Raw genomic sequence first — 104,922 nt, 5'->3', positions numbered from 1 at the left:
CGCCGGGGTGCGTGCGGGGTCGACGCGCGCCGCGGTGCGGCCAGGGGCCGCAGGCGGCGCCGGACGACCGCGGCTCGTGCCCGGGACCGGTGACGCGGCTGCGGGTCGTCGTCCCGGACGCCGGTCCCGGACGTCGCGTCCCGCCCCTGGCCGGGGGCGGTGGCCGGAGGTCGTGGCCTGGGGGTCGGGGGTTGCGTGCCTGGCGTTGGTCGGCGTGGCCCGGCGGCCAGGCGCGCGGCGAGCGTCGCTGGAAGCCGGATCCCTGCCCCTGACGCCGGGCGCCGGCCTCGGAGACCGCATCCCCTGCCTGGACCCCGGCGCCGTCGGCCCGGACCCCGGACCCCAGGCCCCGACCCCGCCGGCCCGGACCTCGGCCCTGTCGTCCCGGGTCCCGGACCTCGGCCCTGTCGGCCCGGACCTCGGCCCTGTCGGCCCGGGTCCCGGCCCTGTCGGCCCGGACCTCGGTCCTGTCGGCCCGGGTCCCGGACCTCGGCCCTGTCGGCCCGGACCTCGGCCCCGTCGGCCCGGTGTCTCACGGGTCGGTGAGGTGGGCTTGCTCCACGGTCGTCAGGTGGGCCGAGCCCGTTCCGTCCGGGCGGGCCCGCAGTACCCGCAGTGACGCGGAACGGCCGCGCAGGGTCAGGGTCATGAGCTGGTTGCCGAACCACGGGCCGCCCGTCCGGCGCCAGTCGAGGCCGGGTAGCACGCCCCGGCCGTGCCGGGCGATACGGCGGCCCAGGGCGCGTCCCGGGCCGCTCCAGCCGAGACGGAAGCCCAGTCTGATGGCCAGCGGGACGGAGTTGTGCACGGGGGAGCAGGTCAGCTGGAGGACGCGGGCGTCGGGGCCGCCACCCGGCCACTCGGGCTCCGCGATGTACGCGTGGTGCACATCGCCGGACAGCAGGCACACGCTCGCCGGGGCGCCCGGCCCCGTACCGGCCTCGGCGACGAGCTCCGCCAGCGCCTGGAAGGACTCGGGGAAGGCCGCCCAGTGCTCCAAGTCGGCCAGGCGGCGCAGGCGTTCGCCGTAACGGGCCCAGCGCTCGCCGCGCTCGCCGCGGCACAGGGCGGCACTCCACGCCTCGGCGTCGTGCACCAGGTGGGGGAGCAGCCAGGGCAGGGAGGTGCCGATCAGCAGGTGGTCGCAGGTGTCACGCGCGCCGAGGGCCTGCTGCCGGAGCCACTCCGCCTCCGCCGGATCGAGCATCGACCGGCCGCCCTCGTCGAGGACCCGCGCCGCGCGGGTGTCGAGCATGACGACCCGGACGCGGCCGAAGTCCCGGCGGTAGCTCCAGCGGACCGAGGAGGGGTCGGCGTCGGCCTGGGCGGCGTACGCGCGCAGCACGTCCGTGCCGTCCGGGGTCCTGCGCACGGCCGCGTACAGCGGGTCCTCGGCCAGCTGGGCCGGGGACAGGTTGCCGAGGTGCTGGTGGACCCAGTACGACATCAGGCCGCTCAGCAGCCGCTCGCGCCACCACGAGGTGGCGCGCATGTCGGCGAGCCAGGACGCGCTGGTGTTCCAGTCGTCGATGATGTCGTGGTCGTCGAAGATCATGCAGCTGGGCACGGTGGACAGCAGCCAGCGGACCTCGGGGTCCAGCCAGGACTCGCGGTAGAGCCAGGTGTACTCCTCGTAGTCCGCCACCTGGCCGTTCGGCGGGTGGGCGAGACCGCGGCGGGCGGCGATCCGGTCGCGGATCGTCGCGGATGTCTCGTCCGCGTACACCTGGTCGCCCAACAGCAGCAGCACATCGGGGCGTTCGGCGTCCGGGTCGGCGGCGAGGCCCGCCGCCAGCGTGTCCAGCGCGTCGGGCCCCAGCCCCACCCGGTCCCTCTCGCCGACGGGAGGCGCGGCCCAGCGGCAGGAGCCGAAGGTGACGCGGACCACCTCGGGATCGGACGTGCGGATCACGGAGGGCGGGAAGGACGAGTCGGGCAGCGGCCACACGGGCGTCCCGTCCAGCAGCACCTCGTACGCCTCGGCGGTGCCGGGTGCGAGGCCCGCCACCGGCACGATCGCGTAGTGGTGCCCGGCGATCTGGAAGGTGCGGGCCGTGCCGCGGGCGCCGCCGGCACAGCGCACCTCGGCGGTGCACGGGCGGCTCGCCTCGACCCAGACCGTCGCGGACGACTCGTCCACGTATCTCAGCAGCGGCCCCAGGCGCAGACTCGTCGCCATGGCGATCACTCCCCTCCGTCGCCCCGTACGGTACGGGGCGACGGAGGGGCGCGGGGAGGGTCCGGAGGCCCCGGGGGGCTCAGCAGTTCGCGAGATAGCTCTGGAGCGCGCTCTTCTCGGCCGAGTCGACGGAGAGGCCGTAGTAGTACTTCACCTGCACCCAGGCGCGGACGTAGGTGCAGACGTAGGCGGACCGGGACGGGACCCACGTGGCGGGGTCCTGGTCGCCCTTCGCCTGGTTGACGTTGTCCGTGACGGCGATGAGCTGCGGGCGGGTCAGGTCGTTGGCGAACGCCCGGCGCCGGGACGTCGTCCACGCGCTCGCGCCGGAGTCCCACGCCTCCGCGAGCGGCACGAGGTGGTCGATGTCCACGTCGGAGGCGGCGGTCCAGGTGGCGCCGTCGTACGGGGAGTACCAGCTTCCGCTGGTGGCGGCGCAGGAGGAGTTGGTGACGACGTTCGTGCCGTCGCGCTTGAGGACGGTCTCGCGGGTGTTGCAGGTGCCGCTGATGGTGATCCAGTGGGGGAAGAGGTCGCGGCTGTAGCCGGTGCGGTTCTCCGCCGCCACGGTGAGCGAGGCCAGGTAGCTGCGGGCGGTGGCGGCGCTGACCGGGGTGGGGAGTGCGGCCGAGGCGGTCGGACCGTTGAGGAGTCCGACCGAGGCTATGAGTCCGGTGAGGGCGGCCAGGACGCCGAGGCGTCGACGCGCGTAGACCTTGGGCATTGGGGACTCCCTTGTGGGGTGGGGTGTCGAGCTGCGGGCGGGGAATGCTCGCGAGGGGGCGTTGCCGGAAGGTGTGGTTTCGGTAAGAAGTTAATGACGAGTACATGACACTACAAGGGGTGCGGCGTGACTTTTGTCGCACGGGTGGCGTCCGGTGGTCGCTTACCATGGACGGCGCAGAAGGGGAGTAGCTCTTCGCCGGACCGTCGACATACTGCTCAGCTCGCCTGAGCCGGCGCCCGGAGACTGACCCGTACGGGTCGGCCAGCGAGACCTTCGGCCAGCAGTGCACGCCCGTGCCCCACGGTACGGGCGACCCGTGTGCTGCCGTGCCGAGGTGTCGCAGCAGTCAAGCACTCTCGGCGGGGCGGCCCCGACCGATTGAGGAACCTTGATCAGCATCACCGTCCTGGCGCTCGCCTTCGGCGTCGTCTTCCTGGCCGAACTGCCGGACAAGACGGCCCTGGCCGGGCTTGTCCTCGGCACCCGCTACCGCGCCTCGTACGTCTTCGCCGGTGTCGCCGCCGCCTTCCTGCTGCACGTCACGCTCGCCGTCGCTGCGGGCAGCGTGCTGACCCTGCTGCCGCAGCGGATCGTGCACGCGCTCACCGGTGTGCTCTTCCTCGGCGGCGCCGCCGTGCTGCTGCTGAAGAAGGGCGAGGGCGAGGAGGAGATCCGGCGGCCCGAGAACCAGAGCTTCTGGAAGGTGTCGGCGGCCGGGTTCATGCTCATCCTGGTCGCCGAGTTCGGGGACCTGACCCAGATCATGACGGCGAACCTTGCGGCCCGTTACGACTCACCGCTGTCCGTGGGCCTTGGTGCGGTGCTCGCCCTGTGGGCGGTCGCGGGTCTCGGGATCGTCGGCGGCAGGGCGCTGATGAAGAGGGTGCCGCTGCGGCTGATCACGAAGGTCGCGGTGCTGCTGATGACGGGTCTCGGGGTGTGGAGCCTGTACGAGGCCGTGGCCGCGTGACGTGACGCGAAGTGAAGCGGCGGGGCCGGGGTGGGGCGGTGGCCGCCGGACGGGTCCGCGGTGTCCCGCCGGCCGCCTGGCGGTGACCGGCTGGTGTCCCTGCGGTGTCCGTCCCGGAGAGGGCCGCGTCGGTGCAGGTCGGAGGCGGTGGCGGGATGGACGGCTGTTTTGTATCGTGTAGGAACAAAGTGGCTCCCGCCCGCACCTCCCTGACCGGTGGGCGGGGCCGCCTTGTCTCCCCGGGGCCCTGCCGGTCCCCTTCCCGCGCCCTGGAGCCATGCCGATGACGGCCACGACCGTTCTCACCGCCCGCGCCCTGCTGCTGGACATGGACGGCACCCTCGTCAACTCCGATGCCGTCGTGGAGCGCTGCTGGCGACGCTGGGCCGAGCGGCACGGGCTGGACGCCGACGAGGTGCTGAGGGTCGTGCACGGCCGGCAGGGCCACGCCTCGATGGCCGTACTGCTGCCCGACCGTCCCATGGAGCAGAACCATGCGGACAACGCCCGCATGCTCGCCGAGGAGACCGCCGACATGGACGGCGTGGTCGAGATCCCCGGCGCCGCCGCCTTCCTCGCCTCCCTCGCCGGGCTGCCGCACGCCCTCGTCACCTCCGCGGACGTCGCGCTGTCCACCGCGCGCATGACGGCCGCGGGGCTGGCGCCGCCGGACGTGCGGATCACCGCCGAGTGCGTGGGCGCGAGCAAGCCGGACCCCGAGGGCTTCCTCAAGGGCGCCGCCGAACTGGGCGTCGCGCCGGGGGACTGCGTCGTCTTCGAGGACTCCGGCGTGGGCATCGCCGCGGGGCGCGCCGCCGGGATGCGAGTGGTCGGGGTCGGCCCCCGGGCCCGTGCGCACCACCCCGACGTCCTCGTCCGGGACCTCACGCGGGTGCGCGCGGCGGGCACGGCGGACGGCGGGATCTCCCTGCGCATCGGCTGACCGGACCGCCGGCCGGACCGCCGGCCGGACCGCCGGCCGGACCGCCGGCCGGACCACCGACCGGACCGCGGCTCCCGGGCCGACGGGGCGTCCGCTCTGCGGGACTCAGGGCTGGGTCGTCTCCGACTCCAGTCTCGCCCTCGTCGCCGGCCCGTACACCCCCGGTGCGTCCTGTCTGATGCCGCGGCCGAACTGGTAGTTGCGGACGGCGTACTCCACGTGCCTGCCGTAGTTGCCGTCCGCGGGACCGAAGTACAGGCCCACCTGGCGCAGGCGCAGCTGCAGTTCGGTGACCTCGGGACCCCTGTCGCCGGGGCGCAGCACCGGGGCGCTCTTTTCGTTCGTGGCCGGGGATGCCGTGGCGGTGGTCTGCGCGGGCGGGGCGTGGCTCGCCGTGGCCGAGGGTGACGGGCTCGGTGACGCCGTCGACGGCGACGCCGAGGGTGACGGGCTGTCGCTCGGTGACGGCGCAGGGCTCGCCGAGGGTGTGGCCGAGGACGCAGTGGGCGCCGGCGTCGTCGGGCCGTCCGACGGTTTCTCCGGCACGCTCGCGCGTATGTCCTCGGGCAGTGCTCTGGCCCGTTCCGGCGGGTCGTACGAGAACAGCCCGCCGGCGATCCCCGCGGTCGCCACCACCGCGGCGACCGCCCCGCCGGCGGCCAGCAGCACGGTGGTGCGCCGCGGTCGCAGCGGTCGCCGGGGCGCCGTGCCGTCCGCTCGCTCCGGGCCGGCCGGCGCCGAGGGCACGGCGGTGAGCCGCATGGTCTCGTCGGGCGCGATCCCGGGGGACATACTCCCCTCCGGCGCGGCTGCGCGCCGCCCCGTGCCGTCGTCCGTCACGGCGGCAAGCCGCATCGTCCGGTCGGCGGACGCCGGGGCCCGCTCGGAGTCGTCCGTCCGCAGGGCGGCCAGCCGCATCGTCTCGTCGGCGGGCGCCGGGGCCCGCCCCGACCCGTCCCGCACGGCGGCAAGCTGCATCGTCTCGTCCGGTTCCGCCGCGCCCCCGGGCGACTCCCGCGCGGCCGGTTCCGACGATGCGGGAGCCCGTGTCCGCGTGGTGGCGACCTCCGTCTCCACGGGAGCCTGTGTCTCCGCGGCGGTGACCTCCAGCTCCACGTACGGCCGGATGCGCAGCGGATCGAAGTCCTCGGCCGTCGCCGCGTCCGCCGTGCGCGCGTCCCGGAGCGCGTCGGACGCCCGTCGGGTGCACGCGCACGACGGTGTGCCGTCGGGCCGCCGCGGTGCCGCGCACTCCGGGCAGGTCCGTCCGTTCGTTCCGCTCACGCGTGGGTCCCCTCCCGCCGAATGTGCAGAGATTATGCAGATCTCCCGCACGCAATCTCCCGGGAACCCCCGGAACCGCCGCCTCCCATCGGGACTCAACAGGCCATAACCGGTCACACCGATCAGGATGAGAGAGCAGAGAGCGCAGGATGGACGAGTGACCCCGGGGCGCGCGGGCACAGTGCCCGGTCCCGGGTGCACCAGGGCCGTACGGCCCGTGCACGGGAGATCTCCATGACCGACGACACGCAGGGCAGGACGGGGGAGGCCGAGGCGGCGGGCGCGGCGGCGGCCGCCGCACGGCACCACGCGGCGCCCGGGCGGGAAGAGGTGCACGGCGGCGTCCTCGTCTCCATCGGCGCGCTGCTGCTGGGCATGCTGCTCGCCGCCCTCGACCAGACGATCGTGTCCACCGCGCTGCCCACCATCGTCAGCGACCTCGGCGGTCTCGAACACCTGTCATGGGTGGTCACCGCGTATCTCCTCGCGTCGACCGCGGCCACCCCCCTGTGGGGCAAACTCGGCGACCAGTACGGCCGCAAGAAGCTGTTCCAGGCCGCCGTCGTGCTCTTCCTGGCCGGCTCCGCGCTGTGCGGCACGGCGCAGAACATGCCTCAGCTCATCGCCTTCCGCGCCGTCCAGGGCCTCGGTGGCGGCGGGCTCATGGTGCTGTCGATGGCGATCGTCGGCGATATCGTCCCGCCGCGCGAGCGGGGCCGTTACCAGGGGCTCTTCGGTGCCGTCTTCGGCACGACCAGCGTGCTCGGGCCGCTTCTCGGCGGGCTGTTCACCCAGCACCTCAGCTGGCGCTGGGTGTTCTACGTCAACCTGCCCGTGGGCATCGTCGCCCTCGCGGTCATCGCGGCCGTGCTGCGCATCCCGGGGAAGGCCGAACGGCATGTCATCGACTACCTCGGCACCGTCCTCATCGCCGCCGTCGCCACCTGCCTGGTGCTGGTCGCCTCCCTCGGCGGCACCACCTGGGGCTGGGGCTCGCCGCAGATCATCGGCCTCGTCGTCCTCGGCGCCGTTCTGCTGCTGGCCTTCGTACCGGTCGAGCGCGCGGCGGCCGAGCCTGTCCTGCCGCTGAAGCTCTTCGGCATCCGCACCTTCACGCTCTCCGCCGTCATCAGCTTCATCGTCGGCTTCGCCATGTTCGGGGCGATGACCTATCTGCCGACCTTCCTGCAGGTCGTCCAGCAGGTGAGCCCGACCATGTCCGGTGTGCACATGCTGCCGATGGTGGCGGGCATGCTGCTGTCCTCGACCGCCTCCGGGCAGATCGTCAGCCGCACCGGCCGGTGGAAGGTGTTCCCGGTCACGGGCACCGCCGTCACCACGATCGGCCTGCTCCTGCTCCACCGGCTCGACGAACACAGCAGCACCGCGGAGATGAGCGGCTACTTCTTCGTCTTCGGGCTGGGCCTCGGCCTCGTGATGCAGGTCCTGGTACTGATCGTGCAGAACGCCGTGGCCTACGAGGACCTCGGCGTGGCCACCTCCGGCGCCACCTTCTTCCGCTCCATCGGCGCCTCGTTCGGAGTGGCCGTCTTCGGCGCGGTCTTCGCCGGCCACCTCGGCGGCCGGCTCACGGCGGCGCTCGCCGGGCGCCCGCTGCCGGCCGGTGTCACCGCGGACACCCTGAAGGCCGACCCGCGCGGCATCGCGGCCCTCCCCGCCGCCCTGCGGCTCGCCGTCCTGCACGTGTTCGCGTCGTCGATCACCGATGTCTTCCTCTACGCGGCCCCGGTCGCCCTTCTCGGCTTCGTGCTGGCGTGGTTCCTGCGCGAGGACCGGCTGCGCGGCTCGGTGACCGCGCCGGACGTGACGGAGACGCTGGCGAGCAACCCGGTGCAGCGCTCGTCGTACGACGAGGTGTGCCGGGCGCTGTCCGTGCTCGGCTCGCGGGAGGGGCGGCACGAGATCTACCAGAAGATCACCCGACGGGCCGGGTACGATCTGCTGCCCGCGGCGAGCTGGCTGCTGCTGCGGATGAAGAAGTACGGCTGGGCCGAGCCGGGGATGCTCGCCGAGCGCAGCGCGGTACCGCTGAACGTCGTCCTCGCCGCGGAACGGCAGGTGGAGGAGCGGCATCTGGCGGTGCGTGAAGGACTCGACCTCGTCCTGACCGCGGAGGGCCGCCAGGTCGCCGAACGCCTGGCCGCCGCCCGCGAGGAGTCCTTGGCCGAGCTGCTCGGCGACTGGTGGGGGCCGGACCGCCCGACCGACCTGATCAAGCTGGTCCAGGAAATCAACGCGGAGTTGTGCGGCTCGGACGCGGAACGCCCGCAGGAGGACACGGGGACGCGCTCGCCCCGGCGCCCGGGGTGAGACGTGGTGCGGAAGGCCGTGGTCGGGCTTCAGCCCGAGGAGCAGGCCCGAGGAGCAGGTCAGGACAGCCGTTTGCCGAACCAGTGCTCCGCGTACGGCTGGTCGTTGTGCGGCTCTGTCTCCGCATAGCCGAGGCTGGCGTACAGGGTGCGGGCCTCCACCAGGTCGTGGCGGGTGTCGAGCACCATCCGCCGCGCGCCGAGCGCCCGGGCCGCGCTCTCGGCGGCGGCCACGAGGAGCGGGGCGCCGCCCTTGCCGCGCCACTCCTCGTGCAGGAAGACCCGCTTGAGTTCGGCCGTGTCCGGGTCCGTCAGGCGGATGCCCGCGGTGCCCGCCGGTGCGCCCTCGTACCGCGCCACCAGGAGCACCCCGCCCGGCGGGGCCAGATAGGCGCCGGTGTCCGCGGCGATCTCCCGCTCCAGTTCGGCCGGGTCGGTGCGGCGCCCTTCGTGCAGGAGGTACCAGCGGTCGCTGACCTCCGTGTAGTACGCCCGCCAGAGGGCGGCGGCGACAGGGGAATCGAAGCGTTCCGGGGTGACGGTCCAGGCCATGCCGGACATTGTCGGGAGGGGCCGGGCGGGCCACGCAACCGGATATCGGGGGCGCCGCCGTGCGCGGACCGGGGCCGGGCGGCCCGCACCCCTACAGGGTCCGCGCCCCTGCCAGGCCCTCAGCCCTGCCGGCGCTCGCGCCAGTTCCGGACGATCTCCTCGACGTCGTACGGCTTGAGGCCCAGCGGCGGGCCCGGCGGCGGCTGGAACATCATGGCGCGGATCTTCGTGTTGAGGGCCTCGACCAGCCGGCGCACCGCTCGCTCGGACGGCGCCGCCGCGGTCGCCGCCAAGGTGTCCTCCGCTTCCTTGCGCAGCTCTAGCGTCGGCGGCAGGACCGCCACCCCCTCGCGGGCCATCTTCCGCTTGATCCACCACAGTTCGTCGTATTCCGTCTCCGTGAGGGCCGGTGACGGCTTGCCCGCGCCGGGGAGGTTCGCGAACTCCCCGCGCGCCTCGGCGTCGCGGATCTGATGTTCGACATAGGACTCGAAGCTGACACCGGGTGGCTTGCGCTCGGTCATGGATCCATTGTGCCGGATGTCACCCGACGGGGTGATCGGGCGAATTATCATTCCGCAGCGGTACGCCGGACCGTCCGGCCGCGTACCACTGGACCGCCGCACTCAGGAGGAGCGCACGTGCTCGAACTCACCATGGCCTCGGTGTCCGGGGCGGACGCCGGGGCGACGGCCGGGATGCTGATGGCCGACGCGCCGAGCGAGCCAGGCTCCGTGCTGCGGGTGGGCAGGGACAAGTCCGTGTGCCGGCTGGCCACTCCGGACGACTGGCTGTTCGTCTCGCGCGTCCACCTGGAGTTCTTGTGCGGGCAGGACGGAGGATGGCAGGTCACGTGGCTGCGCGGCTCGCATGCCGAGCCCTCCTCCGAGGTGCGGCTGGCCCTGGCCGGCCTCCCCGCACAGTCCCTCCCCTACGGCGGTACCGCCATGCTCCCGCGCGGCAGCTCGGGTGAGCTGATCGTCCAGGACCGCACGGGCCCCCGCAGCATCAACGTGGGCTTCTTCCACGAGGTGTAGCGGGGCCCGGCGGCTCAGCCCACGACCCGCGCCAGCGCGAAGCCGTCGTGGCCCTTGGTGCCCACCGTCTGGACCGCCGTGCCGCTGAGTCCCGGGTGCGTGGCGATCAGTTCGAGCGCGGCCCGGGTGCCCCGCACGCTGGGGTCCTCGCTGCCGGCGTCGGTGACCCGGCCGCCGCGCACCACGTTGTCGAGCACGATCAGGCTGCCGGGGCGGGTGAGTCTCAGGGCCCATTCCACGTAGTGCGCGTTGTTGGCCTTGTCCGCGTCGATGAAGACCAGGTCGAACGGCTCCTGCCGCTCCTCGGCGAGCTTGGGCAGTGACTCCAGCGCGGGGCCGACGCGCACCTCGGTGATCCGCTCCAGGCCCGCCCGTGCGAGGTTGCGGCGGGCGACCTCCGCGTGCCTGGCGTCGTACTCGAGGGTGATCAGCCGGCCGTCCTCCGGCAGGGCGCGGCCCAGCCAGATCGTGCTGTAGCCGCCGAGCGTGCCGATCTCCAGGATGCGGCGCGCGCCCTGGAGCCGGGCGAGGAGCTGGAGCAGCTTGCCCTGGTTCGGTGCGACGTTGATGGCCGGGAGCCCGGCCGCGTCGCTGTCCCGCAGGGCCGCGGCGAGCGTCTCGTCGGCGGGGCAGAGCAGAGAGGTGAAGTAGGCGTCGACGTCGTCCCAGAGCGGTTGTGCCGTGCTCATGCATCTTGCCTTTCCGGTGTGTCCGGACAGAGAGCAGTTAGACGGGCTAAGTAGAGTCCCTAATGAATATAGCCGGGGTGGATCGCCGCAGCCGCGGAGATCGCCCGATCGGGGAGGGTGTCAGTCGATCGGGGGGCGAGTGCACCGGCGGCGGAGGTGTGGCCCGCCGTCACCTGCCGCCGCCCGTCCGGCATCATCGCGCCGCAGCCGCAGCCGCAGCCGCAGCCGCAGCCGCAGCCGCAGCCGCAGCCGCAGTCGCAGTCGCAGTCGCAGTCGCAGTCGCAGTCGCAGTCGCAGTCGCAGTCGCAGCCGCAGCCGCAGCCGCTGGCGTGCGCGGGTGTCGCCGGCGAGTCCGGCTGCAGTGCGGGTGGCGCCGGGGTGACGGCCGGGACCCGCCCCCGCGGGCGCCCGGCCGGAGTGTTCCGCATCCCCCATCGCCCTTTCCGCCATGCCGTTCGGCAAGGTCGCGGACGGCGCGGGCGGCGGGGCGGAACCGGTCTGCGCGCCCACTATCGTCATCCGGACAAAGTGGGGCACTTCTCCGAGGAGAGGGCTGGCTGCGTCTCGCGCATCAAGAGTGCCGCCAAGCTCATAGGGTTCGGGCAAATGCACACGCAGGGGACGTACGGGATGAACGCGGCGGGAGGGCCGGCAGGGCGTGGCGAACGTGGAACACAGCGGGCAGATGGGCACTGCCCTGGCAGCGGGGGCCTCGGGGACGACGACATCGAGACTGGCGGCGGTCCGCCTCGGCATGTGGCTGCTCGCCGCCGTCCTCGCGGCCCGGCAGATCGCCGTGGTCCTGCGCACCCCCAGGAACGACCGCCTCACCGATCTGGAGACCTGGGTCGGCGCCCGGGGCGTGCTGCGCCCCAACGGCTCGCTGTACGACTCGACCCGATTCACCGGTACCCCCTTCGGGGGACTCGTCCTCAAACCGCTCACCCGATCGGTTGAACAGGCCCTCGGCTGGGCCTGGACCTTCGGCACGCTCCTGCTGGTCGTGGCGCTCGGTCTGATCGCCGCGCGGGCCCTGCCGCAGCCCGTGAGCCGTCGGACCTCGCTGCTCGCCGCGCCCGTGGCGATCAGCCTGCTGATGCTGTCGCTTCCGGTGCGCAACACCATCCACCTGGGACAGACCAGCATCATCCCGGTGCTGCTGGTCCTGCTCGGCTGTTTCGTGGCACGCGGGGAGCGCCAGAGCGGCGTGCTGATCGGGGTCGGGGCGGCCCTTCAGCCGACCGTGCTGCTGTTCGCGCCGCTGCTGTGGTTCACCGGGCGCCGGCGGGCCGCCGCCTCGACAGCCGTCACCTTCGCGCTGTGCACCGCGCTCGCCTGGGCGGCGATGCCGGACGACTCGTACACCTACTGGGTGCACCATCTGGCGGGTGTGGGCCTCGGCGGCAAGGCGGACGACCACGCCAACCAGTCCCTGCACGGCGCGCTGTTGCGGCTGGGGCTCACCGGACCGCTGGAGATCTGCCTCTTTCTGGCGCTCGGCGCGGCCGTCGCGGCCGTGGGTCTGCGCCGCGCCGTGCGGTACGCGCGCGACGGCCAGTTACTGCTCGCGGTCGCAGTCACCGGCTGCGTGGCGGTCGCCGTGTCGCCGACGACCTGGCAGCACCAGCTGCTGTGGGTGCTGCTCGCAGTGGTCGGGCGGCCCGGTGGCCGCGCCTGCGACCGGTATGTGTGGCCGCTGGCCGTGGTCCTGGTGATGACGCTGCCGGCGAAGGTCCTGATCCCGAACGTGGCGGCACTGCACCCGCTGCGCGACAACGTCATCCTGCTGGCGGCCCTGGCCGCCGCCTGCGCGCTGCCGTTCCCGGACCGCGCGTCCCCCGCCTACCGGTCGCCGCGTCCCGCCGTGTACGCCCCGGCCCGTCCCTCCCGGGTGCCGCTGTCCCGGTTCCGGCGTCGTGTGCTCAGCCGCCCCAACCTGCTGTTCGAGCTGCTGCTGATCCGGGTCTGCTACGCCGCCTACTCCTGGGTGCGGCTGACCGCGACCGGCAGCCGGGCCACCGCGGAGGCGCACGGCAAAGAGATCCACGCGATGGAGAGGGACCTCTCCATCGACATCGAGCACTGGGCCAACCACACCGTGGTGACGGTGCCGCGGCTGGAGCACTTCCTGAGCTTCTACTACGAGTCGTTCCACTTCGTGGTCCCGCTGGCGACGCTCGCCGTGCTCTACTCCCGGCGGCCGGCGGACTACCGGTGGGCGCGCACCGCGCTCGGCTTCGCCACGCTGCTCGGCCTCCTCGGCTTCTGGCTCTACCCGCTGGCCCCGCCGCGGCTGATGCCGGGATCCGGCTTCATCGACACCGTGCACGGTGTGCAGGACTTCGCGAAGCCCGACTACGGGGTGATGACGGCGGTCACCAACCAGTACGCCGCCATGCCGTCCCTGCACTTCGGCTGGTCGCTGTGGTGCGGCATCGTGATCGCCGCGCCGGCCCCCCGCCGGTGGATGAAGGCGCTGGGCCTGCTCCACCCGCTGTTCACGCTCTCCGCGATCGTGGCCACCGCCAATCACTGGGTGCTCGACGCGGTGGGCGGCGCGGCCGTGGTGGGCGCGGGCTTCGCACTCACCCGTCTGCTGTCCGGGCCGCGGGCGGTGGTCGCCGCCGGCCCGGACGGCGAACGCCGGCCCACCGCCGGACGGTTGCCGACCGACGAGCATGCGAAGGCCCTGGGGCTTCCCGGATAGGGAGCCACGAGGGAAGCCGCGTGGTCTTCCTGGAGCCGACCGCCGAGGCACGGAGTGCCGCACCCGGCCGGCAGGCGCGTTCCGCGGTACAGGGCGCCCGGATCGCGGTTCGGCAGGCCGAGGAGGATCGGCAGGCCGAGGAGGAGATGTCGCGTGAGCACTTCGCGCGACACGACGGCGGGGTCGTCGGCCCGGCCCGGTCGGATGCGCACGAGCGGGACCTCGACCTCTTGGGAGGACGTCATCAGCCGGCATCCTGAACTGGCGCACCCGCGGCCCGGCGGCGCCCCGCAGACCACCCCGCGGGCAGCGGCCCGGCGCGGCGGCGCCCTCGGGCGGACGGCGCCGCTGATCCTTCCGGCTCCGGCCGCGCTCCGCCCGGGGCTGTGGGGGATCGACCGGAGCGACGGCACGTGGCGGGACGAGCCGGTGACCTACCAGGTGGCGCACCGCTGGTGGGGCCGTCTATGGGCCCTGTTCCGCAATGTGGTCGCCCACGCCCGAAGCCGGCCGTCTGGTCGTCCCGGCCGCTGCCGCGCGGCCGCCCTCCGGGTGCCGCGCGCGCCGTCATTGCCGGGGGCAGGGGGGGCGTGGGGGTTGCCCCTGCCTTCCTGGAGACGGGCCGGCGGCGCCGGGAAGCCGGCGGCCCGAGCGTGTCAGCCGGCCGTCACCCGCAGTTCCTTGACGCCGTTGATCCAGGCGGAGCGCAACCGGCGCGGGTCGCCGGCCGGCCTGAGGTCCGGCATCGTGTCGGCGATCGCGTTGAAGATGAGGTCGATCTCCAGCACCGCCAGGGACTTGCCCAGGCAGTAGTGCGGGCCTCCGCCGCCGAAGCCGAGGTGCGGGTTGGGGTCGCGGGTGATGTCGAACCGGTCCGGGTCGTCGAAGACCTCGGGGTCGTGGTTGGCGGAGGAGTAGAACAGGCCGACCCGGTCGCCCTTCCTGATCTGCCTGCCGCCCAGTTCGGTGTCCTGGGTGGCCGTGCGCTGGAAGGACACCACCGGGGTCGCCCAGCGGACGATCTCCTCGGCGGTGGTCGCCGGGCGCTCCCGCTTGTAGAGGTCCCACTGGTCGGGGTGGGTGAGGAAGGCGTGCATGCCGTGCGTGATCGCGTTGCGGGTGGTCTCGTTGCCGGCGACGGCCAGCATCAGCACGAAGAAGCCGAACTCGTCGGAGGTGAGGTTGCCCTCGTCCTCGGCGGCCACCAGCGTGGTGACGATGTCCTTGGCCGGGCACTGCTTGCGGTTGGCGGCCATGTTCATCGCATAGGCGATGATCTCGGTCGCCGATTCGGCCCCCACCTCCTCCGTGATGGCGTACTCGGGGTCGTCGTAGGCGACCATCTTGTTGGACCAGTCGAAGATCTTGGTCCGGTCCTCCTGCGGGACCCCGATCAGCTCGGCGATGGCCTGGAGGGGGAGTTCGCAGGCGACCTCGGTGACGAAGTCGAAGGGCCCCCGGTGGGCGACCGCGCCCCGGGCTATGGCGTACGCGCGGGCGCGCAGCCGCTCCTCCAGGGCCCGGATGGCGCGCGGTGTGAAGCCGCGCTGCACGATCTGGCGGACCCGGGTGTGCTCGGGCGGGTCCATGTTGAGCATGATCAGGCGCTGGGCGTCGATCGCGTCGCGCTCGATGTGCTCGTTGAAGCGGATGATCGCGGTGTTGAGGTACGAGGAGAAGATCTCCGGGTGCGTGGAGACGTACTTGACGTCCGTGTGCCGGGTGACGGCCCAGTACCCCTCGTCCTGGAAGCCGGCGAGGCCGGCCGGCTGGGGTATCCAGCGCACGGGTTCGGCGCGGCGCAGCTCGGCGAACTCCGGGAGGGGGACGCGGTGGTGCAGCACATCGGGGTCGGTGAAGTCGAACCCGTCGGGCAGCGCTGGACAGGGCATCGGCGACTCCCACCATTCTGACGGACCATCAGGAAGTTGCCGTGAAGGTAGTAACGGGTTCTACAAGTCGCAAGAGGTGTGACGCCCCGAATTGCGTGGGGGATTCGTGCAGATCACGGCTTCCGGGGCTGCAAGACCCTTGCGATTGTGGACAGGGTGTCAGCAGACTGCATGCAGAACTAGAACGCGTACTAGTTCTGCGTGGCGGGTGGGCCGGGACGCCCGCGCCGCGCGGGTGACCGAGGAGAGGACGAGCCCCCCATGGCCGCGGAACCCGTGATCGTCGAAGCCGTACGCACTCCCATCGGCAAGCGCGGTGGCGCGCTCGCCAATCTGCACCCCGCCTATCTGCTGGGCGAGACCTACCGTGAACTGCTCGGCCGCACCGGCATCCACGCCGACTGCGTCGAACAGATCGTCGGCGGCACGGTGACGCACGCCGGCGAACAGTCCATGAATCCGGCGCGCACGGCCTGGCTGGCCATGGGGCTGCCGTACGAGACCGCGGCGACGACCGTGGACTGCCAGTGCGGCTCCTCCCAGCAGGCCTCCCACATGGTGGCCAACATGGTCGCGACGGGTGTCATCGACATCGGGATCAGCTGCGGCGTCGAGGCCATGTCGCGGGTTCCGCTCGGCTCGGGGTCCAAGCACGGGCCGGGCAAGCCGTTTCCGGACGAGTGGAACGTGGACCTGCCCAACCAGTTCGAGGCGGCGGAGAGGATCGCCCGGCGCCGGGGCCTGACCCGGGAGAACGTGGACTCCCTCGGCCTCATCTCGCAGGAGCGGGCGGCGATCGCCTGGTCGGAGGAGCGCTTCAAGCGCGAGACGTTTGCGGTGCAGGTGCCGACCACCGAGGACGAGCAGGGGGCCGGCCAGGGAATGTGGCGGCTGGTGGACCGGGACGAGGGGCTGCGGGACAGCTCGATGGAGGGCCTGGCGGCACTCAAGCCGATCATGCCGACGGCCGTGCACACGGCGGGCAACTCGTCGCAGATCAGCGATGGCGCGGCGGCGGTCATGTGGGCGTCCAAGCGGATGGCGCGGGCGCTCAAGCTGAAGCCGAGGGCGCGGATCGTGGCGCAGGCACTGGTCGGGACCGACCCGCACTTCCACCTGGACGGGCCGATCGACGCGACGCGGGCGGTGCTGGGCAAGGCGGGGATGTCCCTCAAGGACATCGACCTCGTGGAGATCAACGAGGCGTTCGCGTCGGTGGTGCTGAGCTGGGCGCAGGTCTTCGGACAGGACCTGGAGAAGGTGAACGTGAACGGCGGCGCGATCGCCCTCGGGCACCCGGTGGGCGCGACGGGCGCCCGGCTCATCACGACGGCCCTGTACGAACTGGAACGCACCGACAAGGAGTTCGCGCTCATCACGATGTGCGCGGGCGGTGCCCTGGCCACCGCGACGATCATCCAGCGGCTCTAGCCGCGGTCTCCCGGAGGGGCCGGCCGGCGGATTCGTACCGGGGCCGGGCGGGTGGGTGCGCGAAGGCGGCGGTCACGAGGGACCGCCGCCTTCGGGGCTCGTCGGGGTGGGGCCGATCAGTACCAGTGGTGGGTCTGCCAGAAGTTCCATGCCTCGACCGGGCTGCCGTAGCGGGAGTTCATGTAGTCCAGGCCCCACTTGATCTGGGTGGCCGGGTTGTGCTTCCAGTCGGCGCCGGCGGACGCCATCTTCGAGCCGGGCAGCGCCTGGACCAGGCCGTAGGCGCCGGACGACGAGTTGGTGGCGTGGACGTTCCAGCCGCTCTCGTGGGAGACGATCTTGTTGAATGCCTCGTACTGCGCGGCGTCCGGGATCATCTTGTGAGCGATCGTCTGCGCGGAGGAAGCCGAGGCGGCGGCGGCCTGAGCGGGGGCCGAGGCAAGGACCATACCGGTCGTGGCTGCGGCGACGGCGGCGGCGGCGATGGCCTTCTTCGGGGAGGCGATGCGACGGATGAAAGAGACGGACACGGGGCACCTTTTCGTTCGGGAACGGGGGTGTCGCGGCACGCCGGAACCATGCGGAGGCGGTGGGGGCCTGCCGTGGCGTCGGACCCGGTGGGCTCCTCGGCGCCTGACGACGGGATCCAGAGAAGCAGCTGTGCCAAACGTCCGCAATGACCCCTTTTACTAGTTGTGGTCGCATTCGCGATGACAGTCGCTCGTGTGACCTGGCTCTCATCGCCCAGGTCAGGGGCGCGATCAACGCGTCCATGTCAGGTACTTCGATCTACGGCCCCGCCTCGTAGGTGACCCCCGTCACGTGGGGCTCCTCACGGTTTGGGTCACGGAACGCCGAGAGACGGATGCGGACCGCGATGAAGCGGTGTGACCCGGGTCGCAGACGGGCCGGCCGGAGTGTGACCCAGGTCTCGGTGCGACTGTGGCCCGGGTCGCGCCTCACGCGGGCGCGGATGTGACCGGCGCCGCACGTACGGGAGTTGGGGAGTGGCCGGCGGCACAGAAGGGAGGCGGAAATGTGACCGGCGGCGCACGCTACCGCGGTTCGAAGGCGACCGGGCTCTCGAACGCGGCACGCCGGGTCGCCCGGCGCAGCGCCTTGAGCACGGCCGGGCCGAGGAGGCAGGTCAGTACGACCGTGACCACGGCACGGCCCAGGTCCCAGCCCAGGGACGTGGCCGTGCAGTACGCGAGGAAACGGGCGAGGTTGGCGGCGAGCCCGGCATGCGGGTCGTAGGCGATGCCCGAGGCGAGCGCGCCCATGAAGGGCCAGCCGGCCAGGTTCATGACCGTGCCGTACGCGAACGCGGCCCCGAACCCGTAGCCGGCGAGCATCACCACCTCACCCCGCCCCCGCAGCCGGTCGGCACCCGGCAGCAGCCCCGCGCCCAGCGCGAACCAGCCCATCGCCAGCATCTGGAACGGCAGCCAGGGGCCGACCCCGCCCGTCAGCAGCGCCGACGCGAACATCGTCACGGCCCCGAGCACAAACCCGAACCCCGGCCCGAGCACCCTCCCGCTCAGCACCATCAGGAAGAACATCGGCTCGATGCCCGCGGTCCCGGCGCCGATCGGCCGCAGGGCCGCGCCGGTCGCGGCGAGCACGCCCAGCATGGCCACGGCCTTCGGGCCGAGCCCCGACTCGGAGATCGTCGCCGCCACGACCGCGACCAGCAGCAGGAGCAGCCCCGCGAACAGCCAGGGCGCGTCCTGGGCGTGCGCGCCGAGCTGGGAGGCCGGGTCGGCGAACAGGGGCCAGACGAACCCCGCGGCGCCGACCGCGCTCACCAGGGCCAGGGCGGCGAGCGAACGGGGTCCGAGGCGGACTGCGCGGGCCTGGGCGACGGTGTCCGTACGCGGCCGGGAGCGCGTGGCCGGCAACGCGGCGGGCCCGGGGCGGCGGGTCGTCATGACGACAGCGCCTGACGGACCTGGGCCACCGTGAGCCACTGCTGCGGCGCCAGCACCTTCGTCACCTGCGGCGCGAACGAGGGGGAGGCGACGACCACCTCGGCGGTGGCGCCGTCGGCGACGACCTCGCCGTCCGCGAGGATCACCACGCGGTGGGCGAGCTCGGCGGCCAGTTCCACGTCATGGGTGGCCAGCACGATGGCGTGCCCCTGGGCGGCCAGCCCGCGCAGCACGGCCACGAGACGGGACTTCGCCGCGTAGTCGAGCCCCCGCGTCGGCTCGTCCAGGAGCAGCAGCGGGGGACGGGCCGTGAGGACGACGGCGAGCGCGAGCGCCAGCCGCTGCCCCTCCGACAGGTCCCGGGGATGCGCGTCGTCCGCCACGCCCGGCAGCAACTCGGACACCAGCGCCCGGCAGCTGCCGGGGGCGGCACCCGCGTCCCGGTCCGCCGCCGCACACTCGGCGGCCACCGTGTCCGCGTACAGCAGGTCCCTCGGCTCCTGCGGTACGAGGCCCACGCGCCGCACCAGATCCCGCGGGGCGGTGCAGTGCGGCGCCACGCCGCCGACGCGGACGGACCCTCGGGCCGGTTCGACGAGTCCGACGAGCGCGGCGAGCAGTGTGGACTTCCCGGCGCCGTTGCGCCCCATCAGCGCCACGGTCTCGCCCGGCGCGACGGCGAGGTCGACGCGGTGCAGGGCCTCGACGAGGCCGCGGCGGACGGCGAGGGATGCCACGACCGCCGGGGGACGGGGCGTCGAGGGAGGCGGGGCGGCGGTACGCCTGCGCAGGAAGCGGCGGGGGGCGGGGGCTTCGGCGGGCGCGGTGTCCGCCGGGCACGGGTGCGGCCCGCTAGCGCTTGCGGTGCCCGCGCTTGCGGTGCCCGCGCTTGCGGTGTTCGTGGGCGCGGTGCCCGCGAGCCGTTCGCGCAGGGCGCCCGCGCGGCGGCGGGCGTCCCGGATGGTCAGGGGCAGCGGCGACCAGCCGGCCAGCCGGCCCAGGTCCACCACCGGCGGGTACACCGGCGAGACGGCCATCACCTCCGCGGGGGTGCCGAGTACGGGGCGGGCGCCGGGGGCCGGAAGCAGGACGACCCGGTCGGCGTACTGGACGACCCGCTCCAGCCGGTGCTCGGCCAGCAGGACCGTCGTGCCGAGGTCGTGGACGAGCCGTTGCAGCACGGCCAGGACCTCCTCGGCGGCCGCCGGGTCCAGCGCGGACGTGGGCTCGTCCAGGACGAGGACCTTCGGGTGCGGGGTGAGCACCGAGCCGATCGCGACGCGCTGCTGCTGCCCGCCGGACAGGTCGGCGATCGGCCGGTCCCTCAGGGCGGTCAGCCCGAGCAGGTCCAGCGTCTCCTCGACCCGCCGGCGCATCACGTCCGGGGCGAGCCCCAGCGACTCCATGCCGTAGGCGAGTTCGTCCTCGACCGTGTCCGTCACGAAATGGGACAGCGGGTCCTGCCCCACCGTGCCCACCACGTCCGCCAGTTCCCGCGGCTTGTGGGTACGGGTGTCGCGCCCGGCCACCGTGACACGGCCGCGCAGGGTGCCGCCCGTGAAGTGGGGGACCAGCCCGCTCACCGCCCCGAGCACCGTCGACTTGCCGACCCCAGAGGGACCGACGAGCAGCACCAGCTCGCCCTCCGGGACCGTGAAGTCGACGCCCTGGACGGCGGGTCCGGCCGACCCGTCGTACCGCACAAAGACGTTCTCGAAGCGGATCACACGGGCTCCTCGGGGGCGGGGGTGACGAACGCGGGCAGCAGACCGAGCAGCACCGCCGCCGCGGGGAGCAGGGGGAGCGCCGGGGCGGTCAGGGGGATGACGCCGGGATACAGGGCGGACGGGTCGGTGGCCGCGGACACGGCCAGCCCCGCCGCCGCCGCGATCCCCGACGCGGCGACCAGCCATGCCCGTGCGTCCCACACGTCCGGCCGGTGGCGCGTGCGCGGTGACCGGCGGCCCCCGAGCCGCAGCCCGGCGAGCGCGGCGGCCAGCCCGGTGAGCAGGACGGGCAGGCCGTAGCCGCCCCCTTCCGCGGTGAGCAGCCCGTACGTGCCCGCGCACACCCCTAGCAGACCGCCCAGCGTGAGGGCCGTGGTCGTGCGGCGGACGCCGGGTGGGACGTCGGCGGTGCGGCCGTAGCCGCGCGCGTCCATCGCGGCGGCGAGCGCGACGGAACGCTCCAACGCGCCCTCCAGCACCGGCAGACCGACCTGCAGCAGACCGCGCAGCCCCCGGTCGGGACGGCCGCGCAGCCGGCGCGCCGCACGCAGGCGCCGGACGTCCGCGACGAGGTGCGGGGCGAAGGTGAGCGCGACGACGACCGCGACCCCCGCCTCGTACAGGGCGCCCGGGAGGGACTTCAGCAGCCGTGCGGGGTTCGCGAGGGCGTTCGCGGCACCGACGCAGACCAGCAGGGTGGCGAGCCGGAGACCGTCGTACAGGGCGAAGACGAGGGCCTCGGCGGTGACCCGGCCGCCGATGCGGATGCCCTGCGCCCAGTGCGGGAGGGGGACTTCGGGGAGGGTGAGGACGGTGTGGGTGCCGGGGAGGGGCGAGCCGAGGACCACGGCGAACAGGAGACGGACGGCGAGGACGGCGAGACCGAGCCTGGCGAAGGCGGAGTAGGAGCGGGACCAGGGCGCGGCGGTGCGGCGTGCCGCGACGACGTAGGCGGACACGGCGACCAGGAGGCCCAGCAGGAGGGGGTTGGTGGTGCGGGTGGCGGCGGTGGCGAGACCGAGCGCCCACAGCCACCAGGCGCCCGCGTGCAGGGCCGGCCGGGCGCCACGGGGACGGGATGCCATCGTCACCTCCGGCGGCGCCGCGCCTGCCATATCGCGGCCGCGCCCAGGGCGGCCACGGCGGCGGCGCCCACGAGTACCCCGGCGGACGGGCCGTGGTGCGGTGCGTCCGGTGCCGTCCGCGGGGACGCCGTGGGCCGTGGTTGCGCCGACCGGGGCGTCGTCTCCCGAACCTGCTCGCCGCACCCCCGGCCCGGATATCCGGCGATCGCGCACAGCAGGGCGTTGGTGTCGTAGCGGAGTGGCTTCGCCACCGCCGCCAGCGCGTCCGCCGTCGTCGCGTCCTCCGGGACACGGGCGCAGACCGTGCGCGGGGCCGGTGGGGTCTCGCCCGAAGGGGCGTCCGCCGCGGTGCCGAAGTCTATGACCAGCGCCACCCGCTTGCGGCCCTCCCGTGCGGGCGTCGCCGCGCAGACGGCGGCGAAGTCCGCCGTCCCGCGCGGCCTCTCGGCGTCCTGCGAGTCCTCGCTGACGGCGAACCGGAAGCCCTGGACGTCCCCGTCGGCGGGGCTCGCGGTCGACGGACCCTGGGTGGCGTACGTCCACGCCTGCCCGTGCCGCTCCCAGAAGGACCAGTACCGGTAGCCGACGGCGTGCGCCGGGCCCCCGGCCGGCAGTATCAGGAGGGCCGCCGCGGCCAGGGCGGCCGCACCGCGGCGGATCACGGCTGCCGCTTTCTGGCGCGGCCGGACAGCAGGAAGCCGACGCCGATGCCGGCGACGAGGCCGACGCCCACGATCCACCAGACGGCGGGCCCGGAGTCCGAACCGGAGCGGGCTTTCGTGCCGGGGCCGTCGGACCGCTCGGCCGCCTGCGGGGCCGGGCCCGTCCCGTTGAGCGCGGTGACCAGGTCCGTGCCGCCGAAGTGGCGGGGGTCGGCGCCCATCGCGTGCGCGGCGAGGATCAGCTGGGCGTACGCGGCCGGGCCGCTCTGCTTCGCCCACTGCGCGGAGTTCTTCTCCAGCCAGGCGTACGGCTTCTGCGCGGCCTTCGTCCGGCCCTGCGCGGCGAGCGCGACGACCGCGTCCGCCGTGTTGCCGTAGTCGGGCTGGTCGCCCGCGCCGGGCAGGGCGGAGGTGAGATGGCCGGTCGTGGCCGTTGCCTCGGCCAGATAGGCGGCGCCGTTGGCCGCCACCTGAAGGGAGGTGAGCGGTGCGCCGGAGCCGGCGCACCCGGACTCCTGCCCCGGTGCCTTCCCGGCCGTCGCCACGAACCCCTTGCCGAGGGCGGCCAGCACCCCGGCCGCCGTCGCGTCCGCGTTGGGCGCCAGCTTTCCGTTCTTGTCCGGCTGGTAGGCGAGCGCGCCCCCGCCGCGTCCGCCGCACGGGATGGACCACGACGCCAGCAGCTCCTGCGGAGCCCTGCCGTTCCCGTCCTTGCGGACCCGCGCGGGATTCTCGCCCGCGGCCGCGAGCGCACCGATCACGACGGACGTCGAGTTGGCGTCGCTGGCCCCGCCCGGCATGTACCCCCAGCCGCCGTCCTTGTTCTGAACGGACTTCAGCCAGGAGACGGCCTTGCCGGTCGCGGCGTCGTGTCCGCCGAGCGCGGCCAGGGCCTGGACGGCGGCGGCCGTGCTGTTGGTGTCGACCATGAGCTTGGCGTCGCAGGCCGTGCCGGGGTTCGCGCGGAAGGCCGCGAACGCCCCGTTCGCGCACTGCTGTCCGGCCAGCCAGTCCACGGCCCGGGCGGCGGGCCGCACACCCGTGGTGTGCTGCGCCAGCAGGGCGAGGGACTGGCGCCAGACACCGTCGTAGGTCGGGTCGGTGCTGCCGTACAGGCCCGACGGGATCACCGGTGACGGCGACGGCGACGGACCGGTGGCGACGGCGGGCGCGGCGGCGCCGATCACTGCGGTGGCGGCCAGGGCCACAGCGCTGCGGCGGACGTTCATGATCGGCGGGTGCCTCTCCCTGCGGGGAGCCGGGCAGCACGGGACACCCCGGGCGGCTCGGCTCCGTAGACCTCGACGGTGCCGTGCACCGGCGGCTGCCGGTGCGCGTGAGCCAGTCACGATCCCGTGCGAGGTGATCCGGCTCGCCGCCGAAGCGGCTCACGGTTGCGGGTCAGCGCCGGATTCGCACCGGCTTCCCCTCGTACGGGTAGTGAGACGACCCGTTCACTCTAGCGGCCGGCATGGGCGGCCCCGAGACCGCCCATGCCTCACGGCCGTCACGGCCGGCGCGTACGAGACCGAGGGGGACCCGGTGCTGCGGCGCCACCGGGGTTCGTACGGGGACGCGGCCGCCGAGGGCCGCGGTGATGGACCATGTCCGCGGGCACGGCTGTCCGGGCAGGCCGTGCCGGAGGCGCGCCCGCAGGGGCGGTCCGGCGCCGAGGAGGCCGGGGCCGATGCTCGCGCGGCCAGTGCGCGACCCGCATGCGATCGTCGCGCTGCACTTCGCGAAGGAGGAAGAGGGAAGGAGGAGGGAAGGAGGAAGAGGTCTGTCTTCCCCTCCTCGACCGCGAACTCCCGTCCGGCCGGGCCCGGAAGACGTTCAACCGCATGGCGGCGGCCGAGAGACGGGCGGGTGGAGGCGGCAAGGCCCCGCACTGACCCCGGCCCCCGGGGACCCCACCGCCCGGCCGCCGCCGCGGGCGGATCACGCCGCCACGTAGGTCACGGGGTCGCTGCCCGCCACCGCCTCCGCCCGGCCCAGCTTCACCAGTCGGCGCAGATGGGCCTCCGCCTCCGAGACCGCGATATGCCGGGAGCCGTACGGGATGCGGTCCCAGGGGCGGTTCCACTCCATGCGCTCGGCGAGCTGCCAGGGGGTGAGCGGGGTGGTCAGCAGGGCCAGGAGGCCGGTGAGCCGGTCCTCGTGGTGCGTCAGCAACTGGTTCACGCGGGCCGGCGCGTCCGTGAACGGGTGCTGGTGTGCCGGGAGCACCTCGGCGGGCCCGAGACGGCCGATGCGTTCCAGGGAGTCGAGGTAATCACCGAGGGGATCGGTGACGGTGGTGTCGTCCGGGTCCTCGTACAGGCCGATGTGCGGGGTGATCTCCGGGAGCAGGTGGTCACCGGAGAACAGGCGGCCGTGGCCCGGGAGCCCGGCGGGGTGCTCCTCCTCCAGGTGCAGGCAGACATGGCCGGGCGTGTGCCCGGGGGTCCAGACCGCGCGCAGGCGGCGGCCGGGCAGGTCGAGGAGTTCGCCGGGGACGATCTCGCGGTCGGGCAGCGCGGAGGCGAGGCCCGGCAGGCTCGCGCGGCCACGGGCGGCGCGCAGCGGCGCGAGGTGTTCCTCGGGGGCGCCGGCCGCGGCGAGCTTGTCGGCCATGTACGCGAACCAGCGCTCGGGCCGGGTCTCCCGGGTGCGCCGTATCACGGAGATGTCGGCGGCGTGCATGGCGATCCACGCGCCGGACGCCTCGCGGACCGCGCCGGACAGGCCGTGGTGGTCGGGGTGGTGGTGGGTGATGACGACGCCGTGGATCTCCCCGGGCGAGGTGCCGCACGCCGCGAGCCCCTCGGTGAGGGCGTCCCAGGAGCCGGGGTCGTCCCAGCCGGTGTCGACCAGCACCGGACCGCGGTCGGTGTCGACGACGTACACCAGGGTGTGCCCGAGGGGGTTGTCCGGAATGGGAACCCTGAGGGACCGTACGCCCCCGCCGTGATCGGCCGTCTGTGCCATGGGCTCCCCAATCGCCGTCTTCCGGTCAACTATAACTAGAACATGTTTCGAAGGTAGCCCCGGTCGACCGTCAACTGCCGCGCCCGCCTCCGTCCCGCCCGTGGACTGTGCGGACTGGAACTGGTATCAGTTCCGTATCTGATGGCTCGTCAGAGAAGTCCCGGGAGGCAGTCGGCCATGACCGAGCTTGTGGAACACGGACAGCTGTTCATCGGCGGGGAGTTGACCGACCCTCTGGGTGCGGACGTCATCGAGGTGGTCTCACCCCACACCGAGGAGGTCATCGGCCGGGTGCCGCACGCCTCCGGGGACGACGTCGACCGGGCCGTCGCTGTCGCGCGCCGGGCCTTCGACGAGGGGCCGTGGCCGCGGATGACCCTGGACGAGCGGATCGAGGTCGTCACCCGGATCAAGGACGCGATCGCCGTGCGGCACGAGGAGATCGCCCGCGTGATCTCCTCCGAGAACGGCTCCCCGTACTCCTGGAGCGTCCTCGCGCAGGCGCTGGGCGCGATGATGGTCTGGGACGCGGCGATCACGGTCTCACGGAGCTTCACCCATGAGGAGCGGCGCGACGGCGTCCTCGGGAGGATCCTCGTGCGGCGCGAGCCCGTCGGGGTCGTCGCGGCCGTGGTGCCGTGGAACGTGCCGCAGTTCGTGGCCGCCGCGAAGCTCGCGCCCGCGCTGCTCGCCGGCTGCACGGTCGTTCTCAAGCCGTCGCCCGAGTCGCCCCTGGACGCTTACATCCTCGGGGAGATCGCGCGCGAGGCCGGGCTGCCGGAGGGGGTGCTGTCGATCCTGCCCGCGGACCGCGAGGTGGGCGAGTACCTCGTCGGGCACCCCGGGATCGACAAGGTGTCCTTCACCGGCTCGGTCGCGGCCGGGAAGCGCGTCATGGAGGTCGCCTCCCGCAACCTGACGCGCGTGACCCTGGAACTGGGCGGCAAGTCGGCGGCCGTGGTGCTGCCGGACGCGGACCTCGCCACGGCCGTGCCCGGGATCGTGCAGGCCGCCTGGATGAACAACGGCCAGGCATGCGTGGCCCAGACCCGTATCCTCGTGCCGCGCTCGCGCTACGACGAGTTCGCCGACGCCTTCGCCGCCGCGGCCGGCGCGCTCGTGGTCGGCGACCCGCTGGACCCGGCGACCCAGGTCGGCCCGCTGGTGGCCAGGCGCCAGCAGCAGCGCAACCTCGACTACATCCGCATCGGCCAGGAGGAGGGCGCGAAGATCCTCACCGGAGGGGGGCGCCCGGCGGGCCTGGAGCGCGGCTGGTACGTGGAGCCGACCCTCTTCGGCGGCGTCGACAACTCCATGCGGATCGCCCGTGAGGAGATCTTCGGACCGGTCATCTGCCTGCTCCCGTACGGCGACGAGAGCGAGGCCGTGAAGATCGCGAACGACTCCGACTACGGGCTCAGCGGCAGCGTCTGGACGGCGGACGTGGAGCGCGGCATCGAGGTGGCCCGGCAGGTGCGCACCGGCACGTACTCGGTGAACACCTTCAGCCTCGACATGCTCGGCCCGTTCGGCGGCTACAAGAACTCGGGCCTGGGCCGGGAGTTCGGGCCCGAGGGCTACGGCGAGTTCCTGGAGCACAAGATGATCCACCTGCCGGCCGGGTACGGGGAGGTGTAGCGCATGGGCGACCGCTGGCGCATCGAGGTGGACCGCTCGGTCTGCATCGGCTCCGCGCAGTGCGTCAACCGCGCCCCCGATGCCTTCCGCCTGGACTCCGCGCGCCAGTCCCACCCCGTGGAGCCGGACGCCGACGCGGGTGAACAGGTGCTGGCGGCGGCGGAGAACTGCCCGGTGGAGGCGATCGTGATCACGGTGCTGGGCAGCGGGGAGCCGGTCTTCCCGCCCGAGGAGTAGTCGCGGACGAAAAAATCATGGTTTGGGGGGTTCCGTCCGGCTTTGGAAGGGATATCCTAGTAAGTGCCTACGGGGCGAGTGAGGCACCTCAACCGGAGTTGCCGACTTCGGCGAGAAGCTTCGGCTTCCGCTGGGGCCGACATCGACGGTCGAGAAGGTCGGAAGGTCGAAAGACCTGAAGATCATCCGAACTCGTCTCGTAGGTCTTTCCGTGTGTCCGGGCGGCCGTCCGCGCACCGGCGGCTCCTACCGCTCCCCGCCCGGGCTCGTGAGGTCGATCAGCCGGCACACGGTCTCGATGTCGATCTTGACCTGGGCGATGGATGCCCGGCCCGAGAGCCAGGTGATCAGGGCCGAGTGCCAGGTGTGCTCGATCACGCGGACGGCGGACAGCTGTTCCGGGGTCGGGTCGTCCTGGCCCATCGCGTCCAGGATGATCGCCGTCGTCTGGTGGGAGACCTGGTCGACCTCGGGGGACACGCTGCGGTCCGCGAAGGTCAGGGCGCGGACCATGGCGTCCGCCAGATGCGGCTCCCGCTGCAGCGCGCGGAAGGCCCGCATCAGGGTCTCCGCCACCCGCTCGGCCGGCGTCGCCCCGGCGGGCGGCTTCTTCCTGAGGGTGCCGTGCATGTGCTCCAGCTGGGCTTGCATGGTCGCGACCAGCAGATGCACCTTCGACGGGAAGTAGCGGTACAGCGTGCCCAGCGCGACCTGGGAGGACTCCGCGACCTCGCGCATCTGGACCGCGTCGAAACCGCCCCGGCTGGCCAGCTGCGCGCTCGCGTGCAGGATCCGGCGGCGGCGCGCCTCCTGCCGCTCGGTGAGCGGGGGAGCGGCCGGCTGCGCCGCCGGTCGCGCGGTACTGGCTGGCACCTTGGCTTCCGCAGGCATGGGTCCCGTTCCGTGGCAGTCGGTGAGGCCGGGCGATCGGACAGCATGGTAGGACGCAATCCGTGGCGTGAATCACCTGATCCACCGCTTACAGTGGGGCTACCAGCCGGTAGATTCGGAGCCTCTTGAACGATCAAGTCTGAAACTTGTTCTAGATTACCGTCCCAGCGTAGTCTCGCCGGAAATGGCAGGGAGAAGGGGCCGAGAGTGACCGCTGAGGCCAAGGAGGCGGGTCCCCAGGAGGACCCGGCCGCTGACGGCGACCGCCCGTTGCGCATCGCGCTCCTCACCTACAAGGGAAACCCGTTCTGCGGCGGCCAGGGCGTGTACGTACGGCACCTTTCGCGCGAACTGGTCCGGCTCGGCCACCACGTCGAGGTCGTCGGGGCGCAGCCCTACCCCGTGCTCGACGAGGGGGAGGGTCTGGAGGGACTCTCCCTCACCGAACTGCCCAGCCTCGACCTGTACCGCCAGCCCGATCCCTTTCGCACCCCGAAGCGCGAGGAGTGCCGGGACTGGATCGACGCCCTGGAAGTCGCCACGATGTGGACCGGCGGCTTCCCCGAGCCGCTGACGTTCTCGCTGCGCGCCCGCCGGCATCTGCGCTCCCGGCGTGGTGACTTCGATGTCGTGCACGACAACCAGACCCTCGGATACGGCCTGTTGGGCGACCTGGGCGCGCCGCTGGTGACCACCGTCCACCACCCCATCACCGTGGACCGGCAGTTGGAGCTGGACGCGGCCGAGGGCTGGCAGCGGCGGGCGTCCGTACGGCGGTGGTACGCGTTCACGCGCATGCAGAAGCGGGTGGCGCGCCGGCTGCCGTCCGTGCTCACCGTCTCCGGCACCTCCCGCCAGGAGATCGTGGACCACCTGGGCGTTGCCCGGGACCGTATCCACGTGGTGCACATCGGCGCCGACACCGACCTCTTCTCACCCGACCCCTCGGTGCCGCAGGTGCCGGGCCGGATCGTCACCACGTCCAGCGCGGACGTGCCGCTCAAGGGCCTCGTCTTCCTGGTCGAGGCGCTCGCCAAGGTGCGGACCGAGCACCCCGGGGCGCATCTCGTCGTCGTCGGCAAGCGCGCCGAGGACGGGCCCGTCGCGCAGGCCATCGAGCGGTACGGGCTCGACGGCGCCGTCGAGTTCGTGAAGGGCATCTCGGACGCGGAGCTGGTCGACCTGGTGCGCTCCGCCGAGGTGGCGTGCGTGCCGTCGCTGTACGAGGGCTTCTCGCTGCCGGCGGCCGAGGCGATGGCGACCGGGACGCCGCTGGTGGCGACGACCGGCGGGGCGATACCGGAGGTTGCGGGTCCGGACGGCGAGACATGCCTGGCGGTGCCGCCGGGCGACGCGGGCGCCCTGGCCGCGGGGCTCAACCGCCTGCTGGGCGACCGGGAGCTTCGCGCGCGGCTCGGCGCGGCCGGGCGGCAGCGGGTACTGAGCCGGTTCACCTGGGCCAAAGCGGCGCAGGGCACGGTGGCGCGCTACCGCGAGGCCGTCGCCGCCTTCCCCGGCACCGCTGCCCGCCGCCCCGCGGCTCGGGGCGTCGACCCCTCCGGGACGACGCGCACCGCCCGCTCCGCGCCCCGGCCCCCCGGCCGCTCCACGGCCCCCTCGGGCGGTGGCCCGGCGGCTGCCGGCACCGCAACCGTGACCGACGTCGAACCCAACCGCGAAAGCAGGGCCACGTGCTGACCGTCGACTTCTCCCGGTTCCCGCTCGCCCCCGGCGACCGCGTCCTGGACCTCGGCTGCGGCGCCGGACGGCACGCGTTCGAGTGCTACCGGCGCGGAGCCCGGGTCGTGGCCCTCGACCGGAACGGCGAGGAGATCCGCGAGGTCGCCACCTGGTTCGCGGCGATGAAGGAGGCGGGGGAGGCCCCCGCAGGGGCCACCGCGACGGCGATGGAGGGCGACGCCCTCGCACTGCCCTTCCCGGACGAGTCCTTCGACGTCGTGATCATCTCCGAGGTCATGGAGCACATCCCCGACGACAAGGGTGTCCTCGCCGAGATGGTCCGGGTGCTCAAGCCGGGCGGACGCATAGCCATCACGGTCCCGCGCTACGGACCCGAGAAGATCTGCTGGGCCCTGTCCGACGCCTACCACGAGGTCGAGGGAGGCCACATCCGCATCTACAAGGCGGACGAACTCCTCGCGAAGATCCGGGGCGCCGGCCTCGAACCGTACGGCACGCACCACGCCCACGCGCTGCACTCCCCGTACTGGTGGCTGAAGTGCGCGTTCGGCGTCGACAACGACAAGGCGCTGCCGGTGCGCGCGTACCACAAGCTCCTCGTCTGGGACATCATGAAGAAGCCGCTCGCCACCCGGGTCACCGAACGGGCACTGAACCCGGTGGTCGGCAAGAGCTTCGTGGCGTACGCGACCAAGCCCCATCTGCCCCGCCTCTCCCCCGAGGTGGCCGTCAAGTGACCACTCCCCGGACAGAACACCTCGTCCTGCCCGGGGTCCTGACCGCGGAGCAGGCCGCCGCGACCGTCGGCGGGATTCTCACCGTGCAGCGGGAGGACGGCGCCATACCGTGGTTCCGCGGGCACCACCTCGACCCGTGGGACCACGTCGAGGCGGCCATGGCCCTCGACGCGGCCGGGGAGCACGCGGCGGCCGAGCGGGCCTACGACTGGCTGGCCCGGCACCAGAACGAGGACGGGTCCTGGTACGCGGCGTACGCCGACGGGGACCCGCAGGACGTCACCGACCGCGGCCGGGAGACGAACTTCGTCGCCTATGTGGCCGTCGGCGTCTGGCACCACTACCTGGCCACCGGCGACGACACCTTCCTCGACCGGATGTGGCCGACGGTGTACGCGGCCGTGGAGTTCGTGCTGGCGCTGCAGCAGCCCGGCGGGCAGATCGGCTGGAAGCGTGAGGACGACGGCACGGGCACCGCGGACGCGCTGCTGACCGGCTGCTCCTCGATCCACCACGCGCTGCGCTGTGCCCTCGCCATCGCCGAGCAGCGTGAAGAGCCGCAACCGGACTGGGAGCTGGCGGCGGGCGGGCTGCGCCACGCCATACGCAGGCACCCCGAGCGGTTCCTGGACAAGGACCGCTACTCGATGGACTGGTACTACCCCGTCCTCGGCGGCGCCCTGACGGGCGCGGAGGCCAAGGAGCGCATCGAGGCCGGCTGGGACCGCTTCGTGGTGCCCGGCCTCGGCGTGCGCTGCGTCGTGCCCAATCCCTGGGTGACCGGCGGCGAGTCGGCCGAACTCGCCCTGGCCCTGTGGGCGATGGGCGAGTCCGACCGCGCACTGGGGATCCTCCAGTCGATCCGGCACCTGCGCGACGAGGAGTCGGGCCTGTACTGGACGGGGTACGTCTTCGAGGACCGGGCGATCTGGCCGGAGGAACTCACCACCTGGACGGCGGGTTCGCTGCTGCTCGCCGTGGCCGTGCTCGGCGGCGACGAGGCGACGTGCGCCGTCTTCGGCGGCGAACGGCTGCCGCTGGGCCTCGACCCGGACTGCTGCGCCTAGGTCTTTCGTACCGATCGTGCCAGGGCTCGCGGCCCTGGCACGCGTCTCGCCGCGTCGTCGTCGGTTGCGTCCGGCGGCCCGCTGCCGTCCGGCGGCTCAGTGCCGGTGCATCCGGTGGGCGATGGCGTGGCCGACGAAGAGGTAGACGACCGCGGCCGGTCCGTAGCCGGCGACCACGCGCGCCCAGGCGTCGTCGGACGTGGTGCGTTCACCGGGGGACACCCCCGGATCCCCGTGGTCGTGCGACCAGCCCGCGAGCCATGCGGCCGCGCCGTGCACCACCCGCACCAGGTCGTTGGCGCGGTTCGCCTGCAACAGGTGCATCAGGATCCACAGGCCCAGGATGACGGCCATGACGTCGGCGACGACCGCGATGACCGTTCCGGCCTGACGGGTGCCGTTGCGATATCGAGGGGACATGCCCTCCGGGCTGCCCGGCGCGCTCGGCTGAAGCTCCCTCAGGACGCGGCGCATCCCGTGCGGCACAAGGGATCCCGCCCCCGATGTCACCCGAACGGCCCCGTCCGGGACGACGGAGCCGGGCGGGACGGGTCAGGCTGCCGGTGAGGGTGTTCTCCCCGGCCGGGGAGAACGAACCCTTCCGTTCCCTTCCCGGAGACCGGAGGACGTCGTGCCCGCAACGATACGCCCCCTCGCCGTGGCGCTCGCCCTTTGCGGCACACTGTTCGCCGGTGCCGCCGCCTGCGGTGGCAGTGGTGTCGCGCAGGAGGCCGCCGCCTACATCGCGGTCGCCACCCCCTCCCCGTCCACCCCGGTGGAGCGGCGGAAGTTCGCCAGAACCCGCTTCGCGACGAACGCGGGGTTCGCGGCCGGGGCGACGTCCCAGTGGATCGTGAAGCCGTGGAAGTCCGGCACGTTCAAGAAGGGCGCCGAGGGGCGGACGGCCGCGCTCGTCAAGGCGGGCCTCGCCGGCGCCTTCGCCCAGCACCGGCTGGAGGCAGCCGTGCGCGGCGCCCGGGGCGACCCCGCGCTCGCCCGGGCCGTCGCTCCGCTCACCTCGGGCATCGACGCGCTCAAGGGCCTGACGTCCCGGCTGCGCAAGGGCGACCCCTCGGCCGTCGGCTCCTTCCAGGACGCCGTCAAACGGGTCAAGCGCGCGGGCAGGAGCGCCGGCACACCCGTCATGGACAAGGTCCCGTCGCCGGCGCGGCTCACCCCGGGCTGACACGGGCGGGCTGACACGGGCTGACACGGGTTGACACGGGTGGGCCGACACGGGCCGGCGCGACCGGGACGGGCACCGCCGCACAGCGCCGCGCGGCGGTGCCTCAGCTGTTCAACTCGGCGAGCACACGCAGCGTGTGCGGGTCCGGGGACAGCACCAGCAGGTCCGTCACCGGGCCATTGCGCCACAACTCCAGGCGTTCCGCGATGCGTTCCCGCGGGCCGACCAGCGAGATCTCGTCGGCGAAGGCATCGGGCACGGCCAGCACGGCCTCCTCGCGCCGGCCCTCCAGGAACAGCCGCTGGATGAGGCGCGCCTCCTCCTCGTACCCCATGCGTGCCATGAGGCCGGCGTGGAAGTTCCGTGCCGCGTGCCCCATTCCCCCGATGTAGAAGCCGAGCATCGCCTTCACCGGCAGCAGCCCCTCGGCCACGTCGTCGCAGACCGTCGCCCGGGCCATCGGGGCGATCAGGAAGTCCTCCCGCAGCCCGGCCAGCGACGCCTCGTACACCTCGGGGCGGGTCGGCGACCAGTACAGCGGCAGCCATCCGTCCGCGATCCGCACGGTCTGCGCGATGTTCTTCGGGCCCTCCGCCCCCAGCAGGACGGGGAGTTCGGCGCGCAGCGGGTGCGTGATCGGTTTCAGCGGTTTGCCCAGCCCGGTACCGTCCGCGCCCCGGTACGGGTGGGAGTGGAAGCGCCCGTCCAGTGTCACCGGCGCCTCGCGCCGCAGGACCTGGCGCACGACGTCGACGTACTCCCGGGTCGCGGTCAGCGGCGAGGCCGGGAACGGCCGCCCGTACCAGCCCTCGACGACCTGTGGGCCCGACAGCCCGAGGCCGAGCATCATGCGCCCGCCGGAGAGGTGGTCGAGGGTGAGCGCGTGCATCGCCGTGGTGGTGGGGGAACGGGCGGCCATCTGAGCCACCGCCGTGCCCAGTCTGATCCTCGACGTCCGGGCGGCGATCCAGGTCAGCGGGGTGAAGGCGTCCGACCCCCAGGACTCGGCGGTCCACACGGAGCCGTAGCCGAGCCGCTCGGCCTCCCGCGCCAGCGTGACGTGGTCGGCCGCGGGGCCGCGGCCCCAGTAGCCGAGCGCGAGCCCGAGCCGCATGCCGCCTCCAGTCGCAGATCGTCCGACGCCTTGTCTGACGTACCGTCAGTTCGCTTCGGTGCTGCGACTGTACGACAACGGCCCCCCGCCCGGAAGGGCGAGGGGCCGTGCGCGCGCGACTCAGCCCCGCTGTATCCCGCTCGTGTCCTGCAGCACGCCGCGGCGGCCGTCCTGCGTCTGCGCCACGAGCCCGGGACCGCGCTGCTCCACGGCCAGGTACCAGGTGCCCGGCGCCAGTTCGGCGATCGGCGTGGGCGAGCCGTCCTCCGCGTACAGCGGACGCGCCACCGGCACGGCGAACCAGAACGGCGAGAAGTCCCCGGCGGGGGCCTGCGCCTGCTGCGGCTGTCCGCCGAACGGCTGGCCCTGCTGGCCCTGCTGGCCCGACTGCGGCTGCCCGCCGTACGGCTGCTGCTGGCCGCCCGGGTAGCCGTAACCGCCCTGCGGCTGCCCGCCGTAGGGCTGCGGCGCGGCCGGCCTGGGGGCGCCCATGAGGGCCGCGCCCAGCGCCGGGACCAGGGGAGTGGCGATGGCCGCGGCGGCGAGGACCACGGCGGCGATGAAGCCGAGGATGAGGCCGGCGCCCGCGTCGCCGGCGTCGATGAGCGTCCACAGCAGCACCCATGCGGCCGCCACGGTCAGCGTGGTACCGAACGCGCCCAGGTCCACACCCGCGACCTTGCGCGGCGCCGGGAGCAGCCGGGAGACCACGACGAGCGCACCACCGACGACGCCGGCCATGTAGGTGCCGAGCCCGAGTCCCAGGCTGTCCCACGAGTTGGGGAGATCGATCTGGCTGCAATAGGCGCCGGCGCCGCCGCAGCCGGCGAGGTCGAGGAACGACGCGATGAACAGCAACACCGCTGCTCCGATCACCACGCCGTCGCCTCTAGTGAGGGAGCGGATATTCACTTCGGGTCCTTCGTCAGTCGTCTCGTCGTCGGTGGAGGCGTCGCTGTCACCATGTCGCCCTCGGGCCGCGGTGCGAAGCGCGGGGGTGGCCCCCCATCGTAGGGACGAGAGTATCGTCCGCCCGGCCGGGGTGTCCGCCGGGTGCGGACCCGTGATCGCTACCCGCGCAGGAAACTCACGATTCCCTCAGAGATTCCTTGCGCCGCCTTCTGCCGCCACCCACCGCTGGTCAGCAATGCCGCGTCCTTGGTATCGCGCATGTTGCCGCACTCGATGAACACCTTGGGAACCGTTGACAGATTGAGACCGCCGAGATCGTTCCGTACCACAAGACCGGTGCCGCCGCCCACGTAGTCGGCGGGCGCGCTGCCCGTGACGCGGACGAAGTTGCCCGCGATGCGCTCGCCGAGGTCGCGGGAGGGGGCGACGACGGGACGGGTGTCCGCGGCGCCCGCGTGCACCGACGCCGGGAGGATGACGTGGAAGCCGCGGTCCCCGGCCGACGCGCCGTCCGCGTGGATGGAGATCGCCGCGTCCGCGTGCGCCTCGTTGCCGATCCGCGCCCGCTCGTCCACGCACGGCCCCCACGGGCGGTCGCCGTCCTGGGTGAACTTCACGGTGGCGCCCTGTGCCTGGAGGAGTGCGCGCAGCCGCCGCGCCACGTCCAGCGTGAACCGGGCTTCCGTGTAACCGGAGTTGGTGGATGTGCCCGTGGTGTCGCACTCCTTCCGGTTCGTTCCGATGTCGACCTTGCGGTTGATCTCGGCGGTGTGCCGGAAGTTGCCGGGGTTGTGGCCCGGGTCGATGACGACGACCTTGCCCTTCAGAGGCCCCGACGCGGCCGGGGCGGCCGTGCCGGCCGGGGCCGTCGGGGCCGGCCTCGGCGCGGGGGGCGCGACCGTTCGCCCGCCGTCGTCCGTCGGGGAGTCCGCGTTCGGCGAGTGCGCCGGGGACCGGGTCGCGGGCGCCGCTCCCGCCCGTCCGCCGCCGGTGTCGGCCACCGCCTCGTAGACCAGCCAGCCGGCGAGCGCGGCCGGCACCAGCACGGCGACCGCGACGGTCAGCGTCCGGCGCCGCGGGCGGCGCGGCTGGAAGGGATCGAACTCCGGGCCTGCGTACGACATGCCTGCGACCTTAACGGCGCGGTCCGCTCCCCGCCCGCGTTCGCCTCAGGACACGCAGTGAGTCGGTCGCCGAGACCTCCGTGAACCCGCCGGAGGCGAGTGCCCTCAGGTAGACGCGGTACGGGGCCTGGCCGGTGAACTCGTCCTCCGGCTCCGGGAACACGTCGTGGATGACGAGCAGGCCGCCGTCGGCCACATGGGGGGCCCAGCCCTGGTAGTCGGCCGTGGCGTGCTCGTCGGTGTGGCCGCCGTCGATGAAGACGAGGCCCAGCGGGGTGTTCCAGACCCCGGCCACCTGCGGGGAGCGGCCGACGACGGCGACCACGTGGTCCTCCAGCCCGGCCCGGTGCAGGGTGCGCCGGAAGGTGGGCAGGGTGTCCATCAGCCCGATCTCGGGGTCGACCGTCTCAGGGTCGTGGTAGTCCCAGCCCGGCTGCTGCTCCTCGCTGCCGCGGTGGTGGTCGACCGTGAGGGCGGTGACCCCGGCGGCGCGGGCGGCGTCCGCGAGCAGGATCGTGGAGCGCCCGCAGTAGGTGCCCACCTCCAGCAGGGGCAGCCCGAGCCGCCCGGCCTCGACGGCCGCCTCGTACAGCGCGAGCCCCTCCCGAAGGGGCATGAATCCCTTCGCGGCCTCGAAGGCGGCCAGGATCTCCGGCTCGGGTCCGCCCTGCCCGGGGGCGGCCGAGAGCTTGGGGGAGGGTGCCGCGGGCATGGAGGGTCCTCTCGGTCGTACGCGAGTCCGGGCGCCCCATGCTGCCGCACACCCCGCCGCGCGGAACGACGGGGGTGCGGATCGGCGTCCGGCGGGCAGGTGTGGATCGGCGGCCGGTGGGCGGACGGGATCGGCGGCCGACGGGGCGCTCAGGCGGAGACCGTCTCGCCCGGCAGCAAGAGGTCCAGTTCCACGGGGCGGTCGCCGCCCGTACGCGTGGCCGACGCGGCGCGCGGTCCGTGCCCGGCGGCCCTGGCGGCCGGCACGCAGGGGCCCTCGGCCGGCACGGCGGGCGCACGGCTGCCGTCCTCCGCGGGCAGCCCGGTGCCCGCCCGGCGGCCCCGGTGGTCGGTCAGCGTGACCCCGGCGCGGGCGAGCGGGCGCCGTCGGCGTCCAGGACCCGGCCGCGGTAGCCGCGCAGCACCTCGTTCGCGTGCTCCAGGTTGGCGTCCTCCTCGCTGCCGGCGCGCAACCGGAGCCCGGCCGACGGGCGCCGCGAGGGCAGCAAGAGGGCGAACAGCAGGCCGAGGGCCACCGCGGCCGTCGCGATCAGGAAGGAGACGCGGAAGCCGTGCATGCTCGGGATCGCGACACCGTTCACCCGGTGCGCCGTGTCGGCGAGCACCATGCCGATGACGGCGCTGGAGACCGACGTGCCGATCGACCGCATCAGGGTGTTGAGGCCGTTGGCCGCGCCCGTCTCCGAGGCGGGGACCGCGCCGACGATCAGCGCGGGCAGCGAGGAGTAGGCGAGACCGATGCCCGCGCCGAGGACCACCGAGGTGACCACGGTCTGCCAGGCGGCGTCCATCAGGCCGAGGCCGCCGCCGTACCCGACGGCGATGACCAGCAGCCCGATGATGAGGGTCACCTTCGGGCCGTACCGGGTGGACAGGCGGGCGTAGACCGGCGCGGTGAACATCATCGTCAGGCCCAGCGGTGCCACGCACAGGCCCGCGACGACCATCGACCGGCCGAGTCCGTAGCCGGTGGCGGCGGGCAGCTGGAGCAGCTGCGGCAGGACGAGCGAGACGACGTAGAACGAGACGCCGACCATGATGGAGGCGAGGTTGGTGAGCAGCACCTCGCGGCGGGCCGTGGTGCGCAGGTCCACCAGCGGGGCCGCGATGCGCAACTCCAGCACGCCCCACAGCAGCAGGACCGCGGCGGACGCGCCGAACATGCCGAGCGTGGTGGCGGATGCCCAGCCCCAGTCGCTGCCCTTGGTGACCGGCAGCAGGAGCAGTACCAGGCCGGCGGACAGGCCGAGCGCGCCCGGCAGGTCGAAGGAGCCCCTGGCGCGTGCCGGGGACTCCGGCACGGTGAGAAGGGTGAGCACGATGGAGAGGGTGCCGAGTCCGGCGGCGCCGAAGAACAGGGAGTGCCAGTCGGTGTGCTGGGCGACCAGGGCCGCGGCGGGCAGCGCGAGTCCGCCGCCGACGCCGATGGAGGAGCTCATCAGGGCCATCGCCGAGCCGAGCCGCTCGCGGGGCAGCAGGTCGCGCATCAGGCCGATGCCGAGCGGGATCGCGCCCATCGCGAAGCCCTGGAGCGTCCGTCCGACGATCATCGGCAGCAGGGCGCCGGTGAAGGCGCTGACCAGCGCGCCGATCACCATGACGGCCAGGCTGGCGAGCAGCATCCGCCTCTTGCCGTAGAGGTCGCCGAGGCGGCCCATGATGGGTGTGGCCACGGCGCCCGAGAGCAGGGTCGAGGTCAGCACCCAGGTGGCGTTGCTGGGCGCGGTGCCCAGCAGTTGGGGCAGATCCTTGATGACCGGGACGAGCAGGGTCTGCATCACCGCGACAACGATGCCCGCGAAGGCGAGCACCGGCACGATCGCGCCGGACGGCCTCCGAGCGGGCGGGTCGGTCGGTGTGTGCGTCATGGCGTGGGGCCTCCGGGCCGGGCGTCGGGCGGTGCGGGCGGGTCGGTGCGTCCGGTCCGTGCGGGATGGTGAGCGCGACGGTGAGCAGGACGGTCATCAGGACGGTGAGCGGGCTGGTGACGGGTCAACCCCGTAGCCTGGGGCACCTATTCCGGTGCTTCGCATGCCTAACGAATTCTTGACCATTCCGTGAGGATCTGACGTGAGGTCAGAACTGCCCCTGAGGGGCTCCCGCCGTGCCGACTCGGCGCCGTCGCGCCAGGGTCACCACCAGGACGTGCGCGACAACCTGCGTGTCAGGGAGGTCCGCCTCGACGGCGACGAGGGCAGGCGCTTCATCATCTGTCGCGACCCGGCCGGGGCTGAACACGATGCCGCCCGACGCGAAGACCAGCTCGCCACTGTCCATGTGGAGTTGATGCACATCAAGACCGCAGGTCAGGCCGACGAGGCCAGACGAAAGCCAAGGCGGCCAAGACAGGCGAGGGTCTGCGGCCCCTTCTGGCGCCCCGCGCCGCAAGGCCGAGTGCGCGCTGCGCGACCGTCCTGCCCTCAGCCGATGGCTCCTGGAGGCCATGCGTGGTGATGTGGGTGATGGCTGACGGATTCGTGGTCGGCCACTCGCCGCACACCCGCCAGCGGGGAGTGGTGCCGTCGCTGAACTCCAGACGCACTTCCGCGACGAGCTTGTGGGTACGGTCGCCACGCGAAGCCATGGAACAGACCACATCGCCCTCTTGCTCAACGGCTGGTATCCACGGGTGGATCGACAGGATCGGAGAGCGCATCTCCCGCGCTGCTGGATGAGGCATGGCGCGGAAGGCAACAACGCCGCGTCGCCGCCCGCTTGCGATGCGTGCGACACCGGTCGCTGATCGCGATTGGTTCTCGCCTCCCAGCTCGTTGACGAGCGGGACGGGGAGGGGGCGGACGCGGGTCCCGGGCCCGCGTCGTATTCGGCCTTCGGGACCTGGACGGCCGATTCCGGGATCTACCCCAGGCTGCGCAGCAGGCCGGTCGTGCGGGTGACCGGTTCGCCCTGCCCCCGCTGAAAGGTCTTCAGCTGCCGGTAGGCGGATTCGACCTCCCAGCGCTCTTGATACAGGGCTGCCAGCTCCCCGGCGGGCCAGGGTGCACAGCCGCCACTGGCGCAGACGACGCCAAGCGGTCGCCCGCCGCTGCCACTATCAGTGGCAGCGGCACACGACCGAGGGGTGGCCCGGGAAAGAGCACATGGGCCGGCAATCAGCCAATCACACTCGCACGAACCACCCCTGAACAGGGAAAACGTCAAAGTTCTGCTGGAGTGCTAGGAGGGCTGCCGGGGCGCATGCGCCCCTTTCGGGGGTGGGAGAGCGTGTCCGTGTGGCGCGCGAGGGCGCCGTCATCCAGGGGGTGGGCATAGCGGCGGAAGCCGGGGACGAACTCGGCCGGGTGCAGCGCACCCCGGTACAGGACCATGCCGTGGACGGTGGTGCCGTCGTCGCGCCAGCACACGAGGGGGAGCCGGCAGGCGTCCCCCTCGTCGGTGACGAACAGGGCCACGTGCCCGTCGGCCGCCAGCAGGCTCACGCCGCGCCGCCCGGCGGCTGGGTGCTGAACAGCCGGCCGTACCCGGTGATCCCACGGGCCGCTTCCTCCGCTCCGGCCAGGTGCAGGGTGTGCCAGAACAGCACCTGGTTGGCGGTCAGGACCGTGAAGTCGAGTTCCTGCTCCAGGGCGTTGATCACGCCTACCGCGCGGATGCCGTTGCCGGCCACCAGGACGGCGTCGGGGTGGTGGCCGGCGACCGTGGTGCGGATCCACTCGGACAGGGCCTCGGGGGTGATCAGCTTCTGGTTGCTGGGCAGTCCGCACGGGCCGTGGTGGACGACATCGAAGCCCTGTTCGGTGAAGTAGTCAGCGCCGAGCCCGGAGAGCCGGTCGTCGAACCACGGCGGGTTGACGATGGCGATCCGCCGGGCGCCGAGCGCGGTGAAGCCGGCCACGGCCGCCGTGGTGGTACCGGTGAGCGGCAGGCCCCGCGTGTGTTCCGCGAGCCGGGCGAACAGGTCCTTCTCGCCGCTGGCTCCGACGACGTAGGCGGAGCTGGTGAAGCCGAGCGCGATCGCGTCGAGCGGGGAAGCGGCCAGCAGCTCCACCGCATTGTCGATGTGCGGCGGCTGTATGAAGGCCCGCACCGGGTCGTGCGGGATTTTGGGATCCATCTCGCCGCCGGCCCGCATCGCACCGAAGTGGACGCGCGAGCTGTGGACGAATACGCCTTCGGGTGCGATCGCCTGGAACTCCGACTCCGGGCCGACGTCTGCGTGCGGTACGACTACGCCAATGCGTGCCCGGGCCTCCCAGCCGTCCTCTTGTGCTCGAATGGTACCCATTTGGGTGTCTCCTCGTGGTCGGGTCAGGCTGACGCTTCGGCGGACAGCGAGCCGCCGCGGACGGTCCCGGTGCCGGCGGCGTCCAGGAAGCCGGGGTGCTTGCGGCGCATGTTCTCCATCACGAATTCGTAGGGGACGTCGTCGAAGCCGCCGTGGTCGGTCAGGAACTGCATGCTCTTGCGGCCCTGGGCGTCGAAGGGGTGGTGCAGGCTGTCGGCGGTGCCGTCGAACTCCAGCGGCTTCATCCCGTAGAGTTGGCACAGGATCTTGTTGAAGACCGGGGTGGCCTTGACCCACTTGCCGTCCAGGTAGACGGAGTTGAGGCCGTGGAAGAAGACGTCTCCCCCGATGTGGGCGCGCAGCCGGTCGGAGGCGAGGTGGTTGCGCACATCGCCGTAGTGGACGCGGGAGGGAATGCCCACGGCGCGGCAGGCCGCCGCGTAGAGTACCGATTTGTGCAGGCAGAAGCCCTTGCGGGTGGACGCGGTGTGACTGGCCCGCAGTCCCTGCGGGGACAGGTCGGCCCCGTACACCTCGTAGAAGACGTCGTCGCGGACGGCGTAGTAGAGCTCGACGGCCAGTCGGCGCTTGTCCGCGCTGCGGTCGGTGACCGCCTCATCGATGAAGGACTGGACGGTGTCGCTCGTGTAGTCGAGGAAGGCGGTGGGCGCTGTGAGCCGTCGGAGGTCGTTCGGAGTTACTGCGTTCATGGTGCCCCTTACGTCAGCTCCCGACTCAAAGGCCCAGGAGGGAGGCGATGCGGTTGCGTTGGATCTCGCTGGTGCCGGAGTAAATCGTTCCCCCGACCGCGTTGCGGACGTCCCGCTCGATGCCGGTGGCGGTGAGATAGCCCTGGCCACCGAAGATCTGGACGGCGTCGAGCGCGGTACGCTTGTTGGCCTCGCTGACCACGGTCTTGGTAGCGGCGACGTCGATGGCGGCGTCCTGGCCGGCCTCCACCTTGGCGCCGGTGTCGGTAAGCCACTTGCGCGCGGTGTCCACCGCGATCTTCATGTCCACGATCTTGTGCGCGACGCCCTGGAAGATGCCGATCGGGTTGCCGAACTGGCGGCGGGACTTGGCATACCCGAGCACTCGCTCCAAGCGGTGCTCCATCTCACCGAGCGTGAGAGAGAAGGAGAAGAGGATCTCTCGCTTCATCACATGGTCGAGGATCAGGAAGCCGGCGCCCTCCTGGCCGATGCGCTGGCCGGTGGGCACGCGTAGCTCCTCGAAGGTCACCTCACTCAGCGGGGAGGTACGCAATCCCATCTTGTCAAGCGGTTCGCCGACCCGGAGTCCGGGGGTGTCCCGTTCGACCAGGAAGACGCTCAGGCCGAACGGGCCGGGCCTGCCGGTCCGTACGTACAGCAGGAAGAGATCGGCGATCGGGGCATTGGTGATGAACATCTTGCCGCCGCTGATGACGTAGTCGTCGCCGTCTCGGGTCGCGGTGGTGGAGATGTTCAGGGCGTCGGAGCCGTTGTCCGACTCAGTGATGGCATGCGCGGTGATCAAATCGCCCGTGACAATCCCGGGCAGGAACCGGGACTTGAGCTCCTCGGAGCCGAACGCCTGCAGCGGGACGCCGATGCTGACGATCTGCGTGGAGGCGGAGAAGCCGAGGCCGGCGTCGCGGCAGGTGCGCCCAAGGCCCTCCAGGGCGCGCATCGTTTCGGTCAGGGTGCCGCCACGGCCGCCGTACTGCGTCTCGAACGGCAAGGCGAGCAGTCCCGAGCGCTGGATCGCCTTCCACTTCTCCCAGGGGAATTCCGCGCGCGCGTCCCAATCCTCGACGCTGTGGTTAAGTTCGTCTGCCCAGGGGGTGGTGAGGGTGTACGGGTCCGGTCCGGTGCCGGCGGTCCGCAGTGCGGACGGTGCGGGTGTCATACGTGTGCTGCCTTCCGGTGCGTCGCTGGTCGGGGCCGGGGCCCGCCGCTGTCGGCGTGGGCTGGGCCCCGGATCGCGGAACTCAGTACTGGGAGAAGCCGTCGGGAGACAGCGTGTGCTTCTCGTCACCGCGCAGGGCCGGGCTGAAGACGGAGATCAATCTCAGGTCTTCGTAGTCGGAGGCTATGAGGTAGTGCGCGTCGTTCTTGTCGAGGGCGTATATGGTGCCCTCCGTGATCTTGTAACGGTCGCCGGACACGGTGACGATCTCGCCGGAGCCGCCCGTGCAGTAGCAGGCCTCAAGGTGACGGCGGTACTGCAGGGCGCTCGTGGTGCCCTTGCGGACCAGGGTCTCGCACACGGTGAAGCCCATGCCGTCGGCCTCGGTGAGCAGACGGTGGCTGGTGCCGTTACCCCATTCGACGGGGACGAGATCGTTGATGCTGCGGACAATCACTGTCAGTCTCCTTGCGTGATACGCCCCGGAAGATCTTTTGGACGCGTTCCGGGAGCTTTTTCGGTCTGCTGAAGGAATCCGGGCACCGGTTCAGGCGACGGTTTTCGTCGTGTTCTCGACGAACGCCGTAATGGCACCGATGCTGCGGAAGTTGTCCGGCGTCAGTGGGATGTCGTCGATCGGAATCGAGTAGGTCCGGGAGAGGTGCGAGACGATCCGGACCACGCCCAGGCTGTCGACCACGCCGTTGTCGATGAGGTCGAAGTCGGCGGTCAGGTCCGCCGCGTCTTCTCCGTCGAGAAACTCGGCGACGACGAAACCGCGTATCTTGTCCGCCAGGGAGGTCATGCGGGTTTTCCTTTCTGTCGTGCTGCCTTGATGAGGTTGCGGTCGGGCTTTCCGGTGGATGTGCGCGGCAGCAGAGTGTCGCCCACGTGCACGGAGGACGGGATGGCGTGGCGGGGCAGGCGTTCAGCGATGTGCGAGCGCAGTCGCAGCGAGGTGAGCGAGGTGCCGGACCGCCGGGTCACCTGGGCGTGCAGCCGGTAGCCGGCTTCGGGGTCGGGGATCGCCACGACGGCGGCCTCGGCGACCTCGGGGTGAGCTGCCAGGACGTTCTCGACCTCCTGCACATTCGTCCGGATCCCGCGGACCTTGACTTGGAAGTCGGTGCGCCCCCGCAGCCAGTACAGGCCGTCGGTGTCCCGGGTGACGAGGTCGCCGGTGCGGTAGAAGACGTCGTCACCGCCGTCGGGGGCGGGCACGAACACCCCTTCGTTGCGGGAACGCTGCAGGTATCCGAAGGTCTGGAACGGCGTGGTCACGAGGAGCTCACCGGTGCCGGGACCGTCGAGGATCCGTCCCTCGCCGTCGAGCAGCAGGGTCCGCACCCCGGGCAGCGGCCGGCCGATGGGGGTCTGCTCACCGGCCCTGGCGGGGTCGGCGTCGTAGATGAAGCTGTCGTTGGTCTCGGTGCACCCGAAGACGTTGTGGAAGCCGGCGCGGGGGAAGGCCGTGCCGAGCTGCCGCAGCAGCGCCTGTGGCAGGGCGTCTCCGGTGAAGATCACCGTGCGGACCGTCGGATGGACGGCATCGTCCTGGGTGAGCAACCGGTACAGCATGGGCACGCCTTGGACGAAGGTGACCTCGTGCCGGGTGACCAGGTCCTGCAGGTGACGCGCGTCCGCACTGAACTCCTGTTCGGCAAGGACGACTCGGGCACCCAGCCTCAGCGCGGTCCACACGTCGAGCAGGGAGAGGTCGAAGTTCAGGGGTGCGTAACTCAGCAGGGTGTCCTGCCTGGTGAGGTGGAACCGGCCGGTCGCCCAGTCGGCGAACCGGATGAAGGCATCGCCCGGGATGGGCACGATCTTCGGCGTCCCGGTGGAGCCGGAGGTGGTGAGCAGCAGGGGTGCGGCGGCGGGGTCCACGGTGTCGAAGTCGCGGGCTGCCTGCTCGTCGGGCTCGACCGGTGCCGCGTCGAGCTCCCCTTGGTCGTCGACGGTCAGCACATGTGAGCACCGGGCCTGTGCGGCGAGCGCCGCACAGGCGGAGGAGCCCAGTTCGGGCGAGGGTGCCAGGACCGCGTAGCCTGCGCGGAAGGCGCCGATGAGCAGGGCGATGGTTGCGGGCGTCTTGTACGCGGGCACGCACAGCGGCTGCCGCCGGTCGAGCCCGAGACCGTTCAGGGCATCGGATAAGTCCTCGGAGAAGTCGACCAGCCGTCGGTATGTCACCTGTTGCTCGCCCCGGATCAAGGCGGCCTGGTCGGGCTGGCGCCAGGCGTGCGCGGCCAGCTCGTCAAAGAGGCGCGGCAATGGCATAGTTCCCCCCCATTCGTGCATCTGTTTTGCGGAAGTGGTAAGCGCAGGGGGATGACAACGCGAGCCGACTGGCCCCGCATCACTCCCCCGTGATCGAGTCGCAGCTAACGGTACTGACGATGTTTGCAGAGTCAAGCATGCTTTTAGCTCGCCCTTAGTGATCCAAATCACTCGATCGGGGCGGGGTGGGGACCCTGTGCATCCATCGTCAGGCCCAGGGGAGGACGCGCGTGGAACCGAGCGTTCACCCCGGCCTGTTCGGCTGGTGCGGAAACACCGAAAGCCGCCCCTGGGGGACGGCTTTCGGTCGGCGGTTTCTCCGGAGCGGTGGCGGAAGCGGGCGGCGGTGCAGCTCAGCAGGCGCTGCGCAGCGCCTGGACCGTACCGGCCAGCTCTGTGGTGGCGCCGGCAGTGTTCAGTGCCGCGCTGAGGACCTCGGAGTAGGTGCCGCGCGCACCGGTGTAGCGCTGCCTGCCCTCGTCGGTGATGACGGCGTAGACACCGCGTTTGTCCTCGGGGCACAGGTCGCGGAAGGCGAAACCGGCCGAGAAGAGCCGGCCGACCAGCCGGGTCACCGAACTCTGCCCGAGCCCGACCCTGTCGGCGAGTTCCTGCATGCGCAGCTCGCCGTCCTCGGCCTGGACGAGACACTCCAGGGCGCGGAACTCGGACAGTCCAATTCCGTGCTTGCGCTGGAGGGCTTGGGTGAGCTGGCGCTCCACATGCGCGTGCAGGGTGAGGACCCTCCCCCACAGGGCCTGGTCGGACGAGGCGGCCGACGCATAGGGGATCGTTGTCATGAGGCAGCTCCCTTTCAGGCGGCGCATTGACAACAAGATACATGTTCATGCAAGCTTGGTAGACCGGTTTGACCCTTCAGCTGGAATCCGCGGAATCAGAAAACATGCACGCACAAGCAAATATGAGGGTTTTATGTCCGATACCACGGCACCCGCTGCCGGCGGTTCCTCTTCCCGTTCCCGGGACCGGGCCAGGCCGCTGCCCTCGTCGCCGTTCGGGATCACCGTCGGGGAGAAGACCACCGACTCCCCGCCGGTCTCCTTCGCCCCGATCACCGGCAGTGTCGTCCCGATCCGCCTGGCCGCGGTCTGAGCCGAGGAGCCAAGGTGTCCCATTCAGAGATCTCGAAGAGCGAGCTGACCGAGTACGTCCGTGAGGCGGTACGGATCAGCCGCGAGCACGTTGCCAAGGGCGGCATCCCGTTCTCCGGCGTAGTGGTCAACGACGGCCGCATCCTCGGTGTCGGCTTCAACCGGGTGCGCGAGGAGAACGACCCCACCGCGCATGCTGAGGTGGTCGCGCTGCGTGAAGCCGCCGCCGACCACGGGCTGGGCGCCACCGCCGGGGCCACGCTGATCGCCTCCGGCGAGCCGTGCGCCCTGTGCTACATGGCTTCGCTGTACTTCAGCGTCAACCACATCGTGTACGCGGCCGACCGCAAGACGGCCGCACGGTACGGCTTCGACTACTCAGGATCGTATTCGATCTTCGCCGAGGATCCGGCGGCCTGGCCGCTGAAGGTCACCTCGCTGCAGATCCCGGAAGCGACGAAGCCGTTCGAAGAATTCCTCGTCATGGTCGGGAGGCGGATGTGACCGGGACGGAAACCAGCAAAGTCGGCATCAGAGTCTGGTCGGACTACGTCTGTCCGTTCTGCATGCTTGCCGAGGGGCCGCTGCACGAGGCCACCCACGACCTCGACGTCGAGATCGAGTGGATGCCGTTCGAGCTGCGGCCCCACCCGGTTCCGACGCTGCGGCCGGAGGACGAGTACCTGCCGGAGGTCTGGGCCCGCTCGGTCTACCCGACGGCCCGTCGGATGGGCGTGGACATCACCCTGCCCACCGTCTCACCGCAGCCCTACACCCGGCTGGCGTTCGAGGGCTACCAGTATGCGGCCGAGCACGGCAAGGCCGCGGCATACACTCCGCGTGTGCTGCGGGCCTTCTTCCAGGAGAACCGGGACATCGGTCAGTTGGACGTGCTCGCCGACATCGCATCCGAACTGGGTCTGGACGCGGCAGGTTTCGCCCAGGCGCTGACAGCCGGAACCTACACCGAGGCACATCAGGAGGCGCTGCGGACCGCCGAGGCGAACCGCATCTCCGCCGTTCCCACGATCATCATCGGCGAACGCCACCGCCTGGAAGGTGTCCCGGCCGCAGCCCAGATCCGCAAGGCCGTGCTCGATGCCCAGGCCGAACAGGCGGTCGACCGAGGGGCCGTGTGCGGAGTCGACGGGTGCTGACATGACACGCAGCGGTCGAACGCCCCCGCATCCGGCACCTGGGAGCAGCGACGCCGGCGCACCCCTCTCACCGTAACCGGGTCCGCAGTGCTCGACGAGGCGACCGGCACGCGGTCGCGCCAATGACCGGGCCGTGACCGCGAGCGGCGAGCCGGACGGTTTCGACTCCACCTGACGCCCGGCGGACCACCGCTTCGCCGTGCGCGTCACCGCCCACACGGTATGGCACCCCCCATGACGGGCCAGCCCCGCAACCTCGGGCCCCATCGAACGAAAGGACCACCCATGCACTGGCTCTACCTCGCTATCGCAGTCGTCTTCGAGATCGCCGTCGCCATCGCAGCAGGCAAGGCCGAAGGCTTCAAGAACCGCAACTGGACGATCACAACCCTGGTCACCGGTGCCCTTGGGACCTACTTCCTCAGCAGGGCGCTGCTGACCTTCAGTGTCGGCGTCGGATACGCCATCTGGACGTCCGTTGCAGGCATCGGCATCACCCTTCTCGGAGCGCTGATCTTCGGCCAGCGTCTGGACTGGCGCAAGGCACTGGGTATCGCCGTCATCATCGCCGGAGTGGTCGGCCTCCAGCTCAGTGGCGCCGCCTGAGGACCCCCGCCCCCCCGCCTGACCCATCCTGACGAAAGGACTCCCGTTATGCCCGACACCGGCCGCTCCTCAGCCAGCTCCTGGCTCATGCTTCTCCTTGCCGGAGGGTTCGAAATCGGCTACGCGCTCTCCGTCGGCGGAAGTCACGGCTTCACTCGCCTGACGTGGTCGCTGGTTGCCGTCGTGTTCTTCCTTCTGACGCTCTGGGCGCTCAGCGTCGCACTGCGCACCATCGACGTCAGCATCGGCTATGCCGTCTGGGCAGGAATCGGGGCAGCCGGAGCAGCGGCGCTGGGGCCCGTGTTCTTCGACGAGACTCTCACCCCGGTCCAAGCCCTGTGGCTGGGCCTCATCATCGTCGGAGTGGTCTGGCTCAAGCTCGCCGACAGGCCGCAGAACAAGGAGCCTGTCGGCAGGCCGCAGGACGCCCAGAAGATCGCTGCCAGGCCGTAGAAGACCCAAGGTGCAATACCCTGAGGAGGATTCGGCCTACGTCCGCCGGATCACCGTCCACCACAACGGCCCAGCCCGGACCTCGTCACCGTTCCAGCGACTGCCCACGATCGAGGCCTGACCTCGGGCTGAGCGCACCGGGGCTGCAGTGGGTCGTGATCGCCTACGCGGCCTCCGCCGGGTTCATGCTGCTCGGCGGGCGGGCCGGGGACCTGTATGGGCGCAAGCGGATGTTCCTCGTCGGGCTCGCCCTGTTCACGGTGGCCTCCCTCGGCGGCGGGCTGGCCCGGGAGGGCCGGCAACCGACGGCCGCGCCCCGCGCGGCCGTCGGTTGCCGGCCCTCGACGCTGCTCACCGCCGCCGTCCCGGAGGGCGTGGCGCGCCCACGGGCCATCGAGACCTGGACCGCGGTGGGCGCCGGCGGCGGCGCGGCGGGCTCGTCGGCGGACTGCTGGCGGACGGGCTGTCGTGGCGGTAGGTGCTGCTGATCAACGTACCGGTCGGCGCCGTCGTCCTGGCCGGGGCGGCGCGCTGGCTGACCGAGAGCCGTGCCGGGGACGGGCGGCGCATCGACCTGCCCGGTGCGCCTCTGTTCACCACGGGCCTCGCCACGCTCGCGTACGGGATCGTGCAGACCGAGGCGGAGGGGTGGGCGGCGGCCGCGATGCTGCTGCCACCGTGCGCGGGACTCGCCCTGCTCGGCCCGTACCTCACCGTGGAGGCACGCACGAAGGCCCCGCTGAAGCTGCTCAGGCTGAGGTCGGTGTCCTCCGCGAAGACGGCCATGTCCGTCTGCGGTTCCACGATGTACTGCATGTGGTTGTTCATGACGCTGTGCGCGCAGAACCTCCTCGGCTACTCGCCCCTGGACGCCGGTCTCGCCCTGGCGCCCAACTCGCTGGCGGTGGTACTCGGCTCGAAGCTCGCCCCTCGGGTCTTGCCGGCCGTCGGGGCGCGGAACGCGGCGGTGCTCGGCACACTGGTCGCGGCCGCCGGTTTCGGCTGGCAGCCGACGATGACCGCGGACGGCGGGTAGCTGACGGCGATCATGTTCCCGGGGATACCGATGATGCTGGGCGCGGGCCCGGCGGCGACCCCGCTCGCCGCGCTCGCGACGTCCGGCGCGGAGCCGAGGGACGCCGGACTGGTGTCGGGTCTGGTCAACACCGCGCGCACCATGGGCGGTTCGCCGGGCTCGCGGTGATGTCGACGATCACGGCGACCCGGACGGGGGAGGCCGGTCGGCGCGGGCTCTGACGGAGGGGTACGCGGAGGCGTTCCGGACGAGCGGGGGCCTGCTGCCGGTGGGGGCCGTGCTGATGCTGGTGTGGCTGCCGCGGAAGAGCCCCGCCCGGTGAGGCAACGGCCCGCCGGCGGACCTCGCGGCGGCCCTGGTGCGCTCAGAGCCACCCTTGCTGCCGGGCCTCCCGCATTGCCTCCATGCGGTTGCGGGTGCCCGTCTTGCCGATGGCGGAGGAGAGGTAGTTGCGGACCGTGGACTCGGAGAGATGGAGCCTGGCCGCGATGTCGGCGACCGTCGCCCCGTCCACGGACGCCTTCAGCACGTCGCACTCGCGCGCGGTCAGCGGGCTGGGGCCGGCGCTGAGGGCGGCCGCGGCCAGCGCCGGGTCGACCACCGTCTCGCCGCGGAGCACCCGCCGGATCGCGGCGGCCAGTTCCTCCACCGGGCCGTCCTTGACCAGGAACCCGGCGGCGCCCGCCTCCATGGCCCGGCGCAGATAGCCGGGCCGGCCGAAGGTGGTCAGGATCAGCACCCGGCAGCCGGGGGCCCGTTCGCACAGCTCGGCCGCCGCTTCCAGGCCGCTCATGCCCGGCAGTTCGATGTCCAGCAGAGCCACGTCCGGGCGGTGGGCCAGCACCGCGTCCACGATCGCGTCGCCGGAGGAGAGCTGTGCGACGACCTCGATGTCGTCCTCCATGCCGAGCAGCAGGGCCAGGGCCCCGCGCATCATGCCCTGGTCCTCGGCGAGCAGGACCCTGATGGCCTTTGCGGGCTGCTGACGTCGGGGCGTCTCATCCACGAGGCCAGCGTACGGTGCGGGCCGGCGCCCCGAGAGCCGTCGCTGGGCGTGCGGACGGGTGCGGCCGTGCGCGGTCACTCGGCCCGGGGTGCCGCGGCCGCCGCCTGCAAGGAGTCCGGCTTTACGGGAAGTTCGGCCTTGGAGGCGGGTTCGGCCTTGGAGGCGGGTTCGGCCTTGGCGGGTGGTTCGGTCTTGACGAGGGGTTCGGTCCTGACGGGGGGTCCGGCCTCGACGGGAAGTTCCGCGGTGACACTGAAGCCGCCGCGCGGCGAGGGGCCCGCCCGCAACGACCCGCCCGCCGCCGCGAGGCGTTCGGTCAGGCCCTTCAGACCCGTCCCGCCGGCGCTTTTCGGAGCCGGCGCGGAGGACGTGCCGGTACCGTTGTCGGCGACCGTCAGCCGGACCCGCTCCGATGTGCCGTCGACGGTGATCTCGCAGCGGGCCGCGCCGCTGTGGCGTACGGCGTTGGTGACCGCCTCGCGGACCACCCAGCCGAGCAGGGCCTCGGTCCGGGGGCCCAGGGGCGGGCCCGACCGGTGGACGACGGGTTCCATGCCGGCGGCGGTCAGGGCCGAGCGGGCACGGTCCAGTTCCGTGGCGAGGCTGCCCTCGCGGTAGCCGGTCACCGCCTCGCGGATCTCGGTGAGCGCCTGGCGGCCCACGGACTCGATGTCCGTCACCTCCACCAGCGCGGCTTCCAGATCGCGGGGGGCCAGGCGGCGGGCCGCCTCCGACTTCACGACGATCACCGACAGGGTGTGGCCGAGCAGGTCGTGCAGGTCGCGGGAGAAGCGAAGGCGTTCCTTCTCAACCGCGCGCCGGGCCAGTTCCTCCCGGGCGGCGCGCAGTTCGCGCACCGCCTCGGAGAGGGACAGGAGGGCGGCCGTCACCATGGTCGACAGGAAGGTGCCGTAGGCGATGCCGATCCCGTCCCAGCCCTCGCGCAGCCCGGCGACCGTACCGGCCAGCACGCTCAGCCCGATGCCCGTTCTCCCGAGCCCCGGGCCCCGTACGATCGCGCCCGTCGCCAGCCCCAGCAGCGGGAAGAACAGCAGCCAGCTGCCGCCGTAGCCGAGGGCGAGGGCACAGGTTATTGCCCCCATCAGCAGCAGTGCCGTCCGCGTGGAGCGCGCCTCGCGCCTGCTCCTGTCGAAGGCGCGGAACGCCACGTAGACATAGCAGGAGTTGAAGGTGAGCAGACCGAGTCCGCCGATCCACGGATTGGGGGTCTCGGCCTGGAGGACGTTGGAGAGCGAGCCCGTCCCCATCAACAGCCAGGGCAGCAGGGAGTAGCCGCTGGGCGGCGGTCCCGCGTCGTCCAGCGGCGCGAAGGCCCGGCCGGTTTGGCGGCACGCCGCCGCACTGCCCGTCCTTCGCCTTGTCCCCGTCTTCGCCCGCAGCCCCGTCATCGTCATCGTCGTCGCCCTCGTTCCCGTCATCCGCGTCATGCCCACGACGCTACGGGTGCTGGAGCCGGTCCGGCAGCGCCGCTTGTACGCGATCGGCCGGGACAAATGTCATGGGTGCCGTCGGCCGTCGGGACACGAAGCCGATCTGACACTGCGTCAGCAGGCTTCACAACTGCGGAAGGCTGGGCTATACAGGGGGTCGCCGTACTGGAACGCGTTCTAGAACGGGCGGGTTCCACGGTCCCGTGACGACCCCGGTGCGGCCGACGGTGCGGACGGCCGCACCGGGGTCTTTCCCCGTCAGTGTCAGGAGCCCCATGCCCATCGACGAAGCCGCGGCCCTCGCCGCCGAACCCCGCTCCGGCGAGATCACCTGGGATCACAAGGACGTCCAGCTCTACCACCTCGGCATCGGCGCCGGCGTCCCCGCGACCGACCCCGACGAACTGCGCTACACCCTGGAGTCCCGGCTGCACGTCCTGCCGAGCTTCGCCACCGTCGCGGGCGCGGGCGCCCCCGGCGTGATCAGTGGCCTGTCCATGCCGGGTGTGGAGGTCGACCTCGCCCGCGTGCTGCACGGCGGCCAGACCCTGCGGATCAACCGCCCGCTCCCGGCCGAGGGAAGGGCCACCGCCACATCCCGTGTCGCCGCCGTGTACGACAAGGGCACGGCCGCCATCCTCGTCCTGCGCACCGACGTCGCCGATGCCGACGGCCCGCTGTGGACCAGCGACGCGCAGATCTTCCTGCGAGGCGAGGGCGGCTGGGGCGGCGACCGAGGCCCGTCCACCCGCCTGGCACCGCCCACCGGCGAGCCGGACCGGGTGGTCGAGCGGCCGATCCGGGAGGACCAGGCACTCCTCTACCGCCTCTGCGGCGACTGGAACCCGATGCACGCCGACCCCGACTTCGCGAAGAGCGCCGGGTTCGAGCGGCCCATCCTGCATGGTCTGTGCACCTACGGGATGGCGCTGAAGGCGGTCGTGGACACGCAGCTCGACGGGGACGTGACCCGCGTCCGCGCCTACTCCACGCGCTTCGCCGGGGTCGTCTTCCCGGGCGAGACCCTCCGCATCCGCATGTGGCGGCAGGACGACGCGGTCCGGGTCTGCGTGAGCGTGGTCGAACGGGACGACGCCCCGGTCCTCGCCGACACGATCGTCGAACACTCCTGAGCCACCGGGCCACCGGGCCACCGGGTCACCGGGCCACCGGGCCACTCAGGCACTCAGGCATATGGGGCCACCGGGCCACCGAGACTTCGAGGGGAGCCGCACCATGCGCGCAGCCGTGCTGCAGGAGATCGGCCAGGACAAGCTGGAGGTCTTCGACGACGTAGAGGCGACGGGGTTCGGCCCCGGCAGGGTCAGGATCCGGGTGCGCGCCACAGGGCTGTGCCACTCGGACCTGTCCGCGATGAGCGGCGTGCTGCCGCAGCCCGCCCCGTTCGTGCCCGGCCACGAGGGCGCGGGCGAGATCCTGGAGGTCGGCGAGGGCGTGCGCAACGTCAAGCCGGGCGACCGGGTGGTCGTGTGCTGGCTGCCGGCCTGCGGCGCGTGCCCCGCCTGCAGGCGCGGGCAGACCGAGCTGTGCCTGGCCGGGTTCATGAACGCGGGCACCCCCAACTTCAGGCGGGCCGACGGCGACGTCTTCGGCTTCGCCGGCACCGGCACCTTCACCGAGGAGGCCGTCGTCGACGCGGGCTGCGCCGTGCCGATCCCGGACGACGTGCCGTACGACATCGCCGCCCTCATCGGCTGCGGTGTGACCACGGGCCTGGGCGCGGCCCTCAACACGGCGGACGTCGAGGCCGGCTCGTCCGTCGCCGTCATCGGGTGCGGCGGCGTCGGTGTCTCCGCGATCCAGGGGGCGCGGCTCAAGGGGGCCGCCGAGATCGTCGCCGTCGACCCGGTGGTCTCGCGCCGCGAGGCCGCGCTGAAGTTCGGTGCCACGAAGGCGGTCCCGCCCGAGGAACTGCCCGACGCCAAGCAGCAGGTCACCGGAGGCGAAGGCTTCGACTACGTCTTCGAAGTGGTCGGCAGGTCGGCCACGGCCCGCACGGCGTACGAGAACACCCGGCGCGGCGGCACACTCGTCGTGGTCGGCGCGGGCGCGATGGACGACGTCCTCCAACTCAACATGTTCGAGCTGTTCTTCGACGAGAAGCGGATCCTGCCGTCCCTGTACGGCGGCGGGGACGTCCTGCGCTCGTACGAGCGGACCATCGCGCTCTGGCGCGCCGGGCGCATCGACCTGGCGGGACTGATCACGCACCGGGTGCCGCTCACCGGGATCAACGAGGCGCTGGAGCAGATGCGGACGGGCACCGCGCTGCGCACCTGCATCGAGATCTGAGCCTTGGTGTCTCCCCGTTCATCCGACAGTTTCGACAGCGTTCCGAAAGGACCTTGATGTCGCTGCCACTGGAAGGGCTGTCCGCGGTCGTCACCGGCGCAGGCCGGGGCCTGGGCCGGGCCGAGGCGCTGGAGCTCGCCCGGCTCGGCGCGTCCGTCGTCGTCAACGACTACGGGCGGCCGGGCCGGGACGGTTCCGGTGAGGCGTCCGCGGCCCCCGCCGAGGAGGTCGCCGCCGAGATCCGCGCGGCGGGCGGCCGGTCCGTCGCCCACACCGGGGACGTCGCCGACTTCGAACAGGCCCGGGAACTCGTCGAGTCGGCCGTCGCCGAGTTCGGGAAGCTGGACGTCCTGGTCAACAACGCCGGCATCCTGCGCGACCGCATGGTCTTCTCGATGTCCGAGGACGAATGGGACTCGGTGATCCGGGTCCATCTCAAGGGTCACTTCAACACGACCCACTTCGCCGCCGCGCACTGGCGGGCGCGCTCCAAGGCGGCGGACCGCCCGGTGTACGGGCGGATCGTGAACACCTCCTCGGAGGCGTTCCTGGCGGGTTCGGCCGGACAGCCCAACTACGCGGCGGCGAAGGGGGGAATCGTCGGCCTCACGACATCGACGGCGCTCGCGCTCGCCAAGTACGGGGTGACGGCCAACGTGATCTGCCCGCGCGCCAGGACGCGTATGACGCAGGACGTCTTCGCCGGCTTCGCACAGCCGGACGGGGGCCTCGACCCGCTCGCTCCCGAGCATGTCGCGCCGCTCGTCGGCTATCTGGCGTCACCCGCCGCGGCACAGGTCAACGGCCAGCTCCTGGTCGTCCACGGCGGCCTGGTCGCGATCGTCGACCGGCCGCGCGTGCGGGTGAGGTTCGACACCGGGCAGGACGCCTTCACCTACGGGGAACTCGACGCGCTGCTCACCCCGCACTACGCGCAGCGGCCGGCGGGTGAGACGTTCGCGGCGGCGGAGGTACTCGGGCTCCGGCACGAGCGGGACTCGGCGGACCGGGCGCCGGCTTCGGCGGACCGCTGAGCGGACGGCGGCCGTGCGGCCGTGCGGCGGGGCGGCGGGGCGGCCGTGCGGCGGGGCGTCCGTGCGGCGGGGCGTCCGGAAGGGGGGCGAAAAGCCCGTACGCGACGGCTGCCCGTACGCGACGGCCCCGCCCGTCGTGGGACGGGCGGGGCCGTGTGCTGCGGCGACCGGCCGGCGGCCGCCCGGCTGACGCGCGGTCAGCGTGCGTACGGTTCCTCGCGGGCCGCCGTCAGGCCGCCGAGCCGGCCCGTTCGGACTCCTGCCCGGACGGCTTGCGGTGCCGGCCGTGCGGAGCCGCCTCGGACTCCTGCGCGGAGACCGGGCCGCGGTGCCGACCGTGACCCGGGAGCTGATGGGCCTCGGCGGACAGCGGCGTTGTCGTACTGGTGTCGTTCATCGGAAATGTTCACCCCGTCAACATGATCCTTCCTACAGCCGGGTGAGTCTAACGGGCGGTGGTGACAGTCGTCTCGGCGGCCGAGGCCCTCGTGCCGCGCGCGTCGCCGTGCCCTTCACCGTCCGCGGGCACCTCCGCGGGCATCTCCGCGGGCATCTTCAAGGGGCGCCGCGCCGCGAAGAACCTCGCCAGGGGCGCCACCTCCCGCACCGTGGGCCCCCGCAACGGCGCCTCCCGCAGCGGCACCGGCCGCGCCGCCTCCTGCTTCGCGAACCCCGGGACCGGCCCCTCGGCGGCCTCCCGCACCGTGGGCAGAGCCGCGGGCAGTACCGCGGGCAGCGCCGCGGGCAGCGCCGCCGGCCGCCCGGCCGGCTCCAGCCGCGCCACCCCGCACCGCACGACGCCGGTCGTGTACGGCAGCCGCAGCACCCCATCCCGCGTCCACAGCCCCGCCCCGGTCAACCAGCCCGCAGGCGGCGCGAGATGGTGGATCCGGCGGTCCACGGGCCGCCACACCGCGACCCAGGTGCCCGCCGGCCCGTCGATCCGCAGCGCCACCGCGCAGCTCTCCGGCATCAGCGCGTTCCCCGGCTGGATCGCGAACGGCGTCGCCGGGCAGTCCAGCAGCAGGCACTCGGGGAAACGCACCGGCCGCGTGCTGCCCATCACCCCCCACCCCAGCCGGTGGCGGCCCGGTGACGGCGCGTCGGACCGGATCAGCAGCAGCCCGCTGTCCGGGTCCGCGAGCACCAGACGGTCGTCGCTGCCGTCCGCGATCTGCAGCAGGGGCGACATCTCACCGCCCCGTGCCAGATCCACCACCACCGTCTTGGTGGGACCCCCCTCCGGTGTGCGGTCCAGGGCCAGCAGCCGGCCCGTACGGTCCAGCCACACCCCGCCCGAGCACCGGCCCGGCACCTCCGCCAGGCGCTCCGGCCCGAAGGCCCCGCCCGACACGAGCCACACCGTCGTCGACTCCCGGCCCGCCGCGAGCGCGAACGCGCGGTCCCCGGTCGGCGCGGGCGGCAGCAGCCGCAGCCGCGTTCCCTCCCCGGGGCACTCCACCGCGCCCAGCGGCAGTTCCCCCGTCCCGGGCCCCGTCGGGTAGAGCAGCGAGAACGTGTGCCGCCCGTCCGCGACGCGGTGGATCAGCACCCGTCCGTCGGCCATCGGCTGTACTTCGGTGCCGGGTTCCTCCGGCTGGTTGCCCGGCAGCGGCACGGCGTACGGTTCGGGGCCGGCCAGGGTCCAGCGCTCGGGGTACCAGGAATCGCCGTCCAGGGCGAGGCGCGCCGCGTAGGTACCGTCCGCGGTGATCACGCATCCGGGTCGGGCCGCCCAGTCGTTCCCGTTCTCCGTGGCGGTCATGAAGGCACAGGCCGTCATCGTTCGGTCACCTCCCGCAACGAAGCTAGTTTTCGTACGCACGGGCGTGGCATCGGCGAGCCGCTGCTTCACACATAAGGGTGTTCGTCCCACGGTTTGTCCGAAGAACGGGGGCGGATGTGCTGCAGGAGGGGGCGCACGGCCCGCCGTCGCGCACCCCCGTGCCGTCCGTCCCCTCCCTGCCTGGGCGAATGGCCCGTGACCGGTGGGACACGGACCCGGGGCAGGTAGCCTTTTCCCCGTGCCCCGTCTGTCTGAAGTCATCGCCGCGCTGGAAACCCTGTGGCCCGCCGAGCGGGCCGAGTCCTGGGACGCGGTCGGCACGGTCGTGGGCGACCCCGGCCAGGAGGTCTCCCGGGTCCTCTTCGCCGTCGACCCCGTACAGGAGATCGTCGACGAGGCGGTGAAGCTGGGCGCGGATCTGCTGGTCACCCACCATCCGCTCTACCTGCGCGGTACGACGACGGTGGCGGCCTCCACCTTCAAGGGCCGTGTCGTACACACCCTCATCAAGAACGACATCGCGCTCCACGTCGCCCACACCAACGCCGACCGCGCCGACCCCGGCGTCAGCGACGCCCTCGCCGGCGCGCTCGACCTCAGGGTCGTGCGCCCCCTCGTACCGGACCCGACCGACCCGGACGGCCGCCGGGGCCTCGGCCGCGTCTGCGAGTTCGACCACCCGCTGACCGTCCGCGAGCTGGCCGCCCGCGCCGCCGAACGGCTGCCCGCCACCGCGCAGGGCATCCGCGTCGCCGGCGACCCCGACGCGCCCGTCCGCACGGTCGCCGTCAGCGGCGGTTCCGGCGACAGCCTCTTCGACGACGTCCGGGCGGCCGGCGTCGACGCCTTCCTCACCGCGGACCTGCGCCACCACCCGGCGTCCGAGTTCATGGCCGCTCACGCCCACCGCCCTCTCGCGCTGCTCGACGCGGCGCACTGGGCCACCGAGTGGCCCTGGTGCGAGCTGGCCGCATCCCAGCTCGACGAGATCTCCGACCGGCACGGATGGGACCTGCGCGTCCACGTCTCGACGACGGTCACCGACCCCTGGACCGCCCACGCGGCGTCCGCCACCGTCCTTCCAACGAGCGCCGCGCACGCCTCTTCCCCTTCGTCGCCCACCACCGCCCCTGCAGAGAGCGCCTCGCGCGCCCCCTCCGATCCTCCTGGAGCCCCCAACTGAACGCCGCGTCCGCCGACCAGATCCGACTCCTCGACGTCCAGGCCCTGGACGTACGCCTCCAGCAGCTCGCGCACCGTCGGAGGTCCCTGCCCGAGCACGCCGAGATCGAGTCGCTGACCAAGGACCTCACGCAGCTGCGCGATCTGCTGGTGGCCGCGCAGACCGAGGAGAGCGACTGCGCCCGCGAACAGACCAAGGCGGAGCAGGACGTGGACCAGGTGCGCCAGCGCGCCGCCCGCGACCAGCAGCGCCTCGACTCCGGCGCGGTCACCTCCCCGAAGGACCTGGAGAACCTCCAGCACGAGATCGCCTCGCTCGCCAAGCGGCAGGGCGACCTGGAGGACGTGGTCCTGGAGGTGATGGAGCGCCGCGAGTCCGCGCAGGAGCGGGTCGGCGAGCTGACCGGGCGGGTCGCGTCGGTGCAGTCGAAGATCGACGACGCCACGGCGCGCCGGGACGCGGCCTTCGAGGAGATCGACGGCGAGATGGCCTCGGTGACCAAGGAACGCGAGGTCATCGCGGGTTCGGTGCCCGCGGACCTGCTGAAGCTCTACGACAGGCTGCGCGAGCAGCAGGGCGGCATCGGCGCGGCCAAGCTCTACCAGCGCACCTGCCAGGGCTGCCGCCAGGAGCTGGCGATCACCGAGCTGAACGAGATCCGCGCGGCGGCACCCGACACGGTCGTCCGCTGCGAGAACTGCCGCCGCATCCTGGTGCGCACCAACGAGTCCGGTCTGTAAGAGGCGTACGGCGTGCGGGAGTTCATCGTCGAGGCCGACGGCGGGTCCCGGGGCAACCCGGGGCCCGCGGGCTACGGCTGTGTGGTGCGGGACGCTGCCACGGGCGAACCGCTGGTGGAGCGCGCCGAGTTCATCGGCGTCGCCACGAACAACGTCGCCGAGTACCGCGGACTGCTGGCCGGGTTGCGCGCGGCCCACGAGCTGGACCCCACCGGGCGGGTGCACGTCCGCATGGACTCCAAGCTGGTCGTGGAGCAGATGTCGGGCCGCTGGAAGATCAAGCACCCGGACATGAAACCGCTGGCGATGCGGGCCGCCGCCGTCTTCCCCGCCGCACGGGTCACCTACGAGTGGATCCCGCGCGAGCACAACAAGCACGCGGACCGGCTGGCCAACGAGGCGATGGACGCGGGGAGCCGGGGTGAGCGGTGGAGTGCCTCCCGGCCCGCCGGGGAGCCGGGCACCCGGGTCGTGACGGTCCCCGAGCCGTCCGGCCCACCGGGCGATGCGCGCGCCGGGGCCGCACGTGCGCGGGCGGCTCTGGCGGTGGCCGGCGGTCCGGTGCCGGTGGGGGCGGGCGAGGGAGCGGTGACCGCCGGGGTGGCCGCCGCGGGGCCGGGTACGCCGGGCGGGGCGGGTACCCCGGATGGGCCGCGTACGCCGGGTGAGGCGGGTACCCCGGATGGGCCGCGTACGCCGGGTGAGGTGGTGCCCGGACCGGCGGCCGGGACGCAGGGCGCCGCGCGTGCCGGGGCGGCTCTTGCGGGGACCGGCGGTGCGGGTTCCGTTCGCCCGGGCGCGGTTGCCCCCGTGGGGAGTGCCCCGGTGGAGCGTGCCCCCGTGGAGCGTGCCCGTGCCGACGTCCGGGCCGCCCGTCATGTCGCCTCCGTCCCGCCCGACCTCGGCGCCCCGACCACCTTCGTCCTGCTGCGGCACGGTGAGACCCCCCTCACCCCGCTCAAGCGGTTTTCCGGCAGCGACGGCGGCGACCCGGCCCTGTCCGACACCGGTCGGCGCCAGGCCGAACGCGTCGCCGCCGCGCTCGCCGTGCGCGGCACCGTCCAGGCTGTCGTCTCCTCGCCCCTCAGCCGCTGCCGCGAGACCGCCGGGATCGTCGCCGCCCGACTGGGGCTGGCGGTGAGCGTCGAGGACGGGCTGCGCGAGACCGGTTTCGGAGCCTGGGAGGGCCTGACGTTCGCCGAGGTCCGCGCGCGCTACCCGGACGACATGGACGCCTGGCTGGCCGACCCGGAGGCGGCGCCCACCGGCGGCGGCGAGAGCTTCGCGGCCGTCGCCCGCCGGGTCTCCGCCGCGCGGGACGACCTCATCGCCGCCCACGCGGGCCGCACGGTTCTGCTCGTCTCCCACGTGACACCCATCAAGACCCTCGTCCGCCTGGCCCTCGGCGCACCCCAGGAGGCCCTGTTCCGCATGGAGCTGTCCGCGGCGTCCCTGACGGCCGTGGCGTACTACGCGGACGGCAACGCCAGCCTCCGCCTTCTCAACGACACGTCCCACCTGCGCTGAGTCAACGGTCGACGGCGCAGTGCCGCCGCCTCCCGAGCCGGCCCCTCGCTCCGGGCCCAGTCCCGCGCCGCGATCGCGTCCCGCGGGACCATCCAGGTCCCGCACGCCCAGCCGGCGTCGGGCAGTGCCGGGTACAGCCCGCCGCCACCGGCGCCCGCGCCAGGGGCACGGCGTCGGCGGCGTCCGCCACGACGTCCACCGGGCTCAGTGGATCTCCGGCACCACCACGTCCAGCGACCACGCCCTCCCCGCCCTGGCCGGTGCCTCCGCCTCCACCGTGTGACCCAGGTCCCGCAGCGCCACCACCAGTTCCGCCGGGTCCTTCGGCGCGGCCCCCGCGGCCAGCAGAGCGCGCACGATCCGCCCCTTCGTCGCCTTGTTGAAGTGGCTGACCACCGACCGCTTCTCCACCCCGTCCACGACCCGGGAGTGCAGCACCCGCACGGTGGCCGTCCGCCCCGCCAGCTCACCCTTCGGCTTCCACGCGGCCGCGTACGCGGAGGAGCGCAGGTCCAGCACCAGGCCGTCACCGGCCGCCTCGGGCAGGACGGCGGCCATCGGCGCACGCCAGTACGCGCCCAGCGCCCCGAGGCCCGGCAGCTTCACGCCCATCGAGCAGCGGTAGGAGGGAATGCGGTCCGTCACACGGACCGCGCCCCACAGTCCCGAGAACACCAGCAGGCAACCGGCCGCGCGACGCTTGGCCGCCGTGTCCAGCGAGGCCAGGCCGAGGGCGTCGTACAGCACGCCCGTGTAGATCTCCCCGGCGGGCCGCGCCCCCGCCGTCCGCAGCCCGGCGTTCTTGGCGACCTCACCGCGCAGGCCCTCGCTGAGCCCCAGCACCTCGCGCGCCTTCTCCTCGTCGCCGCCGCACAATGCGACCAGTTCGTCGAGGACGGCCTCCCGCGCGGCGGTCAGCACCGGCAACGACAGCGACTCCAGCCTCAGCGGGGCACCCCGACCGGAGGGCGCCTTGCCTTCGGAGGGCGGCAGCAGGACAAGCACACGTACTCCTTCAGTAGAGCTCCGCGCCAGCGTACGGCCCCGGTGGGCGTCGGGATGCCGCCCCACCGGCCCCGCCCTAGGCTCGAACCATGCCCCGCCGTCCCATCCGCGTCGTCGGCGCCCCCGAGGGCCCGCTGCGGGACGCGCTGCGCGGGCAGCGCGCCGGACTCGGGGTACCCGGGGACTTCCCCGCCGAGGTACTCGCCGAGGCCGAGCGGGTCACCAGGGAGCCGCGCCTGCCCGCCGCCGACGCCACCGACGTTCCCTTCTTCACGCTCGGCCGGTCCGCCTCCGCCGGCCGCGGCCACGCCCTGCACCTGGCACGGCGCACGGGCGGTTTCCGCGTCCGGTACGCCGTCGCCGACCTCGCCGCCTTCGTCCCGCCCGGCGGCGCCCTGGACTCCGAGGCCCACCGCCGGGTCACCACCCTGCGCTTCCCGGACGGCGGGATCCCGCTGCACCCGGCCCCGATCGCCGAGGACGCCGCGAGCCTGCTGCCGGGCGCGACACGCCCCGCCGTGCTGTGGACCCTCGACCTCGACGCGGACGGCCGCACCGTCGCCACCGACATCCGCCGCGCCCTCGTACGCAGCCGCGCGGCACTCGGCCACCACGGCGTGCAGAAGGAGATCGAGGGCGGCACCGCCGAGGAACCCGTCGCCCTCCTGAAGGACATCGGCCGGCTGCGCGAGGCACTGGAGGCGGAGCGGGGCGGCATCTCCCTCACCGTGCCCGAACTGGACATCCTGGAGCACGACCACACATACCAACTGGCCTACCGCGCCCCGCTCCCCGTCCAGGGATGGAGCGAACAGCTCTCCCTCCTCACCGGCATGGCCGCGGCGGCGCTCATGCTCGCCCACGGCACCGGAACGCTGTGGACGCTCCCGGCCGCTCCGGACGGTGCGATCGGCCGGCTGCGCCGCAGCGCGCACGCCCTGCGCATCGACTGGCCCCGCCACGCCTCCTACGCACGCCTCATCCGCTCCCTGGACCCGCATCGGCCCCCTCACGCGGCCTTCCTCCAGGAGTGCACGACCCTGCTGCGCGGCGCCGGCTGCACGGTCTTCCGCGAGGGCGTGCTGCCGCCCATCACCACCCATGCCGCGGTCGCCGCGCCCTACGCCCACTGCACGGAGCCGCTGCACCGCCTCGCCGACCGCTACGCCTCGGAGATCTGCCTCGCGGCCGTCGCGAACAGGGCCCCGCCCGACTGGGTCCTCGGGGCGCTCGACGCGCTCCCCGGGGAGACGGCCGGGGGAGGCCACCGGGCCGACGCGGTCGAAAACGCGTGCCTGGACACCGTCGCGGCCGCCCTGCTCCAGGACCGCGTCGGCGAGGTCTTCGACGGCTGCGTGGTGGACGTACAGGAGGACGATCCCACCCTCGGCACCGTCCAGGTGGAATGGCCCCCGGTGGCCGCCCCCGTCGAGAGCGGCACGGCCCCGCTGCCGCTGGGGGAACGACTGCGGGTCCGGCTCACCCGGGCCGCTCCGGCAGCGGCGGCGATCCGGTTCACGCCCGCGTGATCGCCGGACGAGACGGTCGGCGCCGCCGACGTGGCAGGAGACCACCCGGACCGCCCGCAGAGGTCCGCGCCCCGGCGGGGGAGGTTCAACTCGCAGTCCGTGCGTCCGTGCCTCCGTGCGTCCGTGCGGGGGTGCCCAGTCGCGCGGGGCCGGGGCGGGGGCGTGCCGCAGTCCGTAGTCACGAAGAGGGGCACCGCCCGCTCCGTGGCGACAGGGTCGAGCGACCGGCTCGCCGCGCGCATCCCTGACGGCGGGCGTGACCGTGTGCCACGATCGAGAGAACGGTTCCCGACCTCACGGACAGGTGATCTTCCGATGTCCCAGTCTGGCGAGCGACAGAAGGAGGGGCGTGACATGACTGCCATGGCCCATGAGCCGCTCACGCAGGAAGAGGTCCTGCTGGAGGGCTTTCTCGCCCTGGACACACCGGAGGGTTTCCGGGCAGAACTGATCGAGGGGGAGATCGTTGTGACACCGCCGCCGGACGGGGACCACGAGGACTGCATCGGCCTGATCGTGAGCCAAGTGATCAGGCGGGCCCGGACCGACATGCAGTTCTCCGGGAACAAGGGCCTGAAACTGGACAGCGGGGGCGCCTGCCCGAAGAACCACGTGATCCCCGACGGCACCTTCGCCTCAGCGGAACTGCGGCTCTACCGGGGCGCCGGCCCCTGGATGCCCTGCGACGGCGTCGCCATGGTCCTGGAGGTGACGTCCACCAGGCCCGGCACCGACCGCGAGGCCAAGCGCCGGTGCTACGCCCGCGGAGGCATCCCCCTGTACCTGCTCGTCGACCGCGACGACGCCTCGGTCACGCTGTTCAGCGCCCCGGAGCGCGAAGACTACCGCCAGCACTGCACACTCCCCTTCGGTAAACCGCTCACCCTTCCGGAGCCGTTCGCCTTCGAACTGGACACGGCGGACTTCCTCTGACGCAGCCGGGATGGCCCGGCCGCCGCACCGAGCGTCACCCCACGCCCGGTACCATGGTCGACACGGCAGACGAGCCGGGCGGGCGGCCGCGTGGAGGTCCTGGTGGATCTCCCCGAGGAACGTCCGGGCTCCACAGGGCAGGGTGATGGCTAACGGCCACCCGGGGTGACCCGCGGGACAGTGCCACAGAAAACAGACCGCCGGGGACCTCGGTCCTCGGTAAGGGTGAAACGGCGGTGTAAGAGACCACCAGTGCCCAGGGTGACCTGGGCAGCTAGGTAAACCCCACCCGGAGCAAGGTCAAAAGGGAGTCACTTCTCCAGGATATGGAGAAGTGACTCCTGCGCGGACGTTCGAGGGCTGCCCGCCCGAGTCCGCGGGTAGACCGCACGAGGCCGGCGGCAACGCCGGTCCTAGATGGATGGCCGTCGCCGGAGGGCCCGCGAGGACCCCCCGGAACAGAACCCGGCGTACAGCCCGACTCGTCTGCCGCTCCTATTTTCGCAGGTCAGATGTCGTGTTACTGGCTAGACAAACCCTCGGGGTCGAATCCGGGGCGAATTTGGGTCGCGGGTATCGTCGTTTCTGTCTGCCACCCTGCGCACCGGCGCCCGCGGGACGCCGTTCCATCTCGCCGGGGCCTTCCCCTCCGGCCGCCCGGTGGCCGCGTGGGCGTGCTCGTCGTCCCAGGACCGACGCATGCCCATCTGCTCGGAGAGCACATGGCGGTTGACCACCCGCTTCTCCGGTGCGCGCGGCGGCCGCGGCCGCCCGCCGCGCCGCAGCGCGCAACTGCCGTGGGCCCCGTGTCCGGTACGGCACGGAGCGCGGCTCGGAGCCCTACATCGCCTGGTGGCGCAGGTGCTTTTCGGCGGCGACGACGAGCGCGGCCAAAACGGCGATACCGAGGACGCGCAGCCACGCCTGGCCGGTGATCGGAGCCGTGTGGAAGAGACGGTTCATGGCCGGCACGTAGGTCAGGGCGAGCTGGCCGGCCGCCTGGGTCAGGACGCCGCCGATGATCCACCGGTTGGAAAGCAGGCCGATGCGCCACACGGCGCGGGTCAGGGAGCGGCAACTGAACAGGTAGAGCAGTTCGACGGCGACGAACAGGTTCACCGCCGCAGTGCGTGCTTCGGCCAGTTCTGCGCCGGTATCGCGTTCCCAGGCGAACAGCCACCAGGAGCCGGCCACGAGCAGGACGGAGACCAGCAGGATCCGGCTGACGAGGGCACCGGTGAGCAGCGGCCGGGCCGGGTCGCGTGGCGGACGCTGCATGATGCCGGCTTCTTTGGGCTCGAAGGCGAGCATCAGGCCGAGCGCGACAGCGGTGGTCATGTTGATCCACAGGATCTGGGTGGGCAGGACCGGCAGGGTGGTGCCGAGCAGGACGGCCATCAGAATGACGAGCCCTTCGCCCATGTTGGTGGGCAGGGTCCACACGATGAACTTGGTGAGGTTGTCGAAGACGCCGCGGCCTTCTTCGACGGCGGCCTCGATGGTGGTGAAGTCGTCGTCGGTGAGGACCATGTCGGAGGCGTCCTTGGCCACCTCGGTGCCACCGCGCCCCATGGCGATGCCGATGTCGGCCCGGCGCAGGGCCGGGGCGTCGTTGACGCCGTCACCGGTCATCGCCACCACCTGCCCGCGGTCCTGCAGAGCCTCGACCAGCCGGAGCTTCTGCTCGGGGGAGACCCGGGCGAAGACGCGTGCTCGGCCGACCGCTTCCGGGTAGGCGTGGGCGGGCAGCGCCGTCAGGTCGGCCCCGGTGAGCAGGTCCCCACGCCCGCCCTCTACCGGCCCGGGCAGCAGCCCGAGCCGACCGGCGACGGCGCGGGCGGTGGCCGCGTGGTCCCCAGTGATCATCTTGACGGTGATACCGGCGGTGTGGCAGGCGGTGACCGCGCCGGCCGCGGCCGGCCGCGGCGGGTCCAGCATGGCCTGCAACTCGGTCAGCACCAAGGAGCCGTGCAGGTCTCGCTCGGCGAAACGGTCCGGGTCCGCGGACAGCAGTACCGCGGTGGCCAGGACCCGCAGCCCCCGGGCGGCCAGATCCTCGGCAGCGTCCAGGACGGCCGCCCGGTCCAGCGCAACGGCGCTGCCGTCGGCGCTCATCTGAGCACAGCACAGGTCGACGACCCGTTCGACGGCACCCTTGACGAGCACCATGTGATCGCCGCTGTCACGGTCGCTGTGGAGGGTGGCCATGTACTGCCGCTCGGAGCTGAAGGGGATCGTGCCGACCCGGGGATACCGCTCGCCCATCTCGTCGGTGGTGAGGCCGCCCTTGCCGGCCACGACGAGCATCGCCCCTTCGGTCGGGTCCCCCACCACCTCCCACCGCCCGTTCCTCTCGGTCAGCGCGGCGTCGTTGCAGCCCGCCCCGGCCAGCAGACACCACGACAACGCTCGGCTCGTCTCGGCCGTGACCGCCCTCCCCTCATGGTCCTGCACGGTACCGGCAGGGGCGTAGCCGGAGCCGGTCACCGTGAAGGCCGCCTCGGGCGTGCACACCGTCTGGACCGTCATCTGGTTCTCGGTCAGGGTGCCGGTCTTGTCCGAGCAGATCACCGTGGTGCTGCCGAGGGTCTCCACCGCGGGCAGTCGGCGGATCACCGCACGGCGCCTGGCCATCCGGCCCACCCCGATGGCCAGCGTGATGGTGACCGCGGCCGGGAGTCCTTCGGGGATCGCACCCACCGCCAGGGCCACCGCGGCGGTGAACGTCTGGGCCGCCCCCTGCCCGCGCATCAGACCGATCGCGAAGGTGAGCGCCGCCAGGGCAAGGATCACCACGGTCAGGGCCTTGCTGAACGCGGCGAGCTTCGCGGTCAGCGGCGTGGCCAGCGCCTGCGCGGCTCCCACCAGGCGATGGATTTCCCCCAGCTCGGTCTCCGCGCCGGTCGCCACCGCGACGCCGACTCCCCGTCCCGCCGTCACCAGAGTGCCGGAGTGGATCATGTTCCGCCGGTCGGCCACCGGTGTGTTCGCGTGCAGCACCACCTCGTCCTTGGCCACCGGAGCGGACTCCCCGGTCAGCGCCGACTCGTCCACCCGTAGGTCCACCACCTGCATCAGCCGCACATCGGCCGGCACCTTGTCACCGGCTTCCACCACCACCAGATCGCCCGGTGCGAGATTCTCCGAAGGCACCGCCTGCTCATATCCGTCGCGTATCACGCGGGCCGTGGTGCGCACCATCGACCGCAGGCTCTCCAGCGCCGCCTCGGCCTTCGACTCCTGCACGAAACCGACCAGCGCGTTGACCGACACAACAGCAAAAATCACGGCGGAATCCACGTACTCGCCCATGGACGCGGTGATCGCACCGGCAGCGAGGAGGACGTAGATCAGCGGATGGTGGAACTGGCCCAGAACGCGCCACAGCAGCCCGCCACCTGTGGCGGCGGGCAGCACATTGGGCCCGAACCGCCCCAGACGCCGTGCCGCCTCTGCGGACTCCAGGCCGCGCTCGGCATCGGTGCCCAGCAGCAGTACCACCTCATGGGCGGCCAGCCCGTGATGGGCATCGCGCACGGGGCGCACTGGTACCCCGGCCGCGTCAGCGGACCCCACCGGAACCCCGCACGACCGCGACCGGGCAGTGCGCGTGATGCAGGACAGCCTGGCTGACCGACCCCAGCAGCAGCCCGGCGAACCCACCCCGCCCGCGGGCGCCGACCACCAGCAGCTGTGCCGAGCGGCTCGCCTCGATCAACGCCTCCCGCGTCCGGCCGTGCACCACCTGGTGCTCCACCGCCACCTCCGGGTACCGCTCCTGATGGCCGGCGAGCGCCTCGGACAACAGCCGGCCCTCCTCCCCGGCCAGCGCGCCCGGCGGGTTCGCGTACGGCGCGGAGGCATCCTGCGGCGTCGGCAGCGGCGCATTCCACGTCGTCCAGGCGTGCAGGGCCACCAGCGGGGCTCTGCGCAGCGCGGCCTCGGCGAAGGCGAACTCCACCGCCCGCTCGCCCGCGGCCGAACCGTCCACACCCAGCACGATCGGCCCCTCGGCCGTCGGCCGCTCGTGCACCACGAGCACCGGACACCGTCCATGCGCCGCCAGATGCACCGCCGTCGACCCCACCAGCAGCCCGACGAACCCGCTCATCCCCCGGGATCCGACCACCACCAGCTCCGCCGCACGCGACTGTGCCTCCAGGACCGTCAAGGGCTCACCCGTCACCACGGCGTGGGAGACATCCACCTCGGGTGCCACCTCCCGTGCCCGCTCCACCCCCTCGGCCACCAGACCTTCGACCATGTTGCGGATCCCACCCTCCGGCAGCCCCAGCGGGGACGGCCCCGGCGGCACATGCATCGCCGGCCAGATGAACGCGTGCACCACCCTCAGCCCGGCATCGTGCAGCCGTGCCTCCCGTGCCGCTGCCTCCACCGCGGCAAGGCTCGACGCCGAACCGTCCACACCGACAACCACCACACCGCCCATGACGCCTCCCGAACCCGGACACGCTGGCCTGCTCCGTCCTCCTCCAGGCTCGCCCCGCCGACATGGCGCTGCCATGGGACCTTCAGGACCGTCGCCAGGGCCATCCGGGGCACGACTGCCGCCGGTACCGTCTCCCGGGGCTGGGCGGCTTCGGCGCGTCGGCGGTGGCCGACGCACGTTCGCGGCGAGGCCGGCGCAGGCCACGCCAGGGTAGAGTCTCTGCGTGTTCACCGCCGCCGTCGAGAGGACGGCGACAGCGAACCGCCATGGCGCGGGCCCGACCAGGCCCCGATGGCGTCCGAAGACTTCCGGGCCATGATGCCCGACCGGCAGCCGGACAGCTGCCGTGCAGATCGGCTGGGCCCCGCTGACGTGGCCGGGCCGCCGAGGGACTCCGCTCCTTCACGTGTGCGGAGTCGGTACGACGCGGACGCGTACCCCGCCGGTGACGCGTGCCCCTGAACAGAAACGGTTGCATGTCCTCACTGCTGCCCGCAGCACCCCGGTTCCGCCCGTCCAGGCCCGACTGGCTCGACTCCCCGAAGGTCCTGCGCACCGAGGTGCTGGCCGGCCTGGTCGTCGCCCTGGCCCTGATCCCGGAGGCCATCTCCTTCTCGATCATCGCCGGGGTCGACCCGAGGGTCGGCCTGTTCGCCTCCTTCACCATGGCCGTCGTCATCTCGATCGTCGGCGGCCGCAAGGCCATGATCTCCGCAGCGACCGGCGCGGTCGCCCTGGTCATCGCGCCCCTCAACCACAAGTACGGCCTCGCCTATCTGGTCGCGGCCGTCATCCTCGCCGGCGCCTTCCAGGTCGTCCTGGGCGCGCTGGGTGTGGCCAAGCTCATGCGGTTCGTGCCGCGCAGCGTGATGGTCGGCTTCGTCAACGCCCTCGCCATCATGATCTTCATGGCGCAGGTGCCCGAGATGACCGACGTGCCCTGGCCCGTCTACTCGCTGATCGCCGCCGGTCTGGCGCTGATGGTGTTCTTCCCGAAGGTCACCAAGGTGATCCCGGCCCCGCTGGTCTCCATCGTCATCCTGACCGTGGTCACCGTCGCGGCCGGCATCGCCGTCCCGACCGTCGGCGAGAAGGGCAAGCTGCCCTCCTCGCTGCCCGTGCCGGGCCTGCCGGACGTCCCCTTCACCCTGCACACGCTGACCGTCATCGCCCCGTACGCGCTCGCCATGGCACTGGTGGGACTGATGGAGTCGATGATGACGGCCAAACTGGTCGACGACATCACCGACACCCACTCCAACAAGACCCGTGAGGCGATCGGCCAGGGCGTCGCCAACATCGTCACCGGCTTCTTCGGCGGCATGGGCGGCTGCGCGATGATCGGCCAGACGATGATCAACGTGAAGGTGTCCGGCGCCCGCACCCGGCTGTCCACCTTCCTGGCGGGCTCCTTCCTGATGGTCCTGTGTGTGGTCTTCGGCCCGGTCGTCTCCGACATCCCCATGGCCGCCCTCGTCGCCGTCATGATCATGGTGTCGGCGGGCACGTTCGACTGGCACTCCATCGCCCCGAAGACCCTCAAGCGCATGCCGCTGGGAGAGACGGTCGTCATGGTCGTCACGGTGATCGTCGTGGTCGCCACCGGCAACCTCGCCATCGGCGTCGTCATCGGCTCCATCACCGCGATGGTCGTCTTCGCCAAGCGCGTGGCCCATCTGGCCAACGTCACCTCGGTCACCGACCCGGACGGCACCCAGGTCGTCTACTCGGTCACCGGCGAGCTGTTCTTCGCCTCCTCCAACGACCTGGTCCACCAGTTCGACTACAAGGACGATCCCGACGACGTCGTCATCGACCTCTCCGGCACCCACATCTGGGACGCGTCCTCGGTCGCCGCCCTGGACGCGATCGAGACCAAGTACGCCCAGCGCGGCAAGAAGGTCACCATCACCGGCCTGAACGAGCCCAGCGCCGACATGCACGAGCGCCTCGCCGGACAGCTGACCGGCGGGCACTGACCGGCAAGTCCCACAGGGTGGGCGGCTCCTCCGTGCCGCCTACCCTCGCCGATGCTCTCGCCGCCTTCCAGAACGGCGCTCTCGCGCAGAAGGCATTCGGCACCGCGGTGGTCGAGCACTGCACCCGTCGGCTGCTCGACGGGCTCGGCCCGCTCAGCGTGTGAGCCGGAGTCGCCAGAGGTCCAGGTAGCAGGATCGGAAGCCGGCCTCCGAGTACGCCAGGTAGAACTCCCAGAGACGGGGAAGTCCGGAGCGAAGCCGAAGGAGGCGGTGTCGTCGCGGGCGAGGAAGCGCGAGCGCCACAGAGCGAGGGTCCGCGCGTAGTGGTCGCCCATCCGGTGGCGCCCGCTGATGCGGAGCGTGGTCGGGCCGAGGGCTTCCTCCACGGCGCGGAGCGAGGGGATCTGCCCTCCGGGGAAGACTGGGCCACCGCGGTCACCCGGCTCGCTCTGCACAGCCTTCCAGCCGCAGAGGTGGCGGCGTCGGTCCGCCTCGTCCTGTCCGGTTGGGACCCCCGCCAGACCGGCACCGGGTCGAACGCGACATGGCCACCCTCCTGATCGCGGTGCTCCACCACGCAGCCCCGGGGCCGACGGCGGCACCGGCGACATCATGGACGAGCAGGGTCCCCCAGCCCGGCCCTGCCCCGCACCCGCCGCCGCGACGACGCTCGTAGTCTTCGGTCCGTTACCCAAACGTTCGCCATCGCGCGTCGTCACCTGTGATGATGTGGTTCAGGGGAGCGACCGGTGAAGTCATGAGGTCCGGGGGGATCGATGAGCAGTACGGCGTCAGCGCTGATACGGCTGAAGTCCGCGCAGAAGAGCGCGAAGGGTGTATCGCTCTACTCGCGGTTCGTGAACCGGCCCGCAGGCCGGTATCTCGCCGCCGGAGCGTACCGGCTCGGACTGACGCCCAATCAAGTGACCATGGTCAGCGCGTGTTTCAGCTTCGCGGCCGTCGTGGTGGCGGCACTCGCCGCACCCACCTGGGCCGTGGGCCTCGTGGTGTGGCTCGGGCTCGCGGTCGGTTTCGCCTTCGACTCCGCCGACGGGCAGCTCGCCCGGCTGCGCGGCGGCGGCAGCGCGGTGGGCGAATGGCTCGACCACGTGGTCGACTGCGCCAAGCTCACCGCACTGCACACCGCTGTGCTGATCTCCTTCTACCGCCACCCCGCTCACTTCGGGACTGCGGCCGACGGCTGGCTGCTGGTGCCGCTCGGATTCCAACTCGCCGCCGTCGTCACGTTCTTCGGCGGACTGCTCACCGAGCAACTCAAGCCCAAGGCGGCCCCGGGCGACAGCGGTGCGCCTTCCGCAGTGCGCGCGGTGGCCCTGCTCCCTGTCGACCACGGGGTGTTCTGCCTGGTGTTCCTGCTGCTCGGCGGCGGCAGCGCCTTCCGCTGGGCCTACACCGCCCTCGCCGCCGCCGCCGCGCTCTTCCTCGTCGCCTTCCTCACCAAGTGGTTCCGGGAGCTGTCCGCAGTTCGTCGGTGAACCGTGTCCCGTCGAGGGCGTCGATGGCACGTCGCAACTGGGTGCTCGACGTGTGGACGGTGTACGGGAAGTAGACGACGTCCACTCCCACGGTGGCGAAGTCCCGCTCCAGCCGATTCCCCTTCGGCGTGTCCCGCCAGTCGTCGCCCTTGAACAGCACGTCGAAGCGGACCTGCTTCCATGTTTCCAGCTTGTCCGGCACGGTCTCGACGAACGCGGCGTCCACGTACCGGATGCTGCGGACGATCTCCAGCCGCTCGACCAGCGGGATCATCGGCCGTCTGCCCTTGGCCTGTTCGGCCATCTCGTCCGAGACCACGCCAGCGACCAGGTAGTCGCACTGGGCACGAGCGTGGCGCAGGATGTTCAGGTGCCCTATGTGGAAGAGATCGTAGGCGCCCGGCGCGTAGCCCACGCGGTACGGCTTGCTCGACGGCACAGATGCCCCCCTCGTTCGGCGGTGCCCCCCAAGTGCGCACACGGAGTGCGCGGACTTCGACGATAGCGTTCATGTTCGGTGCAGGAAGGGTGAACAATCAGGGTGCGTCCTGGTTCACTGCCGAGCAGTGCGTGGGGCCGGGGGGCCCGTGAGACGCCGACACACAGGGGAGGCTGCCGAGGCGGCCGGGGGGAAAGGTTTCATCGCGTGACACAGACCCATGACGGGCGTGGCAGTCGGTACCGGAGCGGGGGCGCCCGCAGGGCGGCCTCCGTGCCGCAGCAGCGCACCGGTGAGCCGGAGGCCCACGCGGGTACCGGCGGGAAGGCGGAACCCGGCCCGCCCAGGCGCCGCTTGCTTCTGGTGTCCACCAACTACGCGCCCGAGCACACCGGTATCGGCCCATACGCCACCGGTATCGCCGAGCACTGGGCGAGCCGCGGGCACGACACCCACGTCCTCGCCGGGCTCCCGCACTACCCGTCCTGGCGCCTCGACCCCACCTACCGCCGGGTGTGGAGGGCCACCGAGCAGCGTGCCGGGGTCACCGTGCACCGTCGCCGGCACAGCGTCCCATCGCGCCAAAGCGCCCTGCGCAGGGCTCTGTTCGAAGCCACGATCCTCACTCACGGTCTCGTCGCACCACCCCGCACCGGCCGTGTCGACGCCGTGCTCGCACAACTGCCCAGCCTCGCCGGCGGAGTGCTCGGCGCCCGCATCGCCGCCCGCCACCGTGCCCCGTACGTGCCGGTCGTGCAGGACCTCATGGGTGCCGCCGCCGCGCAGTCCGGCATCCAGGGCGGCGGCCGCGCCGCCGAGCTGGCCGAGCGTGCCGAGTCCTGGGTGCTGCGGCGTGCCACCCTCGTGGGCGTCATCCATGAGACGTTCGTCGAGCGGGTGCGGGCCATGGGCGTGGATCCCGGACGCATCCGCGTGGTTCCCAACTGGTCGCACATACGGACCCCTTCGGCACCGCGTGCCGACACCCGCGAGCGCCTGGGCTGGCGGCCGGAGCAGACCGTGGTTCTGCACTCCGGCAACATGGGCCTCAAGCAGGGGCTGGAGGTGCTGGTGGAGGCGGCCCGCCGCGACCCTGCCGTCCGGATAGTGCTGATGGGCGACGGCAACCAGCGCGATCACCTCGTACGCCGCGCCGGGGGACTGCCCAACCTGGAGTTCCTGCCTCCGGCCACCGACGCGGACTTCCCCGACGTGCTGGCCGCAGCCGACGTGCTCGCCGTGACCCAGCGTGCCTCCGTCCTCGACATGAGCGTCCCCTCCAAGCTCACCTCCTATTTCGCGGCAGGCCGCCCGGTGGTCGCCTCCGTCGCCGCCGAAGGCGGCACGGCCCGCGAGGTGCTGCGCTCCGGTGCCGGAATGCTCGTGGAACCGGAGAATCCCGATCAGTTGCTCTCAGCCGTACGTAGACTCGCCGAAGACGCGGCGGCGGCTGACGAGTTGGGCGCGGCCGGGCCGCGCCATGTGGCCGCCCATCTGTCACGGGAGGCGGGGCTTGCGCGGATAGACGCGCTGATCGACGAGGTTTTGGGGGACTCGGCAGGTGGCTGACACACACGTTCCCGTCCGGGGCGAGGACGAGCCGGAGCAGTTGCGCGAGCAGTTCCGCCAGTTGCTGCGCTACCGATGGGTGATCGGCACCGGCGTCGGCGTCGGGCTGCTGGCCGGTGCCTGGCTCGGCATCACCGGCGCCGACAGCTACGCCGCCACCACCGACATCGTGTTGCGCGCACCCACCAGCGACCCCTTCGCGCCGACCCTCGCCACCGACAAGGCCGTCAACATGGGGTCCGAACGGCAGACGGCGCTCAGCCGCAAGGTCGCCGAAGGCGCCGCGAAGCGACTCGGGATGGGTGCGGACGAGATCGACCGGCTCCAGCACGGCCTCCAGGTCACCAACCCCCCGCAGACCCTCGTACTGCACTTCACGTACAGCGCCTCCGATCCGAAGGAGGCGGCGCGCCGCGCCAACGCCCTCACCCAGTCCTACATCGACCTGCGCAAGCAGCAGTGGGAGTCCGTCCGGGGGTCGATGCTCAAGAGCCTGCAGGGCCAGCTCGATCCCGTCGCCAAGCAGAACGACGAACTCTCCCAGCGGCTCAAGCAACTGCCCAACGGCTCCGCCGCGGACTCCGCCTACGCGGTGCAGGCCAACCTGCTCAACCGCATCACCGACCTCCGCGGCAAGATCACCAGTTTGAAGGCGCTCGACATGACGCCCGCCAACGTGATCCGCAACGCCACCGTCCCCACCTCGTCCGACGGGCCGGGCCTGCCGCTCTCGCTCGGCCTGGGCGGCCTGGTCGGCGTCGGCCTCGGACTGCTCGGTGCCTGGGTACGCCTGGTCTTCGATCCCGCGCCGCGTTCGGCCGGCGACGTGGTGCGTGCGGTGCGCGGTCCCGTCCTCGGCGCGCTGCCGCGCGGCTCGGCGGGAACCCTGGTGGTCGGCCGCACCGACTCCCGGGCGGCCGAGGAGTACCGCTCGATCGCCTTCCGGCTCGCCTACGACGAGAGGTTCGCCGACCGGCGCCGCCTGCTCGTCGTCGCCCCGCGCGGCTCCATTGAGTCCAGCGTGGCCGTAGCGGTCAACCTCGCCGCCTCCTTCGCGGAGACCGGCAAGAACGTGCTGCTCGTGGAGGCCGATCTGCGCACCCCGTCCCTCTCCGAACGGCTCGACGTGTCCGCCGCTTCCCGGCCCCGCTGGAGCCGCACCGGTGAGCACGCGGAGGGGGAGTGGCCCGGCCGTGGCCAACTCGTGGTCGACGCGGGCGAGTCCGGGGCCTTCGGCCTCGTCCCCGGGGAGCGGGTGCGCAACGTCCCGCGCGTGCTGACCTCCGCGGCCACCACCCGGCTGATCGCCGAGGCCGACGATCCCAACGCCACCGTCGTGGTCGTCGCCCCGCCCGTCCTCGCCTACGCCGACGCCCTCGCGCTCGTCGACCGTGTCGACGGGGTGCTCATCGTCTGCGACCCGCGCACCGTGCACCGCGCCGACCTCGTCCGTATCCGTGAGCTGATCGTCGGTGCGGGCGGCACCGTGCTGGGCGCGGTGACGCACACCGAGCCGCGCCAGGGCAGAGCGGCAACCGCCCCACGCCGCGACAAACGGCGCCGCGGGGCCGGAAGTCCGGCAGCGCGGCCCACTCCGCCCAGCCCCCGTCCCGAGCCCGAGCAGCCCCTGGACGGCGACGGCAGCACCACGATCACCCTGCGCGCCGTCCACTCGGGGGACCGGTGACCGGCTCGGGGGAACAGCCACCGGAGTCCGGCCCGCCGCGCGCGACGCGGCGTTCGACGGCCGCGTTCGCCTCCGTACTCGACCAGGCGGCTTCCAGCCTCACCAACATCGCCGTGCTGGTGATCGCCGCCCGCGTCTCCACCGTCCACGGGTTCGCCACGTTCTCGATGGTCTACCTGACCTTCACGGTACTGCTCGGGCTCAACATGGCGTACGTGGGCCAGGCCGTCGTCCTCACCCGGGGCGACACCGCGGTCACCGGGGTCGCCTGCCGCTCCGCGGTCTCCTTCACCGCGCTGGCCGCCACCGCCGTCGGCGCCCTGCTCGCGGCCGTCGGCGCGGTCGCCGCCGCCGTCACCGGCGGCTGGACCGGGCCGGGCGGCGCCTTCCTCGCCCTGGGGCTCGTCCTGCCGCCGGTGCTGGTGCAGGACGGGCTGAGGTACGCGTTCTCCACCCTCCGGCGCCCCGGCCTGGCGCTGGCCGCCGACAGCCTGCGCCTGGTGTGCGTGGTGCCCGCGCTGCTGCTGCAGTCCCGGGGTACCGCGCCGGGGCTGCTCGTGGCCGTCTGGGGACTGTCTGCCGTACCGGCGCTGCTGCTCGGCCTGCGCCTGCTGTGGCCCCACGTGCGCGACGCCCGAGCCGACCCGCGGTCCTATACGCGCCGGGGCCACCTCGGACGGCGCTTCGTGGTGGAGTTCGCCGTGGGCAACGCCTCCAGCCAGCTCGCCGTGCTGGGCCTCGGGCTGTTCGCCGCCCCGCTGGCGGTCGGGGCGCTGCGCGGAGCCACCACGCTCTTCGGCCCGCTCAACGTCCTGTTCAACTCGGTCAACGCGTTCGGGCCGCCGCTGCTGGGCCGTCTCGGCAGCCGCCGGGCCACCGCCCGCGCCGCCGCCGTGCTCGGCCTCGCGCTCTGCGCCGTCGGCCTTGCCTGGGGGCTGGTGCTCCACGCCCTGCCCGACGGCGTGGGACGCCAGCTCCTCGGCGCCACCTGGCAGTCGGCCTCCGTACTGCTGCCCGCCTCGGGCGCCCAGTACGCGGTGATGGGTCTGGGCACCTGCGCCCTGGTGACCCTGCGGGTCCTCAGCCCGCGCGCCACCCTGTCGGTGCAGGTGGTGTTCTCGCTGCTCTCGGTCGTCCTCATGCTCGGCGGATACCTGCTGAGCGGGTCGGCGCTGGGCGCCGCCTGGGGACTGGCCGCGGGTTCCGCGCTGAAGGCGGCGGCGGCGTGGATCCGCGTCGCCCGTCTGCGTGTGCAGGAACGGCCCACGGCCGCGCCCGTCCCGGCGGTCCCCACGGGCTGAGACCGGGCAGGACCGGCCGGCAGCCCTGGCTCAGCGCAGCCCGGTCGCCCGGTCCTGCCGGAACGTGGTGATCAGCGCGATGCAGCACACCGCGATCGCCACGCGCCCCGACGCCTGCAGCAGCGGCCCGCGCAGCAGGATGAAGGAGTACCCGGCGACCAGGGGCACGGTCAGCGCGATCAGGCTGCCCGGCGGGGCCCGGCGCACCGCCCGGCGCGCATAGCGGCGGTCGACCCGGGCCGCCGCGTATCCCAGGGCCACGAACCCGGCCGTCATGCCGACCGGGCCGAAGTCGATCCACAGCTCGGCCCACACCGGCGAGGAGAGATTGGTGTTGGTCGCCCCCATCCACTGGCCGACCACCACCCCGGTGTCCATCGGCTTGCCCGGCCACACCGACCGGGGCACCGCGAACAGCACCGAGCCCGCCAGCTGGCGACCGTAGGTGTGGCCGCGTCCCGACCCCACGTAGGTGATGGTGTTGGCGAACATGCCGACCTGGTCGTAGTCCTTGAGGGCCAGCGGCTCCAGGGGCGAAGTGGTCTGGATGGGACGGTAGTTGGCGTCGTCGTAGCGGAACCGGTCCGCGAACGGGAAGACGATCAGCGCCACCACCACGCCCAGGCTCAGCGCGGTCCGGTACAGCGCGGCGCTCACCGGGAAGACGGTGAACAGCAGCGAGAAGAGGACGGTGAGGAACCAGAAACGCGGGTTGGAGATCGGGTTGTTGACCACTGCGTTCAGCGCGGCCAGCGCAAGCCACACGGCGATGATCACCGCGGAGCGGCGGGCCCGCCGCGAGGTCACCAGCCACCGCGTGTACACCAGCCAGGCGATGAGGGCGGGCACGGTGCCGAAGCCGCGCACGATGGCCTGGCCCGCCTGCGAGTCCGCCTGGGACAGCCCCGCTTCCTCGACGCTGCTGATGATCTCCTGGCGGCTCGTGAAGAAGACCGCGGGGCCACCCAGTTCGACCATCAGGAGCGCCGAGCCGGCGAAGGCGACGAGTGTCAGCAGGTACAGACGGCGGCGGTGCACCAGCGCGAAACGCAGGCCGTCGTCCCGCTCCCGGCCCGGCCGCTGACGGGCCAGCAGCGAGCCGACGTCGAAGGCCACACAGCCGATCAGCACGAGCGAGACGGCTTCGGTCAGATCGCTGCGGGCCCCCACCACCGGGGCCGGCGTGCGTCCGAGCACGGCCTGGGCGAGCGGCGCCACCCCCATAGCCATGTAGACGAACAGCCAGAACGAACCGGCGAGCAGCTTCCGGCGGCTGGTGAGGATCATCGCCGACAGCCGGGTGCCCGCGTAGACCGTCAGCGCCAACTGCATCCACAACGCCGAGTCGCGCGGGCCCGTGCCCGGCTGGACCAGCACCAGCAGCGGCAGGAACACCGAGAAGCCGAGCACGAGCGGGACCGACAGCGCGCGCGAGAGCAGCGTGCGCGGTGAGAACGGCGGCAGCCCGGCGAGCGCCCGGGAACCCGGCTCCGGCGTCCTGGGCGCCGTCGTCGCGCTCAGGGTCGTGTGCTGCGTCATGGCGCCCCCGCCCCCGGAAGAGATCCCCGCCGCAGTCTACCGACGCCGCGCCTGCGGTGAACGGTCAGCCACAGAACACTGCCCGGTGCCCCACCCTTCGGGGCGGAGGCGTAGAGCATCCCGCCCGTGGTGGCCCGAAGGGCCGCGGCGGCACGGCTGAAACCGCCCGGTCCGGCAACGGAGTCGCCGGACCCACCGTCGGACGGGCGGGAACCCGGGCCCGCGGAGACGGTGCGGGACCGCCCCTCACCGGACGGAAGCGCCCGGTGAGACAGGAACCCGAGGTGGTACCGCGAAGCGGTGCGGACCGCCTTCCCCTCCCCTCGGGCAGGAGAAGGCGTCACTGGAGCGGGCCCACTAGAGTGGGCCGACGAGGCGTCCGGGGAGGCGTCGTTGGGGGGGGGATGGACCGATGCGTGATCTGCCGGCCTTCACACTGGCCGGATACGACAAGGGGCGCGGCATACTCGTCCAGGCACTCTGGTTCGCGGTGATGAACACGGTCTTCATGGCGTGGTTCACCCCGGCCCGCGTCAGGACAGCCCTGCTGCGCGCCTTCGGCGCCGAGATCGGAACCGGGGTGCTCGTCCGTCACCGGGTGCGGGTGCTGTGGCCGTGGAAGCTGACGGTCGGAGACCACACCTGGATCGGCGAGGGGGCGTGGATTCTCAACCTGGAGCCGGTCACCCTCGGCGCCCACGTGTGCGTGTCGCAGGAAGCCCTGCTGTGCACCGGCGGCCACGACCACCGCGCCGCCGACTTCCGCTACCGCAACGCTCCGATCGCAGTGGACGACGGCGCGTGGATCGCCGCCCGCGCCACCGTCCTGGCCGGGGTCAAGGTCGGCCGCTGCGCCGTCGTCGGTGCCGGGGCGGTCCTCCACAAGGACCTGCCCGAACTGACCCTGCACACGGCGGACAACCGGCGCCGGCCCGTCGAGGAGCCGGCGTGAGAGTGCTGCACGCGGTCACCCTGCACAGCACCACCCACGCCTTCGGCGGCCCGGTGCGAGTCGCCCTCAACCTCTCCCGCGGACTACGTGAACGCGGGCACGACGCCCGCCTCACCGCCCTGGCCGACGGCTTCCAGCGGCCGCTGCCCGAGGACGTGGAGGGCGTGCCCGCCCGGCTCCATCAGGCGCGCAGGGTCCTGCCGTTGGGGTTCAGCGGCCTGACCTCCCCGTCACTTCTTGCCGGCGCCCACCGCCTCGTGCGGGGGGCCGACGTGGTCCATGTGCATCTCGCCCGCGACCTGGTGACGCTGCCGGTGGCGCTCGCCGCGCTGCGTGCCGGACGGCCCCTGATCCTGCAGACGCACGGCATGGTCGACCCGAGCGAGCGGCTGTCGGCCCGGCTCCTCGACGCGGTCGCGGTGCGCCGGGTACTGCGAGGCGCCGCCGCCGTGCTGCATCTCACCGCGCACGAACTCCGCGGTCTGCACGCGGTGGTCGGCGGGGTGGGCCTGGACCGTGCCGTCCACCTGGTCAACGGCGTCCCCGCGCAGCCCGAGGGCCCCGCCCCGCAGGGGCCGCCGCGCATCCTGTACGCGGCCCGGCTGCAGGCCCGAAAGCGCCCCGTCGATCTGGTGGAGGCCGCGCCCGCGATCCTTGCCCGGCATCCGGAGGCGGCCCTCGTCGTGGCCGGGCCGGACGAGGGAGAACTGCCCGCCGTGCGGCGGCGGATCGACGAGCTGGGACTCACGGGGAAGGTGAGCTGCCCGGGGCCGCTCACCGGGACCCGCATGACCGAGGAACTGCGCCGGGCGCACGTCTATGTGCTGCCGTCGGTGGACGAGCCGTTCCCGATGTCGGTCCTGGAGGCGATGGCGGTGGGCACGCCGGTCGTGGTGACCGACTCCAACGGCCTGGCCCGCGACGTGGAGCGGTCCGGATCCGGGCGTGTGGTGACCGGCCCGGACGGTATCGCCCCGGCGGTACTCGACCTGCTGGAGCCGTCCGCGCGCCGGGCCGCGTCGGCGGCGGCCCGCAGGCTCACCGCCGAGACGTTCTCCATGGACGCCGTCCTGGGCACGCTGCTCGGCGTGTACGAGCGGGCCTACGCGGGAAGCCAGGCATAGCAGCCCGACGAGACGAACGTACGGGTCCCGGCCGGGATCTTCGCGGTCACCTTCCGCGCGCCGCCTGGTCCGGGCCCGGACGCCAGCACCGTGTCGCCCGCGCCCAGCGCCTGCCAGGTGCACCCCCCGGCCGTGGTCAGCGCCCGGTAGGTGCCCGGCTCCGGTTTCTTGTGCGTGCCGTCGGCGAAGCCGGTCGCGGCGGCGGCCAGCAGGGGTTTCAGCTTGGGGCACAGCTCGGTGATCGCGTCGTCGGCGGACGGCACGTCCCCGGCGATGAGCGCGCCGATCGCGGCGTCCTCGTCATGGGCGGCGGTGCGCTCGATGCGCTGGCAGGCTTCCTGGCCGACCTGGAGCACGGCGGCCGGATCCATGTTCTCGGGTACCCGGCCGTGCAGGTACTTCTTCTCCGCGGCGGTGAACGAGCCGGTCGCCGGGGTGAGCTTCGCGTCGGGCAGGACCGGACCCGCGGAGGGCGTCGACGGGCCCTCGGAGGCGGGATGCGCCTGATCGCCGGGCATGGCGGCGGCCTGGTCGTCGGAGATGCGCTGCGTGGGCTTCGGCTCCGTCCCGGTGCCGCCGTGCGAGCTGCAGCCGCCGAGCGCGAGGAGCGCGGTGAGAGCGACGGCGCCGCGCCCAAGAGGCCCAAGAGGCCGAAGGGGCCGGGGAGTACGAGTGTGCATGGTGGCTCCTGCGGCCCCAGCGGGCCGGGGTGTGGAGGCGGGCCCGATAAGAGGTGTGGGCCCGAACGGGCTGTGCGGGGCGCCGGTCCGTGGTCCGGCGCCCCGCACACGGGGACGCGGTGAGGGTTACGGCGCCCCGAAGGTCAGCACCAGCTGCGGGGTGTTCTCGGCGGCCGACGCCTCATGGGACCACAGCCAGAGCGAGTCCGTCCCGGTGCTCGTGAGCGCCAGGTCGTAGCTGCCGCCCAGGGCCGGGGAGAGCGCCGTGGTGTCGAGCGCCGCCGAGTAGAGCGTCGAGACGTCGGTGGCCCCGCTCAGGGTGCCGACCACGGTCTGGGACACAGCGGGCTTGGAGGCGTAGGTGGTCCCCGTCTCCGTCCAGCCTCCGGTGACGGGCCGCACGGAGATGTCGTCCGTGCTGCCCGCGCTGCTCAGCGTGGTGGTCTTCACCGCGAGCCGCGCGCTCTTGAGTACCGTCCCGGCCGGTGCCGACGGCAGATCGAAGCGCAGATACGCCTCGTACGCCGAGCTGCCGCGCACCGCCAGTGAGGAGGATGCGCCGTAGTTGGTGCCGGTGGCACCGGCGTTGACGTACGTGTCGGCTGACGCCCGGACGGTCTGCACGCTGTCGGCCGGGGCCGAGGCCAGGGTGTAGTGGCTCTGCACCTGGGAGGCGCTCAGCACCGACGGGTAGATCGCGGTTTCGTCGATCTGCCCGGCGAGGTAGTTGCTGGTGGGCCGGCTCGGCCAGCCGTTGAGGTTGTCCCCGCCGACGTGCCAGTAGCCGTTGTAGTTCTGGTTGCCCGTCTCGGCGAGCGTGCCGACCTTGGCGCCGTCCACGTACAGCACCATCCCGGAGGCGCCCTGAGTGGCGACGACGTGGTGCCAGGCGCCGTTGTTGTAGGCGGCGGGCGAGGTGATGGTGCGGGCGGTGCCCGTCCACACGCCGAAGACCAGCCGGCCGTCGTTGCGCATGTAGATGTGCTTGTCGTAGTTGCTGCTGGCTCGTGTGGTGTTGTTGCCGAAGCCGACGAGCTTGCCGCCCCGGTTGGTGGTCGTCTTGAACCAGGTCTCGATCGAGTACTGGCTCGGCACCGTGGTGCGCTTGTCGCTGTAGACCATCTGGTCGACGCCGTCGAGGCCGATGGCCGTGGACGGACCGGTCACGGCGGCCGGGGTCTGGCGCAGCGAGGGCCCGTTCACGTGGATGCCGCTCTGGTCGCCGGGTGAGGTGTCGCCGACGTAGGGAGTGGCGGACTCGTCGTAGCGCCAGTACAGGTTCGCGCCGTCGTCGAGCACCTTCGCCGGGTACTTCTGGACGGAGACCGGCACGGTCACCGTGGCCGTGGCGGACGGCGCGGAGGTGTTGCCGGCGCCGTCGGTGGCGGTCACCCGGTAGCTGTAGGTGGAGCCGGCGGTGACGTCCGTGTCGGTGAACGACAGCTGCGGGCGCGACCATTCCACGGAGTCGCCGTCGACGGTGTACACGGGCGTGGAGGCGCCGTTGCGGTAGACCTTGTACGTCAGCTTGGTGTCGTCGGTGTCGAGACTGGAGCGCCAGCGGACGTGGACCGCGGTCGGCCTCACGGACTCTGCGCCGGCCGAGGGCACCGTCGGGGCGCCGGTGTCCGGGGAGGCCGCGAAGTGCGTCAGGCCCTGGGCCGGTGAGCCGTTGACGGTGGTGAACTCGCCGCCGACCCACATGTACTTGTTGTCGGCGGTCTCGGAGACCGCCATGGCACGCGGGCCTATGCCCTCGCCCAGGCCGTCGTTGGTGTCCGGGAACCAGCCCAGCTTGTTGGTGCCGCTCGTCGGCTCCGCGAGCAGGTGGTGGCGGCGCCCGTCGGGGAACTCTCCGACGCTGGAGCAGTCGTGCGCGTGCGAGGCGCTGTAGAGCACGCCCTGGTAGGACCTGACGGCCTGGGTGGCGCCCAGACAGGTGTCGCGCCAGCGCTGGTCCAGCGTGGACAGGTCGAGCGCGATGCGACCGTCGAAGACGCCGCCGCCGGTGCCCTCGTTGCCGGTGTAGAAGCCCGTGGCATCGGTGTCGAGGGACTTGACCACCGAGTTGGTCTCGATGAACCCCGGATAGGTGCGGACGTTGGCACCGGTGGTGGCGTCGACGACGGCCAGGGCGTGCGAGGCCGCACCGTTGACGGTGAAGAAGTCACCGCCGAGGATCACGTTCTTGCCGTCGGGGGTGACCGCGACGGCCCTGCCGGGCTCGTCGACATCGGCCTGGAACGGTTTGACCGCGCCGCTGGTGGCGTCCACCGCCGCGTACCGCGCGTGCGCGCTGCCGCCGACAGAGGAGAAGTCGCCGCCCAGGTACACGGTGTCGTCGGTGACCGCGAGCGCCCGCACGGTGGCGGGGACGCTCGGGTGGAAGCCCGCCTTGGGCGTGCAGGTCGCGATGTCGATGGCGGCGAGGCTGCTCACCGGCGTTCCGTTGACCGAGCCGAAGTAACCGCCCGCGTACAGCGTCTTCTTGTCCGGCGAGACGGCGAGCGCCCGCACGGTGGCGGTTCCGCTGCCCACGGTGAACGACAGCTTGCAGGAGGTGGGATCGCCGGTCGCCGCGTCCAGCGCGACGAAGTTCACCGCGTCCTGCGCGGTGCCGCTTCCTCCCTCGGGCGGGCGCACCTGCGAGAAGGTGCCGCCCGCGAAGACCGTGCCGTGTGTCTCCGCCAGGGCCCACACGATGCCGTTGGTCTGCCAGGTCGGCAGGTCGTCGGCGGTGAAGGCGACGGGCGGGGTCAGCGCGGCGGCCGGCTGCGGCAGGGCCACCAGGCCCAGGCCCGCTGCGGTGGACAGGACGAGGACGGCGCTGAGCCCTCTGGATCTGTGCATGTACCCCCCCGGCTTCCGGGCCCGGTCGCGGGCCCTCTGCCTCGTCGAGCCCGCCGGAGTCCCCGGATCCGAACGGGCCGCATCAACGTGTTTGCTGCGCGAACCATACGAGTACATGACACCCGATGGGGTGCACTTGACTCATCTGGTAGGAAATTTCGATGTGTTCAGCGGTCGATGCGCACTGCGGCGCCCGCGAGCTGGTCCTCCACCTGCCGCACGTCGGCGTCGACCATGATCCGTGCCAGCTCGTCCACCAGGACGGTGGGCCGCCAGCCCAGCGTCTCGCGGGCCTTGGACGCGTCACCGATCAGTGCGTCCACCTCGCTGGGACGCTCGTACTTGGGGTCGTAGCGCACGTACTCGTTCCAGTCGAGGCCGGCGTGGGCGAACGCGGTCTCCACGAACTGCCGTACGGTGGCCGGGACTCCGGTGGCGACCACGTAGTCCGTCGGCTCGTCGTGCTGGAGCATCCGCCACATCGCCTCCACGTACTCGGGGGCGTAGCCCCAGTCGCGGACCGCGTCCAGGTTGCCGAGGTAGAGACGGTCCTGGAGACCGGCCTTGATCCGGGCGACGGCGCGGGTGATCTTGCGGGTGACGAAGGTCTCGCCGCGGCGCGGGGACTCGTGGTTGAACAGGATGCCGTTGACCGCGAACATCCCGTACGCCTCGCGGTAGTTGACGGCAGCCCAGTATGCGAAGACCTTGGCGGCGCCGTACGGGCTGCGCGGGTGGAAAGGGGTGTCCTCGTTCTGCGGGGGCGGCGTGGAACCGAACATCTCGGAGGACGACGCCTGGTAGATACGGGTCTCCACCCCGCTCGCCCGGATCGCCTCCAGCAGTCGCAGCGCGCTCAGGCCGGTCACGTCGCCGGTGTAGAGCGGCGCGTCGAAGGAGACCCGCACATGGGACTGGGCGCCCAGGTTGTACACCTCGTCCGGCTGGATGTCGCGCAGCAGGTTCACCAGCGCCACCCCGTCGGAGAGGTCCGCGTGATGCAGCACGAAGCGGCGCTCGGCCTCCTGGGGGCCCTGGTAGATGTGGTCGATCCGCTCGGTGTTGAAGCTGGACGACCGCCGCACCAGGCCGTGCACCCGGTATCCCTTCGACAGCAGCAGCTCCGCCAGGTATGAGCCGTCCTGCCCGGTCACGCCGGTGATCAGCGCGGTCTTGGTCATGCGGTGTTCCCCTCCCTGCCGGACCCGTCCCGGGGGCCGGTCCGGTCCCTACGCCCGCCGTGCGCGGGCTGCATGTCGTGAACTATGGGAAATTTCAGGCAAGTTGGCGGTGTGTGCGCACTGATCACACGGCTCCTGGCATGATCCGGCTCATGACCGCATCGCTGCTGCCCGAACGTGCCCGTGTCTTCGTCGCCGGCCACCGTGGCCTGGTGGGCTCCGCCGTGTCCCGCCGGCTCGCCGCCCAGGGGTACGAGGTCCTCACCCGTACCCGTGCCGAACTGGACCTGCGTGACGCCGCGCGCACCGCGGCCGAACTGTCCGTCCTGCGCCCCGACGCGGTGGTGCTCGCCGCCGCGAAGGTCGGCGGGATCATGGCCAACAGCGCGCAGCCCGTGCAGTTCCTGGAGGAGAACCTCCAGATCCAGCTCAGCGTGATGGCCGGGGCCCATGCCGCCGGTGTCGGCCGCCTGCTCTTCCTGGGATCGTCGTGCATCTACCCCAAGCACGCCGCCCAGCCGATCACCGAGGACGCGCTGCTGACCGGGCCCCTGGAGCCCACCAACGAGGCGTACGCCGTCGCGAAGATCGCGGGCATCGTCCAGGTGCAGTCCTACCGGCGCCAGTACGGCGCGTCGTACATCAGCGCCATGCCGACCAATCTCTACGGGCCCGGTGACAACTTCGACCTGGAGACCGGGCACGTCCTGCCCGCACTGATCCGCCGCTTCCACGAGGCCGCGGCCGAGGGGCGCGAGGAGGTCGTCCTGTGGGGCAGCGGTACCCCGCGCCGGGAGTTCCTGCACGTGGACGACCTCGCCGCCGCGTGTGAGGTGCTGCTGCGCTCCTACGACGGCGACGAGCCGGTCAACGTCGGCTGCGGCAGCGACCTCACCATCCGCGAGCTGGCCGCGACGGTCGCCGAGGTCACCGGGTTCACCGGCCGGATCGCCTGGGACACGAGCCGGCCCGACGGCACCCCGCGCAAGCTGCTCGACATCTCCCGGCTCGCGCAGCTCGGCTGGAAGCCGGCGATCCCGCTGCGCGACGGCATCGCCGCCACCTACGCCCACTGGCGGGGCGGTCTCGACGGCTGACGGACCCCGCTCGTGCACGGACCTGGGTGGCGCGCAGCGCGCGCCGGGGCGCTGTGCGGACATGGGCGGCGCTCTCAGTACGCCCCGCGGCCGTCGACGACGGCGCGGAACGTGCGGGCCATGACGTCCACATCGCTGGTGAACGACCAGTTGTCGACGTAGCTGAGATCGAGCTGGACGGTCTCGTCCCACGACAGGTCGGAGCGTCCGCTGATCTGCCACAGCCCGGTCATGCCCGGCCGTACGGCCAGCCGCCGCCACTCGGCGGGTGTGTAGTGCGCCACCTCGTCCGCGAGCGGCGGCCGCGGACCCACCAGGGACATGTCCCCCTTGAGGACGTTGACCAGCTGCGGCAGTTCGTCGAATGACGTACGGCGCAGCCAGTGGCCGACCCGGGTGACCCGGGGATCGCGGCGCATCTTGAACATCAGGCCGTCGTGCTCGTTCTCCTGGGCCAGTGCGGCCTTCTGGCGGTCGGCGCCCACGCGCATGGTGCGGAACTTCCACATCACGAAGGGGCGCCCGGCCCGGCCGACGCGCTCGTGGAGATAGAGCACCGGCCCCGGCGAGGACAGTTTCACGGTGGCGGCGACCGCCAGAAGCACCGGTGCCAGCACGAACAGGCCCAGCAGGGCGGTGCTGCGGTCCAAGACCGCCTTGAGCAGAGGCTGTATGCCCTCCCGCACCGGCGGGGCCACGCGCAGCAGGGACAGCCCGCCGGCGGATCCGGCCTCCAGGCGCTTGACGGACACGTCCACCAGACCGGGCGCGACGAACAGTTCGATGCCGGCGTCGTGCAGGCCCCAGGAGAGGCGGCGCAGCCTCTCCCCGCTGAGCGTGGAGCACGGGACGACCAGTACCAGGTCGGCGCCGAGCCGGTGCACCGCGCTGATGACCAGGTCGGCATCCTCCGCGGGGGACTCCGGAGCGGTGGCGGGGAGCCGTTCCCAGGTCCGGATCCCTGAGGTGAACGGGCCTTGTCCCACGGGGACGCCGCCCACCGTCACGTACGGGTGGTCGGTGCGCACGGAGAGGTGCGCGGTGACGCCGTCCGCCGCGGTGGGCTCGCCCACCACCAGGACCTTGATCACCGCCTGCGCCCTGCGCCGTACCGCCGCGAGATGGCGGTACAGCGCCTTGCGGCACACCAGGGTCAGCAGCAGGGAGGGCAGCAGTGCCGCCAGGCACAGCGCCGCGCGCAGCCGTACCCCCGCCGCGGCGTGCCCCACCGCGAGCACTCCCAGCAGGATGAACCAGTCGTGGAGTACCGGCAGTGTGCCCCTGCTCTCGCCGATGGCCCGGGCCGCGTAGCGCGATCGGAACAGCTGCACTCCCGCCCAGGCGAGCCCTGCGACGATGCCGCTCGGCACTGCCCACGGCTGGTGTGTGGCGAAGAACATCAGCGCCACCGGAACCCCGGCACCGACCAGGTCGGTGATCAGCGAGGCGGGAAGATACCAGCGGGACTTCCGTCCCACCCACAGTGAGGACGCGCGCTCCCGCGAGCGCGCCCTGTGTGATCTCTCGGATTCAGCGGCCTGAACATCCCACATGTACCCCCCCAGGTACGTTCCGCGGCACGAGTCACCGGATGTCGCGAACGGGCATTCGTCGAACATGCGGCGCGATGGTGAACGGTACGGCAAACTTGTGCACGGATGGGGGCGTTTACGTGAACGTCACCGAGAAGTGCCGAGCTGTACGGAGTCCCGGGCCGCGTCTGCGGGTTGACACCGCGGGCGACGGTCCGGCGGACAGCGGTACGAACGTCGGACGTGCTGGCTGCAGTGTGCGCTTCGGTACGGAAGGGGCCGTACCGCGTTGATGTGGGGGGCGTGGTGGGGGACGGGAACACGGCCGGGGCCGAGGCGGCAGACCGAGACGAGGTGGCAGACCGGGACGAAGCGGTCGGCCGGGGTGAGGTGGCAGACCGGGACGAAGCGGTCGGCCGGGGTGAGGCGGCAGACCGGGAGGAGGGGCCGGGCGGAGTCGGTTCGGCGGTGTCCGGCCCGATTGTCGGCGTCCCCGAAACATCGACTGAAGCCTCACAAATCGGAGTTGACGGATCCGGAGATATGCAGGCGCACCCTCGGCGCCGCGCGAGCCGCGCGCGTCGGGTGCTCCTCGGGGCGCTCGTCCTGTTCGCCGCGGGCCTGGTCATGGTGGCCGGGGCGTCCTGGTGGGCCGTCGACCACTTCACGGGGAAGGTCGACCGCATCTCCGGTGTCTTCCCGACGAACGTGCCCGCGGCGGCGCAGCCGGCACCCTCCGACGGAGGGCAGACCTTCCTCCTCGTCGGCGTCGACAGCCGCTCCGCGCTGCCGACCACGGGCCGTGACGCCAAGGCCCCCGAGTGGAAGTACGGTGCCCAGCGCAGTGACACGATGATGCTGGTCCACCTCCCCGCCGACCATTCCGGCGCGTATGTCGTCTCGCTGCCCCGCGACGCGTGGGTGGACATCCCCGGACACGGCAAGGCCAAGCTCAACGCCGCCTTCTCCTGGGGTGGGCCGCCGCTGCTCATCGACACCGTGCAGCGGCTGACCAAGGTGCACGTCGACCATCTCGTCGTCATCGACTGGGACGGATTCAAGAAACTCACCGACTCCGTCGGCGGAGTGGACCTCGTCGTGGACGGCGCCACCCGGCATATGAACGGCACCCAGGCCCTGGTCTACGTGCGTGAGCGCTATCACCTCCCCCGCGGCGACTTCGACCGCACGCACCGTCAGCAGTACTTCCTGCGGACGCTGCTGGCGAAGGTCATGCGCCCTTCGACCTTCTCCAACCCCGTCAGGGCCACCAGGGTGCTGGACGACCTCACCGCCGCCGTGAGCGTCGACGATCGGCTCAGCGACGGCGACCTGCGTGCCCTGCTGTGGGACAACAAGGAGGTCCGCCCCGGGAACATGGTGTTCATGAACGCCCCCGCCAAGGGAACCGGCACGATCTCCGGCCAGTCCGTGGTCCTCCTGGATTCCGGCGCCGGCGCCCAGCTGTGGCGGGCCATGCGCGAGGACGCCCTCGACATCTACCTGCAGTCGCACGACGCCGACCGGCTCGGCGTCACGACTCCCTGACGGGCCGGCCGTGATCGCCGGAGATGCCCGTCTGGATGCGGTTCGCCGGACAATGGGCCGCATGTGCCCTAGAGTTCTGCACCGGCGGCCCACCGGCGTCTGCGGAGGACACCATGACGGATCACCTCACTCGTCCCACGCATCGGCGCCGAAGGCCGTCAGGCCGGCGGCGCGCCGCGCTCGGTGCCCTGTTCGGACTGATCCTCATCGGACTGATCACCGGCACCGGACTGGCCCGCGACCGGGAGGACACCGCGCCCCGCGCCGGGCGAACGAGGAACGCGGCGCTTCCCTTCGACCTGCCGGCCACCGATGTGCTGCGCGACAGCCCGCATCTGGTCTTCGCGCACTACTTTCCGCCCTATCCGCTCTCCCTCGACAACCAGCCCGCCGAGCACGACTACTACGCCCGCAACTACCTCACGCCACAAGGCGAGCAGGGCAAGCACGCGGCCTACGGCGGACTCCTGCGTGACCGGCCCCTGCCGGTGCCCCCGTCCAGCGGGGACTGGCAACTCGCCAACCTCGAACGGGAGGTGAAGACCGCCCGAGACGCCGGGCTCGACGGATTCACCGTGGACATCCTCTCCCTGACCGGCATCAACCGTCAGCGCGTCGACATGCTGCTGCGCGCGGCGCAGCGCGTCGACCCGGGCTTCCGGATCGTGCTGATGCCGGACATGACTTCCCTGCACACCGACCCGCGCACCCTTGCCCACCAGCTGGCCCGGCTCGCCGAGTCCCCGTCCGCATACCGGCTGGCCGACGGACGCCTCGTGGTGTCCCCGTTCAAGGCCGAGGCCCAGGACCCCGCCTGGTGGGGCCAAGTCATCGCGCGACTGCGCGACCAGGGCATCAGCACCGCGTTCGTCCCGGTCTTTCTGGACTTCCGCGCCAACGCCCAGCGGTTCGCATCCATCAGTCACGCCTTCTCGTCCTGGGGCAACCGGAGCTACACCCGCCAGGACAACGTTCCCGGCGACATCCGACTCGCCCACTCCCTGGGAAAGAAGTGGATGCAGGCCGTGTCCGTGCAGGACGCCCGGCCCAACCAGGGCATCTACGACGAGGCGGGCAACACCGCAAGCCTGCGGTCGACCTGGAACCACGCGATCTCCGACGGTGCGGACTGGGTGCAGCTCACCACATGGAACGACTACTCGGAAGGCAGCCAGTTCGCCCCATCACTGCACAACGGCCACACCTACCTCGACATCTCCTCGTACTATCTCACCCGTTTCAAGACCGGGGCATGGCCGCAGATCGTCCGTGACACCGTGTACGCCACTTCCCGCGTCCAGTTCACGGATGTCGACAGCGCCCCGCTTCAACCCCGGCTGATGCGCCCGCGTCCTGGCACCGCACCGCCGCGCGACCAGGTGGAACTGCTCACCTTCCTGACCGCGCCTGCCACAGTCTCCGCGCGCGTGGGTGGCGTGCCCCACACCTACCGTGCCCCCGTCGGCGTGTACGCCCAGGGCCTGCCGCTGAACACCGGCCGCACCGAGGCGGTGGTTCGCCGCGCGGGGGACACCGTCGCCGCCGTCACGACCCGCTATCCGGCGCGGCGTACCGTCACCGTGCAGGACCTTCAGTACTACGCGGTCTCCAGCCGCGGTTGAGCTCCTGACCTCCGGCCCGTGGAAGCAGGCTCCGGCCGATGCGGACGATCCAGCCGGGCGAGTCGCTGACGTACCGGTTCACGGCCCACCCGCAGCGGTGTGCGGATGTACCGCCGCTCGACGATGCCGATGTCGCTGCACATCGCCAACGGCATGTACGGGGCGGTGGTCATCGATCCGCCGAACCTGCCGCGGGCCGACCGGGAGCACCCGCTCGTCCAGTCCGACCTCTGCCCCGGCCCGAAGGGCGGGACCGCCGACCCCGCCGGACCGGCCGCGAGGCGGCCCGACGCCGTCGTCTTCAACGGATACGCCGGCCAGTACACGTACGCGCCCCTGAAGGCCCGGACCGTGATCGGCTGCCACGACGGGGGACGCGACCGTGCGGCGCGCACGCGCGGGGTCCCGGGGACGACGGCTCCGGCGGATACGCGTCTACCCCGTGATGCGGGGGAGAGCGCCGCGTTTGGGCTCGCTTTGGGGAGCATGTGGGGAGGATTTGAGGAGATGTGAGGTCGCCGTGGACTTCGGCGACCGCGTCGGACTCGTCGGCGGCCCCCCGCCGACGGGGCCGTGAGGGTGCCGATCGTGCGCCGGCCGGGCGTCGAACCGGCGTCGATCGTGCGCCGGCCGGGTGTTGTTCGAGCGCCGCGCGATCCGGCGCGCGCGGCTGCCCGCGCCGGTCCGAGGGCACGTCCCCGGCTGGAAAAACGTATCGCCGGCCGACGTGTCTCCCGCTCGCCGTGGGTGCCCGGACGGCCGGCGAAGGCGTGCCTCCCGTTCGTATCCCAGGTGCTTTGTGAAGGGGCGCTGATGCGCTGTCAGTTGCGGGAGACCGGCTTCCGGTTGGTGGTCCCGGCGGTGATACGATCACCGCACTTGTCGAGCGGGCGGATGAACGCACAACGACATCTGAGACCAAGAGGACGGCCCGGCTGAAACGTGGTGCGGGCGACCTGTAGGCCCATCCGCATTGACGGGATTTCAGCAGCTGACCTTCAGTCGTCTGAAGAGAGTCATATGACGCACTACTTGCAGGACCCGGCATTCTGGGCTCTCCTCGTCGTAGTCCTTGTCGCAGCTGCCTTTGCTGTTCGCCAGCGCAGGGCGGCACGGAATTTACGGCAGGAGATCGATGGGCTCAGAACCCACTACGACGAACTCGAGAACCATTACTCGGAGTCCGTCAAAAAGGCCCAGGAGCACGCTGAAGAGGAAACCAAAACCGCCCTCAAGTCCGCGATGCGGACGATTCAGGGACTTGCTGCCGAGCAGCAGTTGATCATTTCAAGGCTGCAGACCAAATATGGCGAGTCGGTCATTCTTCAGGATCTGCTGGACATCGACCACATGAACTCGCAGTTCGGTCGGCGTGCCCAGTCCATCGCCGTGCTCTGCGACGGCTGGCTGGGCCGGCACCGCGAGGTCGCGTCGGTCTACGACGTCGTGCGCAGCGCGCAGGGCAGGATCCGTCACTTCCAGCGGGTGGAGATCCTCTCGCAGGTCGACTTCGGCATCACCAGCCGGGCCGTCGAACCGGTGGCCCTGGCTCTCGCGGAGCTCCTCGACAACGCGACCAGCTATGCCAGTCCCGACACCATCGTCGAGATCAACGTCCGTGCCGTGCCCAAGGGCATCTGCATCGTCGTCGACGACGCCGGTGTCGGCATGAACGAGGAGGAGCGGGCCAGGGCGTCGAGGCTGCTGTCGAGCGAGCGGGTCTCGGGCGTCTCACAGCTCGGCAACCCGCCGCAGTTCGGCTTCGCGGTGATCGGTGTGCTCTGCGAGCGCTTCGGTTTCACCGTGTCCGTGGACTCCACCTCCCCCTATGGGGGCGTGCGTGCGGTCCTCCTGCTGCCCGACGAACTCCTCACCAGCATGCCCGACCCGAAGGAGACCGTCCCGGACGCCGGGGCCGCCACCGCGCCCGGCCTCAGCGGACCCCACTCCTCGCCGACCGCATCCACGACCGCCGACGGCCTGCCGAAGCGGCGCCGCAAGCGGCCGATGGCCCTCGTGTCCACCGGTTCGGCACCCTCGCAGTCATCGAAGAGCTCGCGTGCCCCGAGGCGCTCCGACGAAGACACGGCAGCGATCATGGCCGCCTTCCAGCGGGGCACGGTGATCGGCCGGTCCTCGCATCCGGACACGCCGGATGAGACGGGCAACACACGCGATGCAAGCAGCGAAGGACATGAGGTCTCGTGAAGAACGATCTGGCGTGGATGCTTGACAGTGCCCTGGAGATTCCCGGGGCCCTGCATGCCGTCCTGGTCTCCGCCGACGGGCTGCTGATGGCCCGTTCGAAGGGGGTCGACAAGGACATGGGGGACACCATCGCCGCCGCGATGAGCGGTGTGCAGTCGCTGAGCCGGTCGATCGGGTTCTTCTGCGAGGGGTCCGATCGGCGGTGGCGGCAGACGCTGGTCGAGTTCGACGAGGGATGGGTCTTCCTGATCTCCGCGGGGCAGGGCGCCTATCTGGCGGTCTCGGCGGCCCTCAACGTCGACATGGGGGACATCACCTTCCGGATGCAGCAGCTCGTCGGCCAGCTGGGCAAGGAGCTGACGACTCCGCCGCGCGAGAACGCCGGTTCACGGCCATGACCGACGCCAGCCGACCGGAGCCGGAAGCCGCGGAGTTGGTGCGCCCGTACGTCATCACCAAGGGGCGCAGCCTCCCCGATGACGAGCAGTTCTCGCTGATCACCCTGATCACGGCGGTGACGGACCACCAGCAGCGGCCGAACCGGCTGTCCCCGGAGGAGCAGAAGCTGCTGACGATGTGCACCGGCGGTTACCTCTCGGTCGCCGAGATCGCCGGGCACACGCGGTTACCCCTGGGGGTGGTGAAGATCCTGCTCGCCGCCCTCGCCGAAGGCGGATACATCGTCATACGCCCGCCCGCCGCGCGTGCCCACGTCACCGACGTGCGGATCCTTGAGGAGGTGCTGAATGGTCTCCGAGCCAAGTTTGGCTGAGCACGCCTACGTCCGTGGCGGCGACACCCAGACTCCCGTGAAGATCCTGGTCGTCGGGCACTTCGCGGTGGGCAAGACCACCTTCATCGGGTCCATTTCCGAGATACCGCCGCTGTCCACCGAGGAGAGGATGACACGGGCGGGGGAGACGGTCGACGACCTCAAGGGAGTCGCCGGCAAGACCACCACCACCGTGGCCATGGACTTCGGACGGCTGACGCTCAGCGAGCGGGTCGTCCTCTATCTGTTCGGCACGCCCGGCCAGCAACGCTTCCTGCAGATGTGGGAGGCCATGGCCCGCGGTGCCCTCGGGGCACTGGTGCTTGTCGACCCCGAGCGGCTGGCGGACTCCTTCGCCGTGATCGACCTGATCGAGCAGTACGGACTCGACTACGCGATCGCCGTCAACCGCTTCGACGGTTCGCCGCTGCGCGAGGAAAGGGCGCTGCGCGAAGCGCTGGACCTGCTCGATGACACGCCCGTCGTCACATGCGACGCACGGGACGAGAAATCGTCGGCCCAAGCACTGATCACACTCGTCCGCTATTTGCAGGACCGTGCACTTCAGGAGCAGACATGAGCGCCCATTCCACCGATCCCGCGCCCCCACCCGGGTGCCCCGCCCACGGCAGTGGCCTCAGCGTGCCCCTGTACGGGCCGGAGTTCGCCGCCCATCCGCAGTCGTACTACGAGTACATGCGCCAGCACGGGCCGCTCGCGCCCGTCGAACTCGCGCCCGGGGTGGAGGCCACCCTCGTCACCGACTACGCGACGGCACTGCAGCTGCTGCAGGACTCCGGGGCCTTCCGGAAGGACGCGCGTCGCTGGCGGGACTTCAACGAGGGCAGGGTCAGCCCGGACAGCCCGGTGCTTCCCCTGCTGGTGTACCGCCCCAACTGCATGTTCAGCGACGGTGCCGAGCATCTGCGGCTGCGCCAGGCGGTCACCGACAGCTTCGCCCGGGTGGACTCCCGCCGGCTCAGCCAGAGCACCCAGCGGATCTCCGACTACCTCATCGCCCAGTTCGGCACCCGCGGTTCGGCCGACCTGCTCAACGACTACGCCAAGCAGCTCCCGCTGTTCGTGTTCAACGAACTCTTCGGCTGCCCCGCGGACATCGGTGACCGGGTCATGTTCGGCATCTCCGGCATCTTCGACGGCATCAACGCCGAGAAGGCCAACGCGGTGCTGTTCCAGGCCGTGAGCGAGCTGGTGCAGATCAAGCGGAGCAAGCCGGGCGACGACGTCACCTCCTGGCTGATGCAGCATCAGGCAAAGCTGGACGACCAGGAGATGGCCCACCAACTGGTGCTGCTGCTGGGCGCGGGCGCCGAACCGCTGCGCAACCTGATCGGCAACACCCTGCACCGGCTGCTCATCAACGACCGGTACGCCAACGGCGGCCTGATCGACGAGGCCATCGACGACACGCTGTGGGAGAACCCGCCCATGGCGAACTACGCGCCGCACTATCCGGCCTCCGACATGGAGTTCGGCGGGCAGAAGGTGCGGGCGGGCGATCTGATGCTGGTCAGCTTTGCCGCCGCCAACACCGGGCCGACGCTCACGGCGACGCGTCAGGCCGGCAGCAACCGCGCCCACCTGGCGTGGAGCGCGGGCCCGCACGCCTGCCCGTCCAAGGAGCCGGCCCGGCTCATCGCGGTCTCGGCCATCGAGAACCTGCTCAACCAGCTTCCCGACGTCGAACTCGCGGTGCCGGAGGACAGCCTGACCTGGCGCCCCGGCCCCTTCAACCGGGCGCTCGCCACGCTGCCCGCGCGCTTCACCCCGATGCGGACCGTGCGCCGGCCCGAGTCGTCGGCGGGTGCGCAGGCGGCCGCCCAGGATGCCCGGGACAACGGCGGGGCGCGCAAGCCGGAGCGTGGACTGTGGAGTTCGTTCCTGACGTGGTGGAAGGGGTGATGCACGCAACACCCGGCCAACTCTTTCATACTGCATGAAAGTTGAACCGGTGGGGTAGTGAGCTGCGCGGTACGCGTGTTGAAATCGAGTCGAAGGAGGTGTGGTGGGCCACCTATCCACCGCCGCCGCTCCCGCTCAGCGCTCCGCCGCTTCACTCTCCCGGGAACACATCATCCCCATAGGTCCGCTACCTTCTGATCCGGACACCGAGATACCCGTCTGCGAGGGCGGGTATCTTTTCGCCCTCTTCCAGGCGGGTGCCCGTCCCAGGGCATCCCTTCCACCCCTGCCGTCCCGTGTGTACCCCGGCCGGTGCCGGGGCGCTCGGTGATCCCCGTCCGGTCCGGCGGTCTGGCCCCCGCCGCGGATCCCCCTACACTTGGCATGTTCACAACTGAGCAATTGCGGAGGCTGTGCGCCGTCGCAGGGCTCGACCGCCGCGACGCGAACGCATACGCGAGCGTGCTGGACGAGTCGTTGGGCGTCATGGCCGGGCGCCCGCTCGATCAGCCTCCGCCGTCCCTGAGCTTCCTGTCCGACGACCATACGCCGGTGGAGTTCTCCCTCGCCTTCCTGCCCGGCAGGGCACCGTCGCTGCGCGTGCTGCTGGAACCGGGGTGCGGTGCCGGCAGCCTGGCGGAGAACGGGCGCATCGGTTTACGCGCGCTGCGGACCATGACACGGCGCTGGGGCTTCGCCTCCGACCGGCTCGACCTGCTGGAGGACCTGTTCTTCCCGCTCTCCCCGCAGGGCCCGTTGGCGGTGTGGTGCGCACTGGAGCTGCGTCCCGGTGGTGTTCCCCGGCTGAAGGCGTATCTGAACCCCGCGGCGTCGGGGCCGGAACGCGCCGCCGCGACGGTACGGCAGGCGCTGGAACGGCTCGGCCACCGGGAGGCGTTCGCCGCGCTGCCCCCGGCCGACGGCTACCCGTTCTTCGCTCTCGACCTGGGCGACTGGGAAGCGCCCCGGGTGAAGGTCTACCTCAGACACGACGATCTGGCGGCCTCGGAGGCCGGAGGTCTGTCCCGCATGGACTCCGGGCCGGAGCCCGAGACCGTGGCGGACTTCTTCCGCACGGCGGCGGGGGTCCACGGGCGGACGCCGTCCGGGCCCGGGACGGGGCAGGACCTGCGGCTGGGCAGGCGGCCCGCCCTCACCTGCCACTCCTTCACGGAGACCACGACCGGTCTGCCGAGCGGTTTCACCCTCCACATCCCGGTCCGGGACTACGTCCGCGACGACGCGGAGGCCCACGCCCGGGCGGTGGCCGTGCTCGGCCGGCACGGCATGGACCCCACGCCGCTCACCCGGGCGCTGGCCGCCGTCACCGCGCGCAGACCGGAGGACGGGACCGGGCTCATCGCCTACCTGGCGCTCGTCCATGAGCGGGGCAGACCGCCCCGGGTGACCGCCTACGTCTCCTCCGAGGCGTACGGGGTCCGGCCGCCGGCCGGACCCGCATCCCCGCGGACGGTGCCGTCCGCGCACCGGCGGGCCCCGGCTTCCGAGACCGTGCAGCAGTCGCAGCAGTAGACAGAGACAGGAGCAGAGATCACCGTGGAGCCGTACCGGATCAAGGTAGTCGAGCCCATTCCGATCACCACGCGCGAGCAGCGCGAGGAGGCGCTGAAGCGCGTCCACTACAACCTCTTCGACCTGCGCGCCGACGAGGTGACCATCGACCTGCTGAGCGACTCGGGCACGGGTGCGCTGTCGGCCGCTCAACTCGCCGCGGGCATGGAGGGTGACGAGTCCTACGCGGGCTCCCGCTCCTTCTACCGGTTCCGTGACACGGTGGCCGAGCTGACCGGCTATCCCCACATCCTGCCTGCACACCAGGGCCGGGCCGCGGAACGCATCCTGTTCTCGTCCCTGCTCGAACCCGGCAGCATCGTCCTGTCCAACACGCACTTCGACACCACCCGCGCCAATGTGGAGCTGGCGGGCTGCCAGGCCCGCGACCTGCCCTGCCCTCAGGCCCGGAACCTCGACAGCGAGGAGCCGTTCAAGGGGAACATCGATCTGGAGGCGCTGCGGCGGGAACTCGCCGGAGCCGACGGCCCCAAGGTCGCCGCGGTGGTCATGACCATCACCAACAACGGCGGCGGTGGACAGCCGGTCTCCATGGAGAACCTGCGGCAGGCCGCCGACCTCTGCCGGCGGCACGGTGTCCCCCTGCTCCTGGACGCGGCCCGGTTCGCGGAGAACGCCTGGCTGGTGACCCGTCATGAGGCGGGCTACCAGGACCGCACCCCCCGGCAGGTCGCGGAGGAGGCATTCCGGCTGGCCGACGGCTGCATGATGAGCGCCAAGAAGGACGGCATCGTCCACATCGGCGGATTCATCGGGCTGAAGGACCCCGAACTGGCCGAGAAGTGCGAACGTCTCCTCATCGCCACCGAGGGCTTCGCGACCTACGGGGGCCTCGCCGGACGCGACCTCGACATGATGGCCCAGGGCCTGCTGGAGGTGACCGAACCGTCCTATCTCGCGGAGCGTGCCGACATCGCGGCCCACCTCGCCCAGCGGGTGCGCGTCGCAGGCGTCGACATCCTCGAACCACCCGGCCTGCACGCGCTGTACCTCAACGCCGGGCGCCTGTTCCCGCACATCCCGGCCCACCACTACCCGGGGCACGCCCTGTCCTGCCAGCTCTACCTGGAGGGCGGCATCCGCTCGGCCGAACTCGGCTCCCTCTACCTCGGTGAGGAGGACGAGGACGGCAACCCGGTCAAGAGCGCACCGTACGAACTGGTCAGGCTCGCGCTGCCGCGCCGGGTCTACACGCGCAGCCATTACGACCACGTCGGCAGGACGCTGGAGGGCATCGCCAAGAAGGCGGAGTCGGTCGGCGGCTTCAGGATCGTGGACCAGTCCCCGATCCTGCGTCACTTCCGTGTGAAGCTGCAGCCTGTGTGATCCGGACCCTGCCGACGGGCCCGCGAGACGACGTCTGACACCCGGCTCCGCGGCGGGGCCTCCCATGGCCCCGCCCGGGGCGGCACCCGACCTGCGGGATGCCACCCACGCGACCTTATGAGTTGCTAATCTTCGCAATTAATCAGGTTGTCACTCCTGTGGGTGTCGCGACAGATGGGTGGATGCGATGCGCTTGGATCCGGCCGGCGGGGCCGTGCTGTACGACGGTCAACGATCCGTCAACCAGGCCCGCTTCCTGGTCCATGCCGAGGAGATCGACGTCTCCCTCGCCCTCGCCGAGCGGTTCACGGACGGGCTGCCGGACCCGGGGGCGCTGCCCGCGCCCGTGCCGCCGCGGCCCGGCGCGGGTCCCGGCACCAGGGTGGGCCTCGTGGAGGGCTGGCGCGGCACCATCGCCACCCGTGTCGAACTCTCTCCCGGCGGCGACCTGGCCCGGGTCGAGCCGGTCGACCCGTCCTTCTTCAACTGGCCCGCGCTGCCGGTGGCGTTGGCGGACACGATCGTCCCGGACTTCCCCCTCACCAACAAGAGCTTCAACCTCTCCTACGCGGGCAACGACCTGTAGGGGCTCGGGAAAGACGATGCGTGTTGCCGGGTGTCAGAAGGAGGCCGCTCCTTTCGCTGTCTCCCTACATGGGTGAACTGCTCGTATTGCTCTGCGTGTTGTCGCCGCTACAGGTATGGTCCGGCGGGTGGAGGTCCGCATGCCGTGAACGGGCGGACCTGCACGGCGCCGGGGACTCCTTCCCCGCCCGCCGCAGCCGCTGTCTTCCTCGCATCCGCCACTGACCGCGGAGGAGCACGATGCCGCCGAGAAGAGTGATCACACGACGCAGCCAGGAACCGCGCAGGCGGTTCGCGGAGGAGCTGCGATCACTGCGCACCCAGCGGGGTGTGAGTCTGCGCGAACTCGCCAAGGCGGTCGGGTGGGACGCGTCCCAGTTCGGAAAGATGGAGAGCGGCCAGACCGCCGGCGGACCGGAGGTCGTGGAGGCGCTGGACACCTACTACGGGACACCGGGGCTGCTGCTCGCGCTCTGGGAGCTGGCGGTGGCGGACCCGTCGCAGTTCCGGGAGCGGTACCGGCGGTACATGGCGCTGGAGGCGGAGGCGGTCAGCCTGTGGCACTACGCCGTGAGCGCGCCGCCGGGCCTGCTCCAGACGGCCGGGTACGCCCGTGAGGCGCTCACGGCGGGCGGCCTGCGAGGTGAGGAGCGGGACCAGCAGGTCGAGGCGCGCCTGGGGCGGCGCAAGCTGCTGGAGGGCGACGACCCTCCGTCCTTCCGCGTCATCCTCTCCGAGGCCGTACTGCGCACCCGGCTGCGCGACCCTCAGGAGTGGCGGGAGCAACTGGAGTACCTGGCGGAGGCGGCGGAGCGCCCGAACATCACCGTCCAGGTGCTGCCGTTCAGCGCCGGTCCGCACGGCCTGATGAACACCGCCACGAAGTTCCTGCGGCTGCTGGACGGCCGTACCGTGGCCTACATCGAGAATGACGAACGTGGTGAACTGATCGAGGAGAACAGCAGGGTTGAGCGACTGCAGCGCATCTATGATGCGATGCGTGACCTGGCCCTGCCCCCGCCCAAGTCACGCGAGTTCATCGTCCGGATGTGGGAGGAAGCCCCGTGCGAGCCATCGACCTGAGCGGTGCGAAGTGGCGCAGCAGCAGCTACAGCAACACGACGGGCGGCGATTGCGTCGAGGTCGCGGACGACTTCCCCGCCGCCGTCCCCGTCCGCGACAGCAAGAACTCCGCCGGCCCCGCGCTCGTCTTCGAGGCCGGAGCCTGGTCGACGTTCGTCACGGCCGTCAGGACCGGCGGCTTTCCCGCCTGACCTCCTGAGCCCGAACTGGAGGAGCCGGGTCTTCCGCGGAGGACCCGGCACGACTCCGGGACCTCCCGGACGCCGCGGGCTTCTCCGCAGGGCCCTTGTGAGGGCCGGGAGTCCGGTGTCGGCGTCCCGGTCGGCAACGACCCGTCGGACCAGACGACGCCTGACACCACGCGCTCACGACCGGCCCTCCAGCCGGCGATGGGCAGTGACACGGCTGAGGCCGGTGATGGCTCAGTGGCTGAGCCGAGCCGTCAGCGATCTTGAAAGCCGACGTGGCGGCGATGTCACCGTGGGTTCAAATCCCACCACCTCCGCGCGATGAGCAGTGAGAACGGTCCCTGACCTGCGTGTTTGGGCGGGGGCCGTTCTGGTGTCCGCACGCGTGGGGCACGGTGACCCTCTGATCCGTAGCCCTGGCCGATCGGTCAGCGACGGGCCATCCCGTTGCTGCACGGTCTTGGTGGACGCCACCTGGCCGGCCGCGCCGCCTCTCGGACGATTGCGGCGGGATCACGTTCGGCCCGTACGACGACCGCGCCTTCACCGCGGCCCGCCATGTGATCAGATCGGTCTGTACCAGCAGGTAGCGGCTCGGGGAGGAGCCGCGGAGGAGGGGAAACCGAGATGCCCGATACCGCCAGAGAGACAACACAGCCGTGCCCGGAATGCGGCACGGAGATCCGCGGCGACAGCCGGTTCACCGCCTGGTGCGCCGCCTGCGACTGGAACGTGGACCCCGAGGAGCCGCAGCCGGACACGGGACGGCTGGACCGAGTCGAGCGTGCCCTGGCCCGACGACACGGCGAGCAGCTGCTCGCCGAGATGCTGAGCGGGCGGGAACCGCGCCCGCGGCGCGACGCCTCGGCGGTCACGGCCGCCGCGCTCGCCCTGACCGTGCACGGCGTCACCCTCGCGCTTGCCGTCGGCGGTGTCTGGTGCGTGGTGGCGGGGTGGGGCGGCGCCGGCATCGTGGCGGGTCTGGTATTCCTGGGGCTGGCCTGGGCGCTCGCCCCGAGGGTTCGCCGCCTCCCCGACGACCGGCCCGTGCTGTTCCGGGCCGACGCGCCCGAACTCTTCGCCCTGGTGGACGAGGTGGCGCGGGCGGTCGGCACCCGAAGCGTGCACGCGATCGCCGTGGACGGGAGCATCAACGCCGGCGTCATGACGTACGGTGTGCGCGGTCGGCGGCTGCTGGTGCTGCATGCCGCTGTGGGAGGTCCTGACGCCCGGGGAGCGGGTCGCGCTGCTCGGCCACGAGCTGGCCCACTACGCCAACGGCGACACCCGCAACGGCCTGGTGGTGGGCACGGCGGTGCGGACCCTGTCCCTCTGGCACCACGCCCTCCAGCCGCTTCCGCACCCGTCCGTGATCGAGATGGTTGTCAACGCCTTCTACGTGGTGCCACGCCTGCTGGTCCGGGGGGTGCTGGCGCTGCTCGTCCGGCTGACGTCGCGGGCCGGGATGCGGGCCGAGTACCTCGCCGACCGGCTGGCCGCCCGCGCCGCTTCCACGCAGGCGGCGGTAGGCCTCATGGACCGGTTGCTCATCACCGAGGCGCTCGGCGTCCTGCTGCGCAGCGAGGCCAACCGTGCCGCCCTCGGCGGGGCGAGGTCTACCCGGGAGGCCACGGCCAGGGCCGACGAGCTGTGGGGGCTGCTCACCGCGTACGCGGCGTCCGTCCCGGAGCACGAGCACGAACGGCAGCGGCGTGCCGGCGCCCGGCGCGGGCACCAGGTCGACGCCACCCATCCGCCGACCCATCTGCGGCGTGCCTGCCTGCTCGTCGGGGAGCCCGTGGCGGCGGCAGTGGTGCCGCAGGCCCGCCGGACCGAGCGGATCGCCACGGAACTTGCCGCGGCCCGCACCGAGGTGGCCCGGCGCCTGCTGCGCTATGGCCTCGGGGACTGAGCCCTCGCGGGCCGCCCCGGCCGCGTCCGGGGTCTCTCGTTTGGATCACCGCCAGCCGCCCTGGTCGACCGCTACATCTGGCACGGCTGTGGCACGGCGACCTCTTCGTCTCAAACTATGGGCGTGACGGTCGCTGAGGGTCAATTGGCTCTTCAGTAAGAGGGGCAGGGGTCTTACTCCGGTTGACCGTGGTCTGTGCGGTTGTTGTACTCCGTTGCTGTACAGCGACTTCGGAGGACCCGTGACCGCACTGCCAGCGAGCGTAGCCCGTGACATCCTCTATCACCGGATCATGTTTGCGATCACGGCGATCCGCGAAACGCTGGGCTGCACGATTCATGAAGCCATCGACGTGTTCGCGGCACGGTATGAGGCACTGCGCCGTGATCGTCCGGATGACTTCATCGTCGGGTCTGAGGAGTACGGCCGGGGCTTCTACTCGTGATCGGCGGCGTACTAATGTGCTCCCCATGAGGTGTCCCCGTTGCGGGAGCCTGCTGGAGGGCTCCGACGGCGAGTTGGTCTGCCGGGTTGGAGGCATGGAACTGTCTCTGGCGGTCCAACGGGAGCTCGCCGAGTGGGTCACTGGTGATGGAAGCCCGGAAGCCCCGGCATCCTTTCGATGGGGCGGACTCTGGCACTGTCCAGCTGACGGTACACGTATGCACGAGGCACAGGGGTGGGTGAGCTGCCCAGAATGCGAACGCCATCTGTCGCGTCGACTGCTGTATCAACTGATCGAGTTCCACATGCACGGTCCAGTCACGCAGGAGGACGCCTCCTGAGGCTCCGCTCGGCTGGTAGCTGTCGCCCCCGAGGCGGCCCCAACGCTTTTCTGTCTGGCCTCATCCTTATCAGGTCGATCACGGGGAGTCGGCAACCTCGACCAACCGGCCGGTGTCCTTGGCCGATCGTTCGTTGCCATTCGGCGTCGGTCGGCGCTGTCCGCACCTGTTGGTGTCAGCCGTTGGTGTCAGCCGACCGACTCCCTCTTGACAGATCTACGGCCAACCCCGTCCACGTCATCCTGTCGGGTTCTGCCCGTATCGTGCACGCCGGCTCTGGATACACGACCGACAAAGGGGAGCGGGATGGGCGAGTGGACGCCTGTTGACTTGATACATCTGTCTGACGGACAGGGCGTCTCCCTCGTCCTGCGTGCGGTTGAGCGCTACGAAGACCGACACGCCCTGGTTCGAGCCGAATGCCTGATAACTACGGATTTCGTGAACGCCCGCTTGAAGACGAGCATCTGGCTTGATGGCCTCGAAGAGTGGGAGGAGGCACTGAGACGCCTCGGTGCTGGTGAAGACGCCAGCTGGCCGCAGGGAAGCCGAGGGCTGGAGCTGTACTTTCACCCACACGAAGACGGCTGGCTCTCCATCTCGGTCCACGATCCCGACAGGTTGACGGTGGCCCTGGGACTCGAACCAACGCCTGAGTGGGTTGATGAGCATGAGGCAAACCTTCAGCGTCTGCGTGACGCCTACGGCCAGTCCTGAAGACAAGCAAATAGGGCGCATGCGGCCCTCGATCAGTTCTTCTGGAAGTGATGGCCCAAGTCTTCGGCGTGCGGCGGCTCACGGCGGCTGATCCTGTGACCTGCGTAGATGCCGGGACTAGTTGTCATCATCTGTCAACGCCGGTTCGTCTCGGACGGCCCAGAGGCGGCCCGGGCGGCAGAAGCGAAGCGCCCAGTGGACTCCTCAGCGTCCATTGTCGTCGCCAGCGGCGATCAGCTCTTGTGACTCACGCCTGCCGAACCCGGAACGGTCCAGTCCGGTGCTGTCCAACAGCCTTGCACGGCCCAGAACGGCCCAGCCGACCCGAGGTCTCCTGAGGTCTGCCCATGCCTCATGATGTGCGTCATGTCCCTGACCTTCGGCCCTGACCGGCAGACTCGCGAGTTCCAGTGCGACTGCTGCAACGCTCCCATCGAACGAGCATGGAACTTCGTGTACGTGGACGGCATGGTGTACGCGGTGTACTTCGCGAACTGCTACCACCATCGGGGCCGGGATCACGACGCCTGGATAGACGTGATCTTCGGTACCTGGGGCGCCGGCTCCGAGCAGTGGGAGGATCACGTCTCGTTCGCATGCCGGGTGGGCCCGGTCGCCGGCCAGGACGAGCCCGCGTCCACACTCGTTACGGCAGGCCTCGCCCATCCCGACGGACCGCTCTTCGGCCGCAAGCTCGACCGCGAGGCCGCCCTGCAGCACCCGCGGCTGCCGGAGTTCTGGAAGGTGTCCGACTTCATCCTGGAGCACGATCCGCTGGTGCGAGGCCACGTCTACGGACGCTGAACGATCACCTGGCCGCTGGGCATACCCCCTTGGTCCGGAACCCACACGCTTTCCAGGTCTGTTGGTGGGGCGGAGGCCCTTGTCCGAGGCCGTTCACCTGCGTTCAGGGGGGAGTGACTGCCTGGACGACCCCTGCGGATGGTCCTGTCCGAACAACGGTGAACGTTGCTGAATGAGACGGAAACCGAGTAAGGCCTGGCACAAGGCCAGACCGCCTTCACCTGCTTGGACCTTCTGATCC

General features: G+C 71.8%; 95 protein-coding genes, 1 other RNA gene, 3 pseudogenes and 1 riboswitch. Of the genes and pseudogenes, 54 read left to right on the top strand and 45 right to left on the bottom strand.

Annotated elements, in window-relative coordinates; translation table 11 throughout:
- Nucleotides 1-532: 532 nt before the first annotated feature.
- Together ACFSL4_RS17640 and ACFSL4_RS17635 are read right to left on the bottom strand one after the other, a co-directional pair.
- Complete coding sequence (locus ACFSL4_RS17640) at nt 533-2,179, bottom strand: DUF7800 domain-containing protein (RefSeq protein ID WP_381083609.1); 1,647 nt, start codon at nt 2,177-2,179, stop codon at nt 533-535.
- A gap of 79 nt (nt 2,180-2,258) precedes the next feature.
- On the bottom strand, nt 2,259-2,903 hold the full coding sequence (locus ACFSL4_RS17635; protein ID WP_381083607.1) for an HNH endonuclease family protein: 645 nt from the start codon (nt 2,901-2,903) through the stop codon (nt 2,259-2,261).
- Nucleotides 2,904-3,294: 391 nt separating this feature from the next.
- On the opposite strand from ACFSL4_RS17635, the gene ACFSL4_RS17630 reads away from it, so the two are divergent.
- Both ACFSL4_RS17630 and ACFSL4_RS17625 read left to right on the top strand, forming a co-directional pair.
- Nucleotides 3,295-3,876, top strand: coding sequence for a TMEM165/GDT1 family protein (locus tag ACFSL4_RS17630; protein ID WP_381083605.1), 582 nt, complete (start codon nt 3,295-3,297; stop codon nt 3,874-3,876).
- A 277-nt stretch (nt 3,877-4,153) separates the two neighbouring features.
- Entirely contained in the window at nt 4,154-4,819 is a 666-nt protein-coding gene (locus ACFSL4_RS17625; RefSeq protein WP_381083603.1) for an HAD family hydrolase, read from the top strand.
- Between the two features lie 105 nt (nt 4,820-4,924).
- On the opposite strand, the gene ACFSL4_RS17620 is transcribed toward ACFSL4_RS17625, so the two are convergent.
- A complete protein-coding gene (locus ACFSL4_RS17620; RefSeq protein ID WP_381083601.1) occupies nt 4,925-6,103 on the bottom strand; it encodes a peptidoglycan-binding domain-containing protein in 1,179 nt (392 codons plus the stop codon).
- A 234-nt stretch (nt 6,104-6,337) separates the two neighbouring features.
- Here ACFSL4_RS17620 and ACFSL4_RS17615 point away from each other — a divergent pair, with 234 nt between their 5' ends.
- Nucleotides 6,338-8,434 carry an MDR family MFS transporter gene (locus ACFSL4_RS17615; RefSeq protein WP_381083599.1) on the top strand — a complete coding sequence of 699 codons (2,097 nt, stop codon included), beginning with the start codon at nt 6,338-6,340 and terminating at the stop codon, nt 8,432-8,434.
- 59 nt (nt 8,435-8,493) lie between these two features.
- Here the strand turns inward: ACFSL4_RS17615 and ACFSL4_RS17610 are convergent, their stop codons facing one another.
- Both ACFSL4_RS17610 and ACFSL4_RS17605 read right to left on the bottom strand, forming a co-directional pair.
- Complete coding sequence (locus ACFSL4_RS17610; RefSeq protein ID WP_381083597.1) at nt 8,494-8,985, bottom strand: GNAT family N-acetyltransferase; 492 nt, start codon at nt 8,983-8,985, stop codon at nt 8,494-8,496.
- Nucleotides 8,986-9,104: 119 nt separating this feature from the next.
- Nucleotides 9,105-9,509, bottom strand: coding sequence for a DnaJ family domain-containing protein (locus tag ACFSL4_RS17605; protein ID WP_381083595.1), 405 nt, complete (start codon nt 9,507-9,509; stop codon nt 9,105-9,107).
- Nucleotides 9,510-9,626: 117 nt separating this feature from the next.
- On the opposite strand from ACFSL4_RS17605, the gene ACFSL4_RS17600 reads away from it, so the two are divergent.
- A complete protein-coding gene (locus ACFSL4_RS17600; RefSeq protein ID WP_381083593.1) occupies nt 9,627-10,022 on the top strand; it encodes an FHA domain-containing protein in 396 nt (131 codons plus the stop codon).
- 14 nt (nt 10,023-10,036) lie between these two features.
- On the opposite strand, the gene ACFSL4_RS17595 is transcribed toward ACFSL4_RS17600, so the two are convergent.
- On the bottom strand, nt 10,037-10,711 hold the full coding sequence (locus ACFSL4_RS17595; protein WP_381083591.1) for an O-methyltransferase: 675 nt from the start codon (nt 10,709-10,711) through the stop codon (nt 10,037-10,039).
- Between the two features lie 120 nt (nt 10,712-10,831).
- Entirely contained in the window at nt 10,832-11,230 is a 399-nt protein-coding gene (locus tag ACFSL4_RS17590; protein WP_381083589.1) for a hypothetical protein, read from the bottom strand.
- Between the two features lie 139 nt (nt 11,231-11,369).
- Between ACFSL4_RS17590 and ACFSL4_RS17585 the strand changes: the two genes are divergently transcribed.
- The gene (locus ACFSL4_RS17585; RefSeq protein WP_381083587.1) at nt 11,370-13,418 is read left to right on the top strand and encodes a bifunctional glycosyltransferase 87/phosphatase PAP2 family protein; all 2,049 of its coding nucleotides are present in this window, start codon (nt 11,370-11,372) and stop codon (nt 13,416-13,418) included.
- 20 nt (nt 13,419-13,438) lie between these two features.
- Complete coding sequence (locus ACFSL4_RS17580) at nt 13,439-13,678, top strand: hypothetical protein (RefSeq protein ID WP_381083585.1); 240 nt, start codon at nt 13,439-13,441, stop codon at nt 13,676-13,678.
- 396 nt (nt 13,679-14,074) lie between these two features.
- Here the strand turns inward: ACFSL4_RS17580 and ACFSL4_RS17575 are convergent, their stop codons facing one another.
- A complete protein-coding gene (locus ACFSL4_RS17575; RefSeq protein ID WP_381083583.1) occupies nt 14,075-15,310 on the bottom strand; it encodes a cytochrome P450 in 1,236 nt (411 codons plus the stop codon).
- A 261-nt stretch (nt 15,311-15,571) separates the two neighbouring features.
- Between ACFSL4_RS17575 and ACFSL4_RS17570 the strand changes: the two genes are divergently transcribed.
- Nucleotides 15,572-16,741 carry a steroid 3-ketoacyl-CoA thiolase gene (locus ACFSL4_RS17570; RefSeq protein ID WP_381083581.1) on the top strand — a complete coding sequence of 390 codons (1,170 nt, stop codon included), beginning with the start codon at nt 15,572-15,574 and terminating at the stop codon, nt 16,739-16,741.
- A gap of 116 nt (nt 16,742-16,857) precedes the next feature.
- Here ACFSL4_RS17570 and ACFSL4_RS17565 read toward each other — a convergent pair whose 3' ends face one another.
- The 7 genes from ACFSL4_RS17565 to ACFSL4_RS17535 all read right to left on the bottom strand — a co-directional run bounded on the left by ACFSL4_RS17565 (nt 16,858) and on the right by ACFSL4_RS17535 (nt 25,113).
- Nucleotides 16,858-17,271, bottom strand: coding sequence for an aggregation-promoting factor C-terminal-like domain-containing protein (locus ACFSL4_RS17565; protein WP_381083579.1), 414 nt, complete (start codon nt 17,269-17,271; stop codon nt 16,858-16,860).
- Nucleotides 17,272-17,796: 525 nt separating this feature from the next.
- Nucleotides 17,797-18,672 (bottom strand): ECF transporter S component, encoded by an 876-nt coding sequence (locus tag ACFSL4_RS17560; RefSeq protein WP_381083577.1) that lies wholly within the window; start codon nt 18,670-18,672, stop codon nt 17,797-17,799.
- Nucleotides 18,669-20,399 carry an ABC transporter ATP-binding protein gene (locus tag ACFSL4_RS17555; protein WP_381083575.1) on the bottom strand — a complete coding sequence of 577 codons (1,731 nt, stop codon included), beginning with the start codon at nt 20,397-20,399 and terminating at the stop codon, nt 18,669-18,671. Before ACFSL4_RS17555 ends, ACFSL4_RS17560 begins: the two co-directional genes overlap by 4 nt.
- Nucleotides 20,396-21,484 carry a CbiQ family ECF transporter T component gene (locus ACFSL4_RS17550; RefSeq protein ID WP_381083573.1) on the bottom strand — a complete coding sequence of 363 codons (1,089 nt, stop codon included), beginning with the start codon at nt 21,482-21,484 and terminating at the stop codon, nt 20,396-20,398. Before ACFSL4_RS17550 ends, ACFSL4_RS17555 begins: the two co-directional genes overlap by 4 nt.
- A 2-nt stretch (nt 21,485-21,486) precedes the next feature.
- A complete protein-coding gene (locus ACFSL4_RS17545; RefSeq protein WP_381083571.1) occupies nt 21,487-22,146 on the bottom strand; it encodes an SCO2322 family protein in 660 nt (219 codons plus the stop codon).
- Nucleotides 22,143-23,375 (bottom strand): prenyltransferase/squalene oxidase repeat-containing protein, encoded by a 1,233-nt coding sequence (locus tag ACFSL4_RS17540; RefSeq protein ID WP_381083569.1) that lies wholly within the window; start codon nt 23,373-23,375, stop codon nt 22,143-22,145. Before ACFSL4_RS17540 ends, ACFSL4_RS17545 begins: the two co-directional genes overlap by 4 nt.
- A 132-nt stretch (nt 23,376-23,507) precedes the next feature.
- Nucleotides 23,508-23,574, bottom strand: a riboswitch (cobalamin riboswitch).
- A 510-nt stretch (nt 23,575-24,084) separates the two neighbouring features.
- A complete protein-coding gene (locus tag ACFSL4_RS17535; RefSeq protein WP_381083567.1) occupies nt 24,085-25,113 on the bottom strand; it encodes an MBL fold metallo-hydrolase in 1,029 nt (342 codons plus the stop codon).
- 177 nt (nt 25,114-25,290) lie between these two features.
- On the opposite strand from ACFSL4_RS17535, the gene ACFSL4_RS17530 reads away from it, so the two are divergent.
- A complete protein-coding gene (locus tag ACFSL4_RS17530) occupies nt 25,291-26,751 on the top strand; it encodes an aldehyde dehydrogenase (protein ID WP_381083565.1) in 1,461 nt (486 codons plus the stop codon).
- A 3-nt stretch (nt 26,752-26,754) separates the two neighbouring features.
- Nucleotides 26,755-26,988 carry a ferredoxin gene (locus ACFSL4_RS17525; RefSeq protein WP_381083563.1) on the top strand — a complete coding sequence of 78 codons (234 nt, stop codon included), beginning with the start codon at nt 26,755-26,757 and terminating at the stop codon, nt 26,986-26,988.
- 246 nt (nt 26,989-27,234) lie between these two features.
- On the opposite strand, the gene ACFSL4_RS17520 is transcribed toward ACFSL4_RS17525, so the two are convergent.
- A complete protein-coding gene (locus ACFSL4_RS17520; RefSeq protein ID WP_381083561.1) occupies nt 27,235-27,879 on the bottom strand; it encodes a TetR family transcriptional regulator in 645 nt (214 codons plus the stop codon).
- Between the two features lie 207 nt (nt 27,880-28,086).
- Here ACFSL4_RS17520 and ACFSL4_RS17515 point away from each other — a divergent pair, with 207 nt between their 5' ends.
- From ACFSL4_RS17515 to ACFSL4_RS17505, 3 genes are read left to right on the top strand one after another with little or no spacing between them, the layout of a single operon-like run.
- Nucleotides 28,087-29,577, top strand: a complete 1,491-nt coding sequence (locus tag ACFSL4_RS17515) for a glycosyltransferase family 4 protein (RefSeq protein WP_381083559.1) — start codon at nt 28,087-28,089, stop codon at nt 29,575-29,577.
- On the top strand, nt 29,571-30,317 hold the full coding sequence (locus ACFSL4_RS17510) for a class I SAM-dependent methyltransferase (protein ID WP_381083557.1): 747 nt from the start codon (nt 29,571-29,573) through the stop codon (nt 30,315-30,317). Before ACFSL4_RS17515 ends, ACFSL4_RS17510 begins: the two co-directional genes overlap by 7 nt.
- Nucleotides 30,314-31,384 carry a prenyltransferase gene (locus ACFSL4_RS17505; RefSeq protein WP_381083555.1) on the top strand — a complete coding sequence of 357 codons (1,071 nt, stop codon included), beginning with the start codon at nt 30,314-30,316 and terminating at the stop codon, nt 31,382-31,384. Before ACFSL4_RS17510 ends, ACFSL4_RS17505 begins: the two co-directional genes overlap by 4 nt.
- Before the next feature lie 96 nt (nt 31,385-31,480).
- Here ACFSL4_RS17505 and ACFSL4_RS17500 read toward each other — a convergent pair whose 3' ends face one another.
- Nucleotides 31,481-31,804, bottom strand: coding sequence for a hypothetical protein (locus tag ACFSL4_RS17500; protein ID WP_381083553.1), 324 nt, complete (start codon nt 31,802-31,804; stop codon nt 31,481-31,483).
- A gap of 211 nt (nt 31,805-32,015) precedes the next feature.
- Here ACFSL4_RS17500 and ACFSL4_RS17495 point away from each other — a divergent pair, with 211 nt between their 5' ends.
- Nucleotides 32,016-32,570 carry a hypothetical protein gene (locus tag ACFSL4_RS17495; protein ID WP_381083551.1) on the top strand — a complete coding sequence of 185 codons (555 nt, stop codon included), beginning with the start codon at nt 32,016-32,018 and terminating at the stop codon, nt 32,568-32,570.
- Between the two features lie 103 nt (nt 32,571-32,673).
- Here ACFSL4_RS17495 and ACFSL4_RS17490 read toward each other — a convergent pair whose 3' ends face one another.
- The 14 genes and pseudogenes from ACFSL4_RS17490 to ACFSL4_RS17425 all read right to left on the bottom strand — a co-directional run bounded on the left by ACFSL4_RS17490 (nt 32,674) and on the right by ACFSL4_RS17425 (nt 45,668).
- Entirely contained in the window at nt 32,674-33,684 is a 1,011-nt protein-coding gene (locus ACFSL4_RS17490; RefSeq protein WP_381083549.1) for an LLM class F420-dependent oxidoreductase, read from the bottom strand.
- Between the two features lie 120 nt (nt 33,685-33,804).
- The gene (locus ACFSL4_RS17485; RefSeq protein WP_381083547.1) at nt 33,805-34,596 is read right to left on the bottom strand and encodes a DUF5336 domain-containing protein; all 792 of its coding nucleotides are present in this window, start codon (nt 34,594-34,596) and stop codon (nt 33,805-33,807) included.
- A 158-nt stretch (nt 34,597-34,754) separates the two neighbouring features.
- Nucleotides 34,755-35,720: an N-acetylmuramoyl-L-alanine amidase gene (locus ACFSL4_RS17480; RefSeq protein ID WP_381083545.1), complete on the bottom strand. Its 966-nt coding sequence runs from the start codon at nt 35,718-35,720 to the stop codon at nt 34,755-34,757.
- Between the two features lie 10 nt (nt 35,721-35,730).
- Nucleotides 35,731-36,432 (bottom strand): class I SAM-dependent methyltransferase, encoded by a 702-nt coding sequence (locus ACFSL4_RS17475; protein ID WP_381083543.1) that lies wholly within the window; start codon nt 36,430-36,432, stop codon nt 35,731-35,733.
- Between the two features lie 149 nt (nt 36,433-36,581).
- Nucleotides 36,582-38,320, bottom strand: a pseudogene (locus tag ACFSL4_RS17470) (MFS transporter).
- Between the two features lie 208 nt (nt 38,321-38,528).
- A complete protein-coding gene (locus ACFSL4_RS17465; protein WP_381083541.1) occupies nt 38,529-38,729 on the bottom strand; it encodes a hypothetical protein in 201 nt (66 codons plus the stop codon).
- Nucleotides 38,730-39,610: 881 nt separating this feature from the next.
- Nucleotides 39,611-39,892: a DUF6253 family protein gene (locus ACFSL4_RS17460; protein ID WP_381083539.1), complete on the bottom strand. Its 282-nt coding sequence runs from the start codon at nt 39,890-39,892 to the stop codon at nt 39,611-39,613.
- Entirely contained in the window at nt 39,889-40,698 is an 810-nt protein-coding gene (locus tag ACFSL4_RS17455; protein WP_381083537.1) for a maleate cis-trans isomerase family protein, read from the bottom strand. Before ACFSL4_RS17455 ends, ACFSL4_RS17460 begins: the two co-directional genes overlap by 4 nt.
- A 23-nt stretch (nt 40,699-40,721) precedes the next feature.
- The gene (locus tag ACFSL4_RS17450; protein WP_381083535.1) at nt 40,722-41,408 is read right to left on the bottom strand and encodes a transglutaminase-like domain-containing protein; all 687 of its coding nucleotides are present in this window, start codon (nt 41,406-41,408) and stop codon (nt 40,722-40,724) included.
- A 25-nt stretch (nt 41,409-41,433) separates the two neighbouring features.
- Nucleotides 41,434-42,588, bottom strand: coding sequence for an acyl-CoA dehydrogenase family protein (locus tag ACFSL4_RS17445; RefSeq protein ID WP_381083533.1), 1,155 nt, complete (start codon nt 42,586-42,588; stop codon nt 41,434-41,436).
- A gap of 82 nt (nt 42,589-42,670) precedes the next feature.
- The gene (locus ACFSL4_RS17440) at nt 42,671-43,045 is read right to left on the bottom strand and encodes an ectoine synthase (protein WP_381083531.1); all 375 of its coding nucleotides are present in this window, start codon (nt 43,043-43,045) and stop codon (nt 42,671-42,673) included.
- 90 nt (nt 43,046-43,135) lie between these two features.
- Complete coding sequence (locus ACFSL4_RS17435; protein ID WP_381083529.1) at nt 43,136-43,393, bottom strand: acyl carrier protein; 258 nt, start codon at nt 43,391-43,393, stop codon at nt 43,136-43,138.
- Complete coding sequence (locus ACFSL4_RS17430) at nt 43,390-44,868, bottom strand: AMP-binding protein (protein WP_381083527.1); 1,479 nt, start codon at nt 44,866-44,868, stop codon at nt 43,390-43,392. Before ACFSL4_RS17430 ends, ACFSL4_RS17435 begins: the two co-directional genes overlap by 4 nt.
- Before the next feature lie 353 nt (nt 44,869-45,221).
- A complete protein-coding gene (locus ACFSL4_RS17425; protein WP_381083525.1) occupies nt 45,222-45,668 on the bottom strand; it encodes a MarR family winged helix-turn-helix transcriptional regulator in 447 nt (148 codons plus the stop codon).
- A 133-nt stretch (nt 45,669-45,801) separates the two neighbouring features.
- Here ACFSL4_RS17425 and ACFSL4_RS17420 point away from each other — a divergent pair, with 133 nt between their 5' ends.
- The 6 genes and pseudogenes from ACFSL4_RS17420 to ACFSL4_RS17395 form a co-directional block, all read left to right on the top strand.
- On the top strand, nt 45,802-45,981 hold the full coding sequence (locus ACFSL4_RS17420) for a hypothetical protein (protein ID WP_381083523.1): 180 nt from the start codon (nt 45,802-45,804) through the stop codon (nt 45,979-45,981).
- Nucleotides 45,982-45,995: 14 nt separating this feature from the next.
- A complete protein-coding gene (locus tag ACFSL4_RS17415) occupies nt 45,996-46,484 on the top strand; it encodes a nucleoside deaminase (RefSeq protein ID WP_381083521.1) in 489 nt (162 codons plus the stop codon).
- On the top strand, nt 46,481-47,137 hold the full coding sequence (locus tag ACFSL4_RS17410; RefSeq protein WP_381083519.1) for a DsbA family oxidoreductase: 657 nt from the start codon (nt 46,481-46,483) through the stop codon (nt 47,135-47,137). The genes ACFSL4_RS17415 and ACFSL4_RS17410 overlap by 4 nt, the downstream gene beginning before the upstream one ends.
- A 285-nt stretch (nt 47,138-47,422) precedes the next feature.
- Complete coding sequence (locus ACFSL4_RS17405) at nt 47,423-47,743, top strand: DMT family transporter (protein ID WP_381083517.1); 321 nt, start codon at nt 47,423-47,425, stop codon at nt 47,741-47,743.
- Between the two features lie 48 nt (nt 47,744-47,791).
- A complete protein-coding gene (locus ACFSL4_RS17400) occupies nt 47,792-48,196 on the top strand; it encodes a DMT family transporter (protein WP_381083515.1) in 405 nt (134 codons plus the stop codon).
- 104 nt (nt 48,197-48,300) lie between these two features.
- Nucleotides 48,301-49,554 (top strand): annotated as a pseudogene (locus ACFSL4_RS17395) (MFS transporter); the annotation flags it as partial.
- A 42-nt stretch (nt 49,555-49,596) separates the two neighbouring features.
- Here the strand turns inward: ACFSL4_RS17395 and ACFSL4_RS17390 are convergent.
- Nucleotides 49,597-50,238 (bottom strand): response regulator, encoded by a 642-nt coding sequence (locus ACFSL4_RS17390; protein ID WP_381083513.1) that lies wholly within the window; start codon nt 50,236-50,238, stop codon nt 49,597-49,599.
- Between the two features lie 74 nt (nt 50,239-50,312).
- The gene (locus ACFSL4_RS17385; RefSeq protein WP_381083619.1) at nt 50,313-51,677 is read right to left on the bottom strand and encodes a sensor histidine kinase; all 1,365 of its coding nucleotides are present in this window, start codon (nt 51,675-51,677) and stop codon (nt 50,313-50,315) included.
- 287 nt (nt 51,678-51,964) lie between these two features.
- Here ACFSL4_RS17385 and ACFSL4_RS17380 point away from each other — a divergent pair, with 287 nt between their 5' ends.
- The 3 genes from ACFSL4_RS17380 (at nt 51,965) to ACFSL4_RS17370 (ending at nt 55,036) form a co-directional block, all read left to right on the top strand.
- On the top strand, nt 51,965-52,822 hold the full coding sequence (locus ACFSL4_RS17380) for a MaoC/PaaZ C-terminal domain-containing protein (protein ID WP_381083511.1): 858 nt from the start codon (nt 51,965-51,967) through the stop codon (nt 52,820-52,822).
- 103 nt (nt 52,823-52,925) lie between these two features.
- Nucleotides 52,926-54,002, top strand: coding sequence for a Zn-dependent alcohol dehydrogenase (locus tag ACFSL4_RS17375; protein WP_381083509.1), 1,077 nt, complete (start codon nt 52,926-52,928; stop codon nt 54,000-54,002).
- 56 nt (nt 54,003-54,058) lie between these two features.
- Nucleotides 54,059-55,036 (top strand): 3-oxoacyl-ACP reductase, encoded by a 978-nt coding sequence (locus ACFSL4_RS17370; protein ID WP_381083507.1) that lies wholly within the window; start codon nt 54,059-54,061, stop codon nt 55,034-55,036.
- 229 nt (nt 55,037-55,265) lie between these two features.
- Here the strand turns inward: ACFSL4_RS17370 and ACFSL4_RS17365 are convergent, their stop codons facing one another.
- Together ACFSL4_RS17365 and ACFSL4_RS17360 are read right to left on the bottom strand one after the other, a co-directional pair.
- Nucleotides 55,266-55,433, bottom strand: coding sequence for a hypothetical protein (locus ACFSL4_RS17365; protein WP_381083505.1), 168 nt, complete (start codon nt 55,431-55,433; stop codon nt 55,266-55,268).
- 48 nt (nt 55,434-55,481) lie between these two features.
- Nucleotides 55,482-56,819, bottom strand: coding sequence for a hypothetical protein (locus ACFSL4_RS17360; RefSeq protein WP_381083503.1), 1,338 nt, complete (start codon nt 56,817-56,819; stop codon nt 55,482-55,484).
- Nucleotides 56,820-57,060: 241 nt separating this feature from the next.
- Here ACFSL4_RS17360 and ACFSL4_RS17355 point away from each other — a divergent pair, with 241 nt between their 5' ends.
- The 3 genes from ACFSL4_RS17355 to ACFSL4_RS17345 are packed head-to-tail and all read left to right on the top strand — an operon-like array spanning nt 57,061 to nt 60,272.
- Complete coding sequence (locus ACFSL4_RS17355) at nt 57,061-58,005, top strand: Nif3-like dinuclear metal center hexameric protein (RefSeq protein WP_381083501.1); 945 nt, start codon at nt 57,061-57,063, stop codon at nt 58,003-58,005.
- Entirely contained in the window at nt 58,002-58,745 is a 744-nt protein-coding gene (locus ACFSL4_RS17350) for a zinc ribbon domain-containing protein (RefSeq protein WP_381083617.1), read from the top strand. The genes ACFSL4_RS17355 and ACFSL4_RS17350 overlap by 4 nt, the downstream gene beginning before the upstream one ends.
- 12 nt (nt 58,746-58,757) lie before the next feature.
- The gene (locus ACFSL4_RS17345; RefSeq protein WP_381083499.1) at nt 58,758-60,272 is read left to right on the top strand and encodes a bifunctional RNase H/acid phosphatase; all 1,515 of its coding nucleotides are present in this window, start codon (nt 58,758-58,760) and stop codon (nt 60,270-60,272) included.
- 204 nt (nt 60,273-60,476) lie between these two features.
- Here ACFSL4_RS17345 and yaaA read toward each other — a convergent pair whose 3' ends face one another.
- The gene (yaaA, locus tag ACFSL4_RS17340) at nt 60,477-61,277 is read right to left on the bottom strand and encodes a peroxide stress protein YaaA (protein ID WP_381083497.1); all 801 of its coding nucleotides are present in this window, start codon (nt 61,275-61,277) and stop codon (nt 60,477-60,479) included.
- An 89-nt stretch (nt 61,278-61,366) separates the two neighbouring features.
- Between yaaA and ACFSL4_RS17335 the strand changes: the two genes are divergently transcribed.
- From ACFSL4_RS17335 to rnpB, 3 genes are all read left to right on the top strand, one after another.
- On the top strand, nt 61,367-62,806 hold the full coding sequence (locus ACFSL4_RS17335; RefSeq protein WP_381083495.1) for an RNB domain-containing ribonuclease: 1,440 nt from the start codon (nt 61,367-61,369) through the stop codon (nt 62,804-62,806).
- Nucleotides 62,807-63,169: 363 nt separating this feature from the next.
- Nucleotides 63,170-63,739 (top strand): Uma2 family endonuclease, encoded by a 570-nt coding sequence (locus tag ACFSL4_RS17330; RefSeq protein ID WP_381083615.1) that lies wholly within the window; start codon nt 63,170-63,172, stop codon nt 63,737-63,739.
- A 70-nt stretch (nt 63,740-63,809) separates the two neighbouring features.
- Nucleotides 63,810-64,228: RNase P RNA component class A (gene rnpB, locus ACFSL4_RS17325), an RNA gene on the top strand.
- 351 nt (nt 64,229-64,579) lie between these two features.
- Here the strand turns inward: rnpB and ACFSL4_RS17320 are convergent.
- Nucleotides 64,580-67,276: a cation-transporting P-type ATPase gene (locus ACFSL4_RS17320; RefSeq protein WP_381083493.1), complete on the bottom strand. Its 2,697-nt coding sequence runs from the start codon at nt 67,274-67,276 to the stop codon at nt 64,580-64,582.
- A 25-nt stretch (nt 67,277-67,301) separates the two neighbouring features.
- A complete protein-coding gene (locus tag ACFSL4_RS17315) occupies nt 67,302-68,189 on the bottom strand; it encodes a universal stress protein (protein WP_381083491.1) in 888 nt (295 codons plus the stop codon).
- A 476-nt stretch (nt 68,190-68,665) separates the two neighbouring features.
- On the opposite strand from ACFSL4_RS17315, the gene ACFSL4_RS17310 reads away from it, so the two are divergent.
- Together ACFSL4_RS17310 and ACFSL4_RS17305 are read left to right on the top strand one after the other, a co-directional pair.
- Nucleotides 68,666-70,168: a SulP family inorganic anion transporter gene (locus ACFSL4_RS17310; RefSeq protein ID WP_381083489.1), complete on the top strand. Its 1,503-nt coding sequence runs from the start codon at nt 68,666-68,668 to the stop codon at nt 70,166-70,168.
- Between the two features lie 32 nt (nt 70,169-70,200).
- Nucleotides 70,201-70,332, top strand: a complete 132-nt coding sequence (locus tag ACFSL4_RS17305; RefSeq protein ID WP_381083621.1) for a hypothetical protein — start codon at nt 70,201-70,203, stop codon at nt 70,330-70,332.
- A 114-nt stretch (nt 70,333-70,446) separates the two neighbouring features.
- Here the strand turns inward: ACFSL4_RS17305 and ACFSL4_RS17300 are convergent.
- Nucleotides 70,447-70,779: pseudogene (locus tag ACFSL4_RS17300) on the bottom strand (class I SAM-dependent methyltransferase); the annotation flags it as partial.
- 165 nt (nt 70,780-70,944) lie between these two features.
- On the opposite strand from ACFSL4_RS17300, the gene ACFSL4_RS17295 reads away from it, so the two are divergent.
- Nucleotides 70,945-71,664: a CDP-alcohol phosphatidyltransferase family protein gene (locus ACFSL4_RS17295; RefSeq protein ID WP_381083487.1), complete on the top strand. Its 720-nt coding sequence runs from the start codon at nt 70,945-70,947 to the stop codon at nt 71,662-71,664.
- Here the strand turns inward: ACFSL4_RS17295 and ACFSL4_RS17290 are convergent.
- Complete coding sequence (locus ACFSL4_RS17290; RefSeq protein WP_381083485.1) at nt 71,624-72,103, bottom strand: FAD synthase family protein; 480 nt, start codon at nt 72,101-72,103, stop codon at nt 71,624-71,626. The two genes, ACFSL4_RS17295 and ACFSL4_RS17290, sit on opposite strands and share 41 nt — an antisense overlap.
- Nucleotides 72,104-72,463: 360 nt before the next feature.
- On the opposite strand from ACFSL4_RS17290, the gene ACFSL4_RS17285 reads away from it, so the two are divergent.
- From ACFSL4_RS17285 to ACFSL4_RS17275, 3 genes are read left to right on the top strand one after another with little or no spacing between them, the layout of a single operon-like run.
- A complete protein-coding gene (locus ACFSL4_RS17285; protein ID WP_381083613.1) occupies nt 72,464-73,672 on the top strand; it encodes a glycosyltransferase in 1,209 nt (402 codons plus the stop codon).
- Entirely contained in the window at nt 73,665-75,359 is a 1,695-nt protein-coding gene (locus ACFSL4_RS17280) for a lipopolysaccharide biosynthesis protein (RefSeq protein ID WP_381083483.1), read from the top strand. Before ACFSL4_RS17285 ends, ACFSL4_RS17280 begins: the two co-directional genes overlap by 8 nt.
- Entirely contained in the window at nt 75,356-76,660 is a 1,305-nt protein-coding gene (locus ACFSL4_RS17275; protein WP_381083482.1) for an MATE family efflux transporter, read from the top strand. The genes ACFSL4_RS17280 and ACFSL4_RS17275 overlap by 4 nt, the downstream gene beginning before the upstream one ends.
- Nucleotides 76,661-76,690: 30 nt before the next feature.
- On the opposite strand, the gene ACFSL4_RS17270 is transcribed toward ACFSL4_RS17275, so the two are convergent.
- On the bottom strand, nt 76,691-78,199 hold the full coding sequence (locus ACFSL4_RS17270) for a hypothetical protein (protein ID WP_381083480.1): 1,509 nt from the start codon (nt 78,197-78,199) through the stop codon (nt 76,691-76,693).
- A gap of 412 nt (nt 78,200-78,611) precedes the next feature.
- Here ACFSL4_RS17270 and ACFSL4_RS17265 point away from each other — a divergent pair, with 412 nt between their 5' ends.
- Together ACFSL4_RS17265 and ACFSL4_RS17260 are read left to right on the top strand one after the other, a co-directional pair.
- Entirely contained in the window at nt 78,612-79,151 is a 540-nt protein-coding gene (locus ACFSL4_RS17265; RefSeq protein ID WP_381083478.1) for an LbetaH domain-containing protein, read from the top strand.
- Entirely contained in the window at nt 79,148-80,275 is a 1,128-nt protein-coding gene (locus ACFSL4_RS17260; protein ID WP_381083476.1) for a glycosyltransferase, read from the top strand. Before ACFSL4_RS17265 ends, ACFSL4_RS17260 begins: the two co-directional genes overlap by 4 nt.
- Here the strand turns inward: ACFSL4_RS17260 and ACFSL4_RS17255 are convergent.
- The 3 genes from ACFSL4_RS17255 to gmd form a co-directional block, all read right to left on the bottom strand.
- Nucleotides 80,254-80,955, bottom strand: a complete 702-nt coding sequence (locus tag ACFSL4_RS17255; RefSeq protein ID WP_381083474.1) for a hypothetical protein — start codon at nt 80,953-80,955, stop codon at nt 80,254-80,256. The genes ACFSL4_RS17260 and ACFSL4_RS17255 overlap by 22 nt on opposite strands.
- A 126-nt stretch (nt 80,956-81,081) precedes the next feature.
- Nucleotides 81,082-83,805, bottom strand: a complete 2,724-nt coding sequence (locus tag ACFSL4_RS17250) for a CBM96 family carbohydrate-binding protein (protein WP_381083472.1) — start codon at nt 83,803-83,805, stop codon at nt 81,082-81,084.
- 167 nt (nt 83,806-83,972) lie between these two features.
- Nucleotides 83,973-84,986: a GDP-mannose 4,6-dehydratase gene (gmd, locus tag ACFSL4_RS17245; RefSeq protein WP_381083470.1), complete on the bottom strand. Its 1,014-nt coding sequence runs from the start codon at nt 84,984-84,986 to the stop codon at nt 83,973-83,975.
- Nucleotides 84,987-85,138: 152 nt separating this feature from the next.
- On the opposite strand from gmd, the gene ACFSL4_RS17240 reads away from it, so the two are divergent.
- A complete protein-coding gene (locus ACFSL4_RS17240; protein WP_381083468.1) occupies nt 85,139-86,083 on the top strand; it encodes a GDP-L-fucose synthase family protein in 945 nt (314 codons plus the stop codon).
- A 74-nt stretch (nt 86,084-86,157) separates the two neighbouring features.
- Here the strand turns inward: ACFSL4_RS17240 and ACFSL4_RS17235 are convergent, their stop codons facing one another.
- Nucleotides 86,158-87,561 (bottom strand): sugar transferase, encoded by a 1,404-nt coding sequence (locus ACFSL4_RS17235; RefSeq protein WP_381083466.1) that lies wholly within the window; start codon nt 87,559-87,561, stop codon nt 86,158-86,160.
- Nucleotides 87,562-88,158: 597 nt separating this feature from the next.
- Here ACFSL4_RS17235 and ACFSL4_RS17230 point away from each other — a divergent pair.
- From ACFSL4_RS17230 to ACFSL4_RS17150, 17 genes are all read left to right on the top strand, one after another.
- Nucleotides 88,159-89,163 carry an LCP family protein gene (locus ACFSL4_RS17230; protein WP_381083464.1) on the top strand — a complete coding sequence of 335 codons (1,005 nt, stop codon included), beginning with the start codon at nt 88,159-88,161 and terminating at the stop codon, nt 89,161-89,163.
- A 113-nt stretch (nt 89,164-89,276) separates the two neighbouring features.
- Complete coding sequence (locus ACFSL4_RS17225) at nt 89,277-90,785, top strand: glycoside hydrolase family 71 protein (RefSeq protein WP_381083462.1); 1,509 nt, start codon at nt 89,277-89,279, stop codon at nt 90,783-90,785.
- A gap of 105 nt (nt 90,786-90,890) precedes the next feature.
- On the top strand, nt 90,891-91,298 hold the full coding sequence (locus tag ACFSL4_RS17220; protein ID WP_381083460.1) for a cupredoxin domain-containing protein: 408 nt from the start codon (nt 90,891-90,893) through the stop codon (nt 91,296-91,298).
- A 507-nt stretch (nt 91,299-91,805) separates the two neighbouring features.
- Nucleotides 91,806-92,993: an ATP-binding protein gene (locus tag ACFSL4_RS17215; RefSeq protein WP_381083611.1), complete on the top strand. Its 1,188-nt coding sequence runs from the start codon at nt 91,806-91,808 to the stop codon at nt 92,991-92,993.
- Nucleotides 92,990-93,391 (top strand): roadblock/LC7 domain-containing protein, encoded by a 402-nt coding sequence (locus tag ACFSL4_RS17210; RefSeq protein WP_381083458.1) that lies wholly within the window; start codon nt 92,990-92,992, stop codon nt 93,389-93,391. Before ACFSL4_RS17215 ends, ACFSL4_RS17210 begins: the two co-directional genes overlap by 4 nt.
- Entirely contained in the window at nt 93,388-93,765 is a 378-nt protein-coding gene (locus tag ACFSL4_RS17205) for a DUF742 domain-containing protein (protein ID WP_381083456.1), read from the top strand. The genes ACFSL4_RS17210 and ACFSL4_RS17205 overlap by 4 nt, the downstream gene beginning before the upstream one ends.
- Nucleotides 93,740-94,345, top strand: a complete 606-nt coding sequence (locus ACFSL4_RS17200) for a GTP-binding protein (RefSeq protein ID WP_381083454.1) — start codon at nt 93,740-93,742, stop codon at nt 94,343-94,345. The genes ACFSL4_RS17205 and ACFSL4_RS17200 overlap by 26 nt, the downstream gene beginning before the upstream one ends.
- Nucleotides 94,342-95,688 (top strand): cytochrome P450, encoded by a 1,347-nt coding sequence (locus ACFSL4_RS17195; RefSeq protein WP_381083452.1) that lies wholly within the window; start codon nt 94,342-94,344, stop codon nt 95,686-95,688. Before ACFSL4_RS17200 ends, ACFSL4_RS17195 begins: the two co-directional genes overlap by 4 nt.
- A 384-nt stretch (nt 95,689-96,072) precedes the next feature.
- Entirely contained in the window at nt 96,073-97,221 is a 1,149-nt protein-coding gene (locus tag ACFSL4_RS17190; RefSeq protein WP_381083450.1) for a tryptophan dimethylallyltransferase family protein, read from the top strand.
- A 24-nt stretch (nt 97,222-97,245) separates the two neighbouring features.
- The gene (locus ACFSL4_RS17185) at nt 97,246-98,607 is read left to right on the top strand and encodes a tryptophanase (protein WP_381083448.1); all 1,362 of its coding nucleotides are present in this window, start codon (nt 97,246-97,248) and stop codon (nt 98,605-98,607) included.
- A gap of 187 nt (nt 98,608-98,794) precedes the next feature.
- Nucleotides 98,795-99,193, top strand: a complete 399-nt coding sequence (locus ACFSL4_RS17180) for a hypothetical protein (RefSeq protein ID WP_381083446.1) — start codon at nt 98,795-98,797, stop codon at nt 99,191-99,193.
- 239 nt (nt 99,194-99,432) lie between these two features.
- Nucleotides 99,433-100,275, top strand: a complete 843-nt coding sequence (locus tag ACFSL4_RS17175; protein WP_381083444.1) for a helix-turn-helix domain-containing protein — start codon at nt 99,433-99,435, stop codon at nt 100,273-100,275.
- Nucleotides 100,257-100,466 carry a DUF397 domain-containing protein gene (locus ACFSL4_RS17170; protein ID WP_381083442.1) on the top strand — a complete coding sequence of 70 codons (210 nt, stop codon included), beginning with the start codon at nt 100,257-100,259 and terminating at the stop codon, nt 100,464-100,466. The genes ACFSL4_RS17175 and ACFSL4_RS17170 overlap by 19 nt, the downstream gene beginning before the upstream one ends.
- A 1,201-nt stretch (nt 100,467-101,667) precedes the next feature.
- Entirely contained in the window at nt 101,668-102,375 is a 708-nt protein-coding gene (locus tag ACFSL4_RS17165; protein ID WP_381083440.1) for a M48 family metalloprotease, read from the top strand.
- 241 nt (nt 102,376-102,616) lie between these two features.
- Complete coding sequence (locus tag ACFSL4_RS17160) at nt 102,617-102,820, top strand: hypothetical protein (protein ID WP_381083438.1); 204 nt, start codon at nt 102,617-102,619, stop codon at nt 102,818-102,820.
- A 646-nt stretch (nt 102,821-103,466) separates the two neighbouring features.
- Nucleotides 103,467-103,877, top strand: coding sequence for a DUF5959 family protein (locus tag ACFSL4_RS17155; RefSeq protein WP_381083436.1), 411 nt, complete (start codon nt 103,467-103,469; stop codon nt 103,875-103,877).
- Between the two features lie 366 nt (nt 103,878-104,243).
- Nucleotides 104,244-104,681, top strand: a complete 438-nt coding sequence (locus ACFSL4_RS17150; RefSeq protein WP_381083434.1) for a hypothetical protein — start codon at nt 104,244-104,246, stop codon at nt 104,679-104,681.
- The last annotated feature ends 241 nt before the right edge of the window (nt 104,682-104,922 follow it).

The organism is Streptomyces caeni (assembly GCF_042678285.1).
Taxonomy (GTDB): domain Bacteria; phylum Actinomycetota; class Actinomycetes; order Streptomycetales; family Streptomycetaceae; genus Streptomyces; species Streptomyces caeni.
Note: the sequence above shows the minus strand (reverse complement) of the source record. Positions and strands in the feature narration are given on the sequence as shown.

Coding starts and splice junctions, on each gene's coding strand:
- ACFSL4_RS17270 (WP_381083480.1), bottom strand. CDS start 78,199: ATGACGCAGCACACGACCCTGAGCGCGACGACGGCGCCCAGGACGCCG.
- ACFSL4_RS17540 (WP_381083569.1), bottom strand. CDS start 23,375: ATGAACGTCCGCCGCAGCGCTGTGGCCCTGGCCGCCACCGCAGTGATC.
- ACFSL4_RS17575 (WP_381083583.1), bottom strand. CDS start 15,310: ATGCCCTGTCCAGCGCTGCCCGACGGGTTCGACTTCACCGACCCCGAT.
- ACFSL4_RS17465 (WP_381083541.1), bottom strand. CDS start 38,729: ATGGACAGTGGCGAGCTGGTCTTCGCGTCGGGCGGCATCGTGTTCAGC.
- ACFSL4_RS17535 (WP_381083567.1), bottom strand. CDS start 25,113: ATGGCACAGACGGCCGATCACGGCGGGGGCGTACGGTCCCTCAGGGTT.
- ACFSL4_RS17500 (WP_381083553.1), bottom strand. CDS start 31,804: ATGTCCCCTCGATATCGCAACGGCACCCGTCAGGCCGGAACGGTCATC.
- ACFSL4_RS17150 (WP_381083434.1), top strand. CDS start 104,244: ATGTCCCTGACCTTCGGCCCTGACCGGCAGACTCGCGAGTTCCAGTGC.
- ACFSL4_RS17375 (WP_381083509.1), top strand. CDS start 52,926: ATGCGCGCAGCCGTGCTGCAGGAGATCGGCCAGGACAAGCTGGAGGTC.
- ACFSL4_RS17205 (WP_381083456.1), top strand. CDS start 93,388: ATGACCGACGCCAGCCGACCGGAGCCGGAAGCCGCGGAGTTGGTGCGC.
- ACFSL4_RS17360 (WP_381083503.1), bottom strand. CDS start 56,819: ATGACGGCCTGTGCCTTCATGACCGCCACGGAGAACGGGAACGACTGG.
- ACFSL4_RS17405 (WP_381083517.1), top strand. CDS start 47,423: ATGCACTGGCTCTACCTCGCTATCGCAGTCGTCTTCGAGATCGCCGTC.
- ACFSL4_RS17180 (WP_381083446.1), top strand. CDS start 98,795: ATGCGCTTGGATCCGGCCGGCGGGGCCGTGCTGTACGACGGTCAACGA.
- ACFSL4_RS17625 (WP_381083603.1), top strand. CDS start 4,154: ATGCCGATGACGGCCACGACCGTTCTCACCGCCCGCGCCCTGCTGCTG.
- ACFSL4_RS17335 (WP_381083495.1), top strand. CDS start 61,367: ATGCCCCGCCGTCCCATCCGCGTCGTCGGCGCCCCCGAGGGCCCGCTG.
- ACFSL4_RS17570 (WP_381083581.1), top strand. CDS start 15,572: ATGGCCGCGGAACCCGTGATCGTCGAAGCCGTACGCACTCCCATCGGC.
- ACFSL4_RS17220 (WP_381083460.1), top strand. CDS start 90,891: ATGTACCGCCGCTCGACGATGCCGATGTCGCTGCACATCGCCAACGGC.
- ACFSL4_RS17190 (WP_381083450.1), top strand. CDS start 96,073: ATGTTCACAACTGAGCAATTGCGGAGGCTGTGCGCCGTCGCAGGGCTC.
- ACFSL4_RS17225 (WP_381083462.1), top strand. CDS start 89,277: ATGACGGATCACCTCACTCGTCCCACGCATCGGCGCCGAAGGCCGTCA.
- ACFSL4_RS17310 (WP_381083489.1), top strand. CDS start 68,666: ATGTCCTCACTGCTGCCCGCAGCACCCCGGTTCCGCCCGTCCAGGCCC.
- ACFSL4_RS17430 (WP_381083527.1), bottom strand. CDS start 44,868: ATGCCATTGCCGCGCCTCTTTGACGAGCTGGCCGCGCACGCCTGGCGC.
- ACFSL4_RS17265 (WP_381083478.1), top strand. CDS start 78,612: ATGCGTGATCTGCCGGCCTTCACACTGGCCGGATACGACAAGGGGCGC.
- ACFSL4_RS17420 (WP_381083523.1), top strand. CDS start 45,802: ATGTCCGATACCACGGCACCCGCTGCCGGCGGTTCCTCTTCCCGTTCC.
- ACFSL4_RS17560 (WP_381083577.1), bottom strand. CDS start 18,672: ATGACGACCCGCCGCCCCGGGCCCGCCGCGTTGCCGGCCACGCGCTCC.
- ACFSL4_RS17200 (WP_381083454.1), top strand. CDS start 93,740: ATGGTCTCCGAGCCAAGTTTGGCTGAGCACGCCTACGTCCGTGGCGGC.
- ACFSL4_RS17400 (WP_381083515.1), top strand. CDS start 47,792: ATGCCCGACACCGGCCGCTCCTCAGCCAGCTCCTGGCTCATGCTTCTC.
- ACFSL4_RS17450 (WP_381083535.1), bottom strand. CDS start 41,408: ATGAACGCAGTAACTCCGAACGACCTCCGACGGCTCACAGCGCCCACC.
- ACFSL4_RS17315 (WP_381083491.1), bottom strand. CDS start 68,189: ATGGGCGGTGTGGTGGTTGTCGGTGTGGACGGTTCGGCGTCGAGCCTT.
- ACFSL4_RS17480 (WP_381083545.1), bottom strand. CDS start 35,720: ATGTCGTACGCAGGCCCGGAGTTCGATCCCTTCCAGCCGCGCCGCCCG.
- ACFSL4_RS17455 (WP_381083537.1), bottom strand. CDS start 40,698: ATGGGTACCATTCGAGCACAAGAGGACGGCTGGGAGGCCCGGGCACGC.
- ACFSL4_RS17615 (WP_381083599.1), top strand. CDS start 6,338: ATGACCGACGACACGCAGGGCAGGACGGGGGAGGCCGAGGCGGCGGGC.
- ACFSL4_RS17635 (WP_381083607.1), bottom strand. CDS start 2,903: ATGCCCAAGGTCTACGCGCGTCGACGCCTCGGCGTCCTGGCCGCCCTC.
- ACFSL4_RS17250 (WP_381083472.1), bottom strand. CDS start 83,805: ATGCACAGATCCAGAGGGCTCAGCGCCGTCCTCGTCCTGTCCACCGCA.
- ACFSL4_RS17230 (WP_381083464.1), top strand. CDS start 88,159: ATGCAGGCGCACCCTCGGCGCCGCGCGAGCCGCGCGCGTCGGGTGCTC.
- ACFSL4_RS17385 (WP_381083619.1), bottom strand. CDS start 51,677: ATGACGGGAACGAGGGCGACGACGATGACGATGACGGGGCTGCGGGCG.
- ACFSL4_RS17330 (WP_381083615.1), top strand. CDS start 63,170: ATGGCCCATGAGCCGCTCACGCAGGAAGAGGTCCTGCTGGAGGGCTTT.
- ACFSL4_RS17365 (WP_381083505.1), bottom strand. CDS start 55,433: ATGAACGACACCAGTACGACAACGCCGCTGTCCGCCGAGGCCCATCAG.
- ACFSL4_RS17525 (WP_381083563.1), top strand. CDS start 26,755: ATGGGCGACCGCTGGCGCATCGAGGTGGACCGCTCGGTCTGCATCGGC.
- ACFSL4_RS17425 (WP_381083525.1), bottom strand. CDS start 45,668: ATGACAACGATCCCCTATGCGTCGGCCGCCTCGTCCGACCAGGCCCTG.
- ACFSL4_RS17215 (WP_381083611.1), top strand. CDS start 91,806: ATGACGCACTACTTGCAGGACCCGGCATTCTGGGCTCTCCTCGTCGTA.
- ACFSL4_RS17195 (WP_381083452.1), top strand. CDS start 94,342: ATGAGCGCCCATTCCACCGATCCCGCGCCCCCACCCGGGTGCCCCGCC.
- ACFSL4_RS17605 (WP_381083595.1), bottom strand. CDS start 9,509: ATGACCGAGCGCAAGCCACCCGGTGTCAGCTTCGAGTCCTATGTCGAA.
- ACFSL4_RS17590 (WP_381083589.1), bottom strand. CDS start 11,230: ATGACGATAGTGGGCGCGCAGACCGGTTCCGCCCCGCCGCCCGCGCCG.
- ACFSL4_RS17610 (WP_381083597.1), bottom strand. CDS start 8,985: ATGGCCTGGACCGTCACCCCGGAACGCTTCGATTCCCCTGTCGCCGCC.
- gmd (WP_381083470.1), bottom strand. CDS start 84,986: ATGACCAAGACCGCGCTGATCACCGGCGTGACCGGGCAGGACGGCTCA.
- ACFSL4_RS17370 (WP_381083507.1), top strand. CDS start 54,059: ATGTCGCTGCCACTGGAAGGGCTGTCCGCGGTCGTCACCGGCGCAGGC.
- ACFSL4_RS17240 (WP_381083468.1), top strand. CDS start 85,139: ATGACCGCATCGCTGCTGCCCGAACGTGCCCGTGTCTTCGTCGCCGGC.
- ACFSL4_RS17255 (WP_381083474.1), bottom strand. CDS start 80,955: ATGCACACTCGTACTCCCCGGCCCCTTCGGCCTCTTGGGCCTCTTGGG.
- ACFSL4_RS17595 (WP_381083591.1), bottom strand. CDS start 10,711: ATGAGCACGGCACAACCGCTCTGGGACGACGTCGACGCCTACTTCACC.
- ACFSL4_RS17530 (WP_381083565.1), top strand. CDS start 25,291: ATGACCGAGCTTGTGGAACACGGACAGCTGTTCATCGGCGGGGAGTTG.
- ACFSL4_RS17490 (WP_381083549.1), bottom strand. CDS start 33,684: ATGCGGCTCGGGCTCGCGCTCGGCTACTGGGGCCGCGGCCCCGCGGCC.
- ACFSL4_RS17165 (WP_381083440.1), top strand. CDS start 101,668: ATGCCGCTGTGGGAGGTCCTGACGCCCGGGGAGCGGGTCGCGCTGCTC.
- ACFSL4_RS17475 (WP_381083543.1), bottom strand. CDS start 36,432: ATGCCCGCGGCACCCTCCCCCAAGCTCTCGGCCGCCCCCGGGCAGGGC.
- ACFSL4_RS17445 (WP_381083533.1), bottom strand. CDS start 42,588: ATGACACCCGCACCGTCCGCACTGCGGACCGCCGGCACCGGACCGGAC.
- ACFSL4_RS17520 (WP_381083561.1), bottom strand. CDS start 27,879: ATGCCTGCGGAAGCCAAGGTGCCAGCCAGTACCGCGCGACCGGCGGCG.
- ACFSL4_RS17155 (WP_381083436.1), top strand. CDS start 103,467: ATGGGCGAGTGGACGCCTGTTGACTTGATACATCTGTCTGACGGACAG.
- ACFSL4_RS17640 (WP_381083609.1), bottom strand. CDS start 2,179: ATGGCGACGAGTCTGCGCCTGGGGCCGCTGCTGAGATACGTGGACGAG.
- ACFSL4_RS17295 (WP_381083487.1), top strand. CDS start 70,945: ATGAGCAGTACGGCGTCAGCGCTGATACGGCTGAAGTCCGCGCAGAAG.
- ACFSL4_RS17175 (WP_381083444.1), top strand. CDS start 99,433: ATGCCGCCGAGAAGAGTGATCACACGACGCAGCCAGGAACCGCGCAGG.
- ACFSL4_RS17550 (WP_381083573.1), bottom strand. CDS start 21,484: ATGGCATCCCGTCCCCGTGGCGCCCGGCCGGCCCTGCACGCGGGCGCC.
- ACFSL4_RS17435 (WP_381083529.1), bottom strand. CDS start 43,393: ATGACCTCCCTGGCGGACAAGATACGCGGTTTCGTCGTCGCCGAGTTT.
- ACFSL4_RS17380 (WP_381083511.1), top strand. CDS start 51,965: ATGCCCATCGACGAAGCCGCGGCCCTCGCCGCCGAACCCCGCTCCGGC.